Raw genomic sequence first — 111412 nt, 5'->3', positions numbered from 1 at the left:
GGGTACATGCTTATGCTCCGTATGTGCCCCGGCACCTCCGTCACCAGCAAAGTCATCGCGCCGCCCGCGTCGCGGCGCTCATCGTCGTCGGCGCGCTCGTCCTCGTCGCCGCGGGCGGCACCGCCGCCTATCTCGACCTGAAGCAGCAGATCGGCGTCAGCGACGTCTCGGGTCTCGTCAAGGGTCCGACGCCGTCCGCGGACCCCGACGACCCGTTCACCGGACGCAGCCTCAACATCCTCGTGCTCGGCACCGACCTGCGCGGCGGCGAGAACACCGAGATCGCCGGTGCGGGCGACGGCGGCATGCGGTCGGACACCACGATGCTGGTGCACGTCTCCGGCGACCGGTCCCGCATCGAGGTGGTGTCGATCCCGCGCGACTCGCTGGTCGACATCCCGGCGTGCAAGCTGCCCGACGGCTCCGAGTCCGGGGCCACCTACGGCATGTTCAACAGCGCGTTCACGATAGGCGGCGGCGCGGCCGAGGACCTCACCTACGCCGCGGCCTGCACCATCTCGACCGTGCAGACGCTCACCGGCGTACCGATCACCAACCACATGGTCGTCAAGATGGACGGCGTGGTCGAGGTCGTCGAGGCACTCGGCGGCGTGCGCATGTGCCTGCCCGAGCCGCTCGTCCAGAACCCGGCGTACGGCCGGTTCGAGCTCCCCGCCGGCGAGCAGACCCTCGACGGCCGCCAGGCGATCGGCTTCCTGCGCGCCCGGCACGGCACCGGCCTGGGCCTGGAGCAGGGCAGCGACCTCACCCGGATCGACCGGCAGCAGGCGTTCGTCGACGCCCTCGTGCGGCAGATCCTGGACCAGAACGTCGTGACCAACTCGCCGCGCCTGTACCGCACCATCGAGGCCGTGCTGCGCGCCATCTCGGCCGACCCCGGCCTGGCCGACCCCGCGGCGCTCGCGGGCCTGGCGTTCAGCATCCGCGACATCGACCCGTCCGAGATCGTGTTCACCGAGCTGCCCGTGGTGGCCGCCCCGACCGACCCCAACCGGGTGGTCTGGACGGCGGACGCCACGGCGATCTGGGAGCGCCTCGCCGCCGACGAGCCGCCGCCGGGGCACGAGACCCCCGCCCCGGGCTCCGGGTCGTCCGGCAAGCCCTCCACGGACTCCACGGGCGGTTCGTCCGACGGCGCCTCGGACGGCGCCACCGGCTCGGGATCGGCCGGCGACGACGGCGGTGCGACGCCGTCGGGCAGCCCCAGCCCCTCGCCCTCGCCGTCGCTGCTGCCGGGGGTCTGCGCGGACTGATCCGGGCCGCTGACCCCTGGCGTCGCCTGGACGCAACCTGGGAACGGCTCGACTTAGTTACACGATTGTCGCAATGAGGCCCTACTCTCCGATGCGTGGCGAGTGACTTCTGGACGGCAGTGCGACCTGTCGGCGAGATAATTCCCGGGGTTCCCCGACATGCGCGCACGGGCGAGCGCCAGCCCCGGCACGTGCGCAGCTGGCGGAAGAAGTTCGTGGTCCGCACGGTCACCATGAGCGTGGTGGGTGCGATGGCGTTCGGTTCCGCGGCGGCCGCGACGGCGTACCACAACGCGATCTCGCAGATCGAGGTCCAGGACCTCGACGGCCTGGTGACCGAGGTCGTCGAGCCGAAGGACCCGTCCGACCCGTTCAAGGACCAGGCCGTCAACCTGCTCCTCATGGGCACGGACATCCGCGACGGTTCCAACGCCGAGATCGGCGGCACCGTCTCGGGCATGCGCTCGGACACCACGATGCTGGTGCACATCTCCGCGGACCGGCAGTGGATGGAGATCGTCTCGCTGCCCCGCGACACGTTCGTCGACATCCCGTCCTGCAAGCTGCCCGACGGCAGCCAGTCGCAGCCGTACCGGGACAAGTTCAACGCCTCGTTCACCGTCGGCTCCGGCGGCACGGACATGAAGTACGCCGCCGCGTGCACCATCAACACGGTCAACGCGATCACGGGTGTGACGATCACCAACCACGCCGTCGTCAAGATGAACGGCGTGATCGACGTCGTCGACGCGATCGGCGGCGTGAAGATGTGCCTCCCGGAGGCGCTGCACGGTGACCCGAGGTCGGCGCGCATCGACCTGCCCGCGGGTGAGAACCGGCTCGACGGCAAGACGGCCATCCAGTTCCTGCGCGTGCGCAAGGGCACCGGCATGGGGCTCGAGATGGGCAGCGACCTGACCCGCATCGAGCGTCAGCAGGCGTTCATGAACGCGACGTTCCGGCAGATCCTGTCCGCCGAGACGCTCGCGGACCCGACCAAGACGTTCCGCCTGATCAACGCCGCCCTCGGCTCCCTGAGCGCCGACCCGGCGATCGCCAACCCGGGCAGCGTGGCCGGCCTGGCGTGGTCGCTGCGCGAGGTCGAGAAGCGCAACATCATCATGACGAAGATCCCGGTCTACGACACCGAGGAGGGTGGCGTGGGCGGGCTCGGCTGGGGTCCGGAGGCCGCGGAGATCTTCGCGCGGGTCGCGGCCGACGAGCCGCCCGCGGACGTCGTCCTGGACGAGCCGGAGCCGTCCGCCTCGCCGAGCGGGAGCGGCGCGGCCGAGGAGGGTTCCGGCGACGCCGGGGGCGACACGGGTGGCGACTCCGGAGGCGACACGGGTGACGACTCCGGGACGGGCGAGACCGACACGGGCGACTCCGGCTCCGGCGACGCCGGAGGCTCGGAGGGCACCGAGGGCGCCGAGGACGCCGAGACCGGCGGGAGCGAGGGCGGCAGCGAGCCGAAGCCCAGCCCGAGCCCCGAGGTGCTGCTCGACGGCGTCTGCGCCTGACGTGTCAGACGTACAGGTCACCCGGGTGACCTGTACGTCTGACGCGTGGATCAGCTGCCGAGGACGAGCGTGGCCGCCACGACCACCATCGTGACCGCGACCACGCTGTCCAGCACGCGCCAGGCGCCGGGCCTCTCCAGCAGCGGCGCCAGGTAGCGCGCGCCGTAGCCCAGGGCGACGAACCAGGCGGTGCTGGCGAGGCAGGCGCCGAGCCCGAACCACCAGCGGTCGTCGCCGTGCGTCGCCGCGAGCCCGCCCACGAGCACCACGGTGTCGAGGTAGACGTGGGGGTTCAGCCAGGTCAGGGCGAGGGTGGTGGCGACGGCGGCGCCCACCGTCCGCGTGGTCATGCTGTGCCGCCCCATGACCACCTGCTGGCCTCGCCAGGCGCGGCGGGCGGCCATGCCCCCGTAGACCAGCACGACGACGGCGCCCGCCCACCGTGCGATCTCGACCACCATGGGCGCGCTCTGGATCAGGGAGCCGAGCCCGCCGACCCCCAGCGAGATGAGCACGAAGTCGCTGACGGCGCAGATGCCGGCGACCAGACCCACGTGCTCTCTGCGCAGGCCCTGGCGGAGGACGAAGATGTTCTGCGCACCGACGGCGACGATGAGCGAGAGGCCGAAGGCCATCCCGGCAAGCGCTGAGAGCATTCCTGAACCGTAGGAAGTCGGACAGAGGATGTCCGGTTCATGATTCGGAAGTGCGGAAGGACTGTTACGGGGTTAATGATGGGGGTACGTCCATATTTCACGCCGGGAGCAGCCTGCGTGTTGCTTCTTTTCGCAGCGCTGCCGTGACCCGGTCGAGCACCGCGGACCGCAGCTTCCACTGCTGCAGGTGGAGCGGGACGTCCAGGACATAGCCGGGCTCCACCAGCGTGATGCCGCCGCCCGTGCCGGCCTCCAGGCCGCCGATCGCGGGCTGCTCCAGGAGCATGCCCCAGCCCAGGCCGAGGCGGATGGTGTCCTCGTACTCGACGGTGCTCGGCACGTGGTACCGCGGCGGACGGGCGTGCGGCGCGCGGGCGCGCAGGTACACGTCCTGCAGGTCGTCGGTCCGGTCGAAGACGACGACGGGCGCGGCGGCGAGCGCGTCCGGCGTCGGGCCGTCGGGGAACCAGCGTTCCGCGAAGGCGCGCGTGCACGCCGGGCGGTAGCGCATGATCCCGAGCGGGGTGCTGCGGCAGCCCTGCACCTGCGCGGTCTGCGACGTGACCGCCGCCATGACCACGCCCTCGCGCAGCAGGTCGGCCGTGCGGCTGTCGTCGGCGCGGTGCAGGTCGAACGTGACGCCCTCGACCTGGGCGAGGGCGGGCAGCACCCAGGTGGCCAGCGAGTCGGCGCTCACCGCCAGCGGCACGGTGACGAGGCGGGCGGGCGCGCCGCTCTCCTCGTCCTCCACCGGGGCGTCCTGGGCCCCGAGCTCGACGGCGACCTCCGCCCCGAGCAGCTCGGTCTGCCGGGCGAGGCGCAGCAGCGCCTGGCCCGACGGCGTCGCGACCACGGGGCGGGCGCGCCGGACCAGCACGCTGCCGGCCGCGTTCTCCAGCGCGCGGATGCGCTGGCTCACCGCGGACGGCGTCACGTGCAGGGCGCGGGCCGCGGCGTCGAACGAGCCCTCGGCGACCACGGCGGCCAGCGCCTCGAGCTGGCGGGAGTCCCATCGCATGGCACCAGTGTGGCGCACCATCAGTTCTGCTTAAGCCGCGTGAGAAACATGAACTGGTCTTCAGGCGGTGCGCTGCCTAGCGTTGACGACATGCTCGCCCTGCTCGCCGGACTCGGATTCGGCCTCTCGCTCATCGTCGCCATCGGAGCCCAGAACGCGTTCGTGCTGCGCCAGGGGCTGCGCCGCGAGCACGTGGGCGTCGTGGCGGCGGTCTGCGCGGCCTCCGACGTCGCTCTCTACGCGGCGGGGGCCGCCGGGTTCGGGCCGCTCGTGGAGCGCTGGCCCGACGCCGTCGTCGTCGTGCGCTGGCTCGGCGCCGCCGTCGTCATCGCCTACGGGGCCATGGCCGCGTGGCGCGCGATCAAGGGCGACACGACGCTCGCCGCGGCCGAGGACGGCGCCCTGGGCGACCGCCCCGGACGCCGCCTCAAGCCCGTGGTGCTGACGGCGCTCGCCCTGACCTGGCTCAACCCGCACGTGTACCTCGACACTGTGGTGCTGCAGGGCTCGGTCGCGGCCACCTACGGCGACACGCGGTGGTGGTTCACCGCCGGTGCGATGGTGTCCAGCGTCGCGTGGTTCGCCGCCCTCGGGTACGGCGCACGGCTGCTCGCCCCCGTGCTCCGGCGCCCGAACGCCTGGCGCGTGCTCGACGGCGTGATCGCGCTGATCATGCTGGCCGTCGCGATCTCGCTGCTGGTGGGCTGAGGGCGGCTAGCTCAGCGGGACGCCGAGGCCCGCGAGGCGGGTCGCGGCGTCGCGCAGGACACTCTCGCTCTTCACAAATGTAAATCTCACGTGGTTCGCCAGGGACTGTGCCGTCGGGGAGCCCGGGCGGCAGAACGCCGACGCCGGGATGGCCACCACGCCCGCCAGCTCCGGGAGCTTGCGGCACAGCTCGACGCCGTCGCGCAGGCCGAGCCGGGCCAGCACGGCCGACGCGTCCGCCATCACGAAGTACGTGCCCGCCGGCTGGGTGACCGTGAAGCCCGCGGTCTCCAGGCCCGCGCACAGGAGGTCGCGGCGCTCGGCCAGGGACGCGGCCAGCGCGCGGGGCGTGTCGTCGTCGGCCAGGGCCTGCGCGATGGCCGGCTGGAACGGCGCGCCCGACGTGTACGTCAGGTACTGCTTGACGGTCCGCACCGCCGTGACCAGGTCGGCCGGGCCGTGCAGCCAGCCCACCTTCCAGCCGGTGAACGAGAACGTCTTGCCCGACGACGAGATGGTCAGCGTCCGCTCGGCCATCCCGGGCAGCGTCGCGACCGGGACGTGCTCCGCGCCGAACGTGAGGTGCTCGTAGACCTCGTCCGTCACCACGATCGCGTCGTGCTCCCGGGCGACCGCGGCGACGGCGGCCAGCTCGTCCCGCGTGAGCACCGTCCCGGTCGGGTTGTGCGGCGAGTTGAGCAGGATCATCCGCAGCCGGCCGGTGGCCGCCGCGCGCAGGGCCTCGACGTCGAGCCGGAACCCGTCCGGCCCCGGGACGAGGGGGACGGTGACGTGCGTGGCGCCCGACATGCCGATCGCGGCCGCGTGCGAGTCGTAGAACGGCTCCAGCGTGAGTACCTCGTCGCCGGGCCGGGTCAGCGCCAGGACCGACGCCGTCAGCGCCTCGGTGGCGCCCGTGGTGACCAGCACCTCGGTGTCGGGGTCGACGTCCAGGCCGTAGTGCCGCTTCTGGTGCTCGGCCACGGCGTGGCGCAGTTCCGGCACGCCGTCGCCGGGCGCGTACTGGTTCCGGCCCGCCTCGATCGCCTTGATCGCCGCCTGCTTGACGTACTCCGGGCCGTCGACGTCGGGGAAGCCCTGGCCGAGGTTGATCGCGCCGGTGCGGACCGCCAGCGCGGACATCTCGGCGAAGATCGTGACGGCCACGCTGCCGTCCTCGGCCAGCAGACCGGCGGCGCTCGCGGTGGCCTGCCAGCGGTCCTGGCCCCGGTCGGACGAGTCGCGGCCAGGTGAATGAAGGGCGTTCATGGGCTAGACGATAGCCACCGCCCGTCCACCGTGGGTTCATCTCCGACATCCCGCACAACCCGCTTTACCTGCACCTTTGTGGACAAGCCTGTGGATTTGGTGGATAACTCGGCCTCCTGGGGAAAGTTATCCACAGGGTGCCCTGCGGAGATGAACGTTTGGATCTAGCGTTGCCGGTCATGGGCGAAGAGGGGGCGCGGATCCTCGAGCACGAGGTCCGCGAGCTGGTGCGGCGCAGGGGTCTGGACCCGATCGGTGATCGGGAGGGGTTGTCGACCCTGGTGACGGACGCGGTGGGTGACTACGCGACCCGGGCGAGCGTCGGCGTGGTGCCGCCGCTGGAGGACCCGGACGCCGCGGCCCGCGCCGTCACCGACGCGGTGGGCGGGTTCGGCCCGTTGCAGCCGTACCTCGACGACCCGGAGATCGAGGAGGTCTGGCTCAACGCGCCGACCCACGTGTACGTCGCGCGGCGCGGGGTGTCCGAGCTGACCAGCACGGTGCTGACCGACGAGCAGGTGCGCGACCTCGTGGAGCGGATGCTCAAGACGTCGGGACGCCGGCTCGACCTGTCGAGCCCCTTCGTGGACGCCCGGCTGCCCGGCGGGGAGCGCCTCCACGTCGTGATTCCCGACATCACGCGCTCCGCGTGGGCCGTGAACATCCGCAAGCACGTGGTGCGGGCCCGCTCGCTGGCGGACATGGTGCGGCTCGGCTCGCTCACGGCCCAGGCCGCGACGTTCCTCGACGCCGCCGTGCGGTCCGGGCTCAACGTGCTCGTCTCGGGCCAGACCCAGGCGGGCAAGACCACGATGCTCAACGCCCTGGCGGGGTCGATCCCCGGTTCCGAGCGCGTCATCTCGGCCGAGGAGGTCTGGGAGCTGCGCCTGCCGGTCCGCGACCACGTCGCGCTGCAGACCCGTCCGGCCAACCTCGAGGGCTCGGGCGAGGTGCCGCTGCGGCGCCTGGTCAAGGAGGCCCTGCGCATGCGCCCGGACCGGCTGGTCATCGGCGAGGTGCGGGAGGCCGAGGCGTTCGACCTGCTCATCGCACTGAACAGCGGTGTGCCCGGCATGTGCACCCTGCACGCCAACACCGCGCGCGAGGCGGTCGCGAAGATGACCACGCTCCCGCTCCTGGCGGGCGAGAACGTGTCCGACCGGTTCGTGGTGCCCACCGTCGCCTCCGCGGTGGACCTCGTGGTGCACCTCGGCCTGACCCGGGCGGCGGACGGCGTGGTGCGCCGCCAGGTCCGCGAGATCGTCGCGGTGACCGGACGGGTCGAGGAGGGCCGCATCGAGACCGCCGGGATCTTCGACCGGGACGCCGACGGTGACCTGCGTCGTGGCGACGGCATGCCGCCCGGCGAGGACCGGTTCGAGCGCGCCGGGTTCGACGTCCGGGCGCTGCTCGCCGACCGGCGGGCGATGCCTCCGGAGGCAGGGCCGGGAACCGGTGCCCCGCGCGGCTCCGCCGCCGGCCCGTGGGCCGGGGCCGCCGGAACGGGCGTGGGCGCCCGTGCGGCGGTGGGCGGTCGCGCCGGCGCGCGGGCAGCCGCGAGCCCCTGGGCGACCCGCTGATGGGCGTCGTCGTCGGCCTGCTCCTCGGCGCGGGCCTGTTCAGCGTCTGGTGGTCCTGCTGGACCCCGACGCCGCGCCCCACCGGCCGGGTGACCTGGCAGATGCGCACCCGCGACCTGCTCACCCAGGCCGGTGCACCCTCCGTGACCCCCGCGATGCTCGTCGGCTCGTGCGTGGCGCTCGGCGTCGTCACCCTGCTCGTGGCGCTCGCCGTCACCAGGTCGCCCGCCATCGCCGTGTGCTTCGCCGCGCTCGCCGCTCCCGGCCCCGTGGTGCTGGTCCGCGCCCGTGCCCGGCACCGTCGACGGGCGCTGCGGGAGGTGTGGCCCGAGGTGGTCGACCACCTCGCCTCCGGCGTCCGCGCCGGGCTGTCCCTGCCCGAGGCCGTGGCCCAGCTTGCTCACCGCGGCCCCGTCGAGCTGCGCGAGCCGTTCGGCCGCTTCGCCCAGGACTACCGGGCCGGCGGCCGGTTCGGCGACGCCCTCGACGCGCTCAAGGAGCGCCTCGCCGACCCGGTGGCCGACCGCATCGTCGAGGCCCTGCGCCTGACCCGTGAGGTCGGCGGCCAGGACCTGGGCCGGCTGCTGCGCACCCTCAGCGGCTTCCTCCGGGAGGACGCCGCGACGCGCGGCGAGCTCGAGGCCCGGCAGAGCTGGACCGTCAACGGGGCCCGGGTCGCGGTCGCCGGGCCCTGGGTCGTCCTCGCCCTGCTGTCCACCCGCCCGGGGACGGCGGCCGCCTACGACTCGCCCGCGGGGATCACGGTGCTCGTCGGCGGGGGCCTCTGCGCACTGCTGGCCTACCGGCTGATGCTCCGGATCGGGCGGCTGCCCGCCGAGCGCCGGGTGCTGCGGTGACGGGCTGGGCCGCGGGGGCGCTCGCGGGCCTCGGCGTGGCGCTCGGGGTGCTGATCGTGCTCGCCCGCCTGCGGGCGCGCGCGATCAGCCTCGACGAACGGCTCGCGCCCTACCTGCGCCCGCGTGACGCGACCTCGACCCTGCTGCGGGAGGCCAGCCGCACGTCGGCGGTGGTCCGGCTGCTCGGACTGCACGACGTCGGCGCGCGCCTCGAACGGTTCGGCGCGCCCCGGGAGGAGACCCACCGCCGGCTCGACCGGGCCGGCTCCGCCGAGACCGTCGACCACTTCCGCGCCCGCCAGGTCGTATGGACGGTCGCGGGGCTCGCGGTCGGGCTCGGCCTCGCCCTGCTCCTCGCCGCGACCCGTGGGGCGTCCGTCGTCCCCCTGGTCGCGCTCGTGGTGGTCACGGGCGGTTGCGGCTACGTCGCGTGCGACCAGGCCCTCACGCTCCGGGTCCGACGGCGCGAGGAACGCCTCCTCGCCGAGCTGCCGACCATCGCGGAGCTGCTCGCCCTGGCCGTGGCCGCGGGGGAGAGCCCGCCCGCCGCGCTCGAACGCGTGGCGTCCACGGCCCGCGGCGAGCTGGCGGGCGAGATCCGCCGCATGGTCGCCGAGGTGCGCGCGGGCGCTCCCGTGACCGCTGCCCTCACGGCGCTCGCCGACCGGTCCGGGCTGCCGCCGCTGTCGCGGTTCGCCGAGGGCGTCGTGGTCGCGCTCGAGCGCGGAACCCCGCTGGCGGACGTGCTGCGCGCGCAGGCCCGCGACGTCCGCGAGGCCGGCCGTCGCGCCCTCCTGGAGGCGGGCGGCCGCAAGGAGATCCTGATGATGGTGCCGGTCGTCTTTCTGGTCCTGCCGGTCACCGTCGTCTTCGCCGTGTTCCCCAGCCTGGCCACGCTCCGGATCGGGCTCTGACCCGACCGGCCGAACGAGTCCGTTGACGAAAGGAAGCCCCATGCGCGACGACCGAGGGACCGAGACAGACCACGCCGAGCACGCGACCGAGCGCGGTGACGTGCCGGGTTGGGTGCTCGTAACTCTTATGACGGCTGGCCTCGTGGTGGCGCTCTGGGCCGTCGCCGGCCCCCTGCTCGAAGGTGCCTTCCGCCAGGCGATCAGCAGCGTCACGGGCCAGGGGTGAGCACCGGCCGGCGGGAGCACGGCTCCGCGGCGGTCGAGTTCCTGCTGGTGTCGGTGCTGGTCCTGGCGCTCCTGCTCGGGGTGGTCCAGGTGGCGCTCGCCGTCCACGTGCGGTCGCTCGCGACCGATGCGGCGGCGGAGGGCGCCCGCGTGGCTGCGCGAGCCGACCGGAGCCCGGCCGACGGTGTCGCGCGCACCCGGGCGCTCCTGGCCGGTGCGCTGACCGGCGACTACGCCCGCGACGTGACCGCCGGCACCGCCACGCTCGACGGTGTGGCGGTCACCGAGGTCACGGTGCGGACGCCGCTGCCCGTGGTCGGTCTGCTCGGACCTGCCGGCACGATCACGGTGCGCGGCCACGCCCTGGTGGAGCGATGAGTGGGCCGCGCCGGGGCACGCGGGGAAACGGTTGCGCGGCCGAGGGGGTAACGCTGAGCGCGCAGTGCTACGTCTCCGTTACCTCCTCAGGGGAGATGCCTTCGCCCCGGGGCCGGATGATCCGACGCGCGCGGCAGGCGTGGCGGACACGCACCGCGGACCCCGCGCGCGAGCAGGGGTCCGCGATGGTCGAGTTCCTCGGCGTCGCGCTGATCCTGTTGATCCCGCTCGTCTACCTCGTGGTGACCCTCGGGCGCGTGCAGGCCGGCGCGTTCGCCGCCGAGGGCGCCGCGACGAGCGCGGTCCGCGCCCTGGTCACGGCCGAGTCCGCGGCCGCCGGCACCAGCCGGGCCGACGCCGCGGTGCGCCTCGCCCTGACCGACCAGGGCTTCGCGCCCGGCGAGGGCACGCTCGTCCTGGAGTGCGCGCAGTCCCCGTGCCTGACGCCGGGCGGTTCCGTGGCCGCCGTCGTCCGTGTCGAGGTACCCCTGCCCCTGCTGCCGGAGGCCGTGCGGGGCTGGGTGCCGCTGTCCGTCCCGGTGGAGGCGGCGCGCACGGGGACGGTCGACGAGTACGCGGCGATCCGGCACTGAGGAGTGTCCGTCAGGCCCCCGGGTGCGAGGACGGTCCGCACCCCTCCGTGGGGTGCGGACCGCCGTCGTTCTGCACGGCCACTCGGCCGAGCGGCCAACCGGCCGAACGGCCGAGTGGCCGCGTCCGGGCCAGGGTCAGCCCGTCGGGCGGTCGAGCGTCAGGTGGTCGAGCAGGTCGCCGTCGGCAGGTTGGTGTTCCCGTTCTTGTAGAGCGTGATGCCGAACGAGTTCCCGTTCCCGTTCGGTACGGCCGTCAGGGTCCCGGTGCTTCCCGAGACCGTGGCGTTCCAGGAGTTCTGCAGGCTCTGACTGCCCTGGAGCTGGACCGATACGCGCCAGGCCGAGCTGCCGGAGACCGCGAGCGAGACGTTGAAGCGGTCGGACCATTCCTCGGCCCGGGTGACCGTGACGGTGCACCCGCCGGTCGGCGGGTTGCCGGTGCCGCCCGCGTTCAGGGCATCCAGCGTGTAGTTGTAGGCGAGCTTCTTGTTGCCGTTGCCGTCGAAGAGGAGCGGGGTGTCACCGGACCGCCACGAGTCGGAGTCCCGCACACCCCAGACGCTGATGCCGGTGCAGCGCGACACCGCGAGGCAGGCCTGGACGATCCCGCGGTACTGCTCGGCCTGCGAGGTCCCGGAGCCCGCGATGTCGAGCTCGGTGATCTGGACGTCGACCCCCAGGGCCGCGAAGTTGCCGAGGGTGGTGTGGTAGTTGCTCGGGACCGGGTTCCCGCTGTTGAAGTGCGCCTGGAAGCCCACGCAGTCGATCGGCACCCCGCGGGACTTGAAGTCGCGGACCATGTTGTACACGGCCTGCGTCTTGGCGTGCGACCAGTTGTCGGTGTTGTAGTCGTTGTAGCAGAGCTTCGCGTTCGGGTCGGCGGCCCGGGCGGCGCGGAACGCCGCCTCGATCCAGTCGTTGCCGGTGCGCTGCAGGTTCGAGTCGCGGCGCGCGCCGGAGGATCCGTCGGCGAACGCCTCGTTCACCACGTCCCAGGAGTGGATCTGGCCGCGGTAGTGGGTGGCCACCTGCGTCACGTGGTTGAGCATCGCGGACCGCAGCGCGGAGCCGCTCATGTTCTGCATCCAGCCCGGCTGCTGCGAGTGCCAGGCCAGCGTGTGTCCCCGGACCTGCTTGCCGTTGCTCCGCGCCCAGCTCACGATGCGGTCGCCGTTGGTGAAGTTGAACTGGTTCTGGTTGGGCTCGGTGGCGTCCAGCTTCATCTCGTTCTCGGCGGTGACCATGTTGAACTCACGGTTCGCGATGGTGGTGTACGCCGTCTCGGAGAGCTTGTTCGCGGCGATCGCCGTGCCGAAGTACCGGCCGGACTCCGCGGCGGCGGCCTGCAGGGTGCTGCCGGCGGCCTGGGCCGAGGTGACGGCCACCCCGGTGCTGAGCACCACGGCGGCCAGGGTGGCGAGCGAGATGGCTCTGAGGGTGCGCCCACGGCGCGGTGGGGCGAACGTTCGGGTCATCATCGTTGATCCCCTTCGTGTAGGACGTGCCGTCGTTGGCGCGTCGGACGTCGAAAAGGATTTCTACGCCCCCACCAGGTGTCAAGGGTTTCGCTAAACGTTTTCGAAGATCGGACGAATCTAAACGATCAGATCGCCGCCAAGGTCCCGGCAGGGCGCCGACCAGCCGCTCCCGGCGTCGCCCGCGCGCTCGCCGACCGGCCGTTCCCGGCGTCGTCCCCGCCCTCGCAGGGCAGTTGTCCACACCCTTGCCGAGCCGTGCCCCACGTCCGACGACACAATGAGCGGATGACCCCCGCGGACCTCCTCGACGCCTGCCGACGCGACCCCGAGGACCCCGAGAGCGGCCGCATCATGCTCCTGACCTCGGCCTTCGTCGCGTTCGCGCTGATGCTCGTCGCGGTCGTCGCCTCGGCGAGCGTGGTGCACCTGGACCGCAAGGCCCTGTACGACGTCGCGGACCTCGCCGCCGCCGACGCCGCGGACGCGATGTCCCCGGACGCCTTCTACACGGGCGGCGCGGCACCGGCCGAGGGCGCCCCGCTCACGCTGTCCGACGCCGCGGTGCGTGCCGCCGTCGAGCGGTACCTCGCCGAGCACCCGCCGGGGCTGCCCGTGGCGGTGACCGGGGCGTCGTCGCCGGACGGGCGGTCCGCGCGCGTGACCCTGGCGGCCGTGTCCCGGCCGCCGCTGCTGCGCTGGTTCACCGACGCGTTCGGCGGCGGGGTGCCCCTGTCGGCGTCGTCCACGGCCCGCGCCTGGTGAGCACTGCTGGAGCACGACCCGCGGCCCGGCTCGGCGAGCCGGGTTAGGTTGTGGCCATGAGCGAGCAGAGCACCGGCGGACCGGGCGCGAACGAGCAGGGCGGCACGCGCCTGGAGCCCGAGCAGATCTTCGACCTCGCCCGGCAGGGCGCGGACGTGCTCCTGGACCTCGTGGACGCCGGCCTTCCGGTCGAGCTGGCCGACGAGGCGGACAACACCCTGCTGATGCTCGCCGCCTATCACGGGCACGCCGCCCTGACGGCGGGTCTCGCCGAGCGCGGCGCGGACGTGAACCGGCTCAACGGCAACAACCAGGCACCGCTCGCGGGCGCCGTGTTCAAGAACGAGGCCGACGTGATCCGGGTGCTGATCGAGCACGGCGCCGACCCGGACGCGGGGACGCCCAGCGCCCGCGCGACCGCGCAGATGTTCGGCCGTGAGCTGCCCGAGCCGGGGGCTCGCTGACCCGGGCCTGAGGGCGGCGCGGGATTTTCCGGCGTCGGGCACCGGGATGCGCGGGTAACCTTGAACATCGTGGCCACCAACGACTTTCCCGCAGAGATCAAGGCGCTTCGCACGACCCTCGAGTCCATCGAGGCCGTGAGCGACCCCACCGCGCTCGAGGCGAAGATCGCCGAGCTGTCGGAGCAGGCGTCGGCGCCCAACCTGTGGGACGACCCGGAGGAGGGCCAGAAGGTCACCTCCGCGCTGTCGGCCGCACAGGCCGAGCTGAGCCGGGTGGAGAAGCTGGCCGCCCGCATCGACGACGTCGAGACCCTCGTGGAGCTCGGCCAGGAGATGGAGGACGCCGACTCGCTGACCGAGGCCGAGGAGGAGGTCGAGAAGATCCGCAAGGACCTCGCCGCCCTCGAGGTCCGCACGCTGCTCAACGGCGAGTACGACTCCCGCGAGGCGGTCGTGACGATCCGCGCGGGCGCCGGTGGCGTGGACGCCGCCGACTTCGCCGAGATGCTGATGCGCATGTACCTGCGCTGGGCCGAGCGGCACGGCTACCCGACCAAGGTGGGCGACACGTCCTACGCCGAGGAGGCGGGTCTCAAGTCCGCGACCTTCGAGGTCAACGTGCCCTACGCGTTCGGCAACCTGTCGGTCGAGGCGGGCACGCACCGCCTGGTGCGCATCTCGCCGTTCGACAACCAGGGCCGCCGGCAGACGTCGTTCGCGGCGGTCGAGGTGATCCCGCTCATCGAGCAGACGGACCACATCGAGATCCCGGACTCCGAGCTCAAGATCGACGTGTACCGCTCCTCGGGCCCGGGTGGTCAGTCCGTCAACACGACGGACTCCGCGGTCCGCATGACGCACATCCCCACGGGTGTCGTCGTCGCGATGCAGAACGAGAAGTCGCAGATCCAGAACCGCGCGGCCGCCTACCGCGTGCTCCAGTCGCGCCTGCTGCTGCTCCGCAAGGCGGAGGAGGCCGCGAAGAAGAAGGAGATGGCCGGCGACATCAAGGCCAGCTGGGGCGACCAGATGCGGTCCTACGTGCTGCAGCCGTACCAGATGGTCAAGGACCTGCGCACCGAGCACGAGTCGGGCAACCCGCAGGCCGTGTTCGACGGCGCCATCGACGACTTCATCGAGGCCGGCATCCGCTGGCGCCGCGGCGGCTCGGGGAACTGACCCCGGACGGCCGCCCGTGCCCGGACGGCCGCGCCCGGACGGCCGCCCGCGCCCGGTCAGGCGTGCGGCACGATGACCGCGCGCCCGGACAGCTGCCCCGCCTCCAGCTTGCGGTACGCCTCGTCGAACTGGTCGAGGGTGTACCGCTCGACGTCGGGAACGATCTGCCCCGCCCGGTACATCGCGACCACCTCGTAGAGCTCCTCGACGGTGCCCCAGTAGGTGTTGGTGATCTCCGCCTCGTACGGGTTGGTGAAGAAGCTCCACTCGGTCACCCCGCCGGCGATGCCGACCACGGTGAGCCGCCCCTGCTGGGCGAGGCACGCCTGCGCCGTCCTGATCGTGGGCGCGGCGCCCACCAGGTCGAAGGCGGCGTCGACGCCGCGGCCGCCGGTGAGCTCGCGGATCGCCGCCACCTGCTCCGGCCCGCCGGGCACGGTGACGGCGCCGGCGGCCGCCGCGCGGTCCATCGCGTCCTGCTTCATGTCGGTGGCGATCACCGTGGCGCCGGTCAGCGCCGTCAGGATCTGCACGGCCACCTGCCCCAGCCCGCCCAGGCCCACGACCAGCGCGAACTTTCCGCCGCCCGCCAGCTTCGGCAGCGACAGCTTGATCGCGTGGTACGGCGTGAGGCCGGCGTCGGCCAGAGGAGCGGCCGCCACGGGGTCGGCGTCGCCCAGCGGCACGAGGTTGCGCGCGGGGGCCACCATGTACTCCGCCATGCCGCCGTCGCGCCCGATGCCGGTGGCCGCCCACGGCATGGTCGCCGCGTTCTCGCAGTACGTGTCCTGGCCGCGCGAGCAGGCCTTGCAGTGCCCGCACCCGTTGGGCCCGTACACGAGGTACGCGTCGCCCTTGGTGAACCCCGTGACCCCCGGACCGAGCTCCTCGATCCAGCCCGACGCCTCGTGGCCCAGCACGAAGGGCGGCGCGGACGCCCCCGGCTGCCCCTCGGCGAACTCCTTGTAGAGCGCGACGTCGGAGTGGCACGCGCCCGAGCCGGCGATCTTCAGCAGCACCTCGCCCGGGCCGGGGCTCGGCCTGTCCACCTCCCGCAGGCTGGGGAAGGTCTGGAACTTCTCGAACACGACTGCACGCATCAGCTCACGCTCCTGTCGCCGGGGGTCGGTTCCTCCATCAGAACTCATCGGCGCCGGTCCGGCGCGGGCTACCCGTTCGGCAAAATGCCACGTCCGAGTGTTTTGACCGGATATGGCGAGCAACTCGGTGCGCCGGGGTGAACTCCATCGGCGTGTCTGCCGGACACGCCAGCCGATGTCCGACCTAGGGTCGGGCTCGTGATCAGGTTCGAGAACGTGTCGAAGGTCTATGCGCGCGGCGCACGACCTGCCCTCGACCAGGTCTCCGTGGACGTCGAGCGCGGCGAGTTCGTGTTCCTCGTGGGGGCCTCCGGGTCGGGCAAGTCGACCTTCCTGTCGCTGGTGCTGCGCGAGCAGCGGCCCACCCGCGGCCGCGTCTACGTGGCCGGCCGCGACGTCGCGAACCTCTCGGGGTGGCGCGTGCCCACGCTGCGCCGTCAGCTCGGCGTCGTGTTCCAGGACTTCCGGCTGCTGCAGAACAAGACCGTCCACGAGAACGTGGCGTTCGCCCTGCAGGTGATCGGCAAGCCGCGGCACGTCATCCGCGACACCGTTCCCGAGGTCCTGGAGATGGTCGGCCTGACGGGCAAGGGCAAGCGGATGCCCACCGAGCTCTCCGGCGGTGAGCAGCAGCGCGCCGCGATCGCGCGCGCCATCGTCAACCGGCCGCAGATCCTGCTGGCCGACGAGCCGACCGGCAACCTCGACCCCACCACGTCGCTCGGCATCATGCGCCTGCTGGACCGCATCAACCGCACCGGCACCACCGTGGTCATGGCCACGCACGACGACGAGATCGTCAACGAGATGCGCCGCCGCGTCGTCGAGCTGTCCGACGGCGTCGTCGTGCGCGACGAGGCCCGCGGCGGCTACGGCGAGCGCGAGTCGATCCTGCCCGACGTCGGCGCCTCACCCGTGCTCGACGCCCCCGGCAGCGGCACCCGCGCCCCGGTCCAGACGGTGCGGGGGTCCTGACCGTGCGCTTCCAGTTCGTGCTCGGCGAGGTCTTCAGCGGCCTGCGCCGGAACACCACCATGGTCGTGGCCGTGGTGCTCGTGACGTTCGTGTCGCTGACGTTCGTCGGCGCCGCCGCCCTGCTGCAGGCCCAGATCGGCAAGCTCAAGGACGACTGGTACGACCTCGTCGAGGTCTCCGTCTTCCTCTGCCCCGAGGGCTCGGTGTCGCCCACGTGCGCCACGGGCGAGGCCACCGAGGACCAGATCGACTCCGTACGCCAGGTCATCGACACCGAGCTGTCGAGCCAGGTCAGCAAGGTCTACTTCGAGTCCAAGCAGCAGGCCTTCGAGGCCTTCAGCGAGCGCTACCCCGACGGCTACCAGGGCACGCAGCTCACCGCCGACGACATGCAGGCCTCGCTGCGCCTCAAGCTGACCGACGCCGAGCAGTTCGCCGTCGTCAGCGACGTGCTCTCCGGGCGCGACGGCGTGGAGATCGTCGAGGACCAGCGGGCCGTCTTCGAGCCGCTGTTCCGCACGCTCAACGTGGCCACCCTGCTCGCGGCCGGGCTGGCCGGCGTCATGCTCCTGGCCGCCGTCCTGCTGATCACCACCACCATCCGGCTCAGCGCCGTCTCCCGGCGCAAGGAGACCGAGATCATGCGCCTGGTCGGCGCGTCCAACCTGTTCATCCAGCTCCCCTTCCTCCTGGAGGGCGCCCTGGCGGCCGTGCTGGGCTCGCTGCTCGCCGGCGGCGGGCTCTGGCTCGCGGTGCGGTTCATGGTCAGCGACTGGCTCGAACGGTCGGTCGACTGGGTCGCCTACGTCTCCGAGGTCGACGTCTTCCGCGTCGCGCCGCTGCTCGTCATCATGGCGGTCGCCCTGGCCGCGCTCTCGTCCTTCTTCACCCTGAACCGGTACACGAGGATCTGATGTCCACTCCCCGAAACCCCCGCTCCAGGGTCCCCGGCCGCGGCGCCGTCGCCGCGGCGCTCGCGGTCGTGCTGCTGCTCGGCGGCACCTCCGCCGTGCAGGCCGACGACCTCGACGACCGCCGCGCCGCCGCGGAGCGCCAGCAGGCGGCCAAGGAGAAGGAGCGCGAGAGCCTCGAGGCCGAGCTGGAGCACACGGACACCAAGCTGGCGGACGCCGTGCTGGAGCTGGACCAGGTCGAGGGCCGGCTGCCGGTCGCGGAGGCCGAGCTCGCGGTGGCCGAGGCCGAGCTGCAGCGCGCCGAGCGGGAGGCGGCGATCCTCGCTCAGCGTCTCGCGGACGCACAGCTCGAGGAGGCCCAGGTCACCCAGCAGCTCCAGGACGGCTCGGGCAAGGTCGACGGCGCCCGCGACGACATCGCGCAGATGGCCCGCGAGGAGTTCCGCGGCGCCGGCAGCACCTCGACCATCGGCCTGGTGACCGGCGCCCAGAGCACCGAGGAGTTCATCGACGGGTACTCGGTGTCGTCGTCGGCCGCCCGGATCCGGGCGCGCACGCTCGCCGAGCTGCAGGACGCCGAGGCGACCGCCCGCAACCTCCAGGCGCGCCTGACGGCGATCCGCGAGGTGGTCACCGAGCTCAAGCGCCTCGCGGACGAGAACGTGCGGTCCAAGGAGCAGGCCAAGCAGGCCGCGGTCGAGCGCAAGGCCGAGATCGAGCGCCTGATCCGCGAGCAGGAGCGGCTCAAGGCACGCATCGAGAAGCGCAAGGACGCCGCCCTCGCGAACATGCAGTCCAACGAGCAGGAGCTCAGCTCCATCGAGTCGGACCTGAAGTCGATCATCCGCGACCAGAAGGCGCGGGACAAGCGTCTCGCCGAGCGGCAGGCCGAGCAGGGCTCCTCGGGCGGTTCCTCCGGTGGCGGCGGCTCGTCCGGGGGCGGGGGCAGCAAGGGCTCGTCCGGGACCATGTCGTTCCTCAGCTACCCGACGGCGAACCCCTTCATCACCTCGTCGTACGGCATGCGGTTCCACCCGGTGCTGAACTACTCCCGCCTGCACGCCGGCACCGACTTCCGGGCGTACTGCGGCACCCCGATCCTGGCCGCCGCGGACGGCACGGTGCTGTACGCGCGCACCCTGGCCGGCCTGGGCAACCAGGTGCTGATCGACCACGGCTACACGTCGAGCGGCAAGAGCGTGATGTCGAGCTCGAACCACCTCACGTCGTTCGCCGTCTCGGCGGGGCAGCGCGTCTCGCGCGGTCAGCTCATCGGCTACTCGGGCACCACGGGCACGTCGACGGCGTGCCACCTGCACTTCGAGCTGTACATCAACGGCTCGACCGTGGACCCGATGACCTGGCTGTAAAAGCCTGGTCCCGACCGGCCGGGCGCGTAAACTGGGGCGTCGCGCCGCCCGCTGGGGGTAGCACGCGCCCGCAGAACCCGGAGGGAGACCATGGCCAAGAAGAAGGTCGACGATCCGCGCAAGATCGTGGCGAACAACAAGAAGGCCCGTCATGACTACGTGATCGAGGACGTCTTCGAGGCCGGACTGGTGCTCTCGGGAACCGAGGTCAAGGCGCTGCGCATGGGGCGCGCGTCCCTGACCGACGGCTACGCCGCCATCGACCGCGGCGAGGCGTGGCTCGAGAACGTGCACATCCCCGCCTACTTCCAGGGCACGTGGAACAACCACGCGCCGCGGCGCCGGCGCAAGCTGCTGCTGCACCGCGAGGAGATCGCGCGCCTGGAGTCGAAGTCCCGGGAGAAGGGGCACACCCTCATCCCGCTGTCGCTGTACTTCCTGGACGGCCGCGCCAAGGTCGAGATCGCGCTCGCGCGAGGCAAGAAGGAGTACGACAAGCGCCAGACGCTGCGCGAGCAGCAGGACATGCGCGAGGCGCAGCGGGCGATCCGGCACAAGGAGATGCTCGGGTGACATGAGCCCGAGCTCGCAGGGCTCGACGCACTGTTGCGGAAATAACGTTCCCCAACAGCGTGTTGATCAACTAGGCTGGAAGCGTTCCGCACGGGCGTAGCTCGCGCGGGGCACGTTGAAAAATCCATAGGGGCTGATCGGTTTCGACGGTGGTCGTGCTTCGAGGAGAAGCGGGCCGAGGATGCAGGCTTATCTCGTAAACGATGCCTGTAAACCAATAGTTGCCGATAACTCGCGCAACGAGTTCGCCCTCGCCGCCTGAGCGAGCCCGAACTCCGTCGGCCTGGGAGACGCTTCCGTCCCAGTAGCCGGCGTCATCTAGGAAGCCTCTGCTCGTAGCTCTCGTCATCGGGGCTACGGGAACACTTAGATGGCTGGGCCTGTCCGCGAACGTGTCTGCGCGAGCGCGGGGGCCGAGAAAATCCATAGCAGACTGCGCCCGGAGAAGTCCTCGAAAACCGATACCGGACCCGGGTTCGATTCCCGGCAGCTCCACGGATCAGGAGTCCCCGCCTCGTCGAGGCGGGGACTCCTTTGTCTTGTCCGGCTGTCTTCCCCCGACGACGTCGTCGGGTCCGCCGCCGCTGACAGCCCGCGCCGTCAGATGCTGCGCCGTCAGACCCTGCGCCGTCAGACCCGGCGCCGCGTCATCGACGACGGCAGCCCGCGCGCGTGCGCCCGCTCGGCGCGCTCCCGGATGCCGAGCAGCATCCGCCGCGTCATCAGCAGCGTGACCGGGTCCATCAGCTCGCCGACCAGCCAGGACAGGCGTCCTGCGAGCCCGGGGGAGCGCGTCGAGCGGCTGCGGACCAGCAGCCAGCAGCGGTCGGGTCCGTCGTCGGCCAGCACGAACGCCCAGGTCGCGTTCCACGGGTGCTCGGGCGGACGCTGGCGCAGCACCAGCGCATGCGGCGGGTCGACCAGCGCGACGCGGAAGGCGTAGCCGTCGGGCATGCCCATCGCGCCCGGTGGCGTCGCTCGCACGGGGCTGCCCACGGTCAGGTGCTGCCACTCGGGGTGCACCTCGTCGGCGCTGTGGATGTCCAGGCCGAACAGGTCCTCGAGCCAGTCGTAGCTGTACCAGCCGCCGCGGTCCTGGCCGAGCTGGACCAGCCACGGCCAGACGTCGGAGCTCGGAGCGGTGACGGCGATGGCCCGCGTGGAGCTGGAGTCCGCCGTCAGGTACTCGTCGCCGGGCAGGGGGCCGGCCACCTCCTCCGGCGTCGCGCCCCAGTTCCGCAGCCGGGCCCGGGTGGTGACGGCGCCCGCGACCGCCGCCGCGAGGACGGTGCCCGCGACCCAGGTCCCTCGACTCCCGGCCATGTCCCACCACACCACGGCCGCCGTCGGGCCCCCAGGGCCGAACGTCCCGACGCGATCGGGATTCGTCCCGGACCGCGCGGACGGCTCCGTGGCAGACTGGCAGCGGCGCGGGCACCGGGGTCCGTGAGCCGGAGCGGAAGGGCACCACATGGCCGACTACGCGGACGTCTACCGGCGCAGCATCAGCGACCCCGAGGGCTTCTGGGGCGAGCAGGCGGCTCTCGTCTCGTGGTTCCACAAGCCCACCCGGGTGCCCGACGCCGACAGCCCGCCGTTCTACCGCTGGTTCCCCGACGGCCGTCTGAACACCTGCTACAACGCGCTCGACCGGCACGTGATCGCGGGCCGCGGCGACCAGACCGCGCTGATCTACGACAGCCCGGTCACCGGCACCACCCAGTCGTTCACCTACGCCACCCTGCTGCAGGACGTCGCGGCGTTCGCCGGCGCCCTGCGCGACCTCGGCGTCGAGCAGGGCGACCGCGTGGTGATCTACATGCCGATGGTGCCCGAGGCGGTCGTCGCGATGCTGGCCTGCGCGCGTCTGGGCGCGGTGCACTCCGTGGTGTTCGGCGGGTTCGCGGCGAACGAGCTGGCCGTGCGGATCGACGACGCCCAGCCCCGGGTCGTCGTGTCCGCCTCGTGCGGCATCGAGCCGAGCCGCGTCGTGGAGTACAAGCCGCTGCTGGACCGGGCGCTGGAGCTGGCCGACCACGAGCCCGCGTCGTGCGTGGTGCTGCAGCGGCCGCAGGCCGAGGCGACCCTCGTCGACGGGCGCGACCTGGACTGGGCCACCGCGATGCACGCCGGACGCACCAACCCGGCTCCGTGCGCCGAGGTCGCGGCCACCGACCCGCTCTACATCCTCTACACGTCGGGCACCACGGGGAAGCCCAAGGGCATCCTGCGCGACAACGGCGGGCACGCCGTGGCCCTGGCCTGGTCCATGCGGAACATCTACGACATCGAGGCGGGCCAGGTGTGGTGGACGGCGTCCGACGTCGGCTGGGTGGTCGGGCACTCCTACATCGTCTACGGGCCGCTGATCGCGGGCGCCACCACGGTGCTCTACGAGGGCAAGCCGGTCGGCACGCCCGACGCCGGCGCGTTCTGGCGCGTCGTCGCCGACCACCGGGTCGAGGCGCTGTTCACCGCGCCGACCGCCATCCGCGCCATCAAGAAGGAGGACCCCGAGGGCGTCCTCGTGGCCGCCCACGACACCAGCTCGCTGCGGCACCTGTTCCTCGCGGGGGAGCGGCTCGACCCGGGCACCTACGAGTGGGCCGGCCGGATCCTCGGCGTGCCCGTCGTCGACCACTGGTGGCAGACCGAGACCGGGTGGGCCGTCGTGGCCAACCTGCGCGGGCTCGACCCGATGCCCACCAAGCCCGGTTCGCCGTCGGTGCCCGTGCCGGGCTTCGACGTGCAGGTGCTGCTGCCCGACGGCTCGGTCGCCGGACCGAACCAGGAGGGCAGCCTCGCCCTGCGCCTCCCGCTGCCGCCCGGCACGCTGCAGACCCTGTGGCGCGACGACGCCCGGTACGTCTCGTCCTACCTCGCCGCCTTCGACGGCTACTACCTGTCCGGCGACGGCGGCTACGTGGACGCCGACGGCTACGTCTACGTGATGGGCCGCACCGACGACGTCATCAACGTGGCCGGGCACCGCCTGTCGACCGGGGCGATCGAGGGGGTCCTGGCCGGTCATCCCGCCGTGGCCGAGTGCGCCGTCATCGGGGCGGCCGACGCGCTCAAGGGCCAGGTGCCGCGCGGGCTCGTGGTGCTCAAGGCCGGGGTGGACCCCGAGGGCGTCGCGGCCGAGCTCGTCGCCGCAGTCCGCGACCAGATCGGCCCCGTCGCCGCGTTCAAGGACGTCGAGATCGTGGCCGGCCTGCCGAAGACCCGCTCGGGCAAGATCCTGCGGCGCACCATGCGCCAGCTCGCCGATGGCGAGCACCCGACGGTCCCGTCGACGATCGAGGACCCCTCGGTGCTGACGGCCCTGAAGCCAATCCTCCGCCGCGAGTAACTCTCGCCGGGGCGTTGAACGTAGGGTTGGTCGGCTCATGAGGGCGCAGAGAGCGACGGAGCCTACGTTCACCGCGTCCCGCCGCGGGTGAACGGAGCGTCGCGCTAGGGTGTCCGGCGTGCACCAGCCCGGAGGTCCTGGCCTTGTTCCCCTGCCTGCGTCGACGCAGGCGCCGGGCGGTTCGGTGCTGCTCACCGACGGCGCGCGCGTCGCGGCCGACCCCGCCCTGCGCCCCGCCGCGCGCTGGTGGCGCCGGGTCACCGAGGAGGCGTACGGCATCGACCTGGTGCCGGTGACCGACGGGCCCGCCGACGTCGTCCTCGCGCTCGCGGCCGACCTGCCCGCCGGGGGCTACCGGATCGAGGTGCGCGAGGCGCCGTCGGGCACCGGAGCGACGCCGGGAACCGCCACGGTGCGGGTCGAGGCCGCCGACCTCGCCGGTGCCCACGCCGCCGCGCAGACCCTGCGCCAGCTCGCCGGCCCGTCGGCGTTCCGCCGCGCGCCCGCGGACTACCGGACCGCCGGCACGCTTCCCGCGCTGCCGGCCGTCCGCGTCGAGGACCACCCCCGGTTCGAGTGGCGCGGGGTGCTGCTCGACGTCGCCCGGCACTTCCTGCCCAAGCACGACGTGCTGCGGTTCGTCGACCTGGCCGCCGCCCACCGGCTCAACGTGCTCCAGCTCCACCTCACCGACGACCAGGGCTGGCGGGTGCAGATCGACCGCTACCCGGAACTGACGCGCACCGGCGCGTGGCGCCGCGAGTCCACCGTCGGCACCTGGCGCACCGGCTCCCGCGACGGCCGACCCCACGGCGGCTTCTACACGCAGGACGACCTGCGCGAGATCGTCGCCTACACCCGCGACCGCGGGATCACCGTGATACCCGAGATCGACGTGCCCGGCCACGTCGAGGCCGCCGTCGCCGCCTACCCCGAGCTCGGCACGCGCAAGGACCGCAGCGGCGTGCGCACCACCTGGGGCATCAGCCAGGACGTGCTCGACCCGTCCGAGGGCTCGCTCGCGTTCTTCCGGCACGTGCTGGACGAGGTGCTGGACGTCTTCGACTCGCCCTGGATCGGCCTCGGCGGCGACGAGGTGCCGCCGACCCTCTGGCGCGAGTCGCCGCAGATCGTCGAGCGCGCCCGGGCGCTGGGGCTGTTCGACGCCGGTGGCACCGTCGACGTCGGGCTGCTGCACGGCTGGTTCGTCGCCCGGCTCGCCGAGCACGTGTCCGCCGCCGGCCGCCGCGCCGTCGTCTGGGACGAGGCCGTCTCGCCCATGCTGCCGCGCGACGTCGTCGTCACCTCCTGGCGCGGGTACGCCCAGGGAGCGGCGGCGCTCGCGGCGGGGCACGACGTGGTGATGGCGCCCGAGCAGGTCGTCTACCTCGACCACCGCGCGGGCGACCATCCGGCCGAGCCCATCCCGGTCGGCTTCCTGCGCACGATCGAGGACGTCTACTCCTTCGACCCGTTCCCGCCCGGACTGGTCGAGCCGCCCTCTTCGCTGGTCGAGCTTGTCGAGACCCAGGTCTCGACAAGCTCGACCAGCGGCGGTGCGGCCGCGGCCGACCACCGTCAGGGACGGCTGCTCGGCGCCCAGGCGCAGGTGTGGACCGAGCACCTCGACAGCGCACGGCGGGTCGACTACGCGACCTACCCGCGGCTGGCCGCGTTCGCGGAGGTCGCGTGGTCCCCGCAGGCGGCCCGGGAGCCGGGCTCCGAGCGGTCCAAGGAGTTCCTGGAGCGCCTGGAGCGGCACCACCTGCCCCGGCTCGACGCGTACGGCGTCGAGTACCGGCCGCTCGCCGGCCCGCACCCCTGGCAGACCCGCCCCGGCGTGCAGGGCTACCCGCGCGACCTGGCGGCGGAGACCGCCGTCGGCGGCTGGGCCGGGCTCGGCGGCTGGCGGGAGGACGGCGGCGCCGAGAACCTGCCCGAGTGGACGCCGGCGAGCGACACGTGACCGGCACGGTCCTGGTGCGCGGCGCCCGGCTGCCGCAGCCCGACGGGTCCCTGTCGGGACTCGTGGACCTGCACGTCGCGCGCGGCCGCATCGCCGCGATCACGCGGGCGGGCGACACCGGCCCGGCGACGGCCGGCCCGGACACCGCCGCGCCAGGCGCCGCCGCGCCAGGCACCGCCGCGCCAGGCACCGCCGCGCCAGGCACCGCCGTTTTCGAGGCCCACGGCCGCCTCGCCCTGCCCGGGTTCGTGGACGCGCACACCCACGCCGAGGCCGCCGTCTTCCGCCCGGACGTCCAGCTCGCGCTGCTCCGGCAGGGCATCACCACCGTCGTCGCGGGGCAGGACGGCGTGTCCTTCGCGCCGTCCGACCGCGCCACCTACGACTGGGCGAGCACGTACTTCGCCGCGATCGACGGGGACCACCCCGTGTTCGCGGGCGGCTCGGTGGGCGACCTCCTGACGACCTACCACCGCACGGTCCCGGTGAACGTCGCCTACCTCGCGCCGCACGGCACGCTGCGCTACCGGGTGCTCGGCGCGGCACAGCGCCCGGCGTCCGACGCGGAGATCGCCGCGATGGTCACCCTGCTCGAACAGGCCCTGGACGACGGCGCCTGCGGCTTCTCGACCGGCCTGGAGTACGTGCCGGCCGCCTACGCCGACGAGCGCGAGCTGGTCGCGCTCGCCCGGGGTGCCGCCGCCCGCGGGCTGCCGCACGTGAGCCACATGCGCGGGTACGAGGACCGGGGCGTCGAGGGGCTGGCGGAGCTGCTGCGCATCGCGCGCGCGTCCGGCGTCGCCACGCACGTCTCGCACCTGCACGGCCCCGCCCAGGAGCTGCTGGAGCAGATCGAGGCGGCGCGCGCCGCGGACCACGACCTGACCTACGACTCGTACCCCTACCTGCGCGGCTGCTCCATCCTGTCGATGGTCTCCCTGCCCACCTGGCTGCCCCTGGCGGACGCCGCCGCGACCGTCGCCGCCCTGCGCGACCCCGCCCTCGCCGGGCGCCTGGCCGAGCACTTCGCCGGACTGACGGACCTCTGGCCGCGCATCACGTTCGCGTCCGTGCCCGGTATGAAGTGGGCCGAGGGCCTGACCCTGCCCGACGTCGCCGCGCGGCTCGGGCGGTCGGCCCCCGACACCGTGGTCGAGGTCCTGACGACCACCGCGCTGCGCGCGAGCTGCGTGTTCGCGCAGCCGCCCACCAACTCGCCCGAGTCGGTGCGCACGCTCGCGGAGCACGACGCGCACCTCGCCGGCTCGGACTCGATCTACTGGGGCGGGCAGCCGCACCCGCGCGGCTGGGGCGCCTTCGCCCGGTTCCTCGACGAGCACGTGCGGCGCGGGTCGTGGACCTGGTGGGACGCGGCCCAGCACCTGTCGGCCCGGGCCGCCCGGCGGTTCCGCCTCGCGGGCCGCGGCGAGCTCGCGCCCGGCGCCGTCGCGGACCTCGTGCTCGTGGACCCCGGCACCGTCCGCGACGAGGCCACGTACGAGCACCCGCGCACCCCCGCCGTCGGCATCGAGGACGTGCTCGTGGGCGGCGTGCCCGTGCTCGCGGGCGGAGAGCTCACGGGCGCGACGCCGGGCCGGGGGCTGCGCCCCGCCGTCGGCTGACCGGCGGCAGTTCGTCTGACCCGCGCCCGTTCGTCTGGCCCCATCCCCTTCGAGGCCTAAGTTTCTTCGCTTTCGAGCGCTGGAAAGCGAAGAAACTTAGGCCTCGAAGGGGAACGCGGTCCCGCCCGCGCACCGGACCGGTTCGTCGCCAGCCCGGACCGCACGGCAGGATGGGGTCGTGCTGCGCATCGACGACCCCCGGTTCTCCTGGCCCCTGCTGACGCTCGACGAGCCGGCTCTGGACCACAACATCGCGACCGTGGCGGGCGCCTTCGCCGCCGCGGGCGTGGAACACGCGCCGCACGTCAAGACGCACATGTCCCGCCAGATCTGGGAGCGGCAGGTCGCCGCCGGCGCCTGGGGCGCCACCGTCGCGACCCCCGCCCAGCTCCGGACGGCCCTCGGCTGGGGCGTCCCCGGCGCCGGACGCCGCGCGTTCCTCGCCAACGAGCTCGTGGACCCCCGCGAGATCGCGTGGCTCCGCACCGCCCTGACCGACGGCACCGCCGACGAGGTCTGGGTCTACGTCGACTCCGACCGCGGCGTCGGCCTGCTCGCCGACGGGTTCGCGGGCGCCGCCCCCGAGGTCGCCGCGCGGCTGGGCGTGCTCGTCGAGCTCGGCGTGCCCGCCGGCCGCACCGGGGTGCGCTCCGTGCCCGACGCCGTGGCGCTCGCCGGCCGGGTGCACGACGCCGGGCTGCGGCTCGTCGGCGTCGCCGGCTACGAGGGTCCGGTCGCCGGCGGCACCAGCACCGCGGAGCTGGCCGCCGTCGGGCAGTGGTGCGACGGGCTGCGCGAGGCGGGAGCGCTGGTCGCGAGCCTCGTCGACGGCCCCGTCGTGCTCAGCGCCGGCGGCAGTGCGTTCGCCGACGTCGTGACCCGGCGCCTGGGCGAGCCGCTCCAGGCCGCCGCGGACGACGGCGCCGCCGCCACCGGCGCGCTGTCGACCCGCGTGGTGCTGCGCTCCGGCGCCTACGTGACCCACGATCACGGCCACTACCTGCGCACCGACCCGTGGACCCGGCTGGGCGCGGAGCCGCTGCGCCCCGCGATCACGGTCTGGGCCTCGGTGCTGTCCGCGCCGGAGCCCGGGCTGGTCATCTGCGGCATGGGCCGCCGCGACGTCTCGTTCGACATCGACCTGCCGACGCCGCTCGTCGTGCGCGCGGCCGACGCCGACGGCCGGCTGGGGGAGGCCCGCGAGCTGACCGGCGTCGCCGTGACGGCGCTCAACGACCAGCACGCCTACCTGTCCCTGGACGGCGCGGCGGAGGGCCCGGGGGACGGCTCCGCGGACGGGGCGCTCCGGCCCGGCGACGTCGTCGGGTTCGGCATCTCGCACCCGTGCACCACGCTCGACAAGTACCGCACGGCCCTGGTGACCCGCGGCGACGAGGTCGCCGAGCAGGTCACGCTGAGCTTCTGACCCATCACCGAGATACCCGCAAGGAGAACGACATGACCGCGAAGACCGCCATCTCGACCCCGGACGCCCCGGCGCCCGCGCACACCTTCCACCAGGGCGTGCGCAAGGGGCCGTTCGTGCAGGTCTCGGGGCAGGGCCCCATGGACCCGGCGACGAACCAGTACGTCCACGAGGGCGACGTCGCCGCCCAGACCACCCGCACGCTGGAGAACGTCCGGGCGATCGTCGAGGCCGCCGGCGCGACGTTCGACGACGTCGTCATGCTGCGCGTGTACCTGACCAAGCGCGAGGACTTCGGGATCATGAACGAGGCCTACGGCGAGTTCGTGACCAAGCACTGCCCGGGCGGCGTGCTCCCGAGCCGGACCACGGTGTTCACGGGGCTGCCCCGCGAGGAGATGCTCGTGGAGATCGACGCGCTCGCGATCACCGACTGACCCGCGGGCCCGGCCGGTGTCACACCGGCCGGGCTTGACCCCGACGCGACGTCATAGTTCTCACTGGGGTCATGAGGCTCACTCCCGTCGCGTACCTGGCGTCCTACCTGCTCTCCCTGCTGGGCAACTCGATAGCCGGCGTGGCGCTCCCGCTGATCGTCCTGCAGACCACCGGGAGCGCCCTGGGGACCGGCGCGGTGGCCGCGGCCACCGCGTTTCCCGCGGTGCTCGCCGGCCTGGTCATGGGCGTGGTGATCGACCGGATCAACCGCCGGACGTCGTCCGTGGTCACGGACCTCGTCTCGGCGGCCTCCGTCGCGGCGCTGCCCGTGGTCGACATGGTCTCCGGGCTCGACCTCGGCTGGTTCATCCTGTTCGGCATCATCGGGTCGTTCGGCGACGTGCCCGGGATGACCGCTCGTGAGGCTCTGCTGCCGGCGATCGTGCGGCACGGCGGGGTCAGCGCGGAACGCCTCATGGGCATCCGGGAGGGGCTCGGCGCGATCGCGCTGCTGCTCGGGCCCGCGGCGGCCGGGACGCTGATGGTGCTCTTCGACGGGTCCACCGTCCTGTGGATCACGGCGGCGACCTCGCTCCTGGCCGCGCTGCTCACCCTCCTCGTCCCGCACCGGGTCGGGGACGTCTCGACCGCGAGCGGTGTCGCGGGGACCGGAGCGGCCGCCGGGGGCAACGGCTGGGCGCAGCTCCGCGACGGCTGGCGGGTGCTGTTCAGCAGCCCCTTCCTGGTCGCGACCACCGCGCTCACCGTGGTCTCCGCGATGGTGCTGGGGCCGTTGCAGGCCCTCGTGCTGCCGGTCTGGTTCACGCGGGTGGAGCAGCCCGGGATGCTCGGGTTCGTGCTCACCGCTCTCGCCGCCGGGCTCCTCGCCGGCGCCGCGTCGTACGCCGTGGCCGGCACGCGCGGACGCCGTCGGACCTGGTTCCTCGCGGGGCTCGTGGGGACGGGACTCGGGTTCGGCATCATCGCCACGCTGTCCTCGGTGTGGGTGGTCCTCGCCGGCGCCTTCGTGGTCGGGCTCTCCAGCGGCCTGTTCGGCAGCCTGATGGGCGTGCTCATGATCGAGCGCATCCCCGAGCAGATGCGTGGCCGGGTCATGGGCACCCAGAACTCGATCATGATCGCGGCGCCGACCGTCGGCCTGATGGCTGCCGCGGTCGTCACCGAGTACATCGGCGTCGGTACCGCGGCCGTGGCGCTGGCCGGCGTGTGGCTGGTCGCCATGGCCGTGGGTCTGTTCGCGCGGTCGCTGCGTAACCTGGAGCCGTCCGCGGACCCGACGACCCAGGAGGCGATGGTGACCACCGGTGCATAGCGGCGAGCTGGCCCGCCTCGCGGGCGTGACCGTCCGGACGCTGCGCCACTACCACCAGGTGGGTCTGCTCGACGAGCCGGAGCGGCGCTCCAACGGCTACCGCGACTACGGCGTGCAGAGCCTCGTCCGGGTCCTCCGGATCAAACGGCTGGCGGCCCTCGGCATACCGCTCGACCGCATGCCCGCCCTGCTCGACGACTCCGCCGGCCCCGACGCCGACCCGCGAAAGCTTCTGGACGAGCTCGACCAGGAGCTGGCCGAGCAGATGGACCGGCTCGCCGCCCAGCGCGAGCTGATCGCGCGGCTTCGCGAGCACTCCGTGGCCCCCGACCTCCCGCCGGAGCTGGCCCCGTTCTTCGCGGTGTTCGCCACCGCCGACCTCTCGCCGGAGCTCGTGCGGGCGGACCGCGACCAGTCCGTGCTCCTCGCCCACCTCGTCGGCGACGACGCGATGCCGTTCCTCGAGCGCTTCTACGAACGGCTGACCCGGCCGGAGATGGTCCCGGCCGTCACCGAGATCGCCGAACGGTTCGCCCGGCTCGGTCCGGGCAGCACCGACGAGGAGTCCGCGGCCCTGGCGGAGAAGTTCGTGCTGACGTTCCGGCCGGTGCTCACGGAGCTCGTCGCTGCCGGCGAGCACATCGACCTCAGCGGGTCCGCGGAGCTGGTCGGCGAGTACACGTCCGGACAGCTCAACGAGGAGCAGCTGCAGATGATCGAGCGCCTGGAGGGGAGGTTCGAGCTGCCGGGGGAGCCCGGCCTGACGTAGCGCCAGGGCTCAGGGCTCGACGGGCTCCGGCTCCACGGCGGGCGGCGTCGGGCCGGCGGAGCGGGCCTTGGCGAGCTGCCTGCGCACGCCGACCACCACCAGCAGCACCACGCCGCCGAGCGCGAGCCACGGGATGATCGCGCCGAGGATCAGCACCACCACGTTGAACGTGCTGACCAGCGCGCTCCACCCCGCCGTCAGGCCGCCGACGAAGCCGCCGGGCTTCGCCTGCGCCGCCGGGGTGCCCTCCGCGACGATCTCGACCTGCAGGGTCGACATCGCGACCTCGTCCGAGAGCCGGTTGCGCTCCGAGACGCGGGAGTCCAGCTCGGCCTGCCGCGTGGAGAGCTCGGCCTCGATCTCGATCAGGTCGGCGGTGCGGTCGGCCTCGGCCATGAGCTCGCGCAGCCGGTCGGTCGAGGTGCGGAGCGCCTCGATGCGGGCGTCCAGGTCCTGCGCGGTGCCGGTGACGTCGACCGTCTCCACGTGCCGGTCGCGCACGTCGCCCAGCTTGTCGAGAGCGTCCAGGGTGGCCGAGACGCGGTCGGCGGGGATGCGCAGCGTCATCGACGCGCTGCCCGGCTCGTCGTCGGTCTCGGCGCGCTCGTCGCGGGCCTCGACCCGGCCGCCGGCCTCCTCGACGAGGCCGGTGATCTGCTCGGCGGCCGCGAAGGGGTCCTCGGCCGCGAGCGTCGCGTTGCCGGTGGTGATCAGCTCGCGGTCCACCGTCTCCTCGTGGGCCTCGGTGAGGCCGATCGCACCGGTGGCGGCGTCGGCCGCCTGGTCCGCCGCGGCGCCGGGGGCGACCATCTCGCTGCGCGCCGCGCCGCCGTCGGTCGCCGCCTCCGAGCCGGAGTCCCCGCCGCCGGAGCACGCCGCGAGGGAGACGACGAGGGTGCCGCCGGCCACCGCTGCCACGAGTGCGCGGACGAGTCGGCGTGCGGGTGGTCCCGCGTCCCGAAGAGCAGACCGGTTGCGAATCATGGGACGAGCGTAGGAGCCCGGCCGTGCCGGAACCGGCCTCAACTGAGAACTGTGATCCCTTTGTGAACTTGTGGCCCAGGTGACCCGATTTTTCATCTGTTTTGCACGGTTCTTGATCACGTTCCGGTCACGCCGTGCTCCGCCCGCCCGCTTGGTGCAGGCTCGGATTCGTCAGGCACGTGAAGTAATCGGTCCACGTCGAACGGGGTCCGTCCGGAGCCAGGAGCAGCGTGACCCAAGTAACAGTCTTGTTACGGGTCATACCCGGCAATGGACAGCGACTCTGTTAAGGAGGTCTACTAACAAACATGGCGACGGCGACAGAACGCAGCGGTACCGGGCGAGGGCTCGGGGCACGGCTGCGCGCGACGTCCAAGGTGCTTCCCGAGCACGCCAGGGCGCACAACCGGTCCCTGGTGCTGCAGCACCTCTTCCACGAGGGGCCCACCTCCCGGGCCGACCTCGCACGAGCCACCTCGCTCACCCGCGTGACCATCTCCGACCTCGTCTCGGTGCTCATCACCGAAGGCCTGGTCGAGGAGCTCGGCACGCGCCCCGGCCAGCGCGTCGGCAAGCCCGCCATCCTGGTGGGCCTGCGCACGGACGCCTACCAGATCGTCGCGGTGGACCTCACCGAGCACGGCCACATGCGCGGCGCGGTGCTCAGCCTCACCGGCCAGATCCAGGTGCGCCGCCAGCTCGACATCGACGGGCGCACGGGTGACGAGCTGGTCGACCTGCTCACCCGCTTCGTCCGCCGGCTCGTCGCGGCGGCGAACCATCCCGTGATCGGCGTCGGCGTGGGCTCGCCCGGCATCATCGACCTGGACGGGCGCGTCGTCGAGGCGCCGAACCGCGGCTGGTACGACGTGCCGCTCGCCGAGATCCTGGGTGAGCGCCTGGGCCTGCCCGTGCACGTGGCGAACGACGCCAACACGGCGGCGCTCGGCGAGTTCACCTACGGCGGCGCGACCGGCAGCATGCTGGTGGTCACCGTCGGTGCGGGCGTCGGCGCGGGCGTGGTGGTCGACGGCGTGCGGGTGCACGGCCAGCGCGACGCCGCGGGCGAGATCGGCCACGTCACCGTCGTGGACGATGGCGAGCCCTGCGCCTGTGGTCGGGTGGGCTGCCTCGAGACGGTCCTGTCCGTGCCCGCGCTGCGGCGCGCCGTGGCGGACAAGAGCCAAGAAGATTCCGACGCCGCCCTGGCGTCGGCCGGCCGGGTGCTGGGTGTGACCCTCGCCCCGGTCGTCAGCGCGCTCAACCTCACGGAGGTGCTGCTGAGCGGTCCGCGCGACCTGCTCGACGGCCCCCTGCGCGAGGCTGCGCTGGACACCATCCGACAGCGGACCATGCCGGCCATCAACACCGGCCTGCAGCTGCGGATGGCCGCACTCGACGAGGACGTGGTGCTGGCGGGTGCCGCCGTCCTCGTGCTTTCCGCCCAGCTGGGGGTCTCGTGAGCATCAGTGCGCACGTGTGGGCGGAGGGCATCCCATCGAGCTTTCCCTATGTTCCGCGACACACAGTCGTATCCCGGGAGGAACCCACACGTGAACAAGAACCGTCTCGTCGGCGCTGCGGCGTCGGCGATCACCCTGACGCTCGCGCTCAGCGCCTGCGGTAACGCCGGCGGCGCCGCGGCCCCCGAGGAGACCGGTCCCGGCGAGGTCCGGGTCTGGCTCGTCGGCACCGACACGCCCCCCGAGGCGCGCGACTACCTCAAGAAGACGTTCGAGGAGGAGAACCCGGGGAGCACGCTCACGATCGAGGAGCAGGCCTGGGACGGCCTGGTCGACAAGTACACGACGGCGCTGTCCGGCTCGGACGCCCCCGACGTCGTCGAGATCGGCAACACCCAGGCCGCCGCGTTCACCTCGGCGGGCTACTTCCGCGAGATCACCGCGGACGAGTTCGAGACGCTGGGCGGCTCCGACCTGCTCCCCGGCTTCGTCGAGGCCGGCGACTGGGAGGGCAAGCACTACGCCCTGCCGTACTACTCGGGCTCGCGCGTCGTCTTCTACTCCAAGCAGGTCCTGGGCGACACCGCGGTGCCGACCACCCTCGACGAGTACGTCGACACGGCCGTCGACCTGAAGACGGACGACCTGTCCGGCGTCTACTGGCCCGGCCAGGACTGGTACAACGCCCTGCCCTTCATCTGGGAGAACGGCGGCTACATCGCCGAGCAGGCCGAGGACGGCACCTGGGACGCGGGCTTCTCGTCCGAGGGCGGCCTCGCGGGCCTGGAGCAGATCCAGACCATCATGACCAAGGGCAACAACGCCCCGTCCGACGCGCAGGAGACCGACCTGCAGGTGCCGTTCTGCGAGGGCAAGGTCGCCTTCCTCTCGGCGCCGAGCTGGATCCAGTGGTCCATCAACGCCCCCGAGAAGCCGGAGGACCCGGACGGCGTCCCGGGCTGCGCCTCCACGTACGGCAAGGACCTCGAGGGCCTCGCCCTGCCGGGCAAGGACGGCGGCGCCGCCCAGGTGTTCGCCGGCGGCTCGAACATCGCCATCGCGCAGAAGTCCGCGCGTCCTGACCTCGCGATGAGCGCCTACGAGATCCTGCTCAGCGACGAGTACCAGTCGATCCTCGCCGGCATCGGCCTGTTCCCGGCCAAGACCTCGCTCTTCGAGAAGGTCGACCAGTCGACGTCGATCGGCAAGGCCGCCGCCGAGGCCGCCGCCAACGCGAAGCTCACGCCGGCCTCCCCGAAGTGGGCCGACGTCGAGTCCAAGACGCTGCTCCAGACCGCGTTCTCGCGCATCGCCGCCGGCGAGGACGTGAAGACCATCGCGGAGAAGCTCGACGCGGACATCGAGGAGATCCTCAACAGCTGACCTCGGTCAGCACGACTTCCCGTCCCGCCCGGCGCCACCTCGAGCCCGGGCGGGACGGGACACCACTGCCCGCCTGATGCCCGCGGCTGCTCTTCCAGTGGAGCGGCAGTCGGCCGCCTCAGAGGAAGACAGGACATGAGCTCCACACTTCTCGATGCCCCGGCGCCACCGCGCCAAGAGATCCGGCGCAAGCGCCGGCCCCCGTACCTGCCCTGGCTCCTGCTGTCGGCGACGATGGTCCTCCTCGGCGTGCTGACCGGCTTCCCGCTCGTCCGCCTGGTCGTCATGTCGTTCCAGGAGTACGAGCGGGCCCAGCTGATGGGCCTGCCCGCCGAGTGGGTCGGGTTCGACAACTACGCGGCGATCCTGACCGACGTCGACGGCTTCTGGACCGTGCTGGCCCGCAGCTTCGTGCTCATGGTCGTCCTGGTGGTCGTCACGATCGTGCTCGGCATGCTCGTGGCCCTGCTGATGATGCGGGTCGGCAAGGCCATGCGGCTCCTGGTCTCCGTCGGCCTGCTGCTGGCCTGGGCCATGCCGTCGCTGGCCGCGACCACCGTGTGGGGCTGGCTGTTCGACACGCAGTACGGCGTGGTCAACAACCTGCTCACCAAGATCACCGGGGACCGGTGGTTCGGCTACTCCTGGCTGCTCGACCCGTTGTCGTTCTTCGTGATCGTGACGTGCATCGTCGTGTGGGGCGCCGTGCCGTTCGTCGCCTTCACGCTGTACGCGGGCCTGACGCAGATCCCGGAAGAGGTCATCGAGGCCGCGCAGCTCGACGGCGCGAGCGCGTTCCAGCGCTTCCGGCTCATCCAGCTGCCCTACGTGCGCAGCATCGTCACGGTGCTCGTGGTGCTGTCGATGATCTGGGACCTGAAGCTCTTCACGCAGGTCTTCGTGCTGCAGGACATCGGCGGTGACCGCGAGCTGACCAGCACCATCGGCGTCTACATCTACCAGACGGGTATGGCCCAGGGGCACTACGGCGTGGCGAGCGCGATCGGCGTCATCTTCGTCATCGTCATGCTGGCCATCGCGTACCCCTACGTGCGGCGGACGCTGCGGGAGGAAGAGCTGTGATCAACATCCGCAAGCGACTCGCCGACACCGGGTTCGGCGTCCTGGCCCTCATGGTCTTCGTGCTCTCGGCCTTCCCCGTGTACTGGATGGTCAGCACCTCGTTCCTGCCGAACAACCGGATCCGGGGCGAGAACCTGGCGTTCTTCCCGACGCCGGACGTGTTCACCCTGGACAACTACCGTGCGGCGATCTTCAGCCCGCGGGCGCCCTTCGCGCCGGCCGTGCTCAACTCGATCGGTGTCACGTTCCTGACCCTGGTGATCGCGCTGGTCGTGGGCTTCGTCGCCTCGCTGGCCCTCACCAGGTTCCAGTTCAAGGGCCGCCGTACCTTCATCGTGCTGATCCTCGTCGTCCAGATGATCCCCGGAGAGGCGATGATCATCTCGATGTTCCGGATCATCGACGGCTGGCAGCTGCTCAACACGATCATCGGCCTGACGCTCGTGTACACGGCGGGAGTCCTGCCGTTCACGATCTGGACACTACGCGGATTCGTGAACGGGGTACCCAAGGAGCTTGAGGAGGCGGCGATGATCGACGGCTGTTCCCGGGCCGGCGCGTTCTGGCGGGTCACGTTCCCGCTGCTCGCCCCGGGCCTGGTGGCCACCGGTGTGTTCGCGTTCATCCAGGCGTGGAACGAGTTCGTCACGGCGCTGGTGATCATGCAGCGTCCCGAGGCGATGACCCTGCCCCTGTGGCTGCGCACGTTCGTGCAGGCCACGCAGGCCACCAACTGGGGTGCGGTCATGGCGGCCTCGGTGCTCATCGCGATCCCCGCGGTGATCTTCTTCCTCATCGTGCAGGGCCGGATGACCGGCGGGCTGGTCTCCGGCGCGGTGAAGGGCTGATGGGCGGTCGGCGGAAGTCCGGCGGCAGCAGTTCCAAGGGTGGTTCCAGCAAGCGAAAGGTCGGGATGGGAAAGGTCGGCAAGCGGCAGGGGGCTGCCGCGCCCGAGTACACGGTCGGCCTCGACATCGGCGGCACCAAGATTCTCGGTGCGCTCCTCGACCCGGCGGGCGAGGTGGTCGCCACGGTGCGCCGGTCCACGGTGCACGGGGCCGACGGCCTGGTCGCCGGGGCGGTGGGCGCCGTGCGGGACGTCGTCGAGTCGGGCGGGGTGGAGCTCGCGGCCGTGGTCGGCGTCGGGCTGGGCATCCCCGGCATCGTCGACCACGTGTCCGGCACCGTGAAGCACGCGGTCAACCTGGGGGTGCACGACGACGAGCTGCCGCTCGCCGACCTGCTCTCCCTGGCGCTGGGCGGCGTGCCCGTCGTGGTGGAGAACGACCTCAACGTTGCCGCCGTCGGCGCCGCGCACGTGCTGGAGCGCTCGGAGAGCCGGGCCGGCGGCGCGCCGGAGCACGAGGACCTCGCGTTCCTCGCGCTGGGCACGGGCCTCGCGTCCGGCCTGGTGCTGGACGGCGAGCTCCGCCGCGGCGCGAGCGGCGCGGCCGGGGAGATCGGGCACATCCCCGTGGACCCGCTCGGGCCGGAGTGCCCGTGCGGGCAGCGGGGCTGCCTGGAGCGGTTCGCCTCGGGCAAGGCGCTGGAGGCGGCGTGGCCGTCGCGGCGCGGCAAGCCCGCCCCGGTCGAGCTGTTCGAGGCGGCGCGGGCCGGCGACGAGGAGGCCGTCGCGGTCAAGGACCGGTTCGCGGCCGCCACGGCGTCCGCGGTGCGGCTGCTGGTGCTGACCACCGACGTGCGGCACGTCGTGCTCGGCGGTGGCGTGGCCCAGCTCGGCACCGAGCTGCTGGACGCGGTGCAGGACGCGCTGCGCGAGCAGGCCAAGGTGTCGTCGTTCCTCGGGTCGCTCAAGCTGGCCGAGCGGGTCAGTCTGGCGCCGACGCACGTTCCGGTCGCGGCGGTGGGCGCCGCGGTCCTGGGAAGGAGAAGCTGATGGAGGTCGTGATCGCGCCGGCGGCCGAGCTGGCGAGACTGGCGGCGGACGCCGTCGAGGGGCTGCTGCGGAGCAACCCGGAGACGGTGCTGGGCCTGGCCACGGGGTCGTCACCGCTGGCCGTGTACGACGAGCTGGCCACCCGGCACAAGGAGGGGCTCTCGTTCGCGCGCGCCCGCGCCTTCATGCTCGACGAGTACGTGGGCCTGCCCGCCGACCACCCGGAGCGCTACCGGAACGTCATCGAGAAGGAGTTCGCCTCCCGCGTCGACCTGCCCGCCGGCGCGGTGCAGGGGCCGGACGGTCTCGCCGCCGACCTACCTGCGGCCTGCGCCGCCTACGAGGCGAGCATCCAGGACGCCGGCGGCGTCGACCTGCAGCTCCTCGGCATCGGGACCGACGGGCACATCGCGTTCAACGAGCCCGGCTCGTCGCTCGCCTCCCGCACGCGCATCAAGACCCTGACCCGGCAGACCCGCGAGGACAACGCGCGGTTCTTCGGCGGCTCCGTCGACGACGTGCCCCGGCACTGCCTCACGCAGGGCCTTGCCACGATCATGTCGGCGCGGCACCTGGTGCTGCTGGCGTCGGGGCGCGCCAAGGCCGAGGCGGTGCACCAGCTCGTGGAGGGTCCGGTCTCGGCGATGTGGCCCGCCACGATCATGCAGCTGCACCCGCACGCCACCGTGCTGGTCGACGACGCGGCGGCGTCCCGCCTCCAGCTCGCCGACTACTACCGGCAGACGTACGCGGACAAGCCCGACTGGCAGGGCCTGTAGCCACGTGTCAGACGCTCAGTTCACTCCAGGGATCTGAGCGTCTGACACGTCAGAGGTAGTTGCCCGCGACCGGGGCGGGCTTCCACCGGCCCGACGTCGCCACGTCGGCGACCCGGCCGGTCGTGAGGCCCTCCGGCCCGTGCTCCAGGATGGAGCGGCGGGCGACCTCGCGCAGGTCCGCGCCCGTGGCGCCGTCCAGGTACGAGGCGACCAGGTCGACGTCCACCGGGGCGTCCGGTGGCAGGAAGAGGCGGAGGATCGCCGTGCGTCCCGCCTGGTCCGGCGGCGGCACCTCGATGATGGTGTCGAACCGGCCCGGCCGCTTCACCGCCGGGTCCAGGGCGTCCGGGTCGTTCGTGGTGGCCACCGTCAGCACGTCGTCCGAGCTGCGGGTGCCGTCCAGGGCGTCCAGGAACTCGGCGAACGACGTGTCGCCGCGCGAGCCCTTCGAGGCCACCGAGTCGATCTCCTCCAGCACCACGAGGCACGGGCCGAGCCCGCGGATCTCCTCGTACAGCTCGGTCATCCAGGTGCGCAGCACCTCGGCGGTGACGAGCACGACCGTGAGCGGCCCCGCGAGTTCCGTGGCGATCACGCGCGTCAGCTTGGTCTTGCCGACGCCGGGCTTGCCGGCCAGCAACAGGCCGCGCGACGTGGTGTGGCCGAGGGCCCGCAGCGCGTCGCGCCGCGTGGTCACGCTGGAGCAGAACAGGTCCACCTCGCGCCACAGGTCGGCGGGCAGCACGACGTCGCCGCGCACCTGGACCGTGTGCCTGACCGGCGTCAGCTCGACGGTGCCGTTCCCGGGCCGGGCCGACAGCACGCCGCCGCGGTAGGGGTGGTCCGCCTCCAGCGTGCGGGTCAGGTCCGCCAGCACCCGCTCGGCGAGCGAGAGCCCGCCAGGCGGGGTGAACGCGGTGATCGTTGGCGTGCCGTACCGGTAGGCGACCTCGACGGCCACGGCCGTGTCGTAGGCGGTCCCGGCCGGGAAGTGGACGGTGGCGACGGCCGGCACGCTCACCGAGGTGCCGTTGCCGAGGTCCAGGGCCGCGCGCTGCGGCGCTCCGCCGGGGCCGAACACCGCGACGTCGTCGGGGTGCCGGTCGACCCAGCGCTGCAGCGCGTAGGCGTGCAGCCGCTGCAGGGTGCGCGACATGTCGCGGGAGACGTTCACCAGCGTGCTCTCGTCGACGTCCCACAGGCGGCCGAGCCACTCGCTGGACGTGCGGGGCTCGCGGGGCCGGTCGGGGACCGGGCGGCCGAGCATCGCGGCGACGGCTGCGACGGCGCGCCGGGCGGCCTCGTCGTGGTCGCCGAAGTCGGGCCAGACCGGGTCGGGCGCACCGCGGGGGATGGGGTCGTCGGCGAGAGCGGTGGACAGGGTCGCGGCGAGATCGGTCGCGGGGACGGCGCCGTCGTCGGGCAGCGTGAGGCTCCTCTCAGGGCGGGAAGATGACATGCAGACAGTTATAGCGGGGGTCACCGACACGACCGCAAGGAATTCCGCGCGTCAGACGGCGTGGGATCCCGCGGGGCGGCGTGTGCCCGGCCGTCACGTGAGGTCGGAACGGGACCTTTCGACCTGGTCCGGAGCGCGCGCCGCTGGAGTCGGTGTCGGTGGTCCCGCGTAGACTCGGGTGCATGACCGAACCACTCTCCAGCCCGCAGGACGAGCCCAGTACGCAGGGCGGTACGAGCGTCCTCGAGCGCGAGGAGACCCGGGAGGAGACCGAACCGGGAGACCACGAGCGGTTTGCGCACTACGTGCGCAAGGAGAAGATCATGGAGTCCGCCATGAGCGGCAAGCCCGTGATCGCGCTCTGCGGCAAGGTCTGGGTTCCGGGCCGGGACCCGGGCAAGTTCCCGGTGTGTCCCCGGTGCAAGGAGATCTACGACGGTCTCCGCGACCCGCAGGACGGCGGCGAGGGCGACTCCGGAAAGTGACGAGCCAGCCGCAGCAGCTGCCCCACACACCGTCGTCTGCGGCCGCTTCGTCGCTCAGCCCTGCCTTTCCGCGTCGTGCCCCCTGGGGCACGGCGTCGAGTCTGCGCGCCTGGCAGGCGGAGGCCCTGGAGCAGTACCGCGAGACCAACCCGCGGGACTTCCTGGCCGTGGCCACCCCTGGCGCGGGCAAGACGACGTTCGCGCTCCGCATCGCCACCGAGCTCCTCGAGCAGGGCATCGTCCGGCGGGTCACCGTCGTGGCGCCCACCGAGCACCTCAAGACCCAGTGGGCCGACGCCGCCGCGCGCGTGGGCATCCGCATCGACCCGCACTTCAAGAACTCGCAGGGCCGGCACGGCTCGCACTACGACGGCGTCGCGCTGACGTACGCCCAGGTCGCGGCCAAGCCCGCGCTGCACCGTGCCCGCACCGAGGCCCAGCGCACCCTGGTGATCCTCGACGAGGTGCACCACGGTGGCGACGCCCTGAGCTGGGGCGACGCCGTCCGCGAGGCGTTCGAGGGCGGTGAGCGGCGGCTGGCGCTGACCGGTACCCCGTTCCGCAGCGACACGTCCGCGATCCCGTTCGTCCAGTACGAGGCCGACGCCGAGGGCATCCGCCGCTCCAAGGCCGACTACACCTACGGCTACGGCGAGGCGCTGCGCGACCACGTCGTCCGGCCCGTCCTGTTCATGTCCTACGCCGGTGACATGCGCTGGCGCACCAAGATGGGCGACGAGGTCAGCGCCCGCCTCGGCGAGTCCATGACCAAGGACATGACCGGCCAGGCCTGGCGTACCGCGCTGGACCCGGAGGGGCAGTGGATCCCGTCGGTGCTCTCGGCCGCGGACAAGCGCCTGACCGAGGTGCGCCGCACCGTGCCCGACGCCGGTGGCCTGGTCATCGCCACCGACCAGGACAACGCGCGCGCCTATGCCGCGCACCTGCACGAGATCACCGGCAAGCGCCCCACCGTCGTCCTGTCCGACGACGAGGGCGCCTCGGGGCGCATCGAGGAGTTCGCACAGAGCGAGGACCGCTGGATGGTCGCCGTGCGCATGGTGTCGGAGGGCGTGGACGTGCCGCGCCTCGCCGTCGGCGTGTACGCCACGAGCGCCTCGACGCCGCTGTTCTTCGCGCAGGCGATCGGCCGGTTCGTGCGGGCCCGCAAGCGCGGCGAGACGGCGTCGATCTTCCTGCCGAGCGTCGCGCCGCTGCTGAACCTGGCCAACTCGATGGAGCAGGAGCGCGACCACGCGCTCGACCGGCCGCGCACGGCCGAGGAGCAGGGCATCGAGTACGACCCGGAGGCCGCGCTGATCGCGGAGGCCAACAAGGAGGAGAAGGCGTCCGGCGAGCTGCTCGGCTCGTTCCAGGCGCTCGAGGCCCAGGCTTCGTTCGACCGCGTCCTGTTCGACGGCGGCGAGTTCGGCGCGGGAGCCGACGTGGGCTCGGCGGAGGAGCTCGACTTCCTCGGCCTGCCCGGTCTGCTGGAGCCCGACCAGGTGGCGACGCTGCTCCGGCAGCGCCAGGCCGACCACCTCAAGGCGCGCGGCGGGGCGCCGTCGGCCCGCGAGGTGGAGGCGGAGCGGTCGGAGCAGGAGCACCGGCGTGCGGCGGAGCTGCGCAAGGAGCTGTCCAAGCTCGTCTCCGCGTGGGCCAAGCGCAGCGGGCAGCCGCACGGGATCATCCACACCGAGCTGCGCCGCAAGTGCGGCGGGCCCGAGGTACCCCTGGCGACGGCCGATCAGCTGACCGCCCGGGTGGCCCAGGTGCGGCGCTGGTTCGTCGGTCAGAAGTAGCAGGAGAGCGAGACGATCCGCATGGTGAGACAGGAGCCCGACATGGCCGTATTCGCCCGGCCCAGGCCAGTTCTCTGGCCTACCGTGAGTGCATGACCGACGAGCTTCGGAGCATCGGCGCTCCGCTCACCGACTCGTGGCCTGCGCTCGACAACGGTGTCGTGGAACCGCGGCCGCTCCCCGCCGCACCGCTCCCGGCGGTCCGTCCGTCGGTGGCGCTGCTCACCGACCGCTACGAGCTGACCATGCTCCAGGCGGCCCTGGCCGACGGCACCGCCCACCGGCACTGCGTGTTCGAGGTGTTCACGCGGCGCCTGCCCGCGGGCCGGCGCTACGGCGTCCTGGCCGGGACCGGCCGCGTCCTGGAAGCGCTGCCACACTTCGTCTTCGAGGACGCCGAGCTGGCGTATCTCGAGCAGAACGCAGTGGTGGACCGCCGCACGCTGGACTACCTGGCGAACTACCGGTTCACCGGGACGATCCAGGGCTACGTCGAGGGTGAGGTGTTCTTCCCCGGCTCGCCCGTGCTGCAGGTCGAGGGCACGTTCGCCGAGGCCGTGCTGCTGGAGACGCTCGTCCTGTCGATCCTGAACTACGACTCTGCGGTGGCCTCGGCCGCCTCCCGGATGACGAGCGCGGCGGGCAACCGCCCCGTGCTGGAGATGGGCTCCCGAAGGGCCAGCGAGCAGGCCGCCGTCGCGGCCGCGCGCGCCGCCGTGATCGGCGGCTTTGCCGGCACCTCGAACCTCGAGGCCGGCATGCGCTACGGGCTCGACACCATCGGCACCGCCGCGCACGCCTTCACGCTGCTGCACGACAGCGAGCGGGAGGCCTTCGCCTCGCAGGTCGCCTCGCTGGGCCCGGGCACCACGCTGCTGGTCGACACCTACGACGTGAAGCAGGGTGTGGCGACCGCCGTCGAGGTGGCGGGCACCGGGCTGGGCGCGGTGCGTCTCGACTCCGGTGATCTCGGGGGACTGGCGGGGGAGGTGCGCCGGCAGCTCGACTCGCTCGGCGCGCGGGACACGAAGATCGTGGTCACCTCCGACCTCGACGAGTACGCGATCGCGTCGCTGGCCGCGGCGCCGGTGGACGTCTACGGCGTCGGCACGTCGCTCGTGACCGGGTCGGGCGCGCCCACCTGCGGCATGGTCTACAAGCTGGTGGCACGCGCCGACGCGTCGGGCGTGCTGCAGCCGGTCGCCAAGGCGTCGGCCAACAAGGCGTCCGTGGGCGGGCGCAAGGCTGCCGCACGCCGCTACGGCCGCGACGGGTATGCCATCGAGGAGATCATGGTGACCGGCCCGGACACCGCCGTGGCGGAGTGGACGCCGCAGAGCGACGACCTGCGCCCCCTGCTCGCGCCGCTGGTGGTCGACGGCGCCGTGGACTCGCGCTGGGTGGGCCCGTACGGCGTCGCGAACGCCGCGATCAACCACGGCATGGTGCGCGCCGAGCTGCCGCGCGGGGCGCGTCGGCTGTCCAAGGGCGACCCGGCGATCCCGACCGTGGACCTCCGGCTCGCCGACCTGCGCGACTGAGCCGGGCCGGCTGGCACGGCACCCGGGGACCCGTTCGCGTCCGTCCCCGGGGCCGGTCGCGGGCCCCGGTCCGACCTGCGCGAGGACCGCTCGGTGAACCCGTCGTGACCGACCGGTGGCCGGAGGTCACAGCCCGGCGACAACTTCCGGCGAATCTCGGACAGGGGTGTCCAGTCCAGGGACGAAACAGCCTAGAGTGAGACCTGTGACAACTTCCCCGCTGCCGCTGCTCGTGCCCATGGGGTCAGCCGGGACGGCCGTCGAGGAGGACACCGAGGAGGCGCTCGCCTCCGGGATCGCCGACCCGTGGGTGACGATCGTCTGGAACGACCCGGTGAACCTGATGTCGTACGTCACCTACGTGTTCGAGAGCTACTTCGGGTACCCGCGCGCCAAGGCGGAGCAGCTCATGACCCAGGTGCACAAGAACGGTCGCGCCGTCGTGTCCAGCGGTGGGCGCGAGCGCATGGAGGTGGACGTGCAAGCGATGCATGGGTTCGGGCTGTGGGCGACGCTGCAGGAGTCGGGCGCTCGGGGAGTCGCATGACGCCGTTCCGCGCCATGCGGCGGGGTTACGAGGCTCGGTTCGAACCGGTGGAGCGGGTCGTCCTGGCCAAGGTCGCACGCGACGTCTCCGCGATGCTCCGCGAGGAGGCGGGCCTGGACCTGTTCTCCGACGCCGGCGAGCCCGGTCCGTCGTCGCACCACGCGCACGGCAAGGGGCAGGCCTGGGCCAACGGCCTCCTCGCGCCGGACGAGCTGACCGACGCCGACCTCGCGCGGCTCACGGGCGTGACCGGCGTCGGGCGCATCCCGACGGACCCCGCGGCGCAGCGGCTGCTGCCGGACGCGAGCAAGGACGACACGGACATCGCCGACGAGTTCCGGCGGCTCACGCAGAACGACGTCGCCCAGGCCAAGGTGGACCGGCTGGAGGCGTTCGCCGCGCTCCTGGACCTGCCCTCGGGCGACGACGCGCCCTCGACGGTGGGCCGGCACGGCGCGCCGCCTCCGGTGCGGGTGCCGCGGGAGGACGCCGAGCAGTTCGCCGGCGCGCTCACGGACGTGCGGCTCGTCATCGCCGAGCGGCTGGGCCTGAAGACCGACGACCAGGTCATGCAGCTCACCGACGAGATCATGTGGGACCGGCAGGCCGGCCGTGAGATCCCGGTGGCCACCGACGGCCGCGCCGCCCGGCGGTTCTGGTCGGGCGTCTTCGTCGCGGCGGGCTACGCCCAGGAGACCCTGATGGACGTCATGCTCGCCGAGCTGCGGGGCAAGCGGCCGCTGGCGTAGGCCGGGTCAGATCTCGTAGACCCTGCCCGGGACCGCCACGTCGACCGGGCCCGCGTAGGTCGCGCGCGCCTCGGCCAGCGAGTCCTCCGGGTCGTTCCACACCGGCAGGTGCGTGAGCAGCAGTCGGCGGGCGCCGGCGTCGGTCGCCACCTGCCCGGCGCGGTGGCCGGTGAGGTGGATGCCGCGCTCGACGACGTCGTCGCGCCCCTCCAGGAACGCCGCCTCGCTGAGCAGCAGGTCGGCGTCGCGCGCGAGCTCGACGACCGACTCGCAGGCGTCGGTGTCGCCGGTGTAGGCCAGCGTCACGGTCCCGCCCGCCGACGACGGGCCGGTCACCCGCACGCCGTACGTCTCCACCGGGTGGAACACGCGGTGCGGCTCGATCGTCAGCGGCCCGACCTCGATCTGCTTGTGGTCGGCCCACGAGCGGAAGTCGAAGTCGTTCTCCATGGACTCGCCGTCGCTCAGCCCGTAGGACAGGGCGACGTGCCGCTCGGTGGTGGACGGCCCGTAGACCGGCAGGGGGCCGTTCCGGCGGCCGGCGCGCAGCGACCCGTGCTCGGGGTGGTAGCGCAGATATACGTACAGACCCGCGAGGTCCGCGCAGTGGTCGGGGTGCAGGTGCGAGATCGAGACGGCGTCGAGCAGCCGCGGCTCGACGTGCCGCTGGAGGGCGCCGAACGCGCCGTTGCCGAGGTCGAGCAGCACGTTCCAGTCGCGCGCCTCGTGGCCGGCGGCCGCCGCCTCGGCGGCGGTGACCTGCACCAGGTAGGACGACGCGGGGGTGGCGGGACCGGGGAACGAGCCGGAGACCCCCAGGGGGATGAGGCGCATCAGACGGCCTCCACGAGCGAGACCTCGGGGCCGAGGAACCGGCTGGCCAGCTGCCCGAACGGGGCGGGGTCGCCGGTCGTCAGGAAGCGGTGCACCGGGGCGCCGGAGTCGGGCGAGCGCTCCAGGTCGTGCGCCACGAGGGTGCGGTACACGTCCTTGGCGGTCTCGTCGGCGCTGGAGACCAGCGTGACGTCCTCGCCCATGACGTAGGAGATGGCGCCCGCGAGCAGCGGGTAGTGGGTGCAGCCCAGCACGAGCGTGTCGACGCCGGCTTCCTTGACCGGGTCGAGGTACTCGTGGGCGAACTTCTGCACCTCCGGGCCGGACGTGCGGCCCTCCTCGACGAAGCGCACGAACTCCGGGCAGGCCTGGCTGGTGATCGTCAGGCCGGGGGTGACGTGGAAGGCGTCGTCGTACGCGCGCGACCGGATGGTGGTGCGCGTGCCGATCACGCCGATGCGCCCGGTCCGGGTGGCGGTCACGGCGGCCCGGGCGGCGGGCAGGATCACCTCGACCACGGGGATGCCGTGGCGCTGCTCGTACCGCTCCCGCGCGTCGCGCATCATCGCCGACGACGCGGTGTTGCACGCGATGACCAGCATCTTCACGCCGTCGGCCACGAGCCGGTCCATGGCGTCGAGCGCCATGGCGCGCACCGCCGCGATCGGCTTGGGCCCGTACGGGCTGTTCGCGGTGTCGCCGAGGTACCGGACCTGCTCGTTGGGCAGCTGGTCCAGGATGGCGCGCGCGACCGTGAGGCCGCCGAGGCCGGAGTCGAAGATCCCGATGGGCGCGTCGTTCACGGGGTGAAGCCTAGCGACGTGATCGTGTCGGAACCGTTACCAGCGCCACGCGCTGTGCGTGACGCGCGCCACGTTCCGGCAGGTCAGCGGGGTTCTTTCCGGCAGGCGAAATGTCCGTCGACCGTCGGGGCCCCTGGCGGGGACCGCACGAGGCCGCCGTCGAGCTCCAGGTCGCAGCACCTAGGCTGGGCGCATGACCTCCAGCACCGACCAGATCGTGCGCGCCGACGGGCGTGCCACCGACCAGCTCCGCCCCGTGAAGATCACCCGGGGATGGCTCGACGAGGCCGAGGGATCGGTGCTCGTGGAGTTCGGGCGCACGCGCGTGCTGTGCGTCGCCTCGTTCACGGAGGGCGTGCCGCGCTGGCGCAAGGGCTCCGGCGAGGGCTGGGTCACCGCCGAGTACGCGATGCTGCCGCGCGCCACCAACGAGCGCAGCCAGCGCGAGTCGGTCAAGGGCAAGATCGGCGGCCGCACGCACGAGATCTCGCGGCTGATCGGCCGCTCGCTGCGCGCCGTCGTGGACATGAGCGCGCTGGGCGAGAACTCGATCGTGCTGGACTGCGACGTGCTGCAGGCCGACGGCGGCACCCGCACCGCCGCGATCACCGGCGCCTACGTGGCCCTCGCCGACGCCATCGCCTGGGGCCGCCGCCACGGGCACGTCAAGGGTGGCAAGCAGGTGCTGTCCGACTCCGTCGCCGCTGTCTCGGTCGGCATCATCGACGGCACGCCCATGCTCGACCTGCCCTACGTCGAGGACGTGCGCGCCGAGACCGACATGAACGTGGTGGTCACGGGCGGCGGCAAGTTCATCGAGGTGCAGGGCACGGCGGAGCACGCGCCGTTCGACCGCGCCGAGCTCGACTCGCTGCTCGACCTCGCCGTGGCCGGCACCGCCGAGCTCACCAAGATCCAGCAGGCAGCCCTCGCGCAGGGGCTCTGACTGCTCGCGCGGGCGCGGACCACGGGCTGGCATGATCGGGGCATGACCTCCCTGATCGTGCCGCCCGCCGCCCGGATCGTCCTCGCCACCCACAACGCCAAGAAGGTCGTGGAGCTGCGGGCGATCCTCGCCGAATCGGGGCTGGACCTGCCCGACGGCGAGCTGGTGACCTCCGGCGAGGTCGGCGCCCCGGAGCCCGTGGAGGACGGCGTGAAGTTCGCCGAGAACGCGCTCATCAAGGCGCGCGCCGTGTGCGCCGCGACGGGGCTGCCCGCCGTCGCCGACGACTCGGGCCTCGCCGTGGACGTGCTGGGCGGGGCGCCCGGCATCTTCTCGGCGCGCTGGGCCGGCAAGCACGGCGACGACCTCGCGAACCTGGACCTGCTGCTCGGCCAGCTCGGCGACGTGCGCGCCGAGCACCGGCAGGGCGGCTTCGTCTGCGCGGCCGCGCTGGTCACGCCGGACGGCCGCGAGGAGGTGCGGCTCGGCGAGATGCGGGGCGTGCTCGCGACGGCGCCGCGCGGTGCCAACGGGTTCGGCTACGACCCGATCCTGGTCCCGGAGGAGGACCCCCTGTTCGCGGGGCCGTCCGCCGAGTCCCTGGTCGACGGCCCCGGCCGGCGGACCGCCGGGGAGCTGTCCCCGGACGAGAAGAACGCGATCTCGCACCGCGGCAAGGCGTTCCGTGCGCTGGCCCCGCTGGTCGTCGAGGCACTCCGCGGCTGACTGCCCCAGATCGACCGACCATGCACCTGCTGCCAGCCGGACGCCGGACCTGGCAGCAGGTGAATGGTCGACGCGGGGAGCGCCTAGCTCTGCGCCGCGCGGGCCTGGCCGCGGCGGATGCCCGTCACCAGGCCGCGCCAGCCGAGCATCGTGATCGCTAGGAAGATCGCGGTGACCAGCGCGAACGACCACGCCAGCCCGCCGCCCGACAGGCCACGCAGGGCCAGGCCCCCGAGCACGGTGACGGCCCAGATGATCACGCCGGTGGGCCAGACCCGCGAGGGGTCGCGCCACGCGCGGGCCACGGCCCAGCCGATCGCGGCGGCCAGCGCGAACGGCCACACCACGCGGCCGAGCGCGGCGACGAGCGACCCGTCGTGCGACGTGATGCCGACGACCGTGAAGACGAGGACGGCGACGGCGTCGGCCACGGCCGCGGGCCAGACCGGGGTTCGAGAAGTGCTCACCAGCGCATCCTAGGCGTCGCGTGACTACCGCTGCGGGGGCGGCTCCCGTGCGGCCGGCAGCCCGGAGCGGACGCCGTCACGCCGGCAGGGTGCGCAACAGGGTCAGGTAGTCGCCGAACGCGGCGTGCACGTCGTCCGGCGTCAGGCCGAACCGGTCGAGCGTGTACCGGTGGACCGGCCGGTTCCGGGGCGCTTCGAGCGCTGCGGCCAGGTTCGCGTCGTCGTCGGCGCGCCACCGGGCGCCGAGTCGCTCGAACAGGTCCGGCAGCACGGCGCCCGGGTCAGCCGTGAGCCGGTCGTACGGCAGGTCGACCACGACGTCGGCTCCGAGCGCCGCGCGCTGTTCCAGCGCGCGGGTGACGCCCCGGGACATGATCGCCAGCCATTCCGGCCCGATCCCGGCGAGGTCCACGGCGTCCGGCCGCCGGTGGATCCGCCGTGCGGACTCGGCCAGAGAGCACAGCGAGGCCATTGCGACCTCGGGTGCGCGGTGGGTCCACACGAACCGGGCGTCGGGGAACACGTCGCGGATCGCCGCCAGGTGGAAGAGGTTCGCGGGGTGCTTGAGCACCCAGCGACGGGCGGGTCGGCCGTGCGACAGGAGCTGCAGCGTGTCGCGCAGGAACCGGTAGTCCGGCCGGGCGTCGAAGGTCGCCAGCCGGTCCAGGTAGTCCGGCATCGGTACGGCGGAGGCGTGCATCTCGGAGTGCGCGCGGATGAAGGTGTCCTCCTCCTCGGCCGCCGCGTACATCGGGTGGATCGTGTCCCACGTCGCGCTCAGGCGGGACGTCATGGCGAACTTGCGCCCCGTGCGGCGGATCAGCGCGGCCCGCCGCGCGTCGTCGACGGCAAGACCGGGGTAGGTCATCTCCCACAGCTGCGGCCCGCGGTGGCCGGGCGAGCGGGAGAGCACGTTGTAGGCGAGCGTCGTGCCCGTCCGCGGCATGCCGACCACGAACACCGGCGCCGTGACCGGCTCGTCGGCGACCTCGGGGTGGCGGGCACGCAGGTCGCCCACCACGACGCGGTTCCTGATCCGGAGGCGCACCAGCTCCTGGCCGGCCGTCCAGCCGAGCGGGCTCAGGCCGGGGAAGTCCGCGAACGCGCGCAGCGCGAGCCGCAGGTGCTCCAGGTCGGCGGCGTTCTCCGCGCTCAGCGGGGCGCGGCCACGGGAGGCGCGCGCGATCATCCGGTCGAACACGGCGTCCGGGTCCCGGCGCGTGCGGGCGGTGGGCGCCAGGAGCAGGTTGGTCAGGCGCAGCGCCGGCGGGTCGGCGGGCGTGGTCAGGGACACGGCACTCCTGGGGTCGCGGTGCGGGCCGGGGGTCGGACACATCCTCGCGCGGGCCGGCCCGGGGCGTAAACGAAAGCGGGGGGCCGGGGGCGCGGGCCGGTGGTGCGCCGCCCCGGCTTCGGCCCGACGACGGGTCCCCCGTAGTCTGGTCGGATGCATCTCGTCGCCCAGGACCTCGGTTTCGCCTATCCCGGGCGGCCCGTCATGGACGGGGTCAGCTTCTCGGTGTCGCAGGGCGGGCGGCTCGGCGTGGTCGGCGAGAACGGGTCGGGCAAGTCCACCCTGCTGCACCTGCTGGCCGGTGACCTGCCGCCGAAGTCGGGCGAGGTGCGCCGCCAGGGCAGCGTCGCGCTCGTCGAGCAGGAGCTCCACCCCGAACCGGGCCAGACCATCGGCGACCTGATCGCCGGGACCCTGGAGGGGCTGCGCACCGCCGCCGCGGAGCTGGATGCCGCGGCCGCCGCGTTCGACCACGCCTCGGGCGATCTCGCGGTGCTGGAGCGCACCCTCTCGCTCGCGGAGCACCTCGCGGTGTGGGACGCCGACCGCCGCGTCGAGGTGGCCCTCACGCGCCTGGGCGCCCCGCGCGACCCCGCCCGCCGGCTCGACCAGCTCAGCGTGGGGGAGCGGTTCCGGGTGCGGCTGGCCTGCCGCCTCGCGGAGCGCGCCGACCTGCTGCTGCTCGACGAGCCCACGAACCACCTGGACGACTCCGCCATCGAGTTCCTCACCGGCGAGCTCGTCGCCTGGCGCGGTGCAGTCGTCCTGGTCACCCACGACCGCGAGCTGCTCGACGACGTCGCCACCGCGATCCTCGACCTCGACCCGTCGTGGGACGGCAAGCCCGTGCTCTACGGGCAGCCGGGCTACCTGGCCTACCGGTTCGCCAAGACCCAGGCGCTGCACCGGTGGCGGCAGCGGTACCGCGCGGAGCGCAAGCGGGCCGCGGCCCTGGCCGAGCGGCTCGACGAGTCCTACGAGGGGCTGTCCGACGAGTGGCGCCCGGGCAAGGGGTCGCAGAAGCACCGCCGCGCCACGCGCGCCCGCATCCACGTGAAGGCCGCCGACCGGCTGGTCCAGAAGCTCGAGGCCGAGGCCATCGAGGTGCCCGCTCCGCCGGTCGAGCTGGGCTTCCCCGACCTGCCGGCGATGTCACCGGGCTGGGACCCGAGCAACCCGGTGGTGGAGGTCCGGTCGCCGCGCGTCGACTTCCCCGCGGGATCCGCTCCGGCCGCCGCGGGCAACGACGGCGCCCGCCTGGACCTGCCCGGCACCCGGGTGGCGATCCCGCCGTCGGGCCGCCTGCTCGTGGTGGGGCCGAACGGCACCGGCAAGTCGACGCTGCTCGCGGCCCTGGCCGGCACGCTGGAGCTGGACCGGGGGAGCCGCACGGTCGCGGCCGGCGCGCGCATCGGCGTCGTCGGCCAGGAGAGCGAGCCGATCACCGGCAAGGCGCGCCTTCGGTCCGGGTTCGAGACCTACGCCGACGAGGCGCTGCGGCTGCTGGCCTCGGGCGAGCTGGACCCCGACCACGTGGTGCCGGTCGCGGGCCTCGGCCTGCTCAGCGAGGAGGACCTGGACCGGCCGCTCGCCGAGCTGTCCGCGGGGCAGCGCCGCCGGTTCGAGCTGGCGCGGGCGCTGCTGCACGCCCCGCACCTGCTGCTGCTCGACGAGCCGACGAACCACCTGTCGATCGACCTGGTGGACGAGCTCACGCGCGCCCTCCAGGTGACGCCGTGCGCCGTCGTCGTCGCGACGCACGACCGCCGCATGCGCTCGGACCTGGAGGACTGGCCGGTCCTGGACCTGACGCAGACGGGCTGAGACCGTCAGGGCAGCCGGCCCACGTGGGCCATCGCCTGCTTGATCAGCATGCCCTGCCCGTTCATCATCTCGGCCTGGACGTCGTCCGCGCAGGCCTCCTCCGGCGTGAGCCACGCGAGGTCGAGTGCGTTCTGCTGCGGGCGGCAGTCGCCCGTCACGGGCACCACGTACGCGAGCGAGACCGCGTGCTGGCGCGGGTCGTGGAACGCGGTGATCCCCGGGGTGGGGAAGTACTCGGCGACGGTGAACGGCTGCGGCGACGGCGGCACCTGCGGCAGCGCGACCGGGCCGAGGTCCTTCTCGATGTGGCGCAGCAGCGCGTCCCGGAGGCGCTCGTGGTACATCACGCGGCCCGAGACCAGGGCCCGGGTCATCACGCCCTGCGGGTTCACGCGCAGCAGCAGCCCGACGGCGACCACGTCGCCCGAGTCGTCGACGCGCACCGGCACGGCGTCGACGTACACGAGCGGGAGCTGCGCGCGTACCACGGCGAGGTCCTCGTCGGTCATCCAGCCCGAGACCGGGGCAGGCTCGCGGTAGAAATCGTCGGCAGGGTAGTCGGCAGTGTCCGTCACGGGTCCGTTCTACCAGTTCGGGCCAAGCGGTGCCTGACCCGCGCCGTCCGATCGGTACCCGAATGTGACACGGACCGCCGAACCGGCCCTCCCGGAATAGCAGAGGGTGGGGCTGTGCTCTACCTGGTAGACGCCCAACGAAAGGAAGCGTGACATGGCAACTGTCGACATCACCGACGCCACGTTCGAGAAGACCGTCAGCGACAACGGGATCGTCCTCGTGGACTTCTGGGCCACGTGGTGCCCGCCGTGCAAGATGTTCGGCCCCGTCTTCGAGGCATCCTCGGAGAAGAACGAGGACATCGTCCACGCGAAGATCGACACCGACGCGAACCCCGGCATCTCGGCCGCCGCGCAGGTGACGTCCATCCCGACGCTCATGGCGTTCCGGGACGGCGTGCTCGTCTTCCGCCAGGCCGGCGCGCTGCCCGCCAAGGGCCTCGCCGAGGTCGTGGAGGCCGTCCGCGGTCTCGACATGGACACCGTCCGCAAGGACATCGCCGCGCAGCAGAGCTGACGCGGCGGGGCCGGCACCAGGGGGCGCCGGGGAACACGGGGTGCGCGAGGCGGGACTCGAACCCGCACGTCCTAAGACACCAGGACCTAAACCTGGCGCGGCTGCCAATTACGCCACTCGCGCGCGGCGCTCAGTCTACGTGCAGGTGAGCGGCAGGTCAGCGGAACGCGGCGATCCCCGTGAGGTGCCGGCCCAGCACCAGCGTGTGCACCTCGTCGGTGCCCTCGTAGGTGCGCACCGACTCCAGGTTGCTGGCGTGCCGCATCGGCGAGTGGTCGAGGGTCACGCCGTTGCCGCCCAGCACCGTGCGGGCGGTGCGGCAGACCTCGATCGCGATGCGGGCGTTGTTGAGCTTGCCCGCCGAGATCATGTGCCCCTCCAGCCGCCCGGCGTCCTTGAGCCGGCCCAGGCGCAGCGCCATGAGCTGCGCCTTGGTGATCTCCAGCGCCATGTCGACGAGCTTGGCCTGCGTGAGCTGGAACCCGGCGACCGGCGTGCCGAACTGCTCGCGCCCCTGCGCGTAGGCCAGGGCGTCCTCGAAGGCGTCCCGGGCCGCGCCGACCGCGCCCCACACGATGCCGTAGCGTGCCTCGTCGAGGCAGGCGAACGGCCCGGCCAGGCCCGGGTGCTCCGGCAGGATCGCGTCGGCCGGCAGCCGCACGCCCTCCAGCGTGACGTCGCACTGCACGGACGCGCGCATCGACAGCTTGGGCTCGATCGGCACCGCCGAGAACCCGGGGGTCGACGTCGGCACGACGAACCCGCGCACGCGGTCCCGCTCGCCGCCGTCGGCCTGGGGCTCGCGCACCTTGGCCCAGATGATCGCGACGTCGGCGAACGAGGCCATGCCGATCCAGCGCTTGGCGCCGTCCAGGACCCACTCGCCGCCGGCGTCGCCGCCCTCGGAGCCGGGCTCGAAGCGGGCGCGCGTGGTCATGCTCGCCGGGTCGGACCCCGCGCCGGGCTCGGTGAGCCCGAAGCAGCCCACGACCTCGCCCGTCGCCATGCGCGGCAGCCACTGCTGCTTCTGCGCCTCGGAGCCGTGCTTGTGGATCGCCGACATCGCCAGCGAGCCCTGCACCGAGACGAACGTGCGGATACCGGAGTCGCCGGCCTCCAGCTCCTGGGCCGCCAGCCCGTACTCGACGGCGGACCGCCCCGCGCAGCCGTAGCCGTGCAGGTGCATGCCGAGCACCCCGAGCTCGCCCAGCTCCGGGACGAGCTCGCGCGGGAAGTGCGCGTCGGCGAACCAGCGCGCGATGTCCGGGCGCACGCGGCGGTCCACGAACTCCCGCACGCGGTCGCGCGTCGCGAGCTCGGTGTCGCTGAGCTCGGCGTCGAGGTCGAGCAGGTCGGCCGGCGATCCCACTAGGAGTCGAGCCCCAGCACCTTGCGGATCCGGGCCACGTGGCCCGTCGCCTTGACGTTGTAGAACGACTCGGCGACCGTCAGGTCCGGGTTCACCACGAACGTCGAGCGGATGACGCCCACGTACGTCTTGCCGTAGTTCTGCTTCTCGCCCCAGGCGCCGTACGCCTCCAGGGTCGCGTGGTCCTCGTCGGACGCGAGCGGGAAGGTGAGCGTCTCGTCCTGCGCGAACTTGGCCAGCTTCGCGACCTTGTCGGGCGAGATGCCGACGACGGCGTAGCCTGCGCCCAGCAGGGACGCCTCCGAGTCGCGGAAGTCGCACGCCTCCTTGGTGCAGCCCGGCGTCGCGGCGGCCGGGTAGAAGTACACGATGACGCCCTTGTCGGTGCTCTTCGCCAGGTCGGCGAGGCTGACGGAGGCGCCGTCGGCGGTCGGGAGGGTGAAGTCGGGAGCCTTGTCCCCGGGCTCGAGGCGAGTCGTCATGCCCGTAACGTTAGCCGCCCCGGGGCCTGCCCGTGGCCCGCGCGCCACACCCCTGTGGACAACCTCGCGCGGCAGTCGCGTAGCGTTGATCCCGTGAGCACCCCCGCTACTGCCGACTCCGTGACGAAGCCCGGAAACCTCCCGATCCGCATGCTGCACGACCGCCTGCTGGTCGAGCCCGAGACGGACTCCGCGGAGCGCCAGTCGACGGCGGGCCTCGTGATCCCGGCCACCGCCGTCGGGCCCAAGCGGCTCGCGTGGGCCACGGTCGTCGCCAAGGGGGAGCACGTCCGCCAGGTCGACGTGGGCGACCGGGTGCTGTTCGACCCCGAGGACCGCGCCGAGGTGGACCTGGCCGGCACGGACTACGTGCTCCTGCGCGAGCGCGACGTGCACGGCGTCGCCGAGAGCGACGAGGCGGACGGCTCCACCGGGCTCTACCTGTAGGTCAGGCGGGTCCGGCGGACCCTGCCCCGGCCTGCAGGACCTCCAGGCGCTTGATCATGCGGCGCACGAGCAGCAGCGGGATCGCACCGAAGACGCCGAACGACATGTCGATGAGGCTCCAGCCCCACGGGATGTCCCGGACCGGTCCGGCGATCAGGGCCAGCGGGATGATTCCCGCGCACGCGATCAACCCGAAGTCGATGACCCACAGGTTGCGGACCGGGTCGCGCAACGGGCCCCAGAAGGCGACGGCGATGACGAGGTGCGCGAACGCGAGCCAGTCCGTGCCGTACGCGATGAACGGGTAGTTCCGCGACGTGACCTCCAGCCCTTCGCGGACCCGGGCGAACCAGTCGACGAGGCCTGGCAGCCAGGCGTCCGCACCCCACGCGAGGAGGAGCTCGTGGCCCCACCGGACCTCCGTCGTCAACGGGAACGCCGTGACGCCGCTCAGCACCAGGCCGACGACGAAGACGATCAGCCACGCTCGTACGCGTCGCAGGAGTACTGCCTGCTCGGGCCGCGTCGCGGTGTCTGCCAGGGAACTCGCGCCGGTGCCGGTGACGGTCATGCTGCCGGAGCGTAGCGACGGTCGGCCCGGTCCGGCTGTCACGCAGTTCACAGGCAGGGCCCGCTCGTTCGGTTACCGATGACGCCCCTGGTCCTGGTAGTGTTTCTCTCCGTTGCGCGCCATTAGCTCAATAGGCAGAGCAGCTGACTCTTAATCAGCGGGTTCGGGGTTCGAGTCCCTGATGGCGCACCAGCACGACGGCCTCGCGGCCCCTTCTCGCCCTGTGGCGGCAGGGTGGATCACGTCCGTTCGTGAGGCGCAGAAATCGGTGCGCCGAGGGTCCCAGACCCTGGTAATCTTCCCGTCGCAGGCGCCATTAGCTCAATTGGCAGAGCAGCTGACTCTTAATCAGCGGGTTCTAGGTTCAAGTCCTAGATGGCGCACAACCTGACGAAGGCCCCCACCACGGTGGGGGCCTTCGTCGTTCCCACGACCGGGCCGGGCCCGCCGGATCAGAGCAGCTCGACCGGGAACAGCTCCGTCCGCGCCACGACCCGGTCCCGCTCCGCGGTCAGCGCAGTGCGGCGCGGGTCGGCGAGGTACCCGTCGAGCTCCGCCTGACCGGCGAACCGGTAGAGCTGCACCTCGTGCGGCCGGCCGGCCGCGCCGTCGGACGCCGCGCGCTGGAGCACCGTCCCGCCGTGCTCCGGGACCAGGGCCAGCACCTTGTCCTCGTAGGCCGTCAGGCCCGCCTCCTCGCCCGGCTGCGCCCACAGCAGGCAGCACAGCCGGATCTCGTCGTGGTTCGTCATGGACCGAGCGTAGGGCTCGCGGGTACCGACAATTTGTCCGGTTGTTGCCTGCTGCACCCGTGGAGTTCACCCGGCCCGGCCAGGTTTGTCCTCCGGGCGCGCTCGGAGCCGTCCATCTCACGGACCACAGGGAGGACGGCCATGCGGCCAGTCACCAGGAAACAGCGGGGCCGCCAGCAGGCCGGCCTCGTCGCGGCGGTCACGGCGGCCACGCTCGCCATGACGGGCTGGGCAGCGACGTCGTCGTCCGCCGCCCCCGCGGACACGGCGCGTCCCGCCGCCTCGACGGCGACCGCCCCGCACCAGCCGGAGGCCCCGGCCACGGGCAGCCCGGTCCTCACACCGGACGAGGGCGAGTTCCTCGAGGGCACCGTGCCCGTCGCGGCCGAGCCCGTCGCCCCCGGCGACGACGTCGCGAGCCTGACCGTGGACGGCGACGCCGTCCCGGGCGCCACGGAGACCCACGGCACGTCCGTGCTCGGCTACACCGTGGGCACCAACTCGACCGAGGCGCGGTACAGGAACTACGTGTCGGTCAACGGCTCGGAGCCCATCCACCTGCCCGATGCCGTGAGCCAGCGCGTCGAGCTCGAGGTGCCCAACGAGTACCTCGTGACCGGCGAGAACACGGTCGAGGTCGTGGTGGGCACCATCGACTCCGACTGCGGCGTCAACCACGACGACTTCGTGCTGTCCGACTTCACGCTGGCGCCCCTCGGCGAGCTCGCCGACGGCGAGGAGAACGAGTACACCTACTCGTTCGGCGACGGCACCTGCGGCAGCAACACCAGCCTCCTGCTGCGCGCCGAGCTGACGTTCTTCGTCCAGGGCGACCCAAAGGGCACCACCGGACTGAGCGCCGACCTCGACACCACCACGCTGACCAACGGCGCGCACACGATCGAGGCCACCACGGCGTCCGGCGACTCGACGAAGCACCAGGTCCGCGTGAACAACGCGCCCGCCGGCGCACCGCGCCTGACCCCGGTCGACGGCACGCTGGCCAACGGCACGGTCACCGTCACGGGCGCCCGCCCCGCGGACGGCGAGGGTGCCACCGCTGAGCTCACGGTCGACGGCGACGCCGTCGAGACCACCGAGACGCTCGGCGCGGGCGACGCGGCCTTCTCGTTCGACGTGGGCTCGAACGCCGTCGACGGCAAGGCCGCGAACCTGCTGGTCGTCAACGGCATCGAGATGCCGCTGGGCGGCTCGTACGCGAGCCAGCGCGCCGACGTCCCGGTCCCGAACGAGTGGCTGCGCCCCGGCGACAACACGGTCAAGGTCGTGACCGGCACCTTCGCGGGCGACTGCAACCGCGACGACTTCACCATCTCCAACCTCGCGCTCACGCCCGCCGCGGGCACCGCGACCGGCGTCGGGCTCAAGCCCTCCTACGCCATGGGCGACGGCACCTGCGGCTCCAGCGGCACCGCCCTGCGCGAGATCACCGTCACCTTCACGGTAGACGCCCCCGCGCGCGGCCTGCGTGCCGACGTCGACACGGCCACCCTGTCCGACGGCGAGCACGAGCTCGCGGCGACCTCGACCACGGGCGAGACCGCAACCCGCGCGCTGTTCACCGACAACTCCGGCCCCGCGCTGGTCTCCGCGACCCCGGCCGACGGCGACCGGCTCACCTCGGCCGTGGCGCTCGCGGTCGCGCTGGACGACGCCTCCGGTGTGGTCGAGGGCCCGGACGTCACGCTCGACGGCGACGAGATCGCCGTGGGCGACCCGGTCGGCCCGGGCCTGTCCGCGGGCGAGCACACGCTCGAGGTGTCCGCGACGGACGGCCTCGGCAACGAGGTCACCCACGAGATCGCGTTCGTCAGCGCCGGCATCCCGGACGCCCCGGCCGACGTCGCCCCGGCGTCGGGCACGAAGGGTGTGGGCCGCACGGCCACGCTGGAGGCGAAGGTCGCCGGGCCCGACGGCGGGAAGGTCACCGCGCACTTCTCCGCCGCGGAGATCCTGACCCCGAACAAGGCCTGGCAGGGCCGTGCGGCGCAGGTGCCGACCACGCTGTCCACGCGCGGTGAGAAGAAGGTGGGCACCAAGGGGCTCGAGCCGGGCGACGGGAAGTCCGTGGACTCCCTGGCGTCGGGCGACGTGACCTATCAGCGGTTCGACGTGCCGGTCCGCGGCAAGGTCGAGGCGCCGGTGCTGCGCTGGGAGGGCACCGCCGATCCGGCGCGCCTGGTCAGCCTGCGGGCGTGGAACCCGGACACGCGGGCCTGGGACGTCGTGGCCTCGGCGCGGGGTGCGGCCGAGGGCGGCACCGTCCTGGAGGGCACCGTGTCCCGCGACTACGTGGACCGTGGTTCGGTGCACGCCATGGTCACGGGCGAGGATCCCTTCGCCGACGACATCGACGCCGGCGACAAGGACCGGTTCGAGGACCCCGACGACTACGACTTCTCGATGGTGCACTACACCGACACCCAGTACCTGACCGAGGGCGCCGTGGAGCAGGAGACCGCCGAGGAGCGGGCCGTCTGGGCGCAGGGCTACAACGGGGTCATGGACTGGATCGTCGACAACGCCGACGAGCGCAAGATCGCCTACGTGGCGCACACCGGCGACATCACCGAGACCAACATCCGCGCGTTCTCGGAGGAGCTCGAGGACCAGGTCATCGGCGAGTTCGAGTTCGCCTCTCAGGCGCAGGCCCGGATCGACGCCGCCGGCATCCCGAACGGCGTCGTCGCCGGCAACCACGACAACCAGTCGGGCACCGACGCGACGCTCTACAACGAGTACTTCGGCCCGGACCGGTACGAGGCGCTGTCCGAGGGCTGGGAGGACGCCTCCTACGGCGGCGTCATGGAGCCCGGCTCGAACGAGAACCACTACGACCTGTTCTCGGCCGGCGGCCTGGACTTCGTGGTGGTGGGCCTGTCCTACGGCGTGACCCGTGACGAGGCCGAGTGGGCGGCGTCGATCTTCGACCGGTACTCCGACCGCAACGGCATCCTGCTGACGCACGACTACCTGGAGCCGTCCGCGTCGCCCGACGGGCGCGGCGCCAACTTCGGCGGGTCCGATGGGCCGCTGCTGTACAACCTGCTCGTCAAGGACAACCCGAACGTGTTCATGGTGCTCGCCGGGCACCGGCACGGCGTGGGCACGAACGTGCGCCCGCCCGTGGTCGGCGACATCGGCGGCGGCGTGGTCGAGCTGCTCGCGGACTACCAGTTCTACACCGTGTCCGCCGGCCAGCTCGGGCTCACCGAGATCGGCGGGTACGACCCGGCCGACCAGCTCCAGTTCGGTGCCTCGTTCTTCCGCATGCTGCAGTTCGACGTCGACCGCGGTGAGGTCTCCATCGACACCTACTCGCCGCTGCTCGGCGAGTTCGGCGCCACGGAGTACGACACCGAGCACCGGTACAACGGCCTCGAGGACAACATGGTGCTGCCGGTCGACCTGACCTCCCGCAGCACGTCGTTCAGCACCGAGTCCGTGGTGCTGTACGACCCGGTGCGCGAGATCGGCCGGGACACGGTGGCCTCCGGCGAGGTCGCCTCGGTCCGCTGGTCGGGCCTCAAGCCGGGCCGCACCTACGGCTGGTTCGTCACGGCCCGCACGCCGGGCGGCGGCACGACGACGGCGTCGCCGGCGTACTTCACCACGGCGCGGCGTTGAGGCCCGGCCCTCTCCGCGGACGCACCGTGGCCCTGGCGGGGCTGCTCGCAGTGCTGAGCAGCCCCGCCGTCGGGCAGACCGCCTGGGCGCACGACGCGACCAGCGACGTGTACGCGGAGGTGACCGCGGCGCCGTCGTCCTCCGCTCCGGAGGACGGCGGGACGGACGTCGTGGCCGTGCTCGACCTCGAGTACGACCTGCTCATGAAGTCCGCATGGCTGCGGGCCGAGGCGTACGAGGCGACCGGCAGGGACGACCAGCTCGCCCAGCTCGACGAGCACGAGGCCGAGGTGAACGGGTACGTCACCGACCGGTTCGCCGTGGCCTACGACGGCGAACCGTGTGCCCCGGCGCTCTCCGGCGTCGACCTCGTGGAGCGCGGGGAGCGGCCCTACGCCTCCCTGACCTACACGTTCGCCTGCGACGGCGAGGCCGAGGGCGTGCACGAGGTCTCCAGCGCGCTGTTCCCGGACGCGGAGTCGTTCGTGCACTCGACCGAGACGATCATCCGGTACTCGCTCGACGAGGAGGACGGCTCGGCGGTGCTCACCGCGGCGTCGCCCAGCCTGACGACGGGGGAGCACCGGCTGCTCAAGCAGGTCGGCGAGTTCTTCGTGCTGGGCGGCGAGCACCTGCTGTTCGGCATCGACCACGTGCTGTTCCTGCTGGCGCTGCTGATCGGGTCGCGCCGGCTGCGGGACGTCGTCCTGACGGCGACCGCGTTCACCGTGGCGCACTCGGTGACGTTCCTGCTCGCGGCCCTGGGCGTGGTGTCGGTGCCGGCGATCGTGGTGGAGCCGGTGATCGCCGCGTCCATCGCGGTGGTGGCCGTGGTGGACCTGGTGCTGATCCGGCGGGGCGGGTCTGGGGGCGGGTTCGGGCTCGGGGGCTCGGCGTCGGCCGGTCCGACGTCGGGCACGGTGCGGGACGCGCTGCGGTGGCGGGCCCCGGCCGGTCTCCGGGACGAGAGCGGCGCCTGGGACCGGTGGCGGCTGCCCGTGGTGTTCGTCTTCGGGCTGGTGCACGGCGTCGGGTTCGCGGGGGCGCTCGGCATCGACGCGGCCTGGTCGTGGACCCTCCTGTGGTCGCTGCTGTCGTTCAACGTGGGCATCGAGGCGGTGCAGCTCGGCATCATCGCCCTGGTGTTCCCGCTGCTGGTGCTGTTGCGGGTGCGTGCGCCGCGCACGGCCCGCTGGGTGCTGCTCGCGGGCTGCACGGCGATCGCGGCGGTAGCCCTCTGGTGGGTGGTGGAGCGCCTGGCGTTCTGAGCGGGATCCGCCGAACGTAGGGTTGGTCGGCGCATGAGCGCTCATGCGCCGACCAACCCTACGTTCGACGGGCTTGAGCCTGGGCCTGGGGCTGGGGCTGGGGCTGGGGCTGGGGCTGGGCCTGGGGCTGGCGCCGTGTGGCCAGGCTGGCGTCCGCCAGATCGAGTGACGGCGGGCAGCTCAGCCGGCGCCGTCGATGAACATGATCCAGGTGTTGAGTTCCCGGACGGCCTCGTCGAGCGTCAGGTGCGGACGACCGGCCGCCTCCGCTGCCGCAGCGAAGTCCGGTCCCCAGTGCGGGTACGGAACGACCGTGCACGGCCATTCGCGCGGCATGCGCCCAAGGCGTCGAGCGTCGTCCGCGCGTGCGCCGAAGACGTCGACACAGGCAGCTCGCAGGTCGTGAGCCGTTGCCGCGTTCTCGAGCTCAGCCAGTCCACGGAGCGAGAGCAGGTCGACGACGTCGCGTGCTCGGTCGTTCCTGTGCGCAGGCGGCTGGTGGGGATCTGTGCACGCATGCAGCTTCTGCGCGATCTGATAGCGCAGTGCAATACCCAGCAGACGATCCGGTGACGGCAGACCGAAATGCTCGAGCGAGGGTGCCGTGAGCACGTCGCTGTCCCGGGCCGCCGAGCCTTCCTCGGGAGCGATCTCGACCTGAATCCGTCGCCAGACCTTGCCGCGGAGGCCGAGCCGGACGTCGAGCCGGCGCGGCCTGGTCACGCGGGCCGGCGTCTCGATCGTCTCGACCGGGCCGCGTTCCAGCGTGAGCGGCCCCCAGGGCTCAGCGAGGATGGTGTCGAGGTCGTGGACGAACTGCTCGATGTCACCGTTGATGATCCCGTCGACGTCCTTCGTGGGGCGTGCCGAGCGGCCGAGGCGGTGCTGAAGGTAGGTCCCGCCCTTGAGCAAGAACCTCGGTTCCGACGACGAGCCGACCGCGCGCTGCAGCGCTGCGACCACCACCGTGGACGCCACCAGCCAGCCCAGCCGACCGCTGTCGAGCTCGACCCTGTCGTGGGCGGCGGTGACCCAGGAGTCCAGGACCCGTGCGTTCGTCGGCTCCTTGTCGCGGCCCGGCAGCGAACCGATCAGCGCGATGGGGTCGTCGGCCGTCACGCTCGCCGGTCCAGACGCGCGGTCAGCGCCTCCGCGTCAGCTGCGGCGAGCCGCCCGGCCTCTGGGGCCCGCTCGAGCGCCTGTCGGATCAGATACGTCGGAACACCGCTGTCGATGCACTGCCGGATGGCGGTCGGGAGCGTGACGGTCGGAATCTCGTCCCACCAACCGGTCTCGTCATCGGCCAGGTCTTCATGGTGGACGGTGTACAGGTCGCCTCCTGACCTGCGGATGCGCCGTCCGCGCGGCACGGTGAGGTGGACTCGCCCTGGGTTGATGTCTGATACGTCGTACGCGGCCAGCGCTGTGTCGTGGCTCAGGCACGCCCGAGGCTCGCCCGTCCAGAGCACCGCGAGCATGTAGGGCTCGTTCGGGCCGGCCGGGAACCGGGGAAACCGGTAGACCGCGGTGGCGGCCCGTTCGAGCTTTCCTCGTTGGGCGAGCATCATCACGGCGTCCTCGCTGATCCCGAGACCTCGGGCGTCGGACAGTGTGATGAGGCCATGTTGGTCGAGGGCTACCTGCCACAGCAGATCCTGTGCCGTCATGTCCCACCTCGACGTCAAAAAGCTAACGGAATCATGAGTATTTTGACATAGCGCTGACATCGGGGTGGTGCTACTGGCTGTTCTCATGGCGACGATGGTGGCGCATTTACAGCTACTTGGCGCTCGATGGCGCCGCTTGTTGCGTATACGCAACGGCTAAGGGTGCGCCGCCCAGAACGTCTCCAGCTCCGCGTCCAGTGCCTGGGCCACCTGCATGGGCAGCGAGTGCGTGGTGTCCGGCCAGATCTTGACCTGCGCGTCCGGGATGAGCCGGGCCTTCTCGGCCGCCGCCTCGCCGCCCGCCAGCGACGAGTCGCTCGCGATCGCCACGTACACCGGCATCGGCAGCGCCCCCAGCTCCGCGTCGGTCAGCACGCTGGGGTTCGGCAGCCCGGACGAGCTGTAGCTCTTGGAGCCCACCGAGATCATCCGAGCGAGCGGGTCGCCGGGGTCCACCTCGTCGTCGGACACGCCGCCGATCCGGTTGAGAGCCGACTCCCGCCACGACTGCGGGAAGAACGGCAGCGACACCGGGATGGTCGTCAGGACGACGGAGAGCGGCATCATGCCCAGCGTCATGACCGGTTCGAGCAGCGTGAGGCTGGCCAGCCGGTCCGGGTGCCGCACCGCCACGGCCGCCGCGAGCCCGCCGCCCTGCGAGTGCCCCACGAGGTGCACCCGGTCGAGGCCGAGACCGGCCAGCGCCTCGTCCACCCAGCGTGCCGCGTCGGCGACGTCGCGCAGCGCCACGGTCTGCTCCGACAGACCCGTGTCGCCGAGGGTGTCGAAGGCGTACACCGTGCGGTGCTCGACGAGGTCGGGCAGGTTGTCGGCCCACATGGGGGTGGCGGCCGAGCGGCCCGGCAGCAGGACCACGGGGGTGGCGTCGGGGTTGTCCGCGTGCACCCAGGCGTAGGCGCGGACGGTGCCGAAGCTCGTGGCGACGTCGTGCGTCGCGGTCGGCTCGGGCAGGGCGGCCATCGCGTCCGCGTACGCGTCGTCGTACGCCTGGCGGGCCTCGGGAGTGCGGAAGTGGCCCACGCCGGGACCGCCCGCCGCGACGAGCAGCACCAGCCCGCTCGTGGACACCGCCGCGACGACGGCGAGCAGGACGATCGGCCAGCGACGGCGCCTGGGACCACTGGTTCGCGTGCTCATCGGGGTTCCTCTCGACGCCGGGGCTTTGCAATGCACTCGCATCGTAACAGGTAGCGATGCGACCGCATTGCTACCCTGGGTCCATGCCGAGAGTCGTGGACCACGAAGAACGCCGGTGGGAGATCGTCTTCGCGCTCTGGCTGGTCATCGCCGAGCAGGGGATCGAGGGCGTCAGCCTGCGCCACGTCGCCGCCGAGGCCGGTGTCTCGATGGGCCGCATCCAGCACTACTTCGGCACCAAGGACGCCCTCGTCCTGGCCGGCTGCACCGCCCTCGTCGACCGCGCCTACGGCGGCTACCAGGAGACCGCCGACGCCGCCCCGCGCGAGCGGCTGCTGCACGTCATGACCCAGCAGATCCCGCGGGACGACGCCGGGCGCATCGGCGTCAGCGTCTGGTACGCCTACGTGGCGAAGTCGATCAACGACGCCGCCGTCCGCCAGGTGCTGGCCGAGGCGCGGCGGGGCGCCGAGGACGAGTGTGTGCGCCTGATCCGCGCCGACCGGGACGTGAGCGCCGAGACCGCGCTGGCCCAGGCCCGGCGGCTGCTGGCGCTCGCGGACGGACTCACGCTGCGGGTGCTGGTCCGGGACCTGGAGCCGGCCGAGGCCGTGGCGATACTGGAGGCCGAGGTGGGCGCGGGCTGAGCGCTCGGGCCCGGTGTCAGTCGGGCCGGTCCGGGCTTCCGAACAAGCCTCGGAAGGCCTCCTCGGCGGTCCGGGCGACCTCGACGTCCCGCGCCTGCCGGGCGCCCCGGTCGACGGGCCCGTCCCAGGCGCGCATGTCCTGGGCCGGGCCGTCGAGCAGCCCGCGCCGGATCCACCCGAGCACCAGCTCCGGCCCGGCGACGCCGCTGCGCGCCGCCATGGTGCCGAGCCGGTCGGCGTCCGCGCCGGAGAGGTCGACGACGACCCGCCGTCCGTCGAGCTCGACGCGCGAGCAGGGGGCGCGGTCGGTCATGGGCGCTTCCGATTCGAGAGGGCCGAGGATTTGATCATGACGGCTGGCTGGCATCCGGTTCGGCAATCGTCGATCGAAGGATCTCGTCAGCGCGTGAGGCGAATGACGGATCACCGCTCGAGACGATCGGGAGCTTGACGGGTTCGTTCGACGCATGGTGGCAGGAGTGCTCGTCCTGCCCGGGAGGTTCTGCTTCAGGGGCGATAGCCAGCATGTGCGGCTCCTGGAAGTGGTTGGCGAGGCGGCTGCGCCCAGCCTGCCCGGCGCGGCCGCCGGTCCGCGCGGCGGGCCGCGAATCAGTGCGGATACGCAACGCCCGCCCGCGACCTCGTACGCTTTTCCCGTGAGTCAGCCCGCTTCCGCCCAGCCCGACACCGCTCGCCAGGACACCGAGACCCCGCTCGACCTCTCGGGGTTCCGGACCAAGCCGGTGTCCTTCGTGCGCCGGTCCGGCCGGCTCACGGACAAGCAGAAGCGGCTCTGGTCCGAGCGCCGCACGGCCTACGTCGTCGACGTACCGCGCGCCATCGCGCGCACCTCCGTGCACCCCGAGTACGTGCTCGACGCCGCGGCGATCTTTGGGCGCACCGCCCCGCTCGTCGTGGAGATCGGCTCCGGCCTGGGGGACGCCGTCGTCGGCGCGGCCTCGACGGATCCCGGGCGGGACTTCCTCGCCGTCGAGGTCTACCAGCCCGGGCTGGTGCACACGATCGCCCGCGCCGAGCGCGCCGGCGCCGCCCTGGGCCAGGACGGGCTGCCCAACCTGCGGCTCGTGCAGGCCAACGCGGCCGAGCTGCTCGAGACCACGGTCCCGGCCGGCTCCGTGGACGAGCTGTGGGTCTTCTTCCCGGACCCGTGGCACAAGGCCCGGCACCACAAGCGCCGCCTGGTCACCGCCGAGTTCGCGGCGCTCGCGGCGCGCGTGCTGCGCCCGGGCGGGACCCTGCGCCTCGCGACCGACTGGGCCGAGTACGCCGAGCAGATGATCGAGGTCCTGGAGGCCGACGAGAACCTCGTCAACGCGCACGGTCCGGGCAGCCGCGCCCCGCGGTTCGAGCGGCGGGTGCTGACCGGGTTCGAGCGCAAGGCGCACGACGCCGGGCGCGAGATCGCGGACCTGGCGTACGTCCGGCGCTGATGTTGCGCTGACCTGCCGGTTCCCGTCGGCGAGCGGGTGAAAGCCGCGTCGGATGTAACGACTTGGTCAAGTCGCCGAACGCGCCGTCTGATCTGTTTGCCCCAAACGTGTGAGGTACGGCACATTGGGCCGGGTGCGAGATGCGCACACCGGGCCGCGGCAGAGCGCGCGCCCCCATGAGCCAATGGAGGCGTCATGAGTGACGTACAGGCTTCAGGGTCTGCAGAAACCGATTACCAACGCGTCGAGAGATCGGACGAGTTCCAGAGCCTCCGCAAGGCCTTCCGGAACTTCGTCTTCCCGATGACGGCGCTGTTCCTCGTCTGGTACTTGCTGTACGCGCTCATGAGCACGTACGCGCACGAGTTCATGAGCATCCGGGTGGCCGGCACCATCACGGTGGGTCTGATCTTCGGGCTGCTGCAGTTCGTGTCCACGTTCGTCATCACCACGCTCTACGCGCGGTGGGCCAACGACAAGTTCGACGCCCGGGCGCAGGCCCTGCGCGAGGAGATCGAGGAGGGCGAGCTGTGAACGGGACAGTCATGGCCGCGGCGGCGACCAACGTCGGCAACACCTGGATCAACATCGGCATCTTCGCGGCGTTCGTGGTGGTCACGCTCATCGTCGTCTTCCGCGTCTCGCGGCAGAACAAGAGCGCCGCCGACTTCTACGCCGGCGGCCGCAACTTCACCGGCACGCAGAACGGCACCGCGATCGCGGGCGACTACCTGTCCGCCGCGAGCTTCCTCGGCATCGCGGGCGCCATCGCCGTCAACGGCTACGACGGCTTCCTCTACTCCATCGGCTTCCTCGTGGCCTGGCTCGTGGCCCTGCTGCTGGTCGCCGAGCTGCTGCGCAACACCGGCAAGTTCACGATGGCGGACGTGCTGTCGTTCCGGCTCAAGCAGCGCCCCATCCGCATGGCGGCGGCGCTGTCCACGCTCGCGGTCGTCTTCTTCTACCTGCTGGCCCAGATGGCCGGCGCGGGCGGGCTCGTCGCCCTGCTCCTCGGCATCACGGACAAGGGCGGCCAGGGCCTGGTGATCGCCGTCGTGGGCGCCCTCATGATCCTGTACGTGCTGGTGGGCGGCATGAAGGGCACCACGTGGGTGCAGATCATCAAGGCGACGCTGCTCATCCTGGGCGCCGGCGCGATGACGATCTGGGTGCTCGCGCGGTTCGGCTTCAACCTGTCCGCCGTCATGCAGGAGGCCGTGAACATGGCCGGCGAGAACGGCGAGGCGATCCTCGAACCGGGCCTGCAGTACGGGGCCTCGGCGATCTCGCAGCTCGACTTCCTGTCGCTCGCGCTCGCCCTGGTGCTCGGCACCGCGGGCCTGCCGCACGTGCTGATGCGCTTCTACACGGTGCCGTCGGCCAAGGAGGCCCGCAAGTCCGTGGTCGTGGCCATCTGGCTGATCGGCATCTTCTACCTGTTCACCCTGGTGCTCGGGTACGGCGCGGGCGCGCTGGTGGGTCCGGAGGCGATCCTCGCGGCGCCGGGCGGGCAGAACTCGGCGGCACCGCTGCTCGCGTTCGAGCTCGGCGGCGAGATCCTGCTCGGCATCATCGCGGCGGTCGCCTTCGCGACCATCCTCGCGGTGGTGGCCGGCCTGACGATCACGGCGGCGGCGAGCTTCTCGCACGACATCTACGCCTCGATCATCAAGAAGGGGCAGGTGTCGCCCGACGGCGAGGTCCGCGTGGCCCGCTGGACCGTGGTCGTCATCGGCATCATCGCGATCATCGGCGGCATCTTCGCCAACGGGCAGAACATCGCGTTCCTCGTGGCGCTGGCGTTCTGCGTCGCGGCGGCGGCGAACCTGCCGACCATCATCTACTCGCTGTTCTGGAAGCGCTTCAACACCTCGGGCGCGCTCTGGAGCATCTACGGCGGTCTGATCTCGACCGTCGTGCTGATCATCTTCTCCCCGGTCGTCTCGGGGAAGCCGGCCGACCCGGTCACCGGGCTCAGCAAGTCGATGATCAGCAACCCGGACATCGACTTCCACTGGTTCCCGCTCGACAACCCGGGCATCGTGACCATCCCGCTCGCGTTCCTGCTCGGCATCGTCGGCACGTACCTGAGCAAGGAGCAGTCGCACCCGGAGAAGTACGCCGAGATGGAGGTCCGCTCCCTGACGGGCGCGGGCGCCGAGAAGGCGGTCTCGCACTGACGCTCCACCCCTGAGCTGCGGCCTGCCCGCTGCCCGAGGACGGCCGTGGTCACCTCTCGCGAGAGGTGACCACGGCCGCCGTCGTCCGGGCGTCAGCGGGCCGGCTCCAGGCGGATCACCACCGACTTCGACGCCGGGGTGTTGCTCTGGTCCGCCGTGTGGTCCAGGGGCACCAGCACGTTCGTCTCGGGGAAGTACGCCGCCGCGCAGCCGCGCGCCGTCGGGAACGAGACGGCGCGGAAGCCCTCGGCGCGGCGCTCGCCGACCTCGCCGTCGGCCCCGGGCCACTCGCTGATCAGGTTCACGGTGTCGCCTTCGGCGATCCCGCCGTCCGCCAGGTCGTCCGGGTGGACGAACACGACGCGCCGCCCGTTCTTGACGCCGCGGTACCGGTCGTCCAGGCCGTAGACCGTGGTGTTGAACTGGTCGTGCGAGCGCACGGTCTGCAGCAGCAGCCGGCCCGGCGGCACGTCGATGATCTCCAGGTCGTTGACCGTGAAGTTGGCCTTGCCCGTCGTCGTCGGGAACAGGCGCGCGTCGCGCGGCGGGTGCGGCAGCACGAACCCGCCCGGCTCGGCGACCCGCCGGTCGAAGTCCTCGAAGCCCGGCACCACGCGCGAGATCGAGTCACGGATGCGGGCGTAGTCGCCGGCGAACGCCTCCCACGGCGTCGGATCCTCCGGGCCCAGCGCGCGGCGGGCCAGGTCGCACAGGATGGCGGTCTCGCTGCGCAGGGCGTCGGAGACCGGGGCCAGCCGGCCGCGCGAGGTGTGCACCACGCTCATCGAGTCCTCGACGGTGACGACCTGCTCGCGCCCGCCCGTCATGTCGCGCTCCGTGCGGCCGAAGCAGGGCAGCACCAGCGACCGCCTGCCGGGCAGCACGTGCGAGCGGTTCAGCTTGGTCGAGACGTGCACCGTGAGCGGCACCTCGCGCAGGGCGGCCTCCGTGACCGCGCTGTCCGGGGTGGCCGCGGCGAAGTTGCCGCCGACCGCCATGAAGACCTTGAGTCGTCCGTCGCGCAGCGCCCGGACCGTGTCGACGACGTCGTACCCGTGGGCGCGCGGCGGCTCGAAGCCGAACTCCGTGGCCAGCGCGTCCAGGAACGGCTCGGTGGGCCGCTCCCAGATGCCCATGGTGCGGTCGCCCTGCACGTTGCTGTGCCCGCGCACCGGGCAGGCGCCCGCGCCCGGTCGGCCCACGTTGCCGCGCAGCAGCAGGAAGCTCACCACCTCGCGGATGGTCGCCACGGCCTGCTTGTGCTGGGTCAGGCCCATCGCCCAGCAGACGATGATGCGGTCCGCTGCCTTCACGTCGTCGACGAACGCCTCGATCTCGGCCCAGTCCAGGCCGGTGGCCCGCTCGACGTCGGCCTGGTCGACGGCGCGCCAGGCGGCCGCCGCCTCCGGGAACCCGCTGGTGTGCTGCGCGATGAACTCGTGGTCCAGCACGGGGGCGTGCCCGGCGGTGCGCGCGTCGTCGTCGGCCTCGACCAGCAGGCGGTTCACCGCCTGGAACAGGGCCAGGTCGCCCGCGAGGCGCACCTGGAGGAACCGGTCGGCGAGCTTGGTGCCCTGCCCCACGACGCCGCGCACCCGCTGCGGGTTCTTGAAGGTCTGCAGCCCGGCCTCGGGCAGGGGGTTGATCGCCACGATCCGCGCCCCGCGGTCCTTGGCCTCCTCCAGCGCGGTGAGCATGCGCGGGTGATTGGTCCCGGGGTTCTGCCCGACGACGACGATCAGGTCCGCGTGGTCGGTGATGTCCTCCAGGGAGACGCTGCCCTTGCCGATGCCCAGCGTCTCGACCAGGGCCGTGCCGGACGACTCGTGGCACATGTTCGAGCAGTCCGGCAGGTTGTTGGTGCCGAGCTTGCGCGCCAGGAGCTGGTAGAGGAAGGCGGCCTCGTTGCTGGTGCGGCCCGACGTGTAGAACGCCGCCTCGTCCGGGGAGTCCAGCCCGCGCAGCTCGCCGGCGACCAGGTCGAGGGCCTCGTCCCAGGAGACCGGCCGGTAGTGGTCGGCGCCCTCCTCGCGCAGCATCGGCTCCGTGATCCGGCCCGACTTGCCCAGCCGGTGGTCGGTCCAGGTGGCCAGCTCCGAGATCGCGTGCTCGGCGAAGAACGCCGCGTCCGCGCGCTTGCGGGTCGCCTCCTCGGCCACCGCCTTGGCGCCGTTCTCGCAGAACTCCGCGAGGTGCGGCTTGCCCGGCTCGGGCCAGGCGCAGCCCGGGCAGTCGAAGCCCCGCTGCTGGTTGATCAGGGGCAGCGTGCGCAGGCCGCGCCCCACGCCGGCCTCCTCGAACACGTGCGCCAGGCCGTGGACCACCCCGGGCACGCCCGCGGCGGCCGTCTTGGGCGGTCCGACGCGGAGGGTCTGCTCGGGGGCGTCGGTACGGGCTTCGTCGCTCACGTCGGTCACCCTCCTGACCCTACGCCGGAGTCAACCTCCTGTGGAGGCTGTGGACATATCGGTCAGGAGTCACCGTTCGCTCCTGAGGTTCTGTTCAGACCACGAACCACTGCCCGCAGGGACCGGCTTGAAACGTCGCAACGTCGTGGCTTGAACAAAACCTCGGGGCGGCCGTGCGTACTGGTGGACATATCGGTGGCCGCAGCGGGCGGAAGCGGTGCGAGACTGGCGGGATGGGAGTCGTCACCGACCGAAGGCGCGTGGTGCGCGTCCGGGAGGGCGCTCGCGCGGCGCGCCCCGACACGCTCGCCGTCGAGGAACCGCTCATGGTCCGGCTCGTCGGACCCGGCGCGCTGGTCGGCCGGGCGCGGCCGCTCGGCGCGGTCCCGGCGAGCGTCGTCCCGGTCGGCGGGATGCTGCCGGACGGCGTCCTGCCGGGCGCACCGCCCACCGGAAGCACGCTCACCGTCACGATGCGCACCCCCGGCGACGACTTCGACCTGGTCGCCGGATGGCTGGTCTCCGAGGGCGCCGTCACGGCGCGCGAGGACATCGCGGGGATGCGGCTGTGCCCCGACGAGGACAACACGGTCGAGGTGGCGCTCGCGCCCGGCGTCGAGCCCCCGCGGCAGCGCGCGTTCGCGACGACCAGCGCGTGCGGGGTGTGCGGGTCGGACACCGTGGTGGAGGTGCGGGCCGCGCTGCGCTGGCCGGTCGCGCGCGACGCCGTCACGGTCCGCACCGACGTGATCGCCGCCCTGCCCGACCTGCTCCGGGAGCGGCAGCGCGCCTTCGACCGTACCGGCGGCCTGCACGCCGCGGGTCTGTTCACCGCCGACGGCGAGCCGCTGTACGTCCGCGAGGACGTGGGCCGGCACAACGCCGTCGACAAGGTGGTGGGAGCCGCGCTGCGCGACGGCGCCCTGCCCGCTGCCGGGACGGTGCTCCAGGTCAGCGGGCGGGCGTCGTTCGAGCTGGTGCAGAAGGCCGCGCGGGCCGGGATCCCGGTGCTGTCCGCGATCTCGGCGCCGTCGACCCTCGCCGTGGACCTGGCCGAGGAGTGCGGCCTGACCCTGCTGGGGTTCGTCCGCGGCGGCTCGATGAACGTCTACACGCGGGCGGACCGGCTGTCCTGAGCCGTGTCGCGTCCGGGCAGGACGTGCCCGGCGTGCCGCGCCAGGAATGCCGCCGCGGAGTCCATGGCGTGCGCCGCCACCGGGTCCGTCGCGTGGTGGTGCTGGAACACGTGCGCGCTGCCGGCGTAGACCTCCAGGGTCACGTCGACGTCCGCCGACGCGGCGCGCGCGGCCAGGCCGGTGGTGTCGTCGAGCAGCACCTCGTGCGTGCCGACCTGGAGCAGGAGCGGCGGCAGGCCGCGCAGGTCGGCGAGCAGGGGGCTCGCGAGCGGGTCGCGCGGGTCGGCGCCGTCGGGCAGGTACGTGGCGGCGTACTCGCGGATGTTCGCGGCGTCGAAGATCGGGTCGACGCTCTCCTTGCCGGTGAGGCTCGCGCCGGACAGCGTCAGGTCGAACCAGCCGGAGAAGGTGACGACGGCGGCCGGCAGCGGGAGCCCCGCGTCGCGAGCGGTCAGGACCGTGGCGAGGGCGAGGCCACCGCCCGCGGAGTCGCCCGCGACCACGACGCGGCTCGCGTCGGTGCGCTCCAGCAGCGCCCGGTACGCAGCCAGGCCGTCGTCGACGGCCGCCGGGAACGGGTGCTCGGGGGCGAGGCGATAGTCGGGTGCGACCGCGCGCAGGCCCGCACGGGCTGCGAGTGCCGCCGCCAGCGGGACGCCCGTGCCGGCGTCGCCGATCACGTAGCCGCCACCGTGCAGGTAGAGCAGCACGGGGGCGTCGTCGCCGGCCTGCGGCACGGTGATGTCCAGCGTCGGGACGCCGCCCCGCGTCGTCTCGGTCACGTGGGTGCCGTCCGGCAGCGGCAGCCGGCCGAACGAGGTGTAGAAGGTGCGGAGCTCGGTGAGCGCGTTCTGGTCCATGGTCCCCTCGGTGCGCGAAGATAGATTCCATGGAAGCCAAACAAGATTCCATGGAATCTATTCCCCGGGGGAACGGGGGCGGCGGCGACGGGTTCGACGCCGCGGGGCTGCTCGACGACCTCGTCCGCGTCGAGGTCCGCCTCTACACCCTGCTCGACGCGCGGTTGCGGGCCGCGCACGCGCACGGGCTCGGGCGGTTCGACCTGCTGCGCGCGGTCGACGCGGTCCCGCGGTGCCGGGTCTCCGACGTGGTCCGGCGGCTCGGGATCACGGTGGGTGCCGCGAGCAAGGGTGTCGACCGGCAGGTGCAGGACGGTCTGGTGCGCCGGCAGGCCAACCCCGAGGACGGGCGCTCGTCGTTCCTCGAGCTCACGTCCGCCGGGCGGCAGGTGCTGGACGAGATGTCGCCGACGCTCGACCGCGAGACGGCCGAGGTGCTGCGGGGCACGGGCGTGCCCGACGGCGACCTCGCCCGTCTCGCGCGTGTCCTCACCGCCGTGCGGGCCGGTCTGGAGACCGGGAGCGCGAGGTGAGCGGGTCGCCGTCGGGCGGCCGGGCTCAGCCCGTGAACAGCGGGATGACGCTCCGGACCGTCTGGAACAGGCCGTAGGCCAGCGGCACGGTCACCACGGCCCAGGTGAGGACCAGCCGGGGTACCTGGTTCGACGTCGACTGCGGGGCCGGTTCGGGTGTCTGCTCGGCCATGGTCACACCTTTCCCTCGGCGAACTCGTCGGTCTGGCCCGGCCGCTCGTGGAACCGCGCCGCGACCGGGCGGACCAGGGCGTTGGCCACGAAGCCGACCGCGAGCACGGCCACCATGGTGAACAGCGCGGGCCGGTAGTCGGCCGCCACCAGCTCGCCCGGTGTGCCCTGGGCGTCCAGGAAGCCGTTGATGATCAGCGGCCCGGCGATGCCCGCGGCCGACCACGCGGTGAGCAGGCGGCCGTGGATCGCGCCCACCTGGAACGTGCCGAACAGGTCGCGCAGGTAGGCGGGCACGGTGGCGAAGCCGCCGCCGTAGAACGACAGGATCACGGCCGCGACCAGCACGAAGATCACCGTGGACGTGTGGCCGACCGTCGCCAGCAGCACGTACATGATCATGCCGACGCCCAGGTACATGACGTAGGTCGGCTTGCGGCCGATGTAGTCCGACGTCGAGGACCACACGAAGCGCCCCGCCATGTTGAACAGGGACAGGAAGGCCACGAACCCGGCCGCCGTCGCCGGCGCGACCGAGGACATGCCGTCCTCGCGGAAGAAGTCCTGGATCATGGGCGCCGCCTGCTCCAGGATGCCGATGCCCGCCGTCACGTTGCAGAACAGCACGGTCCACAGGAACCAGAACTGCGGGGTCCTGATCGCGTTCGCCGCGGAGACGTTCGCGGTCGAGACCATCGGCTTGGCGGCGACCGCGGCGGCGTCGAACCCGGCGGGCTTCCAGCCGGGCGGCGGGACCTTCACCGTGAACACGCCCAGCATCATCACCAGGAAGTACGCGATGCCCAGGGTCACGAAGAGCGAGGTGACGGCGCTGCCCGACGCCACGGAGGTGGGGTCGGTGGGGTCGTAGCCGCTGTCGTAGCCGGCCATGAGCTGGCGGGACAGCGGCGAGGCGATGAGCGCGCCGCCGCCGAACCCCATGATGGCCATGCCCGTGGCCAGGCCCGGCCGGTCGGGGAACCACTTGATCAGGGTGGACACCGGCGAGATGTAGCCGATGCCGAGCCCGATGCCGCCGATGAAGCCGTACCCGACGTAGACCAGCCACAGCTGCGACGTCGCGATGCCGAGCGCCCCGACGAGGAACCCGGAGGCCCAGAAGCAGGCCGAGGCGAACATCGCGGCGCGGGGCCCGGCCCGTTCCACCCACGTGCCCAGCACCGCGGCCGAGAGACCGAGCATGACGATGGCGATCGAGAAGATGACGCCGATCGCGGTGAGGCTCGACTCGAAGTGGGCGACCAGCGCGCTCTTGTAGACGCTGGTGGCGTACGCCTGGCCGATGCACAGATGGATGGCCAGCGCGGCCGGCGGGATCAGCCACCTGCTGTAGCCGGGCTTTGCCACCGTGTGCTCGCGGTCGAGGAACGACAGCGCCATGCGCACCTCCTCGTGCTCAGGGGATCACCCCGCACGAGGTGCGGTTTCTCCCGTTTGCGTGCGCACGCTACTGGCGTCGGATGCCCGGGTCAATGGTCCGCGCCGCCGCCGGCCGGCTCAGTGCTGCGGGCTGCGCACCGCGGCCAGGAACAGGGGTAGGTGCGTCTCCGTGTGGGCGATCCGCAGCAGATAGGGCCGGTCCACCGTCATGCGGACGGCGGGCTCCTCGGGCATGGCGCTGGTCGCCTCGGCGGCGATCTCGGTGACGGCGGCCGCGACGGTGCCCTCCTCGTCCAGGTTCAGGTAGGCCTGCTGCAGCACCTGGCTCACCCGGAGCTGCTCGGCGGTGCTGATGCCCGACAGGTCGGGGGAGTCGTACAGGCCGGCGAGGCCCGCCTGGTCCAGCGCCGGCGCCAGGTCCAGGGTGGGCGGCTCGAGCTCCAGCGTCGGCATGGCGAGCTCGACGACCTGGGGCGCGGCGTCGTCGAGCGCGGTGGTGAGAGCGGTCAGCGTCCCGGGGTCGACGTCGGCCGGGTCGGTGCCGTCCGGCGGCAGGAGCACGTCCGCGTGGAACGCCTCCGCGTACGGGAGGCGGACGGCGGCCCAGCCGTCGCTCTCGGCGTAGGCCCACGGGTGCGCGCCGCGCAGCATCTCGGTCGGGGCGGTGCCGCCCGGTCCGGTGAAGTCCTGGTCGCCGGTCGACGCCTCCTCGAACGGGCTCTGCCAGCGCGCCGCGAGCAGGATCGCGTTCTGCAGCACCAGGCGCAGCGACGGGTCGGGCTGGATCGCCGACTCCTCGATCAGGCCGCCGGTGTGGTGGTTCACCCAGGAGTCGAGCACCTTCTTGCCCTCGCCGCTGCCCAGGTCGGTGCGCTGCACGCCGGCGTCGAACGCGGACGCGAGCGCGTCGAGGTAGTCCGGCTCGACGGCGAGCTGGTCGTCGAGCACGGCCTGGTTCGCCAGGTGCAGCACGGGGCGCTCGGGGAGCTCGTCGTCCTGCGCGACGGAGGGGTCGCCGTCGTGCTTCGCCAGCTCGCCCTGCAGGGCGTTGTAGGCGGACGTGCGGTCCTCGCCGGAGGCGCCGAGCGCCGCGTCCAAGGTCGTGGCGGTCTCGCCGCGCGCCCCCTCGGCCAGCAGCGCCAGGGCGAACGACAGGGACGCGGGGGAGACGAGGGCGTTCTCCTTCGGTTCCGCCGTCGCGCGCAGGGCGAGCAGGCCCAGCTCCTCGGTCGCGGCGACGGCGTCCGTCGTGGCGGGCGCGTCGGCGACGGCCACGACGGCGCGGGCGGCGTCGGATCGCTCCAGGCCCTCGGTGGCGGCCTCGTCGGTGGAGGGGGCGCAGGCGGTCAGGACGCCGCACGTGGTCAGGGCGAGGGCGGCGGCTGCCGCTGTGGCCGTGACGCCGTGGCGTCGGGCAGGCGCGGGGCGCTGTTCGGGGCGGGCGGTCCTGGGGCGACGCTGCACGGTTTCCTCCGGGGTCGGGGGCCCGCGCTCGCAGGCGGGTCCTGATCTGGATGTGTGGCGGCGGGCCCCGGCCTTGCACCCACGTCCGTGTCAGACACACAGGTCACCCGGGTGACCTGTGTGTCTGACACGCGTGGGCGGATGCGACAGATGTCAGTGGCGCCGGGCACAATCTGTCCCGACCATCCGGCTGGGTTTCGACCCCTGAAGTGAGGTACAGGACGTTGGCAAGTATCAACCAGCGCATCGCTGAGGAGCTGGGCGTTCGGGAGGGGCAGGTGACCGCGGCCGTCGACCTGCTCGACGGCGGCGCGACCGTGCCGTTCATCGCCCGCTACCGCAAGGAGGTGACGGGCACCCTCGACGACGCGCAGCTGCGCACCCTCGAGGAGCGGCTGCGGTACCTGCGCGAGCTCGAGGAGCGGCGCGCGGCGATCCTGGCGTCGGTGCAGGAGCAGGGCAAGCTCACGGACGAGCTGCGAGCCCAGATCCTGGCGGCGGAGACCAAGTCGCGTCTGGAGGACATCTACCTCCCGTACAAGCCCAAGCGGCGCACCAAGGCGCAGATCGCGCGCGAGGCCGGCCTGGAGCCGCTCGCCGAGGCGCTGCTCGGCGACCCGTCGCTCGACCCGACCGAGGCCGCCGGCCCGTACGTCGACTCCGACAAGGGCGTGGCCGACGCCGCCGCGGCGCTCGACGGCGCCCGGGCGATCCTCGTCGAGCGCATGGGTGAGGACGCCGACCTGATCGGCACCCTGCGCGAGCGGCTGTGGAAGCGCGGGCGCATGCTGTCCGGCGTCCGCGACGGCGCGCAGGACAAGGGCGCCAAGTTCTCGGACTACTTCGAGTTCGCCGAGGCCCTGTCGTCCCTGCCCTCGCACCGCGTGCTCGCCCTGTTCCGGGGCGAGAAGGAGGACGTGCTGGACCTGACGATCGAGCCCGAGGAGGGCATCGAGGCCGGCGTGCCGACGTCCTACGAGGGCACGATCGCGCACCAGTTCGGCATCACCAACCAGGGCCGCCCGGCCGACCGCTGGCTGAACGACACGGTCCGCTGGGCCTGGCGCACCAAGATCCTGGTGCACCTCGGTATCGACGTGCGCCTGCGGCTGCGCTCCGAGGCCGAGGACGAGGCCGTGCGCGTCTTCGCCGCCAACCTGCGCGACCTGCTCCTCGCGGCGCCCGCCGGCACGCGGGCCACGATGGGCCTCGACCCGGGCCTGCGCACGGGTGTCAAGGTCGCCGTCGTCGACGCCACGGGCAAGGTCGTGGAGCACGCGACCATCTACCCGCACCAGCCCGCCAACCGCTGGGACGAGTCGCTGGCCGTGCTGGCCCGGCTGGCCCAGAAGCACGACGTGGACCTGGTCGCGATCGGCAACGGCACGGCGTCGCGCGAGACCGAGCGACTGGCCGCCGACCTGATGAAGAAGGTGCCGGAGCTCGGCCTGACCAAGGCCGTCGTGTCCGAGGCGGGAGCGTCCGTGTACTCGGCGTCCGCCTACGCCAGCGCGGAGCTGCCCGACCTGGACGTGTCCATCCGGGGCGCCGTCTCGATCGCGCGCCGCCTCCAGGACCCGCTCGCCGAGCTCGTGAAGATCGACCCCAAGTCGATCGGCGTGGGCCAGTACCAGCACGACATCACCGAGACCAAGCTGTCGCGGTCGCTGGACGCCGTGGTGGAGGACTGCGTCAACGGCGTCGGCGTGGACCTCAACACCGCGTCGGTGCCGCTGCTGTCGCGCGTCTCGGGCATCACCTCGACGCTCGCCGAGAACATCGTGGCCCACCGGGACGCCAACGGCCCGTACGCGTCGCGCGCCGCGCTGAAGGACGTGCCGCGCCTGGGCCCCAAGGCGTTCGAGCAGTGCGCGGGCTTTCTCAAGGTCTCGGGCGGCGCCGAGCCGCTGGACGCGTCCTCGGTGCACCCCGAGGCGTACCCGCTGGCGCGGCGCATCGTGACGGCGTCGGGCACGGACGTGCAGGCGCTCATCGGCAACGGCGGTGCCCTGCGCACGCTGCGGCCCACCGAGTTCGTGGACGAGACGTTCGGTCTGCCGACCGTGACCGACATCTTCGCCGAGCTGGAGAAGCCGGGCCGCGACCCGCGTCCGGCGTTCACCACGGCCTCCTTCGCCGACGGCGTCGAGACCCTCGGCGACCTGGTGCCCGGCATGGTGCTGGAGGGGCAGGTGACCAACGTGGCCGCGTTCGGCGCGTTCGTGGACATCGGCGTGCACCAGGACGGGCTCGTGCACGTCTCGGCCATGTCGAAGAACTTCGTCAGCGACCCGCGCGAGGTCGTGAAGTCGGGCGACATCGTCAAGGTGAAGGTCCTGGACATCGACCTCCAGCGCAAGCGGGTCTCCCTGACCCTGCGGCTGGACGACGAGGTCGGCGCGGCCCCCGGCGGCCGCAGCTCGGGCAGCTCCGGCGGCGGTCAGGGCGGTCAGCGTGGCGGGCGCCCGGGCGGCGGCGAGGGCCGTGGCCGCGGGGGCCAGGGCCGAGGTCAGGGCGGCCAGGGCCAGGGGCAGCGTGGACAGGGCGGACAGGGCGGCCGCGGCCGCCCGGCCCCGGCCGACACCGCCATGGCGGACGCCCTCCGCCGCGCAGGCCTGGCCTGACACGCCGCGGGCGCTGCCCGCGAGGTGCTCGAACGTAGGGTTGGTCGCCGCATGACGTCTGATGGGGCGACCAACCCTACGTTCGCGCTGTCAGGGTGCTTTGCGTGCGAGACTGGGGCCGCACAGTCAGCCCCCAGATGGAGAACACGTACGCCTCGTGGCCCGCAGCGCAGAGAGCACGACCCGGCGACGTCGGCGCGAGGAACTGCTGAGCAGCTCGATCGACGTGGCGCGCCGGCTGCTCGCGGACGGCGGGCTCGAGAGCGTGACGATGCTGGCCGTCAGTCGGGAGATCGGCATCGCCGGGCCGGGGCTCTACCGGTACTTCCCGAGCCGTTCCGACCTGCTGCGGGCCACCTACCGGCACGTGCTCGACGAGCTGGTCGGGCACGTCCGCGCGGCGGTCGCCCGCCAGCCCGCCGGTGACCGTGCCGCCGAGGTGCACGCGCTGACCTACGCGATGTTCGCCTGGTGCGTGGCGCACCCCAACGAGTTCGACCTGCTCCTGGGCGCCGGCCTGCGCCTGGCCGGCGAGGACGGCGCCGTGGCGGGCGAGGCCGGCGGCGGCACGTTCTACGAGGTGGCCGCCCTCGCGTTCCCGGCGGTCGCCGCGCAGTGGGCCGACGGCGCGGTCCGGTTCGACGACCCGGTGTCCCCGGAGCTCGAGGCCGAGCTGACCGCGCGCCGCGACGCGTTGCTCGCGGCGTTCCCCGACGCTCCCCGCGACGTGCCGCTCGGGCTGGTCGCCGCCGTCCGCGTGGCCTGGCAGCGCACCTTCGGCCTGCTGTGCATGACGGTCTACAACCACGTGCTCGAACCCGACGGGCCGGTGCGGCACGACTACATCACCGCGCTGCTCGACGACCTGAACGAGCGCAACCTCGCGCTCTTCGGCATGTTGCCCAGCCCCGCCGTCCTGCTGGAACCGGTGTTCGCCGACACCGGAGAGCGAGGCGGGTCATGACCCCGCGCGAGCCGACGGGCCGTCGCGCCCGGCTGCGCCGCGAGCTGCTGAACCAGGCGCTGGCCTCGGTGCGCCGCCTGCTGGAGGAGCACGGCGCGGACGGCGTCACGATGCAGGCCGTCGCCAAGGACGTCGGGATCGCCGCGCCCGGCCTGTACCGGTACTTCGACGGCCGGCCCGGGCTGCTGCACGCCACGCACCAGCACGTGACCGACGAGCTCCTGGCCTCCGTGGAGCGGGCCCGGGTGCGACAGCCCGCGGACGATCCGGCCGCGCAGTGCCACGGCGTGATCCACGAGCTGTTCCGCTGGTGCCTCACGCACCGCAACGAGTACGACCTGCTGATGTCGGGCCGGCTGCGCATCCGCGGCCAGGAGGGCGACACCGCCGACGACCCCCGCCACCCGCCGCTGATGTCCCTCGACCGCGTGGGCGGCGCGTTCACGCCGATCGCCCTCGCCTGGTGGCAGGCGGGCTGCCCGGTGGTGCCCGACGACGAGATCGCCCCGGCCCTGCTCCCGCACCTGCGGGCCGCGCGCGACGCCATGCTGGCGGTCCCGGGCTTTCCGCCGGACGTCCCGCTCGGGCTGCTGCACGCGATGAACCTGTGCTCGGCCCGGCTCTGGGGCCTGCTCACGCTGACCGTCTACGGCCACGTGGGCGACGTCGACGACCCGGCGGCCGTGGCGCACCTGGACGCGCTGGTGCAGGACCTCGTGGTCGACGTCCTGGACGTCTTCGGCCAGAAGGCCTCGGCCGACGTCGTGCTGGTGCGGGACGCGCCCGCCCGCCGGGCCTGACCGACCCGGGGACCTACTCCGGGGACGGGGATGCCGCGGCGAGGTGGTCGGCCACGCAGACGAGCACGAGGAGGTTCGGCACGTCGTCGGCCGGCACCGACGACCGGACCGGCCTGCCCCGCTGCCTCCACTGCAGGTAGCCGTCGTCGATCCGGAGGTTCGTGACGTCGGCCCACGGGGTCAGCCGTCCGTCGACGGCCAGCCCCTCGGGCGTCGCGGAAACGGGCCCGAACGGGACCGTCCGTCCCTCGGCGAGCTCGTCCAGAACGCGGGGCGTGGTGGCGCGGGTGATCGCCGCCTCGAGCGCGGGCCCCCAGACGTCGATGCGCTCGAACTCGCCCATGACGACCGGCGGCGTGGTCGCGCTCAGCAGGCCGTACGACCACCTGCCCCGGCTGTCCGCGGAGCCCGCGGGCCGGACCCCGACCCGGACCACCCGCGCCTGCTCCCAGCGATAGGGCAGGACCCGGCCCTTCGCGCCGCGGACCACCACCCCCTCCTCGAAGACGTGCAGCGCCCGGCCGCCCGTGGCCTCGCCGGCCGTGGTGGTCGTGCCCGCCCCCGTGAACACCGCGCGGCACACGCCGAGCCGCAGCTCGCGCGCCGCCTGGTCGACCGACTCGTAGCTGGTGACCTCGGACATCACGGGCGCCTCCTCGCACTCGGCCGGGTGTGCCCGAACGCTAGCGAACCCGGGCGTTTCGTACCAGAGGCCCTATTTTCGGGATGGGGTATAACGCCTTTGCTTCACCCTCCACCTCACGTCCGATGGACCGGTGTCGGAGGTTCGGTCCAGGATGACGACATGAACAACGCACCTGAGACCCCTGGCGAGGCGGACGAGACCTACGACGTGATCGTGATCGGCGGCGGGCCGGTGGGCGAGAACGCGGCGGACCGCGCCTCGCGTACCGGCCTGTCCGTGGCCCTTGTCGAGTCCGAGCTCGTGGGCGGCGAGTGCTCGTACTGGGCCTGCATGCCGTCCAAGGTGCTGCTGCGGGCCGGCACGGTGCGTGCCCTGGCCCGGGACACGCCCGGCCTGGCCGACCCGGGGGACATCGACGTCGCCGCGGTCCTGGCCCGCCGGAACGAGATCACGAACAACTGGGACGACTCCGGGCAGGTCTCGTGGGTCGAGGGGGCCGGCCTGACGCTGGTGCGCGGGCACGGCCGGCTGGCCGGCGAGCGGCTGGTCGAGGTCACGGTGCCGCGGGAGACGCCCGCCGGTTCGGCAGGCGGCGCCGGCGACGAGGACGGTGACATTGGCGGCGGGCTGGGGGAGGCCGAGACGGGCGAGGCACCGGTGACCCGGCTGCTGCGTGCCCGGCACGCGGTGATCGCGGCGACCGGCAGCGTGCCCGTGCTGCCCGACACCCCGGGCCTGGCGGCGGCCTCGCCCTGGTCCAGCCGCGAGGCCACGGGGGCCGAGTCGGTGCCCGAGTCCCTCGTGGTGATCGGCGGCGGCGTGGTGGGCGTCGAGATGGCGAACGCGTACGCGGACTTCGGTGCCAGGGTGACGCTGCTGGCCCGGGGCGGCCTGCTGTCCAACGCCGAGCCGTTCGCGGGCGAGATGGTCGCGGAGTCGCTGCGCGCGGCCGGCGTCGACGTCCGGACGGGCGTGGAGGTCGCCTCCGTGGACCGGCCCGGCACCGGGAGCGAGAGCGAGCCCGCCGGCCCGGTGACGGTCAGCCTGTCCGACGGCGACAAGGTCACCGCCGCCGAGATCCTCGTCGCGACGGGGCGGGTGCCGCGCACGACGGACCTGAACGTTGAGGCCGTGGGCCTCGACGAGTCGAGGCTGGGCCGCCACGGGGCGCTCCCCGTCACCGAGTCGCTCGAGGTCGTGGGCGTGCCGGGCGGCTGGCTGTACGCCTGCGGCGACGTGACCGGCCGCGCGGCCACCACGCACCAGGGCAAGTACCAGGGCCGGATCGTCGGCGACGTGGTCGCGGCGCGGTACGGCACGCAGGCGGGCGACCGGTCCCCGACCACCGGTGAGCCGGGGCCCGCCGTCGGGCAGGAGGGCCGGCCGTGGTCGCGCTACGCCGCGACCGCCGACCACGGGGCGCGCGTGCAGGTGGTGTTCACGCGGCCGCAGGTCAGCTGGGTGGGACCCACGGAGCGTGAGGCGCGCGCCGCCGGCATCCCCGTCGAGGCGGTGTCGTACGACCTGTCCTGGATGGCGGGCGCGAGCGTGGACGGCCCCGGGTACACGGGACGTGCCCAGGTGCTGGTCGACACGCAGCGGCGGGTGCTCGTGGGCGCCACCTTCGTGGGGCCCGACGCCGGCGAGATGCTGCACGCCGCGACCATCGCCGTCGTCGGCGAGGTGCCGCTGGACCGGCTGTGGCACGCGGTCCCGGCGTACCCGACGGTGAGCGAGGTCTGGATCCGCTTCCTGGAGTCGTACGGCCTGTGACCTGCCCATGATCCGGGCTGCAAACCACTTCGAGGCCTAGGTTTCTTCGCTTTGACACCGGTCAAAGCGAAGAAACCTAGGCCTCGAAAGGGAACTGCGCAGTCGTCAGGCCACCCGAGGCCGGACGGGTCAGCGGCGCGTCAGCTCGTGGGCGTCAGCGAGCCGTCCGAGCTGAAGACCAGGCCGAGAGTGACCTCGCCCTGCTGCAGCGCCGACTTGGTCAGCGGGCCGCCGGCGTCGAGCGAGCGGAACTCCGCGAACTCCAGGCCGTAGGTCTCCTCCAGGCCCGGCTGGCAGAACGGGCGCTCCGTGCACTCCGGCGGGCCGCCGAGCACCAGGCCGCCGCACGCCTCGGCGAGCTCGCTGAGCGTGGTGAGGCTGTGCTCGTCCGCGAAGGCCTTGGTCACGGCGAAGGCGTTCTGGTCCTGGGCGGGGGAGGGCGTGCCGAACACGAGGCCGACCTCCTCGCCGAGACCCGTGAGGCCCTCGACCGTCGCGTCGAGGTCGCTGCTCGCGACGGGCTCGGCGTCGGCGCCGTTGACGTCCTTGTTGATGAACTCGGTCAGCGTGCCCACGTACTCGGGGATCACCTGGACCTGCTTGCCGTCCTCCAGCGCGGGGAGGTACGCCTCGCGGTTGCCGATGGTGGTGACCTCGGCGTCGTACCCGGCGGCGTTCAGCACCGTCGCGTAGATGGTGCCGAGCGTGGCGCTCTCGGCGAAGTCGGCGGCGCCGACGACGACCTTGCCGCTGCCGCTCTGCTCGGGGTTGTCGAGCCCGGCGTCGGCCACGAACTCCTCGGCGACCTCCTTCGAGGTGCGGCGGTCGACGTCGACGGCCTTGTTCAGGCCGATGAGGGTGTCCGTGTCGAGCGCCGCGGAGACGGTGTCGAGCAGCGGGACCAGGTTGTCGTCGCCCTCCACCGCCGCGGCGTTGACCGCCGGGATGATGTTGTCGACGGTCTGGAGCTGCTTGTCGTCCTCGAGCACCACCAGCTCGTCGCCGGGGACCGCCTCGCAGGCCGCGAGGCTGCTGCCCCCGGTCTCGCTGCTGCCACCCCCGCCGCCGGCCGAACCGGGTTCGCCACAGGCGGTCAGGAAAGCGAGGGAGACGACGGCTGCCGCGGCGCCGAGCGCGCGGGGCAGGGAAACGTGCGTACGGGGGAACTTCATCGAATGTCTCCGAACGTGGGTGACGTACATCTGTTCTACGGCTTCGATCTGTCCCATTCGACCCCGGCAGGCGGTCGATGGCAAGGGATAAACCCGCTCGTGAGGATGTCGTTACATTAGGCCGCTCGGCGGGTTCTAGCCCGCCCGGACCCGCAGCGGCGCCGGTGTGGTCAGGCGCTGCCCGATCGCGAGCACGCCGTCGATCGCGAGACACAGCCCCGCGACCACGATGCCGCCCGCCAGCACCTCGCCGTAGCGCTGCGTGCCCATGCCCAGCGCGATGATCTGACCCAGGCCGCCGCCGCCCGCCAGCGCGGCGAGCGGGATCGTGGCGACGACCTGCACGATCGTCACCCGCAGGCCCGCGGAGACCAGCGTCGTGGCCAGCGGCAGCTCGACCTGCAGCAGGATGCGCCCGTCGCTCATGCCCATGCCGCGCGCGGCGTCCTTGGCGTCGGGGTCGGCGCCGCGTACGCCCTCGTAGGTGTTGACCAGCAGCACCGGCACGGCGAAGAACGCCGCGGCGATGACGGTGGCGGTGTTGCCGAACAGCCCGCCCGCGGCGAGCAGCAGGATGATGCCGAGCGTCGGCAGCGCGCGGGACGCGTTCGTGAGCCAGACGACGGTGCCCGCGCCCCGGCCGCTGTGCCCCAGCCAGGCGCCGGTCGGGATGGCGACGGCGGCGGCGACGGCCACCGCGATCGCCGTCATCACCAGGTGCTCGCCCGCGAGCTCGAGGATGCCACCGGGCTCGGTCCAGGTCAGGGGGTCGTTCAGCCAGACGATCGCCTCCTGGAGGACGCCGGTGGGGGCGCTCATGACGCCCTCCCGCGCAGCCAGGGGGTCAGGAGTCTGCCGACGGCCCACAGGGCCAGGTCGAGCACGAGGGCGAGCGCGATGGTCGCGAGCGTCGCCGTCATGATCTCGGCCCGGTAGAAGTTGTTGCGGAAGCCCTGGAACATGAGCTGCCCCAGCCCGCCGTACCCGACGACGATGCCCACGGTCACCAGCGCGACGGTGGACACGGTGGCCAGGCGCAGCCCGGCGATGATGCTCGGCAGCGCGCTCGGCATGGCCACCTGCACCAGCAGCCGGCCGGGCCCGTAGCCCAGGCCGCGGGCGGCGTCGGTGACGGCCGGGTCCACGGTGGACAGACCCGCGACGGTGTTGCGCAGGATGATCAGCAGCGCGTAGACCACCAGGCCCACCAGGACCGGCGTGCGGCCGATCCCGAGCAGCGGCGCCAGGATCGCGAACAGGGCCAGCGACGGCACCGTGTACATGACGGCCGCCGTGCCGAGCACCGGCCCGGCCAGCCACCGCGACCGGGAGACCAGCGCCCCCAGCGGGATGGCGATGGCCGCCGAGATCGCGACCGCCTCGATCGTCAGGCCGGCGTGCTCGACGGTGCGCTGCCAGATCAGGGGCGCGTTGTCGACCACGTAGGACCAGGAGAACCACGGGTTGCCGGGCATGCCGTAAAACCTATCGTGCTCTTCACCCGGTAGGTTCGAGCACATGGCTTCTCGCACCGTGATCGAGCTCGACACCGTCCGCAAGGCGTTCGGGAGCGGCACCGTCGCCGTCGAAGGACTCAGCCTCTCCGTGCGCGAGCACGAGGTGCTCGCCCTCGTGGGCCCGTCCGGCTGCGGCAAGTCCACCACGCTGCGCATGGTGAACCGGCTGGTGGAGCCGACGTCGGGCCGCATCCTGCTCGACGGCGAGGACGTCACCAACAGCAACCCCGTGGCCCTGCGGCGCCGCATCGGCTACGTGATCCAGAACGTCGGGCTGTTCCCGCACCGGACGGTCGAGGCGAACATCGCGACCGTCCCCGGCCTGCTCGGCTGGGACCGGCGGCGCACGCGGGCGCGCGTGGCCGAGCTCCTGGACCTGGTGGGCCTGCCCGCCGCTACCTACGCGAAGCGGTACCCGCACGAGCTGTCCGGCGGTGAGCGCCAGCGCATCGGCGTGGCCCGCGCGCTGGCGACCGACCCGCCCGTGCTGCTGATGGACGAGCCGTTCGGCGCCGTGGACCCGGAGTTCCGCCGGCACCTGCAGACCGAGTTCCAGCGGATCCAGCAGGAGACGGGCACCACCGTGATCCTCGTGACGCACGACATCGACGAGGCCGCGCGCCTCGGCGACCGCATCGCCGTCCTGTCCCGCGGCGGCAAGCTGGAGCAGGTCGCGAGCCCGCTCGCGGTGCTGGCCCACCCGGCGTCGGAGCGGGTGCGCGACTTCATCGGCGACGGCGCGGCCTCCCGCATGCTCTCCCTCGCCCAGGTGGAGACGACCGACCTGGACGGCGCCGACCGGATCGTCCAGCCCGCCCCCGCGCCCGTGCGGCTCGGCGCGCGTCTGACCGACGCGTTCGAGGCCGTGGCGGCGCTGCCGGCGTCGGCCATGGGGCGGGTGCCCGTGGTGGGGGAGACGGGCGACGTCGTCGGCTCGCTCACCGCCGACGGGATCCTCGGCGCCCTGCGCCGGGCGGCGGACGCCGCTGCCGAGACCCCCTGGGACGCACCGGAGGCGGAAGCGGCCGAGGCGCCCGCGGGCGCCGACGACGCCGCTGTGACCGACGCCGCGTCCTGACCCGCGCGCAGGCCGGGACCTCGGACAACTCGCCAGATAGTCTCGGTGCGTGACCAACGCACGTGTAGCCCTCGCGACCTGCTCCCAGCTGCCCGACCTCGACAAGGACGACGTGCCGCTGATCGCGGCGCTCGCCTCGCGCGGGATCACCGCGGAACCCGCCGTGTGGGACGACCCCGCCGTCGACTGGCAGGCCTACGACCTCGTGCTGGTCCGCTCCACCTGGGACTACTCGCCGCGGCACGACGAGTTCCTCGCGTGGGCGCGCTCGCTGCCCAAGGTCGCGAACAGCGCCGACGTCATCGAGTGGAACACCGACAAGCGGTACCTGCGCGAGCTCGAGGCCGCGGGCATCCCCGTGATCCCCACCATCTGGCTCGACCCCGCCCGGCACCTGTCCAAGCGCGCGGTGCACACCCGCATGCCCGCGTTCGGCGACTTCGTGGTCAAGCCCGTGGTCAGCGCCGGTGCCCAGAACACGGGCCGCTACCAGCCCGTCTCCGCGGAGTCGCGCGGCAAGGCCATCGCGCACGCCACCCGCCTGCTCGACGACGGCCGCTGGGTCATGATCCAGCCCTACGTCACCTCCGTGGACACCGCGGGCGAGACCTGCCTGATCTTCGTCGACGGCGAGCACACCCACGCCATCCGCAAGAACGCGCTGCTCACCGGCCCCGCCGAGGACACCGGCGAGCTGTACGCCGAGGAGGAGAACTCGGCGTACGAGGCCACGCCCGAGCAGATCGAGGTGGCCGAGCGCGCGCTCGCCGTGGCGCGCACCGCGACCGGCGCGGACCTCACGTACGCCCGGGTGGACCTCGTCACCGGCGACGACGGGGTGCCCATGGTCATCGAGCTCGAGCTGACCGAGCCGTCGCTGTGGATGAAGTACGGCACGGGCGTCGAGGACAAGCTGGCCGACGCGGTGGTCAAGCTCCTGGCCTGATCCAGGGGGCGGCGCCGGCCGCCGCGGAGACGGAAGAGGGCCCCTCACCGGAGTGAGGGGCCCTCTTCTGCATGGGGTGAGCGACGGGACTTGAACCCGCGGCCCTCGCGACCACAACGCGATGCTCTACCAGCTGAGCTACGCCCACCATGCTCGTCGATCCTGGACCGGCGACCGTCGAAAAGCATACATGGTCAGCGGCCACGATCCGAACTCATACCTACGGAGCGAGCTGCTTCGTGACGGACGTCTCGGCGACGTGCGCGGCGGCGGCCCGTGCGGTCGCCGTGTCGGGGCCTGGCTGCGCGGGGAACAGCACCTCGCGGTAGTAGCGCAGCTCGTCGATCGACTCCAGGATGTCGGCCAGCGCGCGGTGCCCGCCGTCCTTCTTCGGGGAGGCGAAGTAGACCCGCGGGTACCAGCGCCGCGAGAGCTCCTTGATCGAGGAGACGTCGATGATCCGGTAGTGCAGGTAGTCCACCAGCTCGGCCATGTGCAGGTCGAGGAAGGACTTGTCGGTGCCGACCGAGTTGCCGGCCAGCGGAGCCTTGCCCGGCTCGGGCACGTACTCGCGGATGTAGGCGAGGATCTGCTCCTGCGCCTCCTCGAGGGTCAGCCCCTGGTCGAGCTCGTCGAGCAGGCCGGACGTCGTGTGCATGGCGCGCACGAAGTCGTTCATCTGCTCCAGCGCCTCGGCCGGCGGCTTGACCAGGACATCGACACCGGTGCCCAGGACGTTGAGGTCGGAGTCGGTGACTATCGCGGCGACCTCGATCAGCGCGTCGGCGCGCAGGTCGAGGCCGGTCATCTCGCAGTCGATCCAGACGATGCGCTCGTTGGGGTTGGGAAGGCTCACCGGCCCAGCCTATTCCGTTCGGCGCGCCGCTGGTGTACACGGGTGCGGTACGGGGCGCGCGCGGGCGGTGGGTGCACGAAGGCCCTTCCGCGGAACGACGGTGGTCGTCCGGGGAAGGGCCAGGATGTGCGCGTCAGGCCAGTGGCCGGCGGGTCAGATCAGGCGGAGCCGCTTCGTGCGCTTGGCGGTACGACGCTCGGGGCGCTCGCGCAGCGCGCGCTCCTGGGCGCCGGCGACCTCCGCGCGGCGGGCGATCTCTGCGACCTGGGCGCGGCCGATGTAGTAGGCGGTCTGGGCGTGCATGTCCGTGGTGGTCCTTCCAGGGGTGGGGAGGGGGTGACGGTCGCAGCGGGCGTGCTCCGGGCCGGGTCGCGGCGCGGTGCTCCTCAGTGTTTCCGTCGTGTTACATCCTCCCTCATTCAGGAAATCCCGCGCAAGGCGGACAGTGGTGATCTGCAGCACCCTTGCGCAGGTCAGCGGGCGCAAAAGAACGAAGCAGAGCGTGTGCGGGACACACGCTCTGCTTCGTGGATGCCTGCAGCGCCGGTCGCCGGAGGAGCTCCGGCGGGCGCCGTACGGGTCATGCGGACCGCACGCGCAGGGCGGGTGCCGGTGCGCGGTCGTCGGTCCGGTGTGCGGCGCGGGCCTCGGCCCTGCGTCGCTTCTGCTCCTCGCGGAGCTGACGGAAGCGCCGGTTCTGCTCGGCGTCCCGGAGGCGGTCCCGGTGAAGGGTCTGCGCCAGGTCGTACTCGGTATGCACGTGAGTGCCTTTCGTGACGCTGGATTGCCGGTCTCCCGACAGAGGGTCTGGCCGGACCCTGTCCACCGCCCGGCATGGGACCGGACGGACGTCACCGCGGTGTGCCTTGAGCCTCCCAGGAGACGGCGGTGCGGCGCACGGCTTTATTCGGGCGAAGTCGCTAAAGATTCCTTGCGCAAGTTCTCTTTAGCGTTCTACGCTCGCCGCATGCCCGAGCAGAAGCAGCCCGAGGTCCAGGGGTTCACCCGGCCGACGCAGCCCGAAGACGCCGTCATCTCGCAGGCCGACGCCATCAAGGCCATGACCCACCCGCTGCGCATCCGCCTGCTCGCCCTGTTCGGCGGGGGCGTGGAGCTCACCGCCACCCAGTGCGCCGAGCGCACGGGGGAGTCCGTGGCGAGCTGCTCGTTCCACCTGCGCCAGCTCGAGAAGTACGGGCACGTCGAGCGCGCCGAGCCGCACGGCAAGGAGCGGCCGTGGCGGGCCGTCAGCCGAGGGTTCAGCGTGCGGCCCGACCTCGCGGACCCGGAGTCGTGGCCCGCCGCCCAGGCGTTCGGCAGCATGTTCGTGGCCGAGCAGTTCGCGGCCTTGCAGCGCTGGCTCGCCGACGCCGGACGGGACGACCCGGCCTGGCTGTACGCCACCACCCAGACGCACCAGGAGTTCTGGGTGACGCGCGACGAGCTGGACGACCTCTCCCGGCGGCTCGAGGAGCTCACCGAACGGTTCCGTGGCCGCTCGGAGAACCCCGGCAAGCGCCCGCCCGGCGCGCGCCGGGCCCACCTGTTCGGCGCGGTCTGGTCCGAGATCCCGGACCCGGAGGGCGAGGACGCATGACCACCACCAAGCCCCCGGCGGCCGGCGACGACGCGGCCCAGGGCGACCCGCCCGTCGTCGGGCGGCCGGGACCGGCAGATCCGGCCCAGGCCGACGCCGTCGGGCAGCCCCAGCCGACCGACCCCGCGCGGCACCTGCGGACCCCCGTCTTCCGCACGCTTGTGGTGGGCTGGACCCTCGCGAACGTGGCGGACTCGCTGCTCACCCTGCTCATGGCGGTCTGGGTCGCCGACCTGACCGGCAGCGCCGCGCTGGGCGGCGTGACGTTCGCGCTGCTGGGCCTGCCCGCGCTCGCCTCGCCGTTCCTGGGGCACCTGGCGGACCGGGTCTCGCGCCGGCTCATGCTCGTGGTCGCCTACGTGGTGGGCGCGCTCGGGCTGGTGCCGCTGTTCTGGGTGCAGCGCCCGGACCAGGTCTGGGTCATCTTCGTGTCCACGCTGGTCTACTCGGCGGTCGCGTACGTGACGGGCGCCTGCCAGTCGGGCATCCTCAAGGACCTCCTGCCGAACGAGGCCCTGGGGCACGCCAACGGCCGCCTCTCCATGATCGACCAGGTGTTCCGCGTGGCGCTGCCGATCCTCGGCGCCGCGGTCTACGCGCTGGTCGGCGTGGTGCCGCTCGTCGCGGTGGCGATCGGCGGGTTCGCGGGGGCCGCCGTCGTGTTCCTGCTGGTGCGGGTCGTCGAGTCCCGGTACGAGGACGACCCGGGCGAGTCGTACCTCGCGGCGGTCACGGCCGGGTTCCGGCACCTGTTCGGCACACAGCCGCTGGGCGGCATGACCTGGAACGCGGTGATCGTCTTCGCGTCGGTCGGCCTGGTGAACGCCGTCGTCTTCGCGGTGCTCGACGGGCTGGGGCTGCCCCCGGCCTGGCTCGGTCCGCTCACCGTGCTGCAGGGGGTGGCCGGGTTCGTCGCCGGGGCGCTGACGCCGCGGCTGATGGCGCGCTACGGGCGGCCGCGCGTCTACGCGCTGGGGATCCTCGCCGCCGGGATCGCCCTGGTGCCGCTGATGTTCAGCTGGGTGATCCCGGCGGTGGCCGCGCAGGCCCTGCTCGGCTTCGGCGTGACGGCCGCGGTCATCGCGTGGGTCACCGAACGGCAGGTCCGCACGCCCGAGCGGCTGCAGGGCCGGGTCGCCGCCGCCGGGCACCTGGTGAACAACCTGCCCGGCACCGTGGTGACGGCGCTCGGCGCGGGGCTGCTCGCGTTCGTCGACTACCGCCTGCTCGTGCTGGCGAACGTCGTCGTGGTGGTCGCGGCCGGGCTGGTCGCGCTGCGCCTGCGCCGCACCCCCGACCCGGGCGTGTCAGACGCTCAGGTCACCCGGGTGACCTGAGCGTCTGAGACGGGGGTCAGGCCTCGCCCGGGAGGGCCTTGCGGATCACCAGGCGCGTCCACGCGCCGACGAAGACCCGGTCGTTCTCCTCGATCTCGCGGCGCACGCCCTGGGTCAGCGGGTTGTCCGGCAGCGGGTCGCCCGCCGCCGAGACGAAGGTGCCGTTCGACGAGCCCAGGTCCTCCACCCACCAGCGCTGACCGTCCGTGGTCAGCTGGCAGTGCCGCCGGGACACCCCGGGGTCGCTGCCGCAGTCGATGTCCGGCGTGATGCCGCGCGACCTGGACGGCCGCCCCACCAGCAGGCTGCGCTGCCGCAGCGTCACCAGGCCGGGCAGGCCCGCGGACGGCATCGGGTCCTCGGGCCGCTCGTGCGCGTACCAGTCGGGGTCCACCCAGATCTCGGCCACCCAGACGTCGTCGCCGGGGACGGGCGGCGCGGCGAGCCCACCCTCGGACGACGGCGCGGGCGCCGGCACACCGGCCGACGCCGACATCCCGGCCGGCCCGGCCGACGCCGGAACCGAACCTGCCGACGCCGGTGCCGATCCCGCCGCCACCTGCCCCGACCCGGGGTCGGCCGGGACCGACCCGGTCCCGGGCTGCGTCGCCCCCAGGTCCCCGAGGTCCAGTCCGGACGCCGGGGCCGCGGGCGGGGCCGGTGCCGCCGGTGTGCCGGTGGTGAAGTCGTACCCGCAGTTCTCGCAGAACAGCGAGTCGCCGGGGGACACGTCGCCGCAGTTGGGGCAGGTCACGGGGCCGGACGCCGCCTCGGCCGGCGTGCTCGAACCACCCCCGGCCGCGGGGGCCGCGGACGCCGCCGACCCCGGCCGCCCGGGATCGGCCGCCGAGCTCGCCGGGATCGGCGTGCCACAGACGTCGCAGTAGTCCGTGGCCTGGCTGGTGTGTCCCTCGGGGCAGACGACGGTCATGCGCGCCTCACCCGGGTGGTCTTCGTGGACGCGGTGTCGAGTGCCATCTCGTCCAGCTTGGCGGTGTTCCGCTTGAGCCGCACGGTGCCCTCCTCCTCGTTCTCCACCTCCACGATCTTGCGCAGGCGCGAGGTGGCCTCGTCGTTGCCGGTCTCGGCGGCGAGCTGCACCGCGCGGCCGAGCTTCACGGTCGCCGTCGCCTCGTCGCCCGAGGCCTTGGCCGCCAGGCCCTCCTGGATGGCCGAGGCGAGCTCCGCCTGGCCCGTGTAGTGCGCCACCTCGGGGCTGATCCGCGCGGTCAAGGTCGAGTCGTCCGACCACTTGGCCTTGACCAGGCCCGACGCCTGGACCTCGCCGCCCACCGCGATCTGCACGCGCGCGGCGAGCTGCTCCGAGCCCACGGGCTTGGCCGCCACGCGGACCGCCACGTGGTAGTCGCGGGTCTCGTCGGCCCACGCGCCCGTGGGGAACCCGCTGGTCAGCGCGTTCACCTCGGTGCGGCGGCTCGTCAGGTCGTCCACCTCGGGGGCCACCTGCTTGACGAACAGGACCTGCGAGCCCTGCGGCGCCCAGACGCGCAGGTCCACGTCGGCGACGCCGCGAGCCATGGACTTGCGCACGAGGGCCGCGAAGTCCTCCGCGATGTCCTCGGGGCGCGCGATGAGGTCCACGGTGCCGAGCAACGCCGTCGAGATCTTGCGCAGCTCCTCCACCACCCAGCGGTCGCCCACACCGCGGGCGTCGCACTGGAAGTGCCCCGTGACGTGGGTGATCATCTGGTCCAGGTGCATCTTCGGCTCGGACTCGTTCTTGCCGTCCGTGAGCAGGATCAGGTGCTTCTGCGCCGCGGGGACGGTGGCGAACAGGTCGTCGGCGAGCCGCAGCCACGTCGAGATCGCCGTGCCGCCGCTGGCCGCCATGGTCGAGATGGCGCGCTTGGCCTCGGCGCGCGCGCCGGGCTCCATCGCCACCATCGGCACGCGGGCGTTCGGGTAGGGGAAGATCCGCGTGGCCACGTGCGAGCCGCCGATGATCGCGAACAGCGTGCCGTCGGGGATCTGGTCCACGGCCACGGCGGCCGCGTGCTTGGCGGCCTCCATGTTGCGGCCTTGCATCGAGCCGGACGTGTCGACGGCGACGATCTCGGCGACCTGGCCCGCGCCCGCGCCGCCCGCGTCCGCGGTGGCGCTCGCGGCGGTCCCGGCCCCGGCGGCCCCCGCGCCGGTGCAGGTCACGGACACGATGGCGTGCACGTCGGTGCCGCCGTCGGACAGGAACTCGTTCTGGAAGACCTCGGCGGAGAACTCGGCCACGGTGGCTCCTCTCGGTTACGGCAGGCTAGCGCTGCTCGGTGACAGTCGGGGCGATCCGCGCGAGCGCGGCGGTGATGTTGTCCCGCCCGCCCTGGGCGTTCGCCCAGCGGACGAGCGCCGCGGCGGCGGCGTGGGGTTCGCCGCAGCCGGCGAACTTGCGCACGAGCTCACCCATCTCGTGCGCGTCGGAGCAGTAGTTCCACAGGCCGTCCGAGCAGACCAGCAGCCAGCCGGGACCGTTCGGGACGGTCGCGGCGCAGCGCGCGTCGGTGTCGGCGGCGTCGGGCCCGAGCCACCGGGTGATGGCGTGCGCCTGCGGCGACGTCTCGGCCTGGGCGCGCGGCACGCCGGCGGCGATCATCTCCTGCGCCCACGAGTCGTCGACGCTGAGCTGCTCGGCGGGCCCGGCGTCCGGCAGCCAGTACACGCGGGAGTCGCCGAGCCAGCCCGCGACGATGAGGTCGTGGTCGACGACGGCGGCCACGAACGTGCACGACGGCGGGTCGTCCGCCACGTCGGTCCCCTTGGTCGCGGCGAGCTGCTCGGCGGCGCCGCGCACGGCCTGCCCGGCGGCGCGCGACGCGGCGACCATGGCGTCGGTCCAGCCCGCGATGCGGCGGCTGGTCGCGCCCTCGACCGAGCTCGGCCCCTCGGGCCCGTAGGCCACGAGCACGTCCCGCGCGGCCCGGCTCGCGGCGAGCGAGGCGACGTCGGAGTCCGGTGCGCTGGAGACGCCGTCGCACACCACCAGCGCCGCGAAGGCGCCGTTCGCGGCCAGGGCCATCGCGTCCTCGTTGCGCGCGTGCCGGATGCCGCGGTCGCAGACTCCGGCGACCCAGGTGGCCGGCCGCTCCTCGAAGTGGTCGCGCTCGGACTGGCCGGGGGTGCCGCAGTCGGCGCAGTAGCCGTCGTCGGCGATGACGCCGCCGCAGGCCGCGCACCGGCGGTTGCCCCCGGCCTCGCCCGTCGCGGGGTCGAGGTCCAGGACCGTGGGGGCGACGTCCAGCGTCACCTCGGAGGGCAGGGACGGGTCTGCCCCGCCGGTGCCCAGCGCGGTGCCGCAGTTCTCGCAGAACCTGGCGCGGGGCGCCGCGTTCTCCCCGCAGCTGGGGCATCGGACGAGGACGCTGTCTTCGGCACTCATGTCTGGGTGGATCTCCTTGCTTTCGTCAGGGCTCCCGCCCCGGTTATCGCCACGTCCACTGCCGTACGGAGTTTGCCCGGTCCACGAGCGCCACGCGCTCCGAGCGGTCGTCCGTGAGGTGGGCGAGGTTGCGCAGGGCGAGCTCCAGCCGGTCCCGCAGCGGCCCCTCCTCGGCGGTCACGCCCGCCACCCGCAGGCTCGGCAGGGGGCCGTCGCGCAGCACGATCTCCAGCGCCTCGTCGAGGGCCTCGACGGTGACGACGGCCTTGGGGCGGTCGGGGATGTGGGCGGCGTCGAGCCCGGCGACGGCGTCGGCCAGGTCGACCAGCGAGCGGTGCGCCTCCACGAGCAGCCGGGCCCGCTGCAGGCGGGCGTCCGGGAACGACCCGCGCGTGGGGCCCACGAGCTCCAGCGCGCCGAGCGCGCCGTCCAGGTCGCCGCCCCCGGACCGGACGCGGGCCAGGCCGAACGCGGCCGCGCCCGTGTAGTTGGCGTCCGCCCGGGCGATGGTGCCGTAGAGCTGCTCGGCCACGCCGGGCTCGCCCGACAGCTCGCAGACCGTGGCCAGCGCCAGCTTCGGCGCGGGCTCGCCGGGCACCTGCCCGTAGACGGCGTTGAACGACGCGCGGGCCGCGGCGGCGTTGCCGGTCGCGAGGTGCCCGAGGCCCTCCAGCCAGGCGGCGCGCCACTCCCACGGGTCGTGCTCCAGGATCTGCGCGACGGTGGAGCGGAGCAGTGCGCCGTCGTCCGCCTCGATCGCGGCCCGCGCCACGGCGAGGCGCACCTCGACGGTGTGCTCGGCCGGGTCGGCCAGCGCCTTGATGCGTTCGGCCGGGTCGGCGACGTTGACGCCGGCCAGCCAGGACGCCATCGGGTCGGTGGAGTCGACCTTCAGCAGCGGCAGCTCGTTCCAGTCCAGGGCGCCGTCGGCGCCGTCGAGCGGCGGCACGCCGAACAGCACCGACTCGGCCGACGTCGTGGCCGTGTATCCCGGCCCCTTGTCGGTGGCGACCACCTCGCGCAGCACGCCCAGGAGCTGCACCCGGGCCTCGTCCACCGACGCGAACCGGTCGGCGGGCGCGGGCGCGCAGGCCTTGGCGAGCCAGCGGTAGAACGAGTCGTACTTCTGGAACACGGGGGTGTCGGCGACCGGCGGGAACGACGCCTGGTAGACGGTCGTGTTGCCCCGGAAGTCCAGCACCAGGGAGGCCAGGGTGCGGCCGAGCGTGAAGATGTCCGACGCGACGGACGGGCCGACCTCCGGCACCTCGGGCGCCTGGTAGCCGACGGTGCCGTAGATGGCCGACGTGAGGTCGTCGGTGCGGCGCACGCCGCCCATGTCGATCAGCTTGACGCCGTCGCCCTGGGCGATGATGTTGTCCGGCTTGAAGTCGCAGTACAGCAGGTCGTGGTCGTGCAGGTAGCTGAACGCGGGCAGCACCTCGAGGATGTAGGCGATGGCCTGGTCCACGGGCAGCGGGCGCGGCTGGCCGCCGTCCTGCTCGCGGCGGTCCTTGAGCACGTCCTTGAGCGACCGGCCGCCGACGAACTCCATGACGGTGTAGCCCAGGCCCTCGTGCAGCACGAAGTTGAAGATCTCGACGATGAGCGGGTGCTCCACCTCGGCGAGGAACTGCCGCTCGGCGACGGCGGCCTCGTACGCCTCGGTGTCGCCCGCGTTCAGCAGGCCCTTGAGCACCACCCAGCGGCCGCTGACGTTGCGGTCCCGGGCCAGGTAGATCCAGCCGAGGCCACCGTGGGCCAGGCAGCCCACCACCTCGTACTGCCGGGCCACGAGGTCGCCCGCCTTGAGCGCGGGCGCGAAGTCGTACCGCGCGCCGCAGTGCCCGCAGAACCCGGCGATGCGGCCGGGCACGCCGTCCCTGGCCCGGCCCACGGGCTGCCCGCACGTGGGGCAGAACCGCTTGGACTCCGCGAGCTCGGGCGTGGCCATGACGGCCTGCAGCGGGTCGGCGACCGGGGTGTGCGGCACGGTGGTCAGGCCCGCGCCGAGGCGGTGCCCGCGCAGGCGCGTCGAGCCGGTGCCGACCCGGCGCGTCTGGCTGGTGCCCCCGGTGACGCGGGCCGAGCCCAGGGCGGTGGAGGCGAGGCGCGAGGAGCTGGTGCGCCCGGTCGACGGCTCCGCCATCCCGTTCGGCACGGAGCCCGACGCGCGGACCGTGGTCGCGTCGAGGTCGCCCTCGGCCCACGACGCGGCGACGGCGGCCAGCGCGTCGCCGTCCGGGTTGCCGCCGGCGGGCGTGCCGCAGACGTTGCAGTAGCCGTCCTCGATGGTGCCGGTGCAGCCCGGCTCGGCGCACTTCTGTTCGGTCATCGGTGTCCCTCCGGGAGGTCGCGCACGAGCGTCTCGAGCTGCTCGGTGAAGTGCCGGGCCAGGGCCAGGTCGCAGGGGGTCGCGTCGAGCACGTCGCGCACCTCGTCCTCGCCCGCCTTCACGGCCGGCGACGACGAGCGCCCGTTGCCCTGGGCCTTCGTCATCAGGTTCTTGACGCGGTAGCGCAGCTCGGCGCGCTCCCGCAGCGGTGCGGTGTAGGCGTCCTCGACCTTCTCCATGGCGCGCTCGACGGCGCCCAGCCGCTGGACGTAGGTCGTCAGCGCCGCCTGCTCGTGCGGCACCTCGCCGAGCCGGAGCACGTCCGGGATCGCGAGCCGCGGCGGGTCGGCGACCTCCCGGCGGCAGCGGTCGGCGATGCTCGCCAGCCCCGGCGCCCGGCCCGCGAGGGCGGCGCGCAGCTCGACGGCGCGCTCCCGGTCCTTGGCGAGCGACCGGCTCCGGGCCGCGTGCACGATGAGGTCCCGCTCGGTGCGCGCGACCTCGTCCTCCAGCGCGCCCAGCGGCCCGGTGACGTCGGCGCCGCGGGCGGCGTCCGCCTTGAGCCGGGCGTGCCGGTCGCGCAGGCGGGCGACGGCGGCGTCGTCCTCCGTCGCGGCCGTGGCCCGCGCGGCGTCCTCCGCCCGGACGATCCCGGCGGCCACCGCCCGGAACCGCGCGGTGACGTCGGCGGCGTGCGGGTCGAAGGACAGCCTCGTGGCGAGCTGGTCGGACTGCGCGTCGCACAGCCGGGCGGCGTCGACCAGGGAGAGGAGGGACGTGGCGGGGTCGCCGCCGAGCCGGCCCCAGACGAGCTGCGACATGCGCTCGCGCGCCACCGCGTCGGCCCGCCCGGAGTCCCAGACCTCGATCAGCTCGTCGGCGCGCGTGCGCACCGCCTGCCACAGGGTCAGGGCCAGCACGACGTCGGCGGTGACGGCGTCCGCGCCGGCCTGCCGGGCCGCGGTGTCGAGCCGGTCCAGGTCGGCCCGGCGCACGTCGAGCCAGGCCTGCAGGTCGGACAGGTAGGTGAGCAGCGCGGCGGGCTCGGCCGCCACGCCCAGGGCACCGGGCGGCGCCGGCGCGCGCTGTGTCCGGCTCACGGCGTCCGTCCGTACACGGGCTCCGGGGCGTCCGGCGCGCTGCCGAGCGCGTCGCCCAGCCAGCGGTCGTAGGACTTCTCCCACTCCCCGCTGGAGACCATGTCCTCCAGCACCCCGTTGACGAACCGCACCATGTCCGGCTGGCCGGCGGGGATGCCCACGCCGTACGGCTCGTCGCTGACGGCGTCGCCCACCACCTTGGCGTACGGGTCCTGGGCCGCGAAGCCCGCCAGGACCGTGTCGTCGCCGGTGATGGCGTCCACCGCCCCCTGCTGGAACAGGACCAGGCACGTGGTGTGGGTGGCCGCGGGCACCGCCTCGACGCCCTCCCACTCCTCCAGCCGCTCCAGGGTCGTGGTGCCCTCCGGCGCGCACACGCGCTGCCCGTCCAGGTCGTCGATGCTCTCCACGTCCGACGTCGACGGCACCAGCAGCTTCTGGCCCGCGTGGTAGTACTCCGCGGAGAACGCGATGTTCTCCCACCGGTCGCAGTTGATCGTGAACGCGCGCGTCACGACGTCGACGTCGCCGTCCTCCAGCACGGTCTCCCGGTCGCCGGACGTGATGACCCGGTACTGGATCTTGTCGGGGTCGCCCAGGATCGCGTCCGCGATCTGCCGGGCCACGTCGATGTCGAAGCCCTCGATGTCACCGTTGAACGGGTTGCGCGAGCCCATGAGCAGGGTGTCCGCCGAGACGCCGACCCGCAGCGCCCCGCGCTCGCGGATGTCGGCCATCGTGGAGCCCGACGTCACCTCGGGGCTGCCGTCCGGGTCCGCCGAGGCGACGGCCGGCAGCCCGTCGCTGCAGTCCGCCGCCGCGGTCGCCGTGCCCGACGTCGTGCCGCCCGCCGCGGCCTGCGGAGCCGATCCCGGCGCGGTGTCCTGCACGGACTCCTGCGCGGAGCCCACCCCGGCCGCGCCGGTCAGGAGCTGCGTCGTGGGCTGGGGCGCGCACGCCGCCGTCGTGCCCACCAGGGCCAGCGCCACCAGGGCGGCGGCGATCGGTCTGCGGGCTGCGCGCGTGCTCATCGGTACTCCTTCAGGCGGACGTTCATCCCGGCGGCCGCGGCCACGGCCCCGGCGACACCGAGCACGAGGGCGACCCACGCGGCGATCTGCGCGGTGGTCGCCGCGGAGCCGAGCCGGCCGACGGCGTCGGCGCTGGTGGCCTCCACGTCGGCGTGGGCCCGGTCGGAGAACGCGGTGAAGGCCGCGCCCGCCGAGTCGTCGGCCGTGGACGTCGCCGCCTCGACGGCGGCCTCCCAGTCACCGCCGTCGTCCAGCTCGCGGATCTCGGCGTGCCTGGCGTCCCACGCGTCCAGCAGCTCGCGGGGCGAGTCGGAGCCGGAGCCGGTGCTCGGGACGGCGTCCGCCGCCTCGTCCAGCAGGTTGCGGGCGTCGGCCACCGCGGTCTGGTAGGTCTCCTCGAACTCGGCGCCGGAACCGCGCTTGATCAGCGTGAACGACTCCATGGACTTGGCGTCCGTCGCCTGCGACAGCGCCTGCGACGTGGCGACCGTGGCGGCGTACGGGCCGCTCGCCACCGACCGGGCCACGCCGTTGCCGCCCAGGACCGCGACCGTCGCCACGATGCCGCCCACCAGCAGGGCGGCGCTCGCCGCGGCCAGGCCCAGGTTGAGCCGGCGGCGGGTGCGCCGCGCCAGCCAGAGCTGGACGGCGGCCAGCGCCACCAGGCCCAGCAGCACGAACAGCAGCAGGGCCTGGGCGAGGGTGACGGAGGTCAGGTCGGAGTCGACCCGCTCGGACGTCGAGACCGCCACCTGGTCGAGCGTCGGCAGCACCTCGTCGCGCAGGGCCGCCGAGGCCTGGTCCAGGTAGGCGGCGCCCACGGGGAACCCCTGCCGGTTGTTGGCGCGGGCCGACTCGACCAGGCCCGCGTACCGCTGCACGGAGTCGGAGACCGTGGCCAGGTCGGCGGTCTCGTCCGCGCCCTGCGCTGTGGCGGACAGGGTCGGCAGGGCCTGCGCGGCCTCGGACAGGCTGGCCTCGTAGCGCTCCCGGGCCTCGGTGGGCTCCAGCCCGCCGACCAGGAAGGCGTTGGTCGCCGTCGCGTCGGCCGAGACCAGGTCGTTGCGCAGCTCCTGCGTGCCCACGAGCTGGGCGGCGTCGCGCTGCGCGTCCCGGAGCGCCGCGGCCTGGCTGTTGCCCGCCAGGAACCCGGTGACCGCCAGCAGGAGGCACGCCACCACGGCCACGGCGGTGGCCAGCGCCAGCCGTCCCGGGGTGGTCGCGAGCTCCGCCGTGATGCGGTCCCGCAGGCCGGTGCGGGCAGGCGGGGTGTCGCCGGGGGCCGGGGCCGCCGGGTCCGGGTCGGCCGGCGGGGGGCCCGTGGTCGTCAGGGGTGCGGTCACAGGGTGGCCTCGCTGTCTGTCCCGATGTCCACGACGTCCTCCAGGTCTTCCGGGACCAGCGTGCGCAGCTGGTCCACCGTCGGTCGTTCAACGTCCCGCAGGCGCCAGGCGTGCCGGGCGATCGCGGAGTCGAGCACGTTGCGTGCCCAGCGGCCGTTGCCGAAGCCCTCGCCCCGCACCTGGTCCGCCGCGAGACGGTCGAACCGGTCGAGGGTCTCCGGCTCCGGCTCGAAGTCCGCGGAGCCCGCCATGGCCGCGAAGATGCGGCGCAGCTCCTCGGGCGAGTAGTCCTCGAACGTGATGGTCCGCGCGAACCGGCTCTCCAGGCCCGGGTTCGTCGCGATGAACCGGGCCATGGGGCCCGGGTAGCCCGCCACGATCACCACGAGGTCGTCGCGGTGGTCCTCCATGTCCTTGACCAGCGTGTCCACGGCCTCGCGGCCGTACTGGTCCTCGGCCAGCGCGTACGCCTCGTCGATGAACAGCACGCCGCCCAGGGCGCGCTGCACCACCGCCGTCGTCTTCTCCGCCGTCTGGCCCAGGTACCCGGCCACCAGCTCGGAGCGGTCGACCTCCACGAGGTGGCCCTTGTCCAGCAGGCCGAGCGCGCGGTAGATGCCCGCCACCAGGCGGCCCACCGTGGTCTTGCCCGTGCCGGGGTTGCCGGTGAACACCAGGTGGCGCGTGAGCGTGGGGGAGGTCAGGCCCGCCTCGGCGCGCAGCCGCTCGATCCGCAGCAGCTCGGTCTGGCGGTGGATCTCGTCCTTGACCCGGCCCAGGCCGATGAGCTGGTCCAGCTCGTCGAGCAGCTCGGCCAGCGGGCGGGGCTCGTCCGCGGGTCCGGGCTCGGGCTCGGTCCCGGCGGCCTGTGCGGTCTGGGCGGACGGCTCCGGTTCCGTGGCCGACGGCGTGGGTGCGCTGACCGGAGCGCCGAACTCCAGGCCCAGGTCGCCGGCGGGCCGGGGCGCGGCCGCGCGGCCCGCCGCCGCGCTGCGGTGCACGGCCTTGGTGCCCTCGGCGGCGGCGATGGCGCTGATGCTCGGGTCGCCGAGCCCGGCGGCGGCGTCGACCACCGCGGCCAGCGCCTCGGCGTACCCGGCCGCGTGGGCCGAGCCGTCCGCCACGAGGCCCGCGAGCAGGTCCGTCGGGGCGGAGCGCCAGCGCCGGGCGCCCACGGCGGCGTCGAAGAAGGGTTGCAGCGTGGCCGACGCCGGCCGGCCCGGGGACGTCGCCGCGAGCCAGTCGGCCGGGGCGCCGGGGGAGGACTCGGCGACGGCGGCGGCCAGCCGCTCGCCCTCGGCGCGGGCCGCCGGGCCGCCCACGCCGGCGGCGGTGCCGGCCGCCGCGAGGGCGTCGAGAGCGGTGGCCAGCGCCGTCGTCGTCACGGGGCCTCCAGGGGCGCGGGGCCCGACGCGGTGCCGGGGCCTGTCGCGCCCGGGCCGGGCAGGGCCTGGCCGGGCTGGATCTGGCCCGGCTGGACCTGGCCCGGGAGCGTGAGGCCCGAGGTGCCGAACTTCTCCTCCAGGAACCGCCCGTGCGCCACGAGGGCCACGGCGTCGGCCCGCGAGACGGCGTCCGAGATCTTGTCGAGCGTCGCGCCCAGCAGGTCGAGCTGGTCGCAGAGGATCAGCAGCGACGTCTTGCCGCGGTCCACGACGCGCCGGTCGGCGAAGTCGCGGGGCAGCCGCAGGTACGCGTCGACGGCCTCGGGCAGGTAGCTCGTGGCCGTGGCGACGACGGTGTGCGCCTGCTGGGAGCCGGGGCCGAGCCGGTCCAGGCGCGGCACCATCTCGTGCACCGTCTCCACCACGCGCTGCACGCGGGCGGTCACGGCCGCGGGGGCCTTGCCGGACGCGCGGGCCAGGACGGCGTCGACGGACGTCACGATCTGCTCGGTCGTGGGCGGTGCCGGGACGGCGACGGGCTGCTCCTCCTCGGGGCGTCCGCCGCCGAAGATCCGCTGCCACCAGCCCATACGTTCCCCCGTGCCTGCGGCCGTCACCGGTTGCCGAGATCGAGCGAACCGCTCGCCACGCCGTCGGTGTTCGTGCGCCGGGCCCGCTCGACGTACTCGGAGGCCTTGGTCGTCTCGGTCTGCAGCACGCCGATGGTCTGCGACATGGAGTCCAGCGCACGGGTCTTGAAGTCGCTGATGGAGTCCATCGTCGCGTAGATGTTCGCGAACGCCGTCTGGAGCTGCTCGATGCCGACGGTCGAGCTCGCGGCCTGCTCCTGGATGGTCGCCGACTGGTCGGCGAGCATCTTGGAGGTCGACGCGATCATGTTCGACGTCGTCGTGTTCAGGGCGCCGATCTGGTCGAGCACGAGCTTCTGGTTCGCGAGGGCCTGCGCCACGATGACGGCGGTGCGCAGCGCGGAGACCGTGGTCGTCGTCGCGCGGTCCACGCCCTTGGTCAGCTCGATGTTGTTCTTGATGATGATGTCGATCGCGAGGTAGCCCTGGATCGAGACGGCGAGCTGCGTGAGCAGGTCCTGGTGCTTCTGGCGCACGTAGAACAGGACGTCCTCGGACAGCGCCTTGGCCCGCTCCGGGTCGGCGATCTGCAGCTCGGCGATCTTCGCGGAGAGCTGGGCGTCGAGCCGCTCGGCCACGTAGATGTACTGGTTGAGCCGCGTCATGGTGTCCCAGAGGTTCTGCTTCTCCAGGTTGAGCGCCGCGTTGTCCTTCCGCAGCTCGTCCTGCCCGTTGTGGAGGGCCTGGATGATGGCGTTGAGCTGTCCCTGGGCGGACTCGTAACGGCGGAAGTAGTCCTGGATCTTGTCGCCGAACGGGATGACGCCGAGGATCTTGCGGCCGACGCTGGCCTCGGACGGGTCCAGGTCCTCGACGGTGCGGCGCAGCTCCAGGAGGGTCTGGCCCACCTTCGAGCCGTCGGCCAGGCCGCCCTCCTTCAGGGCGCGCACGGGCGTGGCCAGCAGCCGGTTGCTGGAGTCGGCGGCCTGCCGGATGTCCTGGTCGCCCATGGTGCGCACGTCGTCGGCGCGCTGCGCGAACTCGGGGGAGCGGGTGTCGGTGCCGAGCAGGCCGTCCAGGTAGGTGCTGACCTTCTGGTCGAGCGCGGGAGCCACGGCGGGGTCCACCTTTGGTGCCATCTTGGGCGCCTGGGTGCTGGCGACGGGCTGTACCGGGTCGGGCGCGGTGAGCACGAGCGGCTCTGCTGGCGCGGGGGGTTGAAGCGGCATCGGCTCGGTCATCGGTGCTCCTCGAGATAGGGCGTCCGAACGCGGCGAGTATATGCCGCGGGCTACCGTCTTCGAGGGCGGAAGCGCTGCTCGGCGGGGTGAGAACGAGGGGGCACCGGACAGAGTTCCCGGGGGAGCGGGTGACTGGTCGGCCGGCGTCGGACGGGAGCCATCTCGCGCGGCAAGGCGCCTTGCCAAGTAGCCTTGCCAAATGGATGAAGTTGAGGGCATCCTGGTCTTGCCGAGTGCTTTGAAGCACCCGGGGATCACGGAAGCAGACATCGGACATGCGTTGGGTTTCTCGCGACGCAGCTTCGACAACGACGAGGACGGTTCGGCGATGACGATCGGCCCGGCCGAGTCGGGGGTGCTCCTGGAGATCGGGCACCGTTCCAAGTGGGGGATCCAGTTCGTGGTCTTCCACGCGATGGAGGCGCGGGACAAGTTCCTGACGCCGAAGGAGAGGGGCGAGGTGAGGTGAGCATGAAGATCGAGGACCTGAACCTGACACCCGAGGAGCGGGCAGAGCTCGAGGCCTGGGGCGAGGAGATGGCGGCCAAGGCCGTCACCGACGACTATGCCGAGAAGCTGAAGCCGACGGCACCGGCGTTGCTGGAGCTGCAGCGAGCAGCGGCCCGGCGCATCTACCTGACCAGCCAGGCGGAGAAGGCAGTGCGTGACGCCGTCGCCCAGGCGCGTGCGCAGGGGCTGTCGTGGAACGTCGTCGGCCAGGCGCTGGGTACCACGGGCGAAGCTGCTCGGCAGCGGTACTCCGCAGCCTGACCGCGGGACCTTCAGGGCTGATCGGTTGCCCTGGTGAACTGGTCGGTGTGGCGCGCCTCACCTGGTGCGTGCGCAAGGAATAGGCCCGGCCGGGCCCGGGGTTTGGGACGATGAACGGAGTCGTTCGGACACCCTTGAAGACAGGATGTACCAGTAGCCATGCCCTCGCGCCGGTTCTCCCGCCCGCGTGCCGCCGTCGTCGTCACGGCAGCCGTCGCCCTCCTGCTCGCCGCCTGCACCTCCGGGGGAGGAGGGAGCACCGGTGAACCGTCCGGCGAACCCGTCACCGGGGGCACGCTGACCTACGCGTCGGGCGACGCCGAGCCGTCCTGCCTCGACCCGCACGTCGGCGGCAACTACCCGCAGGCGCTCATCGCGACCCAGTACCTGGAGTCCCTCGTCTCCCTCGACGAGGACGGCGAGGTCGTCCCGTGGCTCGCCACCGAGTGGGACGCGAGCGACGACGGCCTGGAGTGGGAGTTCACGCTCCGCGACGACGTCACCTTCACCGACGGCACGCCGTTCGACGCCGAGGCCGTCGCCGCGAACATCGCGCACGTGCAGGACCCGGCCACGGCGTCGTCGACCGGGTACCTCGCGCTGGCGAAGATCAAGGACGTCGTCGCCGTCGACGACCACCTGGTGCGGCTCGAGATGAGCGCCCCCGACTCCGCTCTGCTGGAGTCACTGTCCCAGGTGTGGGTCGCGATGGAGTCGCCCAAGGCCCTGGAGCGCAGCCAGGAGGAGAACTGCGCCGCGCCCGTCGGCACCGGCCCGTTCGTCGTCGACTCGTGGGAGCGCCAGGACTCGGTGACCCTGGTCCGCAACGAGGACTACAGCTCGCCGCCGGCCGACGTCGCCGAGGCGACCGAGGGCAGCGACCTGCCGTACCTCGACTCGATCGTGTGGCGGTTCATCCCCGACTCCGCGAGCCGCTACGCCGCCCTGCAGTCGGGCGAGGTCCAGGTCATCGACAACGCGCAGCCCGACACCATCAAGTCGGCCGAGTCCGACGACGCGATCGAGGAGCTCGACGCCCCGCGCCCCGGCGCCTCCAACCGCATCGAGCTCAACTCCGGCAAGGCGCCGTTCGACGACGAGCGCGTCCGCGAGGCGTTCATCCGCTCCGTGAACGTGGACGACGGCATCCAGAGCCTGTTCTTCGGCACCGCCGAGCGGTCCTACTCGCCGCTGTCGAGCGTCGAGCCGCTGGGCCTGAGCCTGCCCGATCTGTTCGCCGTCGACACGGACGCGGCGTCCGCGCTGCTGGACGAGGCGGGCTGGGACGAGCGCGACGCCGACGGCTACCGCGTCAAGGACGGTGAGCGCCTGACCCTCGACTTCCCGGTGAGCACCAACCAGTCGATCCCCGCCGAGCAGTCCCTGTTCGAGCAGATCCAGGCCGACGCCAAGACGGCCGGCTTCGAGGTCAGGCTCCAGCCGCTGGACCTGTCGAGCTGGTACGGCGTGCTCGCCGAGAACGAGTACGACCTGGTCAGCGCCCCGTACACGAAGGTCGGCCCGGACGTGCTGCGCATCCTGTACCACTCCGACTCGATCACCCCGGCGCCGAGCGGCTACTTCGCGAACCTCGCGCAGGTCGACGACGCCGACCTCGACGAGCTGCTCACCCAGGCCTCCGCCACGAGCGACGCCGGCGAGCGGGCCAGCCTCTACGAGGAGGCGCAGCGGATCATCCTCGAGGGCTGCTACATCCTGCCGCTGTACGACCAGCAGAACCACTTCCTGCGTTCGTCGAGCGTGCAGGGCCTGCGCGCGATGCCGACGGTGTCGACGCCCACCTTCGCCGGGGCATGGCTGGTGCCTTGACCCTTCCGGTCCCCACCACCGGGGCGCGCAGGAGGCCGGTGCCGGGCAACCGGCACTGGCTGCTCCTGCGCGCCGGCGGGGTCCTCTTCGTGCTGTGGGCGGCGGCGACGATCACGTTCTTCGCGCTCCGCCTGGTCCCCGGCGACCCCGCGGAGGCGATCCTCGGCGGCCCGGGCTCGCAGGCCGGGCCCGAGGCCCTGGCGCAGGTGCGCCGCGAGTACGGCCTCGACCAGCCGCTCGCGGTGCAGTACCTGACCTACCTGGGGCGGCTGGTGACGGGCGACCTGGGCCAGTCGTACTCGCTGCACAAGCCGGTGCTGACCGCGATCGGCGAGCAGTTCGGCGCCACGCTGACGCTGGCCCTGGTCTCGCTGGCGCTGGCGTGGGCGCTCGCGTGCGGTCTGGCGGCGTGGAGCGTGCGGGGCGGGCGGATCGCCTGGGCCATCGGCTCGGGGCTGGAGCTGGTCGCCGCCGCCGTGCCGCACTTCTGGCTCGCGACCGTGCTGATCTTGTTCTTCAGCCTCACCCTGGGCATCCTCCCGCCGGTCAGCGTGCCGGGGCCGCTCGGCATCGTGCTGCCCGCGCTGACCTTGGCGATCCCCCTGGCGGGGTTCCTGGGCCAGGTGATGCGCGAGTCCCTGCTCACCGCCATGGAGTCGCCGTTCGTCACCACGGCCCGGGCGCGCGGGGAGAGCGAGGTGCGCATCTTCTGGCGGCACACCCTGCGGCACGCGGCCATCCCCGCCGTCGGGCTGTCGGGGTGGGCGTTCGGGTCGCTGATCAGCGGCGCCGTGGTGGTCGAGTCCGTGTTCGCGCGGCAGGGTCTCGGGCGCAGCCTGCTGTCCGCGGTGCAGCTGCGCGACGTCACGCTCGTGACCGGCATCGTGCTCGTGGTGGCGCTCGCGTACGCGGTGATGACGCTGGTCACCGACCTGGCGGACCGGGTCATCGACCCGCGCACCCGGGCGGTGGCCGAATGAGCCGGGCCCGGGTCGGCGGCTTCCGGCCCACCGTCACCGAGGCGATCGCCGGCGTCCTGCTCCTGCTGCTCGTGGTCGCGGCGCTCTGGCCGAGCCTGCTCGCGCCCGGCGACCCGCTCGCCGTCTCCCACGCCGACGCCTTCCAGCCGCCGTCGCTCGCCCACCTGTTCGGGACCGACGAGTCGGGCCGCGACATCTACACCCGCGTGGTGCACGGCGCCTCGGAGTCGCTGCTCATCGGCGTGCTCGCCACCGCGATCGGCATCGGCCTGGCGATCGTGCTCGGCTTCGTGGCGGGGCTCGGGCCGCGCTGGCTCGACTTCGGCACCACCCGCGTGGTCGAGGTGCTGTTCGCGTTCCCCGGCCTGCTGCTCGCGCTGCTGTTCATCGTGGTCACGGGCCCGGGCGTGCTGAGCTCGACCATCGCCGTCGGGCTGGCGACCGCGCCCGGGTACGCGCGCATCATCCGCTCCCAGGTGCGCCGGACGGCGTCCGCGGAGTTCATCGACGCCGCCCGGGTGCTGGGGCGGAGCCGGCTGTGGATCACCGCGCGCCACATCCTGCCGAACGTGACCGCCGCCCTGTTCGTGCTGGCCACGCTCGGTCTGGGGCAGGCGATCATCTGGGTGTCGTCGCTGAGCTACCTGGGGCTGGGCGCGGTGCCTCCCGCCGCCGAGTGGGGCGCGATGCTCGCCGCCGGCCGCACGTACATCGCCAACTTCTGGTGGATGACGTTCTTCCCCGGCCTCGCGATCGTCGCCAGCGCCGCCGCCGCGACCGTCGTCGGCCGGGGGATCCAGAAGCGGAACAGGAGTGCTTCGTGAGCGGTGTGACTCGGGAGGCTTCGGAGGGGCCCGTGCTGGACGTGCGGGACCTTGTCGTGTCGTTCGGCGGACGGCGGGTGGTCGACGGCGTGAGCCTGCGCGTCGCCGCGGGCGAGTGCGTCGCGATCGTCGGCGAGTCCGGGTCGGGCAAGAGCGTGACCGCGCGCAGCGTCGTCGGCCTGGCTGGCGAGGGGGCGCGGGTCTCGGCCTCGACGTTGCGGGTGGCGGGGCAGGACGTGCTGTCACTGTCCGGACGGCGCCTGCGCCGGCTGCGCGGGGGCGTCGTCGGCCTCATCGCGCAGGATGCGCTCGTCTCGCTGGACCCGTTGCGCCCGGTCGGCCGGGAGATCGGTGACACGCTCGCCCTGCACACCGATCTGGACGCCGCCGCGCGCCGGGCGCGGACCGTCGCGCTCCTGGAGCGGGTGGGCCTGCCCGACGCCGAGCTGCGCGCCGGTCAGCGCCCCGGCCAGCTCTCGGGCGGGCAGCGGCAGCGGGCGCTGATCGCCTCGGGCATCGCGGCCGACCCGCGGCTGGTGATCGCCGACGAACCCACCACGGCGCTCGACCAGCCCGTGCAGGCCGGGGTGCTCCGGCTGCTGGGGCAGCTGCGCGACGAGGGCACCGCCGTGCTGCTGATCAGCCACGACCTGTCCGTGGTGACGGGTATCGCGGACCGCGTGCTGGTGATGACCGACGGCGTGGTGGTCGAGGAGGGCACGCCGACCGAGGTGTTCGAGCGCCCCCGGCACCCGTACACGCGCAAGCTCGTGGATGCGGTGCCGGCGGGGCGGGCGCGGGGAGCCCTGCTGTCCGGCGGTGGTGCCGCCGCCCCGCCGTCGGCCGCGGACGTCGAACGTAGGGATGATCGCTCTCTCAGCGCTGATGAGCCGAGCAACCCTACGTTCGACGGGGCTGGTGGCAGTGACGAGGGGGTGCTTGTCGAAGCGCGGGGGGTGTCGCGGGTGTTTCATGTCGGCGGGCGGGAGATCGTCGCCGCCGACGACGTGTCGTTCACGCTCCGCGCGGGCCGCACCCTGGGGCTGGTCGGCGAGTCCGGATCGGGCAAGTCGACCACCGCCCGGCTCCTGCTCGGGCTCGAGCACCCCGACGCCGGCGAGGTCACGCTGCTGGGCGAGCCCTGGAACCCGCTCCAGGAGGCCCGACGGCGTCCGCGCCGGCACCTGATCGGCGCGGTGTTCCAGGACGCCCTGAGCTCGTTCGACCCGCGCTGGACGGTCGGCGCCGTCCTGGCCGACGCGATCACCCGCGGGCGGTCGCTCCGGCCCGGCCCGGTGCGCACGCAGATCGCGGACCTGCTCGACACCGTGGGCCTCGACCCCGCGCTGGCTGCCCGCCGTCCGCTGCACCTGTCGGGCGGGCAGCGGCAGCGCGTCTCGGTCGCGCGGGCGCTCGCGGCCGAGCCCCGGGTGCTGGTCCTGGACGAGCCGGTCTCCGCGCTCGACGTCTCGGTCCAGGCGCAGGTGCTCGACCTCCTGGACCGGCTCCAGCGCGAGCGCGACCTCGCGTACCTGCTGATCACGCACGACCTCGGCGTCGCGCTGCACATGAGCGACGACCTCGCGGTGATGCAGGAGGGCCGCATCGTGGAGCAGGGCCCGGCGTCGACACTGTTCGAGGATGCGGAGCACCCGTACGCCCGGCAGCTCCGGGACGCCGTCCGGCTCTAGGTGTGATGTCCAGGGAGGTTGTTCAGTCGGGTGATGGGTGGTTGGTTGCCGATCGCTGAGTGGGCGCGGTGGTGGTTGTAGTAGTGCAGCCAGCCGGGTAGCTCGTCGCGGCGTTCGGTCTCCGAGGTGTAGCGGCGGGCGTAGGCCCAGCCGTCGGCCAGGGTGCGGTGGAAGCGTTCGATCTTGCCGTTGGTCTGGGGCCGGTAGGGGCGCGTGCGCTTGTGCTTGATACCGAGCTGAGCGCAGGCATCACGCCAGGCGTGGGACCGGTAGGCCGCCCCGTTGTCCGAGAGGACCCGCTGGACGCTCACGCCGTGTTCGGCCAGCCAGGCGGTCGCGCGGTGCAGGACGCCGACTGCGGTGTCGGCCTTCTCGTCGGTGTGGATCTCGGCGTAGGCGACCCGGGAGTGGTCGTCGATCACGGTGTGCAGGAACGCGGTCCCGGTGCGGGGCTTGTAGTCCGCGCCGCGGGGCAGGCCGGTGGTAGCGAGTTTGTTGGCTGCGCCCTGCTGGCGGCCGACGTAGCGGTGCCCGCCGCCGTCGGGGATGTTGCCGAACTTGGTCACGTCGACGTGGATCAACGAACCCGGGTACTCGTGTTCGTAGCGGCGGATCGGTTCGCCGGTGACCCGGTCGATCCGGGACAGGCGGTTGATCCTGGTCCGGACCAGGACGGCGTGCACGGTCGAGGCCGGCATACCCAGGCGCCCGGCGATCTGCGCCGGGCCCAGGCGGTGGCGCCACCGCAGGCCCACGATCTGCTTGACCACGGGTCGTGGGGTCCGGTGCGGGCTGCGGCGCGGGCGTGAGGACCGGTCGGTCATGCCCGCGGGCCCCTCGGTGCGGTAGCGGTGGGCCCACTTGCCGGCTGTGCGGGGCGAGACCATGAACATCTTCGCGGCGCTGGTGATGGTCCACCCGGACTCGACCACCAGACGCGCCAGGCGCAGACGTGCTCGCGGGGTCAGCAGGGCGTTAGCGTGGGTCACGAAGGCCTCCGGTAGGAAGTGGTTTCTCGACAACTCCACTCCACAACCGGAGGCCTTCCTCGGCCCCTAACTCCGACCGCGTGTCGCCCGAATCCAGAAACAACCTCCCTGGACATCACA

Annotated in this window: 106 protein-coding genes, 4 tRNA genes and 1 other RNA gene; 64 read left to right on the top strand and 47 right to left on the bottom strand. The window is 72.9% G+C overall.

Features of this window, described 5'->3' with window-relative positions; translation table 11 throughout:
* Window positions 1-23: 23 nt before the first annotated feature.
* Both H291_RS0102075 and H291_RS0102070 read left to right on the top strand, forming a co-directional pair.
* Window positions 24-1274, top strand: coding sequence for an LCP family protein (locus tag H291_RS0102075; RefSeq protein WP_020013318.1), 1251 nt, complete (start codon window positions 24-26; stop codon window positions 1272-1274).
* Between the two features lie 191 nt (window positions 1275-1465).
* Window positions 1466-2794: an LCP family protein gene (locus H291_RS0102070; RefSeq protein WP_026365303.1), complete on the top strand. Its 1329-nt coding sequence runs from the start codon at window positions 1466-1468 to the stop codon at window positions 2792-2794.
* Between the two features lie 50 nt (window positions 2795-2844).
* Here H291_RS0102070 and H291_RS0102065 read toward each other — a convergent pair whose 3' ends face one another.
* Window positions 2845-3450, bottom strand: coding sequence for a LysE/ArgO family amino acid transporter (locus H291_RS0102065; protein ID WP_026365302.1), 606 nt, complete (start codon window positions 3448-3450; stop codon window positions 2845-2847).
* Window positions 3451-3547: 97 nt separating this feature from the next.
* Window positions 3548-4468, bottom strand: a complete 921-nt coding sequence (locus tag H291_RS0102060) for a LysR family transcriptional regulator ArgP (protein ID WP_020013316.1) — start codon at window positions 4466-4468, stop codon at window positions 3548-3550.
* Between the two features lie 90 nt (window positions 4469-4558).
* Between H291_RS0102060 and H291_RS0102055 the strand changes: the two genes are divergently transcribed.
* Complete coding sequence (locus tag H291_RS0102055) at window positions 4559-5176, top strand: LysE/ArgO family amino acid transporter (RefSeq protein WP_020013315.1); 618 nt, start codon at window positions 4559-4561, stop codon at window positions 5174-5176.
* Between the two features lie 6 nt (window positions 5177-5182).
* Here H291_RS0102055 and H291_RS0102050 read toward each other — a convergent pair whose 3' ends face one another.
* Window positions 5183-6445, bottom strand: a complete 1263-nt coding sequence (locus H291_RS0102050; RefSeq protein WP_020013314.1) for a pyridoxal phosphate-dependent aminotransferase — start codon at window positions 6443-6445, stop codon at window positions 5183-5185.
* A gap of 179 nt (window positions 6446-6624) precedes the next feature.
* Here H291_RS0102050 and H291_RS0102045 point away from each other — a divergent pair, with 179 nt between their 5' ends.
* From H291_RS0102045 to H291_RS0102020, 6 genes are all read left to right on the top strand, one after another.
* The gene (locus tag H291_RS0102045) at window positions 6625-8025 is read left to right on the top strand and encodes a CpaF family protein (protein WP_020013313.1); all 1401 of its coding nucleotides are present in this window, start codon (window positions 6625-6627) and stop codon (window positions 8023-8025) included.
* On the top strand, window positions 8025-8882 hold the full coding sequence (locus H291_RS0102040; RefSeq protein WP_026365301.1) for a type II secretion system F family protein: 858 nt from the start codon (window positions 8025-8027) through the stop codon (window positions 8880-8882). The genes H291_RS0102045 and H291_RS0102040 overlap by 1 nt, the downstream gene beginning before the upstream one ends.
* On the top strand, window positions 8879-9796 hold the full coding sequence (locus H291_RS0102035; RefSeq protein WP_020013311.1) for a type II secretion system F family protein: 918 nt from the start codon (window positions 8879-8881) through the stop codon (window positions 9794-9796). The genes H291_RS0102040 and H291_RS0102035 overlap by 4 nt, the downstream gene beginning before the upstream one ends.
* Window positions 9797-9836: 40 nt before the next feature.
* Complete coding sequence (locus H291_RS0102030; protein WP_020013310.1) at window positions 9837-10022, top strand: hypothetical protein; 186 nt, start codon at window positions 9837-9839, stop codon at window positions 10020-10022.
* Window positions 10019-10399: a TadE/TadG family type IV pilus assembly protein gene (locus H291_RS0102025; RefSeq protein ID WP_020013309.1), complete on the top strand. Its 381-nt coding sequence runs from the start codon at window positions 10019-10021 to the stop codon at window positions 10397-10399. The genes H291_RS0102030 and H291_RS0102025 overlap by 4 nt, the downstream gene beginning before the upstream one ends.
* 95 nt (window positions 10400-10494) lie before the next feature.
* Entirely contained in the window at window positions 10495-10992 is a 498-nt protein-coding gene (locus H291_RS0102020; RefSeq protein WP_232215957.1) for a pilus assembly protein, read from the top strand.
* 158 nt (window positions 10993-11150) lie between these two features.
* Here the strand turns inward: H291_RS0102020 and H291_RS0102015 are convergent, their stop codons facing one another.
* On the bottom strand, window positions 11151-12470 hold the full coding sequence (locus tag H291_RS0102015) for an endo-1,4-beta-xylanase (RefSeq protein WP_020013307.1): 1320 nt from the start codon (window positions 12468-12470) through the stop codon (window positions 11151-11153).
* A 285-nt stretch (window positions 12471-12755) separates the two neighbouring features.
* Here H291_RS0102015 and H291_RS0102010 point away from each other — a divergent pair, with 285 nt between their 5' ends.
* The 3 genes from H291_RS0102010 to prfB all read left to right on the top strand — a co-directional run bounded on the left by H291_RS0102010 (window position 12756) and on the right by prfB (window position 14875).
* Entirely contained in the window at window positions 12756-13232 is a 477-nt protein-coding gene (locus tag H291_RS0102010) for a hypothetical protein (RefSeq protein ID WP_020013306.1), read from the top strand.
* A gap of 50 nt (window positions 13233-13282) precedes the next feature.
* Window positions 13283-13696 carry an ankyrin repeat domain-containing protein gene (locus H291_RS0102005; RefSeq protein WP_020013305.1) on the top strand — a complete coding sequence of 138 codons (414 nt, stop codon included), beginning with the start codon at window positions 13283-13285 and terminating at the stop codon, window positions 13694-13696.
* 69 nt (window positions 13697-13765) lie between these two features.
* Window positions 13766-14875, top strand: a complete 1110-nt coding sequence (prfB, locus tag H291_RS0102000) for a peptide chain release factor 2 (RefSeq protein WP_026365298.1) — start codon at window positions 13766-13768, stop codon at window positions 14873-14875.
* Window positions 14876-14931: 56 nt separating this feature from the next.
* Here prfB and H291_RS0101995 read toward each other — a convergent pair whose 3' ends face one another.
* The gene (locus tag H291_RS0101995) at window positions 14932-15975 is read right to left on the bottom strand and encodes an NAD(P)-dependent alcohol dehydrogenase (RefSeq protein WP_020013303.1); all 1044 of its coding nucleotides are present in this window, start codon (window positions 15973-15975) and stop codon (window positions 14932-14934) included.
* A 198-nt stretch (window positions 15976-16173) separates the two neighbouring features.
* Between H291_RS0101995 and ftsE the strand changes: the two genes are divergently transcribed.
* From ftsE to ssrA, 5 genes are all read left to right on the top strand, one after another.
* The gene (ftsE, locus tag H291_RS0101990) at window positions 16174-16950 is read left to right on the top strand and encodes a cell division ATP-binding protein FtsE (protein ID WP_020013302.1); all 777 of its coding nucleotides are present in this window, start codon (window positions 16174-16176) and stop codon (window positions 16948-16950) included.
* A 2-nt stretch (window positions 16951-16952) separates the two neighbouring features.
* Window positions 16953-17864: a permease-like cell division protein FtsX gene (gene ftsX / locus H291_RS0101985; RefSeq protein ID WP_020013301.1), complete on the top strand. Its 912-nt coding sequence runs from the start codon at window positions 16953-16955 to the stop codon at window positions 17862-17864.
* Window positions 17864-19234, top strand: a complete 1371-nt coding sequence (locus tag H291_RS0101980) for a M23 family metallopeptidase (RefSeq protein ID WP_020013300.1) — start codon at window positions 17864-17866, stop codon at window positions 19232-19234. The genes ftsX and H291_RS0101980 overlap by 1 nt, the downstream gene beginning before the upstream one ends.
* Window positions 19235-19324: 90 nt before the next feature.
* Window positions 19325-19807, top strand: coding sequence for an SsrA-binding protein SmpB (gene smpB, locus H291_RS0101975; protein WP_020013299.1), 483 nt, complete (start codon window positions 19325-19327; stop codon window positions 19805-19807).
* 129 nt (window positions 19808-19936) lie between these two features.
* Window positions 19937-20305, top strand: a transfer-messenger RNA (tmRNA) gene (gene ssrA, locus H291_RS33145).
* A gap of 132 nt (window positions 20306-20437) precedes the next feature.
* On the opposite strand, the gene H291_RS28265 is transcribed toward ssrA, so the two are convergent.
* A complete protein-coding gene (locus H291_RS28265) occupies window positions 20438-21130 on the bottom strand; it encodes an SRPBCC family protein (RefSeq protein ID WP_157236657.1) in 693 nt (230 codons plus the stop codon).
* A gap of 148 nt (window positions 21131-21278) precedes the next feature.
* On the opposite strand from H291_RS28265, the gene H291_RS0101965 reads away from it, so the two are divergent.
* The 7 genes from H291_RS0101965 (at window position 21279) to H291_RS0101935 (ending at window position 30713) form a co-directional block, all read left to right on the top strand.
* A complete protein-coding gene (locus tag H291_RS0101965) occupies window positions 21279-23159 on the top strand; it encodes a propionyl-CoA synthetase (RefSeq protein ID WP_020013297.1) in 1881 nt (626 codons plus the stop codon).
* A 118-nt stretch (window positions 23160-23277) separates the two neighbouring features.
* Complete coding sequence (locus tag H291_RS0101960; RefSeq protein WP_084467624.1) at window positions 23278-25125, top strand: beta-N-acetylhexosaminidase; 1848 nt, start codon at window positions 23278-23280, stop codon at window positions 25123-25125.
* Window positions 25122-26747 carry an N-acyl-D-amino-acid deacylase family protein gene (locus tag H291_RS0101955; protein WP_232215956.1) on the top strand — a complete coding sequence of 542 codons (1626 nt, stop codon included), beginning with the start codon at window positions 25122-25124 and terminating at the stop codon, window positions 26745-26747. Before H291_RS0101960 ends, H291_RS0101955 begins: the two co-directional genes overlap by 4 nt.
* A 178-nt stretch (window positions 26748-26925) precedes the next feature.
* Window positions 26926-28173, top strand: coding sequence for an alanine racemase (locus H291_RS0101950; RefSeq protein WP_020013294.1), 1248 nt, complete (start codon window positions 26926-26928; stop codon window positions 28171-28173).
* Window positions 28174-28205: 32 nt separating this feature from the next.
* Window positions 28206-28610 carry a RidA family protein gene (locus H291_RS0101945; RefSeq protein ID WP_020013293.1) on the top strand — a complete coding sequence of 135 codons (405 nt, stop codon included), beginning with the start codon at window positions 28206-28208 and terminating at the stop codon, window positions 28608-28610.
* A gap of 71 nt (window positions 28611-28681) precedes the next feature.
* Window positions 28682-29944, top strand: a complete 1263-nt coding sequence (locus H291_RS0101940) for an MFS transporter (RefSeq protein ID WP_020013292.1) — start codon at window positions 28682-28684, stop codon at window positions 29942-29944.
* Window positions 29937-30713 carry a MerR family transcriptional regulator gene (locus tag H291_RS0101935; protein ID WP_020013291.1) on the top strand — a complete coding sequence of 259 codons (777 nt, stop codon included), beginning with the start codon at window positions 29937-29939 and terminating at the stop codon, window positions 30711-30713. Before H291_RS0101940 ends, H291_RS0101935 begins: the two co-directional genes overlap by 8 nt.
* Window positions 30714-30722: 9 nt before the next feature.
* Here the strand turns inward: H291_RS0101935 and H291_RS0101930 are convergent, their stop codons facing one another.
* On the bottom strand, window positions 30723-31697 hold the full coding sequence (locus H291_RS0101930; protein WP_198012379.1) for a DUF4349 domain-containing protein: 975 nt from the start codon (window positions 31695-31697) through the stop codon (window positions 30723-30725).
* 308 nt (window positions 31698-32005) lie between these two features.
* Between H291_RS0101930 and H291_RS0101925 the strand changes: the two genes are divergently transcribed.
* The 6 genes from H291_RS0101925 (at window position 32006) to nagB (ending at window position 38302) form a co-directional block, all read left to right on the top strand.
* On the top strand, window positions 32006-33160 hold the full coding sequence (locus tag H291_RS0101925; protein WP_020013289.1) for an ROK family transcriptional regulator: 1155 nt from the start codon (window positions 32006-32008) through the stop codon (window positions 33158-33160).
* Between the two features lie 90 nt (window positions 33161-33250).
* Entirely contained in the window at window positions 33251-34543 is a 1293-nt protein-coding gene (locus H291_RS0101920; protein ID WP_020013288.1) for an extracellular solute-binding protein, read from the top strand.
* 135 nt (window positions 34544-34678) lie between these two features.
* Window positions 34679-35626 (top strand): carbohydrate ABC transporter permease, encoded by a 948-nt coding sequence (locus H291_RS0101915; RefSeq protein ID WP_026365295.1) that lies wholly within the window; start codon window positions 34679-34681, stop codon window positions 35624-35626.
* A complete protein-coding gene (locus H291_RS0101910) occupies window positions 35623-36474 on the top strand; it encodes a carbohydrate ABC transporter permease (RefSeq protein ID WP_020013286.1) in 852 nt (283 codons plus the stop codon). The genes H291_RS0101915 and H291_RS0101910 overlap by 4 nt, the downstream gene beginning before the upstream one ends.
* A gap of 65 nt (window positions 36475-36539) precedes the next feature.
* Window positions 36540-37523 (top strand): ROK family protein, encoded by a 984-nt coding sequence (locus H291_RS0101905; protein WP_020013285.1) that lies wholly within the window; start codon window positions 36540-36542, stop codon window positions 37521-37523.
* Complete coding sequence (nagB, locus tag H291_RS0101900; RefSeq protein WP_020013284.1) at window positions 37523-38302, top strand: glucosamine-6-phosphate deaminase; 780 nt, start codon at window positions 37523-37525, stop codon at window positions 38300-38302. The genes H291_RS0101905 and nagB overlap by 1 nt, the downstream gene beginning before the upstream one ends.
* A gap of 49 nt (window positions 38303-38351) precedes the next feature.
* On the opposite strand, the gene H291_RS32150 is transcribed toward nagB, so the two are convergent.
* The gene (locus tag H291_RS32150) at window positions 38352-39761 is read right to left on the bottom strand and encodes an AAA family ATPase (protein ID WP_020013283.1); all 1410 of its coding nucleotides are present in this window, start codon (window positions 39759-39761) and stop codon (window positions 38352-38354) included.
* A 182-nt stretch (window positions 39762-39943) separates the two neighbouring features.
* Between H291_RS32150 and H291_RS0101890 the strand changes: the two genes are divergently transcribed.
* The 5 genes from H291_RS0101890 to H291_RS32145 all read left to right on the top strand — a co-directional run bounded on the left by H291_RS0101890 (window position 39944) and on the right by H291_RS32145 (window position 44885).
* Window positions 39944-40246, top strand: a complete 303-nt coding sequence (locus tag H291_RS0101890) for a DUF3039 domain-containing protein (protein ID WP_020013282.1) — start codon at window positions 39944-39946, stop codon at window positions 40244-40246.
* Window positions 40243-42048, top strand: coding sequence for a DEAD/DEAH box helicase (locus H291_RS0101885; RefSeq protein ID WP_020013281.1), 1806 nt, complete (start codon window positions 40243-40245; stop codon window positions 42046-42048). The genes H291_RS0101890 and H291_RS0101885 overlap by 4 nt, the downstream gene beginning before the upstream one ends.
* Before the next feature lie 92 nt (window positions 42049-42140).
* Window positions 42141-43589, top strand: a complete 1449-nt coding sequence (locus H291_RS0101880) for a nicotinate phosphoribosyltransferase (protein WP_020013280.1) — start codon at window positions 42141-42143, stop codon at window positions 43587-43589.
* A gap of 238 nt (window positions 43590-43827) precedes the next feature.
* A complete protein-coding gene (clpS, locus tag H291_RS0101875; RefSeq protein WP_020013279.1) occupies window positions 43828-44136 on the top strand; it encodes an ATP-dependent Clp protease adapter ClpS in 309 nt (102 codons plus the stop codon).
* Window positions 44133-44885, top strand: a complete 753-nt coding sequence (locus tag H291_RS32145; protein WP_020013278.1) for a DUF2017 family protein — start codon at window positions 44133-44135, stop codon at window positions 44883-44885. The genes clpS and H291_RS32145 overlap by 4 nt, the downstream gene beginning before the upstream one ends.
* A 6-nt stretch (window positions 44886-44891) precedes the next feature.
* On the opposite strand, the gene H291_RS0101865 is transcribed toward H291_RS32145, so the two are convergent.
* Window positions 44892-45719 carry an MBL fold metallo-hydrolase gene (locus H291_RS0101865; RefSeq protein WP_020013277.1) on the bottom strand — a complete coding sequence of 276 codons (828 nt, stop codon included), beginning with the start codon at window positions 45717-45719 and terminating at the stop codon, window positions 44892-44894.
* Complete coding sequence (murI, locus tag H291_RS0101860; RefSeq protein WP_020013276.1) at window positions 45719-46522, bottom strand: glutamate racemase; 804 nt, start codon at window positions 46520-46522, stop codon at window positions 45719-45721. The genes H291_RS0101865 and murI overlap by 1 nt, the downstream gene beginning before the upstream one ends.
* 193 nt (window positions 46523-46715) lie before the next feature.
* On the opposite strand from murI, the gene rph reads away from it, so the two are divergent.
* Both rph and H291_RS0101850 read left to right on the top strand, forming a co-directional pair.
* Window positions 46716-47468: a ribonuclease PH gene (rph, locus tag H291_RS0101855; protein ID WP_020013275.1), complete on the top strand. Its 753-nt coding sequence runs from the start codon at window positions 46716-46718 to the stop codon at window positions 47466-47468.
* 42 nt (window positions 47469-47510) lie between these two features.
* Window positions 47511-48194, top strand: a complete 684-nt coding sequence (locus tag H291_RS0101850) for a non-canonical purine NTP pyrophosphatase (protein ID WP_020013274.1) — start codon at window positions 47511-47513, stop codon at window positions 48192-48194.
* A gap of 83 nt (window positions 48195-48277) precedes the next feature.
* Here H291_RS0101850 and H291_RS0101845 read toward each other — a convergent pair whose 3' ends face one another.
* A complete protein-coding gene (locus H291_RS0101845) occupies window positions 48278-48661 on the bottom strand; it encodes a DUF3054 domain-containing protein (protein WP_033325411.1) in 384 nt (127 codons plus the stop codon).
* A gap of 76 nt (window positions 48662-48737) precedes the next feature.
* Window positions 48738-49955, bottom strand: a complete 1218-nt coding sequence (locus tag H291_RS0101840; RefSeq protein ID WP_020013272.1) for a sulfotransferase family protein — start codon at window positions 49953-49955, stop codon at window positions 48738-48740.
* 153 nt (window positions 49956-50108) lie between these two features.
* On the opposite strand from H291_RS0101840, the gene H291_RS0101835 reads away from it, so the two are divergent.
* Window positions 50109-51779, top strand: a complete 1671-nt coding sequence (locus H291_RS0101835) for an ABC-F family ATP-binding cassette domain-containing protein (protein WP_020013271.1) — start codon at window positions 50109-50111, stop codon at window positions 51777-51779.
* Between the two features lie 5 nt (window positions 51780-51784).
* Here H291_RS0101835 and H291_RS0101830 read toward each other — a convergent pair whose 3' ends face one another.
* On the bottom strand, window positions 51785-52354 hold the full coding sequence (locus H291_RS0101830) for an NUDIX hydrolase family protein (protein WP_020013270.1): 570 nt from the start codon (window positions 52352-52354) through the stop codon (window positions 51785-51787).
* A 154-nt stretch (window positions 52355-52508) separates the two neighbouring features.
* On the opposite strand from H291_RS0101830, the gene trxA reads away from it, so the two are divergent.
* Window positions 52509-52871, top strand: coding sequence for a thioredoxin (gene trxA, locus H291_RS0101825; protein ID WP_020013269.1), 363 nt, complete (start codon window positions 52509-52511; stop codon window positions 52869-52871).
* 41 nt (window positions 52872-52912) lie between these two features.
* Here the strand turns inward: trxA and H291_RS0101820 are convergent.
* The 3 genes from H291_RS0101820 to bcp all read right to left on the bottom strand — a co-directional run bounded on the left by H291_RS0101820 (window position 52913) and on the right by bcp (window position 54722).
* A tRNA-Leu gene (locus H291_RS0101820) sits at window positions 52913-52994 on the bottom strand.
* Window positions 52995-53028: 34 nt separating this feature from the next.
* Window positions 53029-54240, bottom strand: a complete 1212-nt coding sequence (locus tag H291_RS0101815; protein WP_020013268.1) for an acyl-CoA dehydrogenase family protein — start codon at window positions 54238-54240, stop codon at window positions 53029-53031.
* The gene (gene bcp, locus H291_RS0101810; protein WP_020013267.1) at window positions 54240-54722 is read right to left on the bottom strand and encodes a thioredoxin-dependent thiol peroxidase; all 483 of its coding nucleotides are present in this window, start codon (window positions 54720-54722) and stop codon (window positions 54240-54242) included. Before bcp ends, H291_RS0101815 begins: the two co-directional genes overlap by 1 nt.
* 150 nt (window positions 54723-54872) lie before the next feature.
* On the opposite strand from bcp, the gene H291_RS0101805 reads away from it, so the two are divergent.
* On the top strand, window positions 54873-55169 hold the full coding sequence (locus tag H291_RS0101805) for a GroES family chaperonin (protein WP_020013266.1): 297 nt from the start codon (window positions 54873-54875) through the stop codon (window positions 55167-55169).
* A gap of 1 nt (window position 55170) precedes the next feature.
* Here the strand turns inward: H291_RS0101805 and H291_RS0101800 are convergent, their stop codons facing one another.
* On the bottom strand, window positions 55171-55740 hold the full coding sequence (locus H291_RS0101800; RefSeq protein WP_020013265.1) for a hypothetical protein: 570 nt from the start codon (window positions 55738-55740) through the stop codon (window positions 55171-55173).
* A gap of 116 nt (window positions 55741-55856) precedes the next feature.
* On the opposite strand from H291_RS0101800, the gene H291_RS0101795 reads away from it, so the two are divergent.
* Both H291_RS0101795 and H291_RS0101790 read left to right on the top strand, forming a co-directional pair.
* Window positions 55857-55932 (top strand) — tRNA-Lys (locus H291_RS0101795).
* 118 nt (window positions 55933-56050) lie between these two features.
* A tRNA-Lys gene (locus H291_RS0101790) sits at window positions 56051-56123 on the top strand.
* A gap of 69 nt (window positions 56124-56192) precedes the next feature.
* Here H291_RS0101790 and H291_RS0101785 read toward each other — a convergent pair.
* The gene (locus tag H291_RS0101785) at window positions 56193-56492 is read right to left on the bottom strand and encodes a hypothetical protein (RefSeq protein WP_020013264.1); all 300 of its coding nucleotides are present in this window, start codon (window positions 56490-56492) and stop codon (window positions 56193-56195) included.
* A gap of 141 nt (window positions 56493-56633) precedes the next feature.
* Here H291_RS0101785 and H291_RS32140 point away from each other — a divergent pair, with 141 nt between their 5' ends.
* On the top strand, window positions 56634-60140 hold the full coding sequence (locus H291_RS32140) for a metallophosphoesterase (RefSeq protein ID WP_020013263.1): 3507 nt from the start codon (window positions 56634-56636) through the stop codon (window positions 60138-60140).
* 26 nt (window positions 60141-60166) lie between these two features.
* Window positions 60167-61408 carry a HupE/UreJ family protein gene (locus H291_RS0101775; RefSeq protein WP_020013262.1) on the top strand — a complete coding sequence of 414 codons (1242 nt, stop codon included), beginning with the start codon at window positions 60167-60169 and terminating at the stop codon, window positions 61406-61408.
* Between the two features lie 180 nt (window positions 61409-61588).
* On the opposite strand, the gene H291_RS0101765 is transcribed toward H291_RS0101775, so the two are convergent.
* The 3 genes from H291_RS0101765 to H291_RS0101755 form a co-directional block, all read right to left on the bottom strand.
* Window positions 61589-62527, bottom strand: coding sequence for a nucleotidyl transferase AbiEii/AbiGii toxin family protein (locus H291_RS0101765; RefSeq protein ID WP_020013260.1), 939 nt, complete (start codon window positions 62525-62527; stop codon window positions 61589-61591).
* Entirely contained in the window at window positions 62524-63075 is a 552-nt protein-coding gene (locus H291_RS28245) for a type IV toxin-antitoxin system AbiEi family antitoxin domain-containing protein (protein WP_020013259.1), read from the bottom strand. Before H291_RS28245 ends, H291_RS0101765 begins: the two co-directional genes overlap by 4 nt.
* Before the next feature lie 156 nt (window positions 63076-63231).
* Window positions 63232-64233 (bottom strand): alpha/beta fold hydrolase, encoded by a 1002-nt coding sequence (locus H291_RS0101755; RefSeq protein WP_020013258.1) that lies wholly within the window; start codon window positions 64231-64233, stop codon window positions 63232-63234.
* Between the two features lie 83 nt (window positions 64234-64316).
* Between H291_RS0101755 and H291_RS0101750 the strand changes: the two genes are divergently transcribed.
* Window positions 64317-64880: a TetR/AcrR family transcriptional regulator gene (locus tag H291_RS0101750; protein ID WP_026365287.1), complete on the top strand. Its 564-nt coding sequence runs from the start codon at window positions 64317-64319 to the stop codon at window positions 64878-64880.
* A gap of 16 nt (window positions 64881-64896) precedes the next feature.
* On the opposite strand, the gene H291_RS0101745 is transcribed toward H291_RS0101750, so the two are convergent.
* Window positions 64897-65193: a hypothetical protein gene (locus H291_RS0101745; protein WP_020013256.1), complete on the bottom strand. Its 297-nt coding sequence runs from the start codon at window positions 65191-65193 to the stop codon at window positions 64897-64899.
* A 34-nt stretch (window positions 65194-65227) separates the two neighbouring features.
* Entirely contained in the window at window positions 65228-65407 is a 180-nt protein-coding gene (locus H291_RS34050; RefSeq protein WP_198012384.1) for a hypothetical protein, read from the bottom strand.
* Between the two features lie 129 nt (window positions 65408-65536).
* On the opposite strand from H291_RS34050, the gene trmB reads away from it, so the two are divergent.
* The 3 genes from trmB (at window position 65537) to H291_RS0101730 (ending at window position 68511) form a co-directional block, all read left to right on the top strand.
* Window positions 65537-66331 (top strand): tRNA (guanosine(46)-N7)-methyltransferase TrmB, encoded by a 795-nt coding sequence (trmB, locus tag H291_RS0101740; protein ID WP_020013255.1) that lies wholly within the window; start codon window positions 65537-65539, stop codon window positions 66329-66331.
* A gap of 195 nt (window positions 66332-66526) precedes the next feature.
* Complete coding sequence (locus H291_RS0101735) at window positions 66527-66865, top strand: DUF485 domain-containing protein (protein ID WP_026365286.1); 339 nt, start codon at window positions 66527-66529, stop codon at window positions 66863-66865.
* An 11-nt stretch (window positions 66866-66876) separates the two neighbouring features.
* Entirely contained in the window at window positions 66877-68511 is a 1635-nt protein-coding gene (locus tag H291_RS0101730; protein WP_020013253.1) for a solute symporter family protein, read from the top strand.
* A gap of 92 nt (window positions 68512-68603) precedes the next feature.
* Here H291_RS0101730 and H291_RS0101725 read toward each other — a convergent pair whose 3' ends face one another.
* Window positions 68604-70928, bottom strand: a complete 2325-nt coding sequence (locus tag H291_RS0101725) for an FdhF/YdeP family oxidoreductase (protein WP_020013252.1) — start codon at window positions 70926-70928, stop codon at window positions 68604-68606.
* Window positions 70929-71152: 224 nt separating this feature from the next.
* Here H291_RS0101725 and fdhD point away from each other — a divergent pair, with 224 nt between their 5' ends.
* Entirely contained in the window at window positions 71153-72055 is a 903-nt protein-coding gene (fdhD, locus tag H291_RS0101720) for a formate dehydrogenase accessory sulfurtransferase FdhD (RefSeq protein WP_026365284.1), read from the top strand.
* Here fdhD and H291_RS28240 read toward each other — a convergent pair.
* Window positions 72028-72915 (bottom strand): alpha/beta hydrolase, encoded by an 888-nt coding sequence (locus H291_RS28240; RefSeq protein ID WP_020013250.1) that lies wholly within the window; start codon window positions 72913-72915, stop codon window positions 72028-72030. The two genes, fdhD and H291_RS28240, sit on opposite strands and share 28 nt — an antisense overlap.
* A gap of 50 nt (window positions 72916-72965) precedes the next feature.
* Here H291_RS28240 and H291_RS0101710 point away from each other — a divergent pair, with 50 nt between their 5' ends.
* On the top strand, window positions 72966-73448 hold the full coding sequence (locus H291_RS0101710) for a MarR family winged helix-turn-helix transcriptional regulator (protein WP_020013249.1): 483 nt from the start codon (window positions 72966-72968) through the stop codon (window positions 73446-73448).
* Window positions 73449-73473: 25 nt separating this feature from the next.
* Here H291_RS0101710 and H291_RS33605 read toward each other — a convergent pair whose 3' ends face one another.
* The 3 genes from H291_RS33605 to H291_RS0101695 all read right to left on the bottom strand — a co-directional run bounded on the left by H291_RS33605 (window position 73474) and on the right by H291_RS0101695 (window position 76484).
* Window positions 73474-73620: an MFS transporter small subunit gene (locus H291_RS33605; RefSeq protein ID WP_157236655.1), complete on the bottom strand. Its 147-nt coding sequence runs from the start codon at window positions 73618-73620 to the stop codon at window positions 73474-73476.
* A gap of 2 nt (window positions 73621-73622) precedes the next feature.
* Complete coding sequence (locus H291_RS0101700) at window positions 73623-75020, bottom strand: OFA family MFS transporter (protein ID WP_020013247.1); 1398 nt, start codon at window positions 75018-75020, stop codon at window positions 73623-73625.
* Between the two features lie 117 nt (window positions 75021-75137).
* Window positions 75138-76484: a serpin family protein gene (locus H291_RS0101695; RefSeq protein WP_020013246.1), complete on the bottom strand. Its 1347-nt coding sequence runs from the start codon at window positions 76482-76484 to the stop codon at window positions 75138-75140.
* Window positions 76485-76708: 224 nt separating this feature from the next.
* Here H291_RS0101695 and H291_RS0101690 point away from each other — a divergent pair, with 224 nt between their 5' ends.
* The 3 genes from H291_RS0101690 (at window position 76709) to H291_RS0101680 (ending at window position 80872) form a co-directional block, all read left to right on the top strand.
* Complete coding sequence (locus H291_RS0101690; RefSeq protein ID WP_269637037.1) at window positions 76709-79108, top strand: Tex family protein; 2400 nt, start codon at window positions 76709-76711, stop codon at window positions 79106-79108.
* 157 nt (window positions 79109-79265) lie between these two features.
* The gene (locus tag H291_RS32135) at window positions 79266-80072 is read left to right on the top strand and encodes a TetR/AcrR family transcriptional regulator (protein ID WP_020013244.1); all 807 of its coding nucleotides are present in this window, start codon (window positions 79266-79268) and stop codon (window positions 80070-80072) included.
* Complete coding sequence (locus tag H291_RS0101680) at window positions 80069-80872, top strand: TetR/AcrR family transcriptional regulator (RefSeq protein WP_020013243.1); 804 nt, start codon at window positions 80069-80071, stop codon at window positions 80870-80872. Before H291_RS32135 ends, H291_RS0101680 begins: the two co-directional genes overlap by 4 nt.
* A 13-nt stretch (window positions 80873-80885) precedes the next feature.
* Here the strand turns inward: H291_RS0101680 and H291_RS0101675 are convergent, their stop codons facing one another.
* Window positions 80886-81515 carry a DUF6585 family protein gene (locus tag H291_RS0101675; RefSeq protein WP_020013242.1) on the bottom strand — a complete coding sequence of 210 codons (630 nt, stop codon included), beginning with the start codon at window positions 81513-81515 and terminating at the stop codon, window positions 80886-80888.
* Window positions 81516-81677: 162 nt separating this feature from the next.
* Between H291_RS0101675 and H291_RS0101670 the strand changes: the two genes are divergently transcribed.
* Window positions 81678-83291, top strand: coding sequence for a dihydrolipoyl dehydrogenase family protein (locus H291_RS0101670; protein ID WP_020013241.1), 1614 nt, complete (start codon window positions 81678-81680; stop codon window positions 83289-83291).
* A gap of 140 nt (window positions 83292-83431) precedes the next feature.
* Here the strand turns inward: H291_RS0101670 and H291_RS0101665 are convergent, their stop codons facing one another.
* The 3 genes from H291_RS0101665 to H291_RS0101655 all read right to left on the bottom strand — a co-directional run bounded on the left by H291_RS0101665 (window position 83432) and on the right by H291_RS0101655 (window position 85938).
* The gene (locus H291_RS0101665; protein ID WP_020013240.1) at window positions 83432-84463 is read right to left on the bottom strand and encodes a glycine betaine ABC transporter substrate-binding protein; all 1032 of its coding nucleotides are present in this window, start codon (window positions 84461-84463) and stop codon (window positions 83432-83434) included.
* Window positions 84464-84598: 135 nt separating this feature from the next.
* Window positions 84599-85282 carry an ABC transporter permease gene (locus tag H291_RS0101660; protein WP_020013239.1) on the bottom strand — a complete coding sequence of 228 codons (684 nt, stop codon included), beginning with the start codon at window positions 85280-85282 and terminating at the stop codon, window positions 84599-84601.
* On the bottom strand, window positions 85279-85938 hold the full coding sequence (locus tag H291_RS0101655; RefSeq protein WP_020013238.1) for an ABC transporter permease: 660 nt from the start codon (window positions 85936-85938) through the stop codon (window positions 85279-85281). The genes H291_RS0101660 and H291_RS0101655 overlap by 4 nt, the downstream gene beginning before the upstream one ends.
* A 43-nt stretch (window positions 85939-85981) precedes the next feature.
* Between H291_RS0101655 and H291_RS0101650 the strand changes: the two genes are divergently transcribed.
* Entirely contained in the window at window positions 85982-87058 is a 1077-nt protein-coding gene (locus H291_RS0101650; protein ID WP_033325405.1) for an ABC transporter ATP-binding protein, read from the top strand.
* Between the two features lie 49 nt (window positions 87059-87107).
* Entirely contained in the window at window positions 87108-88004 is an 897-nt protein-coding gene (locus H291_RS0101645) for an ATP-grasp domain-containing protein (protein ID WP_020013236.1), read from the top strand.
* A 72-nt stretch (window positions 88005-88076) separates the two neighbouring features.
* Here H291_RS0101645 and H291_RS0101640 read toward each other — a convergent pair.
* From H291_RS0101640 to H291_RS34045, 4 genes are all read right to left on the bottom strand, one after another.
* A tRNA-His gene (locus H291_RS0101640) sits at window positions 88077-88152 on the bottom strand.
* 72 nt (window positions 88153-88224) lie between these two features.
* Complete coding sequence (gene orn / locus H291_RS0101635; protein ID WP_020013235.1) at window positions 88225-88860, bottom strand: oligoribonuclease; 636 nt, start codon at window positions 88858-88860, stop codon at window positions 88225-88227.
* Between the two features lie 153 nt (window positions 88861-89013).
* Window positions 89014-89163 carry a hypothetical protein gene (locus tag H291_RS33600; RefSeq protein WP_020013234.1) on the bottom strand — a complete coding sequence of 50 codons (150 nt, stop codon included), beginning with the start codon at window positions 89161-89163 and terminating at the stop codon, window positions 89014-89016.
* A 277-nt stretch (window positions 89164-89440) separates the two neighbouring features.
* The gene (locus H291_RS34045; RefSeq protein ID WP_020013233.1) at window positions 89441-89620 is read right to left on the bottom strand and encodes a hypothetical protein; all 180 of its coding nucleotides are present in this window, start codon (window positions 89618-89620) and stop codon (window positions 89441-89443) included.
* Window positions 89621-89827: 207 nt separating this feature from the next.
* Here H291_RS34045 and H291_RS34040 point away from each other — a divergent pair, with 207 nt between their 5' ends.
* Together H291_RS34040 and H291_RS28225 are read left to right on the top strand one after the other, a co-directional pair.
* Complete coding sequence (locus tag H291_RS34040) at window positions 89828-90457, top strand: ArsR/SmtB family transcription factor (protein ID WP_020013232.1); 630 nt, start codon at window positions 89828-89830, stop codon at window positions 90455-90457.
* Window positions 90454-91794, top strand: coding sequence for an MFS transporter (locus tag H291_RS28225; protein WP_020013231.1), 1341 nt, complete (start codon window positions 90454-90456; stop codon window positions 91792-91794). The genes H291_RS34040 and H291_RS28225 overlap by 4 nt, the downstream gene beginning before the upstream one ends.
* 16 nt (window positions 91795-91810) lie before the next feature.
* Here H291_RS28225 and H291_RS0101610 read toward each other — a convergent pair whose 3' ends face one another.
* From H291_RS0101610 to H291_RS0101565, 10 genes are read right to left on the bottom strand one after another with little or no spacing between them, the layout of a single operon-like run.
* Window positions 91811-92725 (bottom strand): FHA domain-containing protein, encoded by a 915-nt coding sequence (locus H291_RS0101610; protein WP_020013230.1) that lies wholly within the window; start codon window positions 92723-92725, stop codon window positions 91811-91813.
* Complete coding sequence (locus tag H291_RS0101605; RefSeq protein ID WP_020013229.1) at window positions 92722-94038, bottom strand: VWA domain-containing protein; 1317 nt, start codon at window positions 94036-94038, stop codon at window positions 92722-92724. Before H291_RS0101605 ends, H291_RS0101610 begins: the two co-directional genes overlap by 4 nt.
* A gap of 25 nt (window positions 94039-94063) precedes the next feature.
* Window positions 94064-95182 carry a PP2C family serine/threonine-protein phosphatase gene (locus tag H291_RS0101600; RefSeq protein ID WP_020013228.1) on the bottom strand — a complete coding sequence of 373 codons (1119 nt, stop codon included), beginning with the start codon at window positions 95180-95182 and terminating at the stop codon, window positions 94064-94066.
* A gap of 43 nt (window positions 95183-95225) precedes the next feature.
* Window positions 95226-97517, bottom strand: a complete 2292-nt coding sequence (locus H291_RS0101595; RefSeq protein WP_020013227.1) for a serine/threonine-protein kinase — start codon at window positions 97515-97517, stop codon at window positions 95226-95228.
* Window positions 97514-98617, bottom strand: a complete 1104-nt coding sequence (locus tag H291_RS0101590) for a hypothetical protein (protein ID WP_020013226.1) — start codon at window positions 98615-98617, stop codon at window positions 97514-97516. The genes H291_RS0101595 and H291_RS0101590 overlap by 4 nt, the downstream gene beginning before the upstream one ends.
* On the bottom strand, window positions 98614-99648 hold the full coding sequence (locus H291_RS0101585) for a glutamate ABC transporter substrate-binding protein (protein WP_020013225.1): 1035 nt from the start codon (window positions 99646-99648) through the stop codon (window positions 98614-98616). The genes H291_RS0101590 and H291_RS0101585 overlap by 4 nt, the downstream gene beginning before the upstream one ends.
* Entirely contained in the window at window positions 99645-100991 is a 1347-nt protein-coding gene (locus tag H291_RS33140) for a hypothetical protein (protein WP_020013224.1), read from the bottom strand. The genes H291_RS0101585 and H291_RS33140 overlap by 4 nt, the downstream gene beginning before the upstream one ends.
* Complete coding sequence (locus tag H291_RS28215; protein ID WP_020013223.1) at window positions 100988-102376, bottom strand: AAA family ATPase; 1389 nt, start codon at window positions 102374-102376, stop codon at window positions 100988-100990. Before H291_RS28215 ends, H291_RS33140 begins: the two co-directional genes overlap by 4 nt.
* Complete coding sequence (locus tag H291_RS28210) at window positions 102373-102966, bottom strand: hypothetical protein (RefSeq protein WP_020013222.1); 594 nt, start codon at window positions 102964-102966, stop codon at window positions 102373-102375. Before H291_RS28210 ends, H291_RS28215 begins: the two co-directional genes overlap by 4 nt.
* Window positions 102967-102989: 23 nt before the next feature.
* A complete protein-coding gene (locus H291_RS0101565) occupies window positions 102990-104207 on the bottom strand; it encodes a toxic anion resistance protein (protein ID WP_026365280.1) in 1218 nt (405 codons plus the stop codon).
* Between the two features lie 199 nt (window positions 104208-104406).
* On the opposite strand from H291_RS0101565, the gene H291_RS0101560 reads away from it, so the two are divergent.
* The 6 genes from H291_RS0101560 to H291_RS0101535 all read left to right on the top strand — a co-directional run bounded on the left by H291_RS0101560 (window position 104407) and on the right by H291_RS0101535 (window position 110303).
* Window positions 104407-104676, top strand: coding sequence for a hypothetical protein (locus tag H291_RS0101560; protein ID WP_020013220.1), 270 nt, complete (start codon window positions 104407-104409; stop codon window positions 104674-104676).
* A gap of 2 nt (window positions 104677-104678) precedes the next feature.
* Window positions 104679-104978 (top strand): hypothetical protein, encoded by a 300-nt coding sequence (locus H291_RS0101555; protein ID WP_051109355.1) that lies wholly within the window; start codon window positions 104679-104681, stop codon window positions 104976-104978.
* A 159-nt stretch (window positions 104979-105137) separates the two neighbouring features.
* On the top strand, window positions 105138-106808 hold the full coding sequence (locus H291_RS0101550) for an ABC transporter substrate-binding protein (protein ID WP_020013218.1): 1671 nt from the start codon (window positions 105138-105140) through the stop codon (window positions 106806-106808).
* Window positions 106793-107788 carry an ABC transporter permease gene (locus H291_RS0101545; RefSeq protein WP_084467604.1) on the top strand — a complete coding sequence of 332 codons (996 nt, stop codon included), beginning with the start codon at window positions 106793-106795 and terminating at the stop codon, window positions 107786-107788. Before H291_RS0101550 ends, H291_RS0101545 begins: the two co-directional genes overlap by 16 nt.
* Window positions 107785-108612 carry an ABC transporter permease gene (locus H291_RS0101540; protein ID WP_020013216.1) on the top strand — a complete coding sequence of 276 codons (828 nt, stop codon included), beginning with the start codon at window positions 107785-107787 and terminating at the stop codon, window positions 108610-108612. The genes H291_RS0101545 and H291_RS0101540 overlap by 4 nt, the downstream gene beginning before the upstream one ends.
* The gene (locus H291_RS0101535) at window positions 108609-110303 is read left to right on the top strand and encodes a dipeptide ABC transporter ATP-binding protein (RefSeq protein WP_157236653.1); all 1695 of its coding nucleotides are present in this window, start codon (window positions 108609-108611) and stop codon (window positions 110301-110303) included. The genes H291_RS0101540 and H291_RS0101535 overlap by 4 nt, the downstream gene beginning before the upstream one ends.
* Here the strand turns inward: H291_RS0101535 and H291_RS0101530 are convergent.
* A complete protein-coding gene (locus tag H291_RS0101530; RefSeq protein WP_084467601.1) occupies window positions 110300-111292 on the bottom strand; it encodes an IS481 family transposase in 993 nt (330 codons plus the stop codon). The two genes, H291_RS0101535 and H291_RS0101530, sit on opposite strands and share 4 nt — an antisense overlap.
* Window positions 111293-111412 lie beyond the last annotated feature (120 nt).

This window comes from Promicromonospora sukumoe 327MFSha3.1 (assembly GCF_000385135.1).
Taxonomy (GTDB): Bacteria; Actinomycetota; Actinomycetes; order Actinomycetales; family Cellulomonadaceae; genus Promicromonospora; species Promicromonospora sukumoe_B.
This window is presented reverse-complemented; position numbering and strand designations above follow the sequence as displayed.

What these genes read in the sequence shown, in the direction of transcription:
- H291_RS0102065 (WP_026365302.1), bottom strand. Translation starts at nt 3,450, where the DNA reads ATGCTCTCAGCGCTTGCCGGGATGGCCTTCGGCCTCTCGCTCATCGTC.
- H291_RS0102060 (WP_020013316.1), bottom strand. Translation starts at nt 4,468, where the DNA reads ATGCGATGGGACTCCCGCCAGCTCGAGGCGCTGGCCGCCGTGGTCGCC.
- H291_RS0102055 (WP_020013315.1), top strand. Translation starts at nt 4,559, where the DNA reads ATGCTCGCCCTGCTCGCCGGACTCGGATTCGGCCTCTCGCTCATCGTC.
- H291_RS0102050 (WP_020013314.1), bottom strand. Translation starts at nt 6,445, where the DNA reads ATGAACGCCCTTCATTCACCTGGCCGCGACTCGTCCGACCGGGGCCAG.
- H291_RS0102045 (WP_020013313.1), top strand. Translation starts at nt 6,625, where the DNA reads ATGGGCGAAGAGGGGGCGCGGATCCTCGAGCACGAGGTCCGCGAGCTG.
- H291_RS0102040 (WP_026365301.1), top strand. Translation starts at nt 8,025, where the DNA reads ATGGGCGTCGTCGTCGGCCTGCTCCTCGGCGCGGGCCTGTTCAGCGTC.
- H291_RS0102030 (WP_020013310.1), top strand. Translation starts at nt 9,837, where the DNA reads ATGCGCGACGACCGAGGGACCGAGACAGACCACGCCGAGCACGCGACC.
- H291_RS0102020 (WP_232215957.1), top strand. Translation starts at nt 10,495, where the DNA reads ATGCCTTCGCCCCGGGGCCGGATGATCCGACGCGCGCGGCAGGCGTGG.
- H291_RS0102015 (WP_020013307.1), bottom strand. Translation starts at nt 12,470, where the DNA reads ATGATGACCCGAACGTTCGCCCCACCGCGCCGTGGGCGCACCCTCAGA.
- H291_RS0102010 (WP_020013306.1), top strand. Translation starts at nt 12,756, where the DNA reads ATGACCCCCGCGGACCTCCTCGACGCCTGCCGACGCGACCCCGAGGAC.
- H291_RS0101995 (WP_020013303.1), bottom strand. Translation starts at nt 15,975, where the DNA reads ATGCGTGCAGTCGTGTTCGAGAAGTTCCAGACCTTCCCCAGCCTGCGG.
- H291_RS0101980 (WP_020013300.1), top strand. Translation starts at nt 17,864, where the DNA reads ATGTCCACTCCCCGAAACCCCCGCTCCAGGGTCCCCGGCCGCGGCGCC.
- smpB (WP_020013299.1), top strand. Translation starts at nt 19,325, where the DNA reads ATGGCCAAGAAGAAGGTCGACGATCCGCGCAAGATCGTGGCGAACAAC.
- H291_RS28265 (WP_157236657.1), bottom strand. Translation starts at nt 21,130, where the DNA reads ATGGCCGGGAGTCGAGGGACCTGGGTCGCGGGCACCGTCCTCGCGGCG.
- H291_RS0101965 (WP_020013297.1), top strand. Translation starts at nt 21,279, where the DNA reads ATGGCCGACTACGCGGACGTCTACCGGCGCAGCATCAGCGACCCCGAG.
- H291_RS0101945 (WP_020013293.1), top strand. Translation starts at nt 28,206, where the DNA reads ATGACCGCGAAGACCGCCATCTCGACCCCGGACGCCCCGGCGCCCGCG.
- H291_RS0101940 (WP_020013292.1), top strand. Translation starts at nt 28,682, where the DNA reads ATGAGGCTCACTCCCGTCGCGTACCTGGCGTCCTACCTGCTCTCCCTG.
- H291_RS0101930 (WP_198012379.1), bottom strand. Translation starts at nt 31,697, where the DNA reads ATGATTCGCAACCGGTCTGCTCTTCGGGACGCGGGACCACCCGCACGC.
- H291_RS0101925 (WP_020013289.1), top strand. Translation starts at nt 32,006, where the DNA reads ATGGCGACGGCGACAGAACGCAGCGGTACCGGGCGAGGGCTCGGGGCA.
- H291_RS0101915 (WP_026365295.1), top strand. Translation starts at nt 34,679, where the DNA reads ATGAGCTCCACACTTCTCGATGCCCCGGCGCCACCGCGCCAAGAGATC.
- H291_RS0101905 (WP_020013285.1), top strand. Translation starts at nt 36,540, where the DNA reads ATGGGAAAGGTCGGCAAGCGGCAGGGGGCTGCCGCGCCCGAGTACACG.
- nagB (WP_020013284.1), top strand. Translation starts at nt 37,523, where the DNA reads ATGGAGGTCGTGATCGCGCCGGCGGCCGAGCTGGCGAGACTGGCGGCG.
- H291_RS32150 (WP_020013283.1), bottom strand. Translation starts at nt 39,761, where the DNA reads ATGTCATCTTCCCGCCCTGAGAGGAGCCTCACGCTGCCCGACGACGGC.
- H291_RS0101890 (WP_020013282.1), top strand. Translation starts at nt 39,944, where the DNA reads ATGACCGAACCACTCTCCAGCCCGCAGGACGAGCCCAGTACGCAGGGC.
- H291_RS0101880 (WP_020013280.1), top strand. Translation starts at nt 42,141, where the DNA reads ATGACCGACGAGCTTCGGAGCATCGGCGCTCCGCTCACCGACTCGTGG.
- clpS (WP_020013279.1), top strand. Translation starts at nt 43,828, where the DNA reads ATGGGGTCAGCCGGGACGGCCGTCGAGGAGGACACCGAGGAGGCGCTC.
- H291_RS32145 (WP_020013278.1), top strand. Translation starts at nt 44,133, where the DNA reads ATGACGCCGTTCCGCGCCATGCGGCGGGGTTACGAGGCTCGGTTCGAA.
- H291_RS0101865 (WP_020013277.1), bottom strand. Translation starts at nt 45,719, where the DNA reads ATGCGCCTCATCCCCCTGGGGGTCTCCGGCTCGTTCCCCGGTCCCGCC.
- rph (WP_020013275.1), top strand. Translation starts at nt 46,716, where the DNA reads ATGACCTCCAGCACCGACCAGATCGTGCGCGCCGACGGGCGTGCCACC.
- H291_RS0101850 (WP_020013274.1), top strand. Translation starts at nt 47,511, where the DNA reads ATGACCTCCCTGATCGTGCCGCCCGCCGCCCGGATCGTCCTCGCCACC.
- H291_RS0101835 (WP_020013271.1), top strand. Translation starts at nt 50,109, where the DNA reads ATGCATCTCGTCGCCCAGGACCTCGGTTTCGCCTATCCCGGGCGGCCC.
- trxA (WP_020013269.1), top strand. Translation starts at nt 52,509, where the DNA reads ATGGCAACTGTCGACATCACCGACGCCACGTTCGAGAAGACCGTCAGC.
- bcp (WP_020013267.1), bottom strand. Translation starts at nt 54,722, where the DNA reads ATGACGACTCGCCTCGAGCCCGGGGACAAGGCTCCCGACTTCACCCTC.
- H291_RS0101805 (WP_020013266.1), top strand. Translation starts at nt 54,873, where the DNA reads ATGCTGCACGACCGCCTGCTGGTCGAGCCCGAGACGGACTCCGCGGAG.
- H291_RS0101800 (WP_020013265.1), bottom strand. Translation starts at nt 55,740, where the DNA reads ATGACCGTCACCGGCACCGGCGCGAGTTCCCTGGCAGACACCGCGACG.
- H291_RS0101785 (WP_020013264.1), bottom strand. Translation starts at nt 56,492, where the DNA reads ATGACGAACCACGACGAGATCCGGCTGTGCTGCCTGCTGTGGGCGCAG.
- H291_RS32140 (WP_020013263.1), top strand. Translation starts at nt 56,634, where the DNA reads ATGCGGCCAGTCACCAGGAAACAGCGGGGCCGCCAGCAGGCCGGCCTC.
- H291_RS28245 (WP_020013259.1), bottom strand. Translation starts at nt 63,075, where the DNA reads ATGACGGCACAGGATCTGCTGTGGCAGGTAGCCCTCGACCAACATGGC.
- H291_RS0101755 (WP_020013258.1), bottom strand. Translation starts at nt 64,233, where the DNA reads ATGAGCACGCGAACCAGTGGTCCCAGGCGCCGTCGCTGGCCGATCGTC.
- H291_RS0101750 (WP_026365287.1), top strand. Translation starts at nt 64,317, where the DNA reads ATGCCGAGAGTCGTGGACCACGAAGAACGCCGGTGGGAGATCGTCTTC.
- H291_RS0101745 (WP_020013256.1), bottom strand. Translation starts at nt 65,193, where the DNA reads ATGACCGACCGCGCCCCCTGCTCGCGCGTCGAGCTCGACGGACGGCGG.
- H291_RS34050 (WP_198012384.1), bottom strand. Translation starts at nt 65,407, where the DNA reads ATGCTGGCTATCGCCCCTGAAGCAGAACCTCCCGGGCAGGACGAGCAC.
- H291_RS0101735 (WP_026365286.1), top strand. Translation starts at nt 66,527, where the DNA reads ATGAGTGACGTACAGGCTTCAGGGTCTGCAGAAACCGATTACCAACGC.
- H291_RS0101730 (WP_020013253.1), top strand. Translation starts at nt 66,877, where the DNA reads ATGGCCGCGGCGGCGACCAACGTCGGCAACACCTGGATCAACATCGGC.
- fdhD (WP_026365284.1), top strand. Translation starts at nt 71,153, where the DNA reads ATGGGAGTCGTCACCGACCGAAGGCGCGTGGTGCGCGTCCGGGAGGGC.
- H291_RS28240 (WP_020013250.1), bottom strand. Translation starts at nt 72,915, where the DNA reads ATGGACCAGAACGCGCTCACCGAGCTCCGCACCTTCTACACCTCGTTC.
- H291_RS0101710 (WP_020013249.1), top strand. Translation starts at nt 72,966, where the DNA reads ATGGAATCTATTCCCCGGGGGAACGGGGGCGGCGGCGACGGGTTCGAC.
- H291_RS33605 (WP_157236655.1), bottom strand. Translation starts at nt 73,620, where the DNA reads ATGGCCGAGCAGACACCCGAACCGGCCCCGCAGTCGACGTCGAACCAG.
- H291_RS0101700 (WP_020013247.1), bottom strand. Translation starts at nt 75,020, where the DNA reads ATGGCGCTGTCGTTCCTCGACCGCGAGCACACGGTGGCAAAGCCCGGC.
- H291_RS0101680 (WP_020013243.1), top strand. Translation starts at nt 80,069, where the DNA reads ATGACCCCGCGCGAGCCGACGGGCCGTCGCGCCCGGCTGCGCCGCGAG.
- H291_RS0101675 (WP_020013242.1), bottom strand. Translation starts at nt 81,515, where the DNA reads ATGTCCGAGGTCACCAGCTACGAGTCGGTCGACCAGGCGGCGCGCGAG.
- H291_RS0101670 (WP_020013241.1), top strand. Translation starts at nt 81,678, where the DNA reads ATGAACAACGCACCTGAGACCCCTGGCGAGGCGGACGAGACCTACGAC.
- H291_RS0101665 (WP_020013240.1), bottom strand. Translation starts at nt 84,463, where the DNA reads ATGAAGTTCCCCCGTACGCACGTTTCCCTGCCCCGCGCGCTCGGCGCC.
- H291_RS0101660 (WP_020013239.1), bottom strand. Translation starts at nt 85,282, where the DNA reads ATGAGCGCCCCCACCGGCGTCCTCCAGGAGGCGATCGTCTGGCTGAAC.
- H291_RS0101655 (WP_020013238.1), bottom strand. Translation starts at nt 85,938, where the DNA reads ATGCCCGGCAACCCGTGGTTCTCCTGGTCCTACGTGGTCGACAACGCG.
- H291_RS0101650 (WP_033325405.1), top strand. Translation starts at nt 85,982, where the DNA reads ATGGCTTCTCGCACCGTGATCGAGCTCGACACCGTCCGCAAGGCGTTC.
- H291_RS33600 (WP_020013234.1), bottom strand. Translation starts at nt 89,163, where the DNA reads ATGCACGCCCAGACCGCCTACTACATCGGCCGCGCCCAGGTCGCAGAG.
- H291_RS34040 (WP_020013232.1), top strand. Translation starts at nt 89,828, where the DNA reads ATGCCCGAGCAGAAGCAGCCCGAGGTCCAGGGGTTCACCCGGCCGACG.
- H291_RS28225 (WP_020013231.1), top strand. Translation starts at nt 90,454, where the DNA reads ATGACCACCACCAAGCCCCCGGCGGCCGGCGACGACGCGGCCCAGGGC.
- H291_RS0101610 (WP_020013230.1), bottom strand. Translation starts at nt 92,725, where the DNA reads ATGACCGTCGTCTGCCCCGAGGGACACACCAGCCAGGCCACGGACTAC.
- H291_RS0101600 (WP_020013228.1), bottom strand. Translation starts at nt 95,182, where the DNA reads ATGAGTGCCGAAGACAGCGTCCTCGTCCGATGCCCCAGCTGCGGGGAG.
- H291_RS0101595 (WP_020013227.1), bottom strand. Translation starts at nt 97,517, where the DNA reads ATGACCGAACAGAAGTGCGCCGAGCCGGGCTGCACCGGCACCATCGAG.
- H291_RS0101585 (WP_020013225.1), bottom strand. Translation starts at nt 99,648, where the DNA reads ATGAGCACGCGCGCAGCCCGCAGACCGATCGCCGCCGCCCTGGTGGCG.
- H291_RS28210 (WP_020013222.1), bottom strand. Translation starts at nt 102,966, where the DNA reads ATGGGCTGGTGGCAGCGGATCTTCGGCGGCGGACGCCCCGAGGAGGAG.
- H291_RS0101565 (WP_026365280.1), bottom strand. Translation starts at nt 104,207, where the DNA reads ATGACCGAGCCGATGCCGCTTCAACCCCCCGCGCCAGCAGAGCCGCTC.
- H291_RS0101560 (WP_020013220.1), top strand. Translation starts at nt 104,407, where the DNA reads ATGGATGAAGTTGAGGGCATCCTGGTCTTGCCGAGTGCTTTGAAGCAC.
- H291_RS0101555 (WP_051109355.1), top strand. Translation starts at nt 104,679, where the DNA reads ATGAAGATCGAGGACCTGAACCTGACACCCGAGGAGCGGGCAGAGCTC.
- H291_RS0101550 (WP_020013218.1), top strand. Translation starts at nt 105,138, where the DNA reads ATGCCCTCGCGCCGGTTCTCCCGCCCGCGTGCCGCCGTCGTCGTCACG.
- H291_RS0101545 (WP_084467604.1), top strand. Translation starts at nt 106,793, where the DNA reads ATGGCTGGTGCCTTGACCCTTCCGGTCCCCACCACCGGGGCGCGCAGG.
- H291_RS0101540 (WP_020013216.1), top strand. Translation starts at nt 107,785, where the DNA reads ATGAGCCGGGCCCGGGTCGGCGGCTTCCGGCCCACCGTCACCGAGGCG.